The sequence below is a fragment of the Ancylobacter sp. genome, from assembly GCF_965229075.1.
Lineage (GTDB): Bacteria > Pseudomonadota > Alphaproteobacteria > Rhizobiales > Xanthobacteraceae > Ancylobacter.
Map to the genome: position 1 here is coordinate 962,172 of NZ_CBDDIO010000002.1, position 112,947 is coordinate 1,075,118.

At 68.6% G+C, this 112,947-nt stretch carries 101 protein-coding genes (1 of these 101 cut by a window edge); 70 read left to right on the plus strand and 31 right to left on the minus strand.

Annotated elements, in window-relative coordinates:
* The 12 genes from ACO07Z_RS10560 to ACO07Z_RS10615 all read left to right on the plus strand — a co-directional run.
* A protein-coding gene (locus ACO07Z_RS10560; RefSeq protein WP_421698683.1) for a sigma-54-dependent transcriptional regulator crosses the window boundary here: on the plus strand, positions 1 to 578 show its 3' portion. Its footprint begins 799 nt before the window's first position; 578 of the gene's 1,377 nt are visible here — the last part of the coding sequence; its start codon lies beyond the left edge, outside the window; its stop codon occupies positions 576 to 578.
* Between the two features lie 228 nt (positions 579 to 806).
* Positions 807 to 2,132, plus strand: coding sequence for an ABC transporter substrate-binding protein (locus tag ACO07Z_RS10565; protein ID WP_421698684.1), 1,326 nt, complete (start codon positions 807 to 809; stop codon positions 2,130 to 2,132).
* Positions 2,133 to 2,297: 165 nt separating this feature from the next.
* Entirely contained in the window at positions 2,298 to 4,016 is a 1,719-nt protein-coding gene (locus ACO07Z_RS10570) for an ABC transporter permease (RefSeq protein ID WP_421698685.1), read from the plus strand.
* Positions 4,013 to 5,137, plus strand: coding sequence for an ABC transporter ATP-binding protein (locus tag ACO07Z_RS10575; protein WP_421698686.1), 1,125 nt, complete (start codon positions 4,013 to 4,015; stop codon positions 5,135 to 5,137). Before ACO07Z_RS10570 ends, ACO07Z_RS10575 begins: the two co-directional genes overlap by 4 nt.
* A gap of 291 nt (positions 5,138 to 5,428) precedes the next feature.
* Positions 5,429 to 6,331 (plus strand): 3-hydroxyacyl-CoA dehydrogenase, encoded by a 903-nt coding sequence (locus ACO07Z_RS10580; RefSeq protein WP_421698687.1) that lies wholly within the window; start codon positions 5,429 to 5,431, stop codon positions 6,329 to 6,331.
* Entirely contained in the window at positions 6,328 to 7,062 is a 735-nt protein-coding gene (locus tag ACO07Z_RS10585) for an FCD domain-containing protein (protein ID WP_421698688.1), read from the plus strand. Before ACO07Z_RS10580 ends, ACO07Z_RS10585 begins: the two co-directional genes overlap by 4 nt.
* 43 nt (positions 7,063 to 7,105) lie before the next feature.
* Positions 7,106 to 8,368, plus strand: a complete 1,263-nt coding sequence (otnK, locus tag ACO07Z_RS10590) for a 3-oxo-tetronate kinase (protein WP_421698689.1) — start codon at positions 7,106 to 7,108, stop codon at positions 8,366 to 8,368.
* Positions 8,369 to 8,430: 62 nt separating this feature from the next.
* Positions 8,431 to 9,435: a TRAP transporter substrate-binding protein gene (locus tag ACO07Z_RS10595; RefSeq protein ID WP_421698690.1), complete on the plus strand. Its 1,005-nt coding sequence runs from the start codon at positions 8,431 to 8,433 to the stop codon at positions 9,433 to 9,435.
* 106 nt (positions 9,436 to 9,541) lie between these two features.
* Positions 9,542 to 10,018 (plus strand): TRAP transporter small permease, encoded by a 477-nt coding sequence (locus ACO07Z_RS10600; protein ID WP_421698691.1) that lies wholly within the window; start codon positions 9,542 to 9,544, stop codon positions 10,016 to 10,018.
* Positions 10,015 to 11,283: a TRAP transporter large permease gene (locus ACO07Z_RS10605; RefSeq protein WP_421698692.1), complete on the plus strand. Its 1,269-nt coding sequence runs from the start codon at positions 10,015 to 10,017 to the stop codon at positions 11,281 to 11,283. Before ACO07Z_RS10600 ends, ACO07Z_RS10605 begins: the two co-directional genes overlap by 4 nt.
* A gap of 63 nt (positions 11,284 to 11,346) precedes the next feature.
* Entirely contained in the window at positions 11,347 to 11,985 is a 639-nt protein-coding gene (locus ACO07Z_RS10610) for an aldolase (RefSeq protein ID WP_421698693.1), read from the plus strand.
* A gap of 163 nt (positions 11,986 to 12,148) precedes the next feature.
* The gene (locus ACO07Z_RS10615) at positions 12,149 to 13,288 is read left to right on the plus strand and encodes a transglycosylase SLT domain-containing protein (RefSeq protein WP_421698694.1); all 1,140 of its coding nucleotides are present in this window, start codon (positions 12,149 to 12,151) and stop codon (positions 13,286 to 13,288) included.
* 36 nt (positions 13,289 to 13,324) lie between these two features.
* On the opposite strand, the gene ACO07Z_RS10620 is transcribed toward ACO07Z_RS10615, so the two are convergent.
* Positions 13,325 to 14,086 carry an SDR family NAD(P)-dependent oxidoreductase gene (locus ACO07Z_RS10620; RefSeq protein ID WP_421698695.1) on the minus strand — a complete coding sequence of 254 codons (762 nt, stop codon included), beginning with the start codon at positions 14,084 to 14,086 and terminating at the stop codon, positions 13,325 to 13,327.
* A gap of 144 nt (positions 14,087 to 14,230) precedes the next feature.
* Between ACO07Z_RS10620 and ACO07Z_RS10625 the strand changes: the two genes are divergently transcribed.
* The 13 genes from ACO07Z_RS10625 (at position 14,231) to ACO07Z_RS10685 (ending at position 28,026) form a co-directional block, all read left to right on the plus strand.
* On the plus strand, positions 14,231 to 14,827 hold the full coding sequence (locus ACO07Z_RS10625) for a TetR/AcrR family transcriptional regulator (protein ID WP_421698696.1): 597 nt from the start codon (positions 14,231 to 14,233) through the stop codon (positions 14,825 to 14,827).
* Between the two features lie 93 nt (positions 14,828 to 14,920).
* Entirely contained in the window at positions 14,921 to 15,817 is an 897-nt protein-coding gene (locus ACO07Z_RS10630; RefSeq protein ID WP_421698697.1) for a LysR family transcriptional regulator, read from the plus strand.
* Between the two features lie 152 nt (positions 15,818 to 15,969).
* Positions 15,970 to 16,479, plus strand: coding sequence for a RidA family protein (locus tag ACO07Z_RS10635; protein WP_421698698.1), 510 nt, complete (start codon positions 15,970 to 15,972; stop codon positions 16,477 to 16,479).
* Between the two features lie 91 nt (positions 16,480 to 16,570).
* Positions 16,571 to 17,692 (plus strand): ABC transporter substrate-binding protein, encoded by a 1,122-nt coding sequence (locus ACO07Z_RS10640; protein WP_421698699.1) that lies wholly within the window; start codon positions 16,571 to 16,573, stop codon positions 17,690 to 17,692.
* 279 nt (positions 17,693 to 17,971) lie between these two features.
* Entirely contained in the window at positions 17,972 to 20,011 is a 2,040-nt protein-coding gene (locus ACO07Z_RS10645) for an ABC transporter permease (protein ID WP_421698701.1), read from the plus strand.
* Positions 20,008 to 20,802, plus strand: coding sequence for an ABC transporter ATP-binding protein (locus ACO07Z_RS10650; protein WP_421698702.1), 795 nt, complete (start codon positions 20,008 to 20,010; stop codon positions 20,800 to 20,802). The genes ACO07Z_RS10645 and ACO07Z_RS10650 overlap by 4 nt, the downstream gene beginning before the upstream one ends.
* A gap of 122 nt (positions 20,803 to 20,924) precedes the next feature.
* Entirely contained in the window at positions 20,925 to 21,584 is a 660-nt protein-coding gene (locus ACO07Z_RS10655; RefSeq protein ID WP_421700794.1) for an ABC transporter ATP-binding protein, read from the plus strand.
* Positions 21,581 to 22,528: an arginase family protein gene (locus tag ACO07Z_RS10660; RefSeq protein ID WP_421698703.1), complete on the plus strand. Its 948-nt coding sequence runs from the start codon at positions 21,581 to 21,583 to the stop codon at positions 22,526 to 22,528. Before ACO07Z_RS10655 ends, ACO07Z_RS10660 begins: the two co-directional genes overlap by 4 nt.
* 16 nt (positions 22,529 to 22,544) lie before the next feature.
* A complete protein-coding gene (locus tag ACO07Z_RS10665) occupies positions 22,545 to 23,702 on the plus strand; it encodes an aromatic ring-hydroxylating oxygenase subunit alpha (protein ID WP_421698704.1) in 1,158 nt (385 codons plus the stop codon).
* A gap of 5 nt (positions 23,703 to 23,707) precedes the next feature.
* The gene (locus ACO07Z_RS10670) at positions 23,708 to 24,697 is read left to right on the plus strand and encodes an NAD(P)-dependent oxidoreductase (RefSeq protein WP_421700795.1); all 990 of its coding nucleotides are present in this window, start codon (positions 23,708 to 23,710) and stop codon (positions 24,695 to 24,697) included.
* Positions 24,694 to 25,578, plus strand: a complete 885-nt coding sequence (locus tag ACO07Z_RS10675) for an amidohydrolase family protein (protein WP_421698705.1) — start codon at positions 24,694 to 24,696, stop codon at positions 25,576 to 25,578. Before ACO07Z_RS10670 ends, ACO07Z_RS10675 begins: the two co-directional genes overlap by 4 nt.
* Positions 25,575 to 27,179, plus strand: a complete 1,605-nt coding sequence (locus ACO07Z_RS10680; RefSeq protein ID WP_421698706.1) for a gamma-glutamyltransferase family protein — start codon at positions 25,575 to 25,577, stop codon at positions 27,177 to 27,179. The genes ACO07Z_RS10675 and ACO07Z_RS10680 overlap by 4 nt, the downstream gene beginning before the upstream one ends.
* A gap of 46 nt (positions 27,180 to 27,225) precedes the next feature.
* The gene (locus tag ACO07Z_RS10685) at positions 27,226 to 28,026 is read left to right on the plus strand and encodes a maleate cis-trans isomerase family protein (RefSeq protein ID WP_421698707.1); all 801 of its coding nucleotides are present in this window, start codon (positions 27,226 to 27,228) and stop codon (positions 28,024 to 28,026) included.
* On the opposite strand, the gene ACO07Z_RS10690 is transcribed toward ACO07Z_RS10685, so the two are convergent.
* The gene (locus ACO07Z_RS10690; RefSeq protein ID WP_421698708.1) at positions 27,980 to 28,867 is read right to left on the minus strand and encodes a helix-turn-helix domain-containing protein; all 888 of its coding nucleotides are present in this window, start codon (positions 28,865 to 28,867) and stop codon (positions 27,980 to 27,982) included. The genes ACO07Z_RS10685 and ACO07Z_RS10690 overlap by 47 nt on opposite strands.
* Positions 28,868 to 29,112: 245 nt before the next feature.
* Here ACO07Z_RS10690 and ACO07Z_RS10695 point away from each other — a divergent pair, with 245 nt between their 5' ends.
* From ACO07Z_RS10695 to ACO07Z_RS10775, 17 genes are all read left to right on the plus strand, one after another.
* Positions 29,113 to 31,245 (plus strand): TonB-dependent siderophore receptor, encoded by a 2,133-nt coding sequence (locus tag ACO07Z_RS10695; protein ID WP_421698709.1) that lies wholly within the window; start codon positions 29,113 to 29,115, stop codon positions 31,243 to 31,245.
* The gene (locus tag ACO07Z_RS10700; protein ID WP_421698710.1) at positions 31,239 to 32,063 is read left to right on the plus strand and encodes an ATP-binding cassette domain-containing protein; all 825 of its coding nucleotides are present in this window, start codon (positions 31,239 to 31,241) and stop codon (positions 32,061 to 32,063) included. Before ACO07Z_RS10695 ends, ACO07Z_RS10700 begins: the two co-directional genes overlap by 7 nt.
* Positions 32,060 to 32,965: an ABC transporter substrate-binding protein gene (locus ACO07Z_RS10705; protein ID WP_421698711.1), complete on the plus strand. Its 906-nt coding sequence runs from the start codon at positions 32,060 to 32,062 to the stop codon at positions 32,963 to 32,965. The genes ACO07Z_RS10700 and ACO07Z_RS10705 overlap by 4 nt, the downstream gene beginning before the upstream one ends.
* Positions 32,958 to 34,940, plus strand: coding sequence for a Fe(3+)-hydroxamate ABC transporter permease FhuB (gene fhuB / locus ACO07Z_RS10710; RefSeq protein ID WP_421698712.1), 1,983 nt, complete (start codon positions 32,958 to 32,960; stop codon positions 34,938 to 34,940). The genes ACO07Z_RS10705 and fhuB overlap by 8 nt, the downstream gene beginning before the upstream one ends.
* Positions 34,933 to 36,012 (plus strand): siderophore-interacting protein, encoded by a 1,080-nt coding sequence (locus ACO07Z_RS10715; RefSeq protein ID WP_421698713.1) that lies wholly within the window; start codon positions 34,933 to 34,935, stop codon positions 36,010 to 36,012. Before fhuB ends, ACO07Z_RS10715 begins: the two co-directional genes overlap by 8 nt.
* A gap of 21 nt (positions 36,013 to 36,033) precedes the next feature.
* Positions 36,034 to 37,773: an ABC transporter ATP-binding protein gene (locus ACO07Z_RS10720; RefSeq protein ID WP_421698714.1), complete on the plus strand. Its 1,740-nt coding sequence runs from the start codon at positions 36,034 to 36,036 to the stop codon at positions 37,771 to 37,773.
* A gap of 142 nt (positions 37,774 to 37,915) precedes the next feature.
* Positions 37,916 to 41,041 (plus strand): response regulator, encoded by a 3,126-nt coding sequence (locus ACO07Z_RS10725; protein ID WP_421698715.1) that lies wholly within the window; start codon positions 37,916 to 37,918, stop codon positions 41,039 to 41,041.
* Positions 41,038 to 41,904: a CheR family methyltransferase gene (locus ACO07Z_RS10730; RefSeq protein ID WP_421698716.1), complete on the plus strand. Its 867-nt coding sequence runs from the start codon at positions 41,038 to 41,040 to the stop codon at positions 41,902 to 41,904. The genes ACO07Z_RS10725 and ACO07Z_RS10730 overlap by 4 nt, the downstream gene beginning before the upstream one ends.
* On the plus strand, positions 41,891 to 43,765 hold the full coding sequence (locus ACO07Z_RS10735) for a response regulator (protein WP_421698717.1): 1,875 nt from the start codon (positions 41,891 to 41,893) through the stop codon (positions 43,763 to 43,765). The genes ACO07Z_RS10730 and ACO07Z_RS10735 overlap by 14 nt, the downstream gene beginning before the upstream one ends.
* Positions 43,766 to 43,905: 140 nt before the next feature.
* Positions 43,906 to 45,054, plus strand: a complete 1,149-nt coding sequence (locus ACO07Z_RS10740; RefSeq protein WP_421698718.1) for a transporter substrate-binding domain-containing protein — start codon at positions 43,906 to 43,908, stop codon at positions 45,052 to 45,054.
* Between the two features lie 30 nt (positions 45,055 to 45,084).
* Positions 45,085 to 45,699 (plus strand): ANTAR domain-containing response regulator, encoded by a 615-nt coding sequence (locus ACO07Z_RS10745; RefSeq protein WP_421698719.1) that lies wholly within the window; start codon positions 45,085 to 45,087, stop codon positions 45,697 to 45,699.
* 269 nt (positions 45,700 to 45,968) lie between these two features.
* The gene (locus tag ACO07Z_RS10750; protein ID WP_421700796.1) at positions 45,969 to 46,799 is read left to right on the plus strand and encodes a nitrilase family protein; all 831 of its coding nucleotides are present in this window, start codon (positions 45,969 to 45,971) and stop codon (positions 46,797 to 46,799) included.
* 54 nt (positions 46,800 to 46,853) lie between these two features.
* A complete protein-coding gene (locus tag ACO07Z_RS10755) occupies positions 46,854 to 48,008 on the plus strand; it encodes a substrate-binding protein (RefSeq protein ID WP_421698720.1) in 1,155 nt (384 codons plus the stop codon).
* A gap of 267 nt (positions 48,009 to 48,275) precedes the next feature.
* Positions 48,276 to 49,112, plus strand: coding sequence for a branched-chain amino acid ABC transporter permease (locus ACO07Z_RS10760; protein WP_421698721.1), 837 nt, complete (start codon positions 48,276 to 48,278; stop codon positions 49,110 to 49,112).
* The gene (locus tag ACO07Z_RS10765) at positions 49,105 to 50,931 is read left to right on the plus strand and encodes an ABC transporter permease subunit (RefSeq protein ID WP_421698722.1); all 1,827 of its coding nucleotides are present in this window, start codon (positions 49,105 to 49,107) and stop codon (positions 50,929 to 50,931) included. Before ACO07Z_RS10760 ends, ACO07Z_RS10765 begins: the two co-directional genes overlap by 8 nt.
* Positions 50,928 to 51,626, plus strand: coding sequence for an ABC transporter ATP-binding protein (locus ACO07Z_RS10770; protein WP_421698723.1), 699 nt, complete (start codon positions 50,928 to 50,930; stop codon positions 51,624 to 51,626). The genes ACO07Z_RS10765 and ACO07Z_RS10770 overlap by 4 nt, the downstream gene beginning before the upstream one ends.
* A gap of 9 nt (positions 51,627 to 51,635) precedes the next feature.
* On the plus strand, positions 51,636 to 52,370 hold the full coding sequence (locus tag ACO07Z_RS10775; RefSeq protein ID WP_421698724.1) for a DUF1028 domain-containing protein: 735 nt from the start codon (positions 51,636 to 51,638) through the stop codon (positions 52,368 to 52,370).
* Between the two features lie 133 nt (positions 52,371 to 52,503).
* Here ACO07Z_RS10775 and ACO07Z_RS10780 read toward each other — a convergent pair whose 3' ends face one another.
* The 3 genes from ACO07Z_RS10780 to ACO07Z_RS10790 all read right to left on the minus strand — a co-directional run bounded on the left by ACO07Z_RS10780 (position 52,504) and on the right by ACO07Z_RS10790 (position 55,625).
* Positions 52,504 to 52,803, minus strand: coding sequence for a hypothetical protein (locus ACO07Z_RS10780; protein WP_421698725.1), 300 nt, complete (start codon positions 52,801 to 52,803; stop codon positions 52,504 to 52,506).
* Positions 52,804 to 53,069: 266 nt separating this feature from the next.
* Positions 53,070 to 54,602: a choline-sulfatase gene (betC, locus tag ACO07Z_RS10785; RefSeq protein WP_421698726.1), complete on the minus strand. Its 1,533-nt coding sequence runs from the start codon at positions 54,600 to 54,602 to the stop codon at positions 53,070 to 53,072.
* Between the two features lie 81 nt (positions 54,603 to 54,683).
* Entirely contained in the window at positions 54,684 to 55,625 is a 942-nt protein-coding gene (locus tag ACO07Z_RS10790; protein WP_421698727.1) for a choline ABC transporter substrate-binding protein, read from the minus strand.
* Between the two features lie 150 nt (positions 55,626 to 55,775).
* Between ACO07Z_RS10790 and ACO07Z_RS10795 the strand changes: the two genes are divergently transcribed.
* The 11 genes from ACO07Z_RS10795 to ACO07Z_RS10845 all read left to right on the plus strand — a co-directional run bounded on the left by ACO07Z_RS10795 (position 55,776) and on the right by ACO07Z_RS10845 (position 69,191).
* Complete coding sequence (locus ACO07Z_RS10795) at positions 55,776 to 56,717, plus strand: LysR substrate-binding domain-containing protein (RefSeq protein WP_421698728.1); 942 nt, start codon at positions 55,776 to 55,778, stop codon at positions 56,715 to 56,717.
* Between the two features lie 215 nt (positions 56,718 to 56,932).
* Positions 56,933 to 58,054, plus strand: coding sequence for a transporter substrate-binding domain-containing protein (locus ACO07Z_RS10800; protein ID WP_421700797.1), 1,122 nt, complete (start codon positions 56,933 to 56,935; stop codon positions 58,052 to 58,054).
* A complete protein-coding gene (locus tag ACO07Z_RS10805) occupies positions 58,054 to 58,710 on the plus strand; it encodes an ANTAR domain-containing response regulator (protein ID WP_371348578.1) in 657 nt (218 codons plus the stop codon). Before ACO07Z_RS10800 ends, ACO07Z_RS10805 begins: the two co-directional genes overlap by 1 nt.
* A gap of 19 nt (positions 58,711 to 58,729) precedes the next feature.
* Entirely contained in the window at positions 58,730 to 59,968 is a 1,239-nt protein-coding gene (locus ACO07Z_RS10810; RefSeq protein WP_421698729.1) for an urea ABC transporter substrate-binding protein, read from the plus strand.
* A 437-nt stretch (positions 59,969 to 60,405) separates the two neighbouring features.
* Positions 60,406 to 61,278 carry an ABC transporter permease subunit gene (locus tag ACO07Z_RS10815; RefSeq protein ID WP_421698730.1) on the plus strand — a complete coding sequence of 291 codons (873 nt, stop codon included), beginning with the start codon at positions 60,406 to 60,408 and terminating at the stop codon, positions 61,276 to 61,278.
* Between the two features lie 20 nt (positions 61,279 to 61,298).
* Complete coding sequence (locus tag ACO07Z_RS10820) at positions 61,299 to 62,363, plus strand: branched-chain amino acid ABC transporter permease (RefSeq protein ID WP_421698731.1); 1,065 nt, start codon at positions 61,299 to 61,301, stop codon at positions 62,361 to 62,363.
* Entirely contained in the window at positions 62,363 to 63,109 is a 747-nt protein-coding gene (locus ACO07Z_RS10825; RefSeq protein ID WP_421698732.1) for an ABC transporter ATP-binding protein, read from the plus strand. Before ACO07Z_RS10820 ends, ACO07Z_RS10825 begins: the two co-directional genes overlap by 1 nt.
* Positions 63,102 to 63,815, plus strand: coding sequence for an ABC transporter ATP-binding protein (locus tag ACO07Z_RS10830; protein ID WP_421698733.1), 714 nt, complete (start codon positions 63,102 to 63,104; stop codon positions 63,813 to 63,815). The genes ACO07Z_RS10825 and ACO07Z_RS10830 overlap by 8 nt, the downstream gene beginning before the upstream one ends.
* 29 nt (positions 63,816 to 63,844) lie before the next feature.
* The gene (locus ACO07Z_RS10835) at positions 63,845 to 64,837 is read left to right on the plus strand and encodes an acetamidase/formamidase family protein (protein ID WP_421698734.1); all 993 of its coding nucleotides are present in this window, start codon (positions 63,845 to 63,847) and stop codon (positions 64,835 to 64,837) included.
* A 138-nt stretch (positions 64,838 to 64,975) separates the two neighbouring features.
* Positions 64,976 to 66,694: a nitrilase-related carbon-nitrogen hydrolase gene (locus ACO07Z_RS10840; RefSeq protein ID WP_421698735.1), complete on the plus strand. Its 1,719-nt coding sequence runs from the start codon at positions 64,976 to 64,978 to the stop codon at positions 66,692 to 66,694.
* Between the two features lie 109 nt (positions 66,695 to 66,803).
* Positions 66,804 to 69,191 (plus strand): Tex family protein, encoded by a 2,388-nt coding sequence (locus ACO07Z_RS10845; protein ID WP_421698736.1) that lies wholly within the window; start codon positions 66,804 to 66,806, stop codon positions 69,189 to 69,191.
* A 12-nt stretch (positions 69,192 to 69,203) separates the two neighbouring features.
* Here the strand turns inward: ACO07Z_RS10845 and ACO07Z_RS10850 are convergent, their stop codons facing one another.
* Positions 69,204 to 70,445 carry an SLC13 family permease gene (locus ACO07Z_RS10850; protein WP_421698737.1) on the minus strand — a complete coding sequence of 414 codons (1,242 nt, stop codon included), beginning with the start codon at positions 70,443 to 70,445 and terminating at the stop codon, positions 69,204 to 69,206.
* A gap of 17 nt (positions 70,446 to 70,462) precedes the next feature.
* Positions 70,463 to 71,536 carry a nucleotidyltransferase family protein gene (locus ACO07Z_RS10855; RefSeq protein ID WP_421698738.1) on the minus strand — a complete coding sequence of 358 codons (1,074 nt, stop codon included), beginning with the start codon at positions 71,534 to 71,536 and terminating at the stop codon, positions 70,463 to 70,465.
* Positions 71,537 to 71,710: 174 nt separating this feature from the next.
* Here ACO07Z_RS10855 and ACO07Z_RS10860 point away from each other — a divergent pair, with 174 nt between their 5' ends.
* The 5 genes from ACO07Z_RS10860 (at position 71,711) to ACO07Z_RS10880 (ending at position 74,017) form a co-directional block, all read left to right on the plus strand.
* Positions 71,711 to 71,875 (plus strand): hypothetical protein, encoded by a 165-nt coding sequence (locus ACO07Z_RS10860; RefSeq protein ID WP_421698739.1) that lies wholly within the window; start codon positions 71,711 to 71,713, stop codon positions 71,873 to 71,875.
* Positions 71,872 to 72,054 (plus strand): hypothetical protein, encoded by a 183-nt coding sequence (locus ACO07Z_RS10865; protein WP_421698740.1) that lies wholly within the window; start codon positions 71,872 to 71,874, stop codon positions 72,052 to 72,054. The genes ACO07Z_RS10860 and ACO07Z_RS10865 overlap by 4 nt, the downstream gene beginning before the upstream one ends.
* Before the next feature lie 71 nt (positions 72,055 to 72,125).
* The gene (locus ACO07Z_RS10870; protein ID WP_421698741.1) at positions 72,126 to 72,293 is read left to right on the plus strand and encodes a hypothetical protein; all 168 of its coding nucleotides are present in this window, start codon (positions 72,126 to 72,128) and stop codon (positions 72,291 to 72,293) included.
* A 111-nt stretch (positions 72,294 to 72,404) separates the two neighbouring features.
* Positions 72,405 to 72,563, plus strand: a complete 159-nt coding sequence (locus ACO07Z_RS10875) for a hypothetical protein (RefSeq protein ID WP_421698742.1) — start codon at positions 72,405 to 72,407, stop codon at positions 72,561 to 72,563.
* A gap of 197 nt (positions 72,564 to 72,760) precedes the next feature.
* Positions 72,761 to 74,017, plus strand: a complete 1,257-nt coding sequence (locus ACO07Z_RS10880; protein ID WP_421698743.1) for a hypothetical protein — start codon at positions 72,761 to 72,763, stop codon at positions 74,015 to 74,017.
* A gap of 22 nt (positions 74,018 to 74,039) precedes the next feature.
* Here ACO07Z_RS10880 and ACO07Z_RS10885 read toward each other — a convergent pair whose 3' ends face one another.
* The 17 genes from ACO07Z_RS10885 to ACO07Z_RS10965 all read right to left on the minus strand — a co-directional run bounded on the left by ACO07Z_RS10885 (position 74,040) and on the right by ACO07Z_RS10965 (position 90,181).
* The gene (locus ACO07Z_RS10885; protein WP_421698744.1) at positions 74,040 to 74,756 is read right to left on the minus strand and encodes a GntR family transcriptional regulator; all 717 of its coding nucleotides are present in this window, start codon (positions 74,754 to 74,756) and stop codon (positions 74,040 to 74,042) included.
* Positions 74,757 to 74,828: 72 nt separating this feature from the next.
* Positions 74,829 to 75,695 carry an efflux RND transporter periplasmic adaptor subunit gene (locus tag ACO07Z_RS10890; protein ID WP_421698745.1) on the minus strand — a complete coding sequence of 289 codons (867 nt, stop codon included), beginning with the start codon at positions 75,693 to 75,695 and terminating at the stop codon, positions 74,829 to 74,831.
* Positions 75,692 to 75,925 (minus strand): DUF1656 domain-containing protein, encoded by a 234-nt coding sequence (locus tag ACO07Z_RS10895; protein WP_244379597.1) that lies wholly within the window; start codon positions 75,923 to 75,925, stop codon positions 75,692 to 75,694. The genes ACO07Z_RS10890 and ACO07Z_RS10895 overlap by 4 nt, the downstream gene beginning before the upstream one ends.
* A gap of 1 nt (position 75,926) precedes the next feature.
* Positions 75,927 to 78,107 carry an FUSC family protein gene (locus ACO07Z_RS10900; protein WP_421698746.1) on the minus strand — a complete coding sequence of 727 codons (2,181 nt, stop codon included), beginning with the start codon at positions 78,105 to 78,107 and terminating at the stop codon, positions 75,927 to 75,929.
* Between the two features lie 101 nt (positions 78,108 to 78,208).
* The gene (locus ACO07Z_RS10905) at positions 78,209 to 79,198 is read right to left on the minus strand and encodes a dihydroxyacetone kinase subunit DhaK (RefSeq protein WP_421698747.1); all 990 of its coding nucleotides are present in this window, start codon (positions 79,196 to 79,198) and stop codon (positions 78,209 to 78,211) included.
* A 108-nt stretch (positions 79,199 to 79,306) separates the two neighbouring features.
* Positions 79,307 to 79,717 carry a hypothetical protein gene (locus ACO07Z_RS10910; RefSeq protein WP_244379603.1) on the minus strand — a complete coding sequence of 137 codons (411 nt, stop codon included), beginning with the start codon at positions 79,715 to 79,717 and terminating at the stop codon, positions 79,307 to 79,309.
* A gap of 2 nt (positions 79,718 to 79,719) precedes the next feature.
* On the minus strand, positions 79,720 to 81,363 hold the full coding sequence (locus ACO07Z_RS10915) for a putative PEP-binding protein (protein ID WP_421698748.1): 1,644 nt from the start codon (positions 81,361 to 81,363) through the stop codon (positions 79,720 to 79,722).
* On the minus strand, positions 81,347 to 81,694 hold the full coding sequence (locus ACO07Z_RS10920; protein ID WP_421698749.1) for an HPr family phosphocarrier protein: 348 nt from the start codon (positions 81,692 to 81,694) through the stop codon (positions 81,347 to 81,349). Before ACO07Z_RS10920 ends, ACO07Z_RS10915 begins: the two co-directional genes overlap by 17 nt.
* Positions 81,694 to 82,095 (minus strand): dihydroxyacetone kinase phosphoryl donor subunit DhaM, encoded by a 402-nt coding sequence (gene dhaM / locus ACO07Z_RS10925; RefSeq protein ID WP_421698750.1) that lies wholly within the window; start codon positions 82,093 to 82,095, stop codon positions 81,694 to 81,696. The genes ACO07Z_RS10920 and dhaM overlap by 1 nt, the downstream gene beginning before the upstream one ends.
* Complete coding sequence (gene dhaL / locus ACO07Z_RS10930) at positions 82,092 to 82,706, minus strand: dihydroxyacetone kinase subunit DhaL (protein WP_421698751.1); 615 nt, start codon at positions 82,704 to 82,706, stop codon at positions 82,092 to 82,094. Before dhaL ends, dhaM begins: the two co-directional genes overlap by 4 nt.
* Positions 82,707 to 82,729: 23 nt before the next feature.
* Positions 82,730 to 84,364: a dihydroxyacetone kinase subunit DhaK gene (locus tag ACO07Z_RS10935; protein ID WP_421698752.1), complete on the minus strand. Its 1,635-nt coding sequence runs from the start codon at positions 84,362 to 84,364 to the stop codon at positions 82,730 to 82,732.
* Positions 84,365 to 84,433: 69 nt separating this feature from the next.
* Entirely contained in the window at positions 84,434 to 85,450 is a 1,017-nt protein-coding gene (locus tag ACO07Z_RS10940) for an ABC transporter ATP-binding protein (RefSeq protein WP_421698753.1), read from the minus strand.
* On the minus strand, positions 85,443 to 86,555 hold the full coding sequence (locus tag ACO07Z_RS10945) for an ABC transporter ATP-binding protein (protein ID WP_421698754.1): 1,113 nt from the start codon (positions 86,553 to 86,555) through the stop codon (positions 85,443 to 85,445). The genes ACO07Z_RS10940 and ACO07Z_RS10945 overlap by 8 nt, the downstream gene beginning before the upstream one ends.
* A 4-nt stretch (positions 86,556 to 86,559) precedes the next feature.
* Complete coding sequence (locus ACO07Z_RS10950; protein ID WP_421698755.1) at positions 86,560 to 86,781, minus strand: hypothetical protein; 222 nt, start codon at positions 86,779 to 86,781, stop codon at positions 86,560 to 86,562.
* Positions 86,778 to 87,731, minus strand: a complete 954-nt coding sequence (locus ACO07Z_RS10955; protein WP_421698756.1) for a carbohydrate ABC transporter permease — start codon at positions 87,729 to 87,731, stop codon at positions 86,778 to 86,780. Before ACO07Z_RS10955 ends, ACO07Z_RS10950 begins: the two co-directional genes overlap by 4 nt.
* Positions 87,728 to 88,696, minus strand: a complete 969-nt coding sequence (locus tag ACO07Z_RS10960; RefSeq protein ID WP_371348550.1) for a carbohydrate ABC transporter permease — start codon at positions 88,694 to 88,696, stop codon at positions 87,728 to 87,730. The genes ACO07Z_RS10955 and ACO07Z_RS10960 overlap by 4 nt, the downstream gene beginning before the upstream one ends.
* 213 nt (positions 88,697 to 88,909) lie before the next feature.
* A complete protein-coding gene (locus tag ACO07Z_RS10965) occupies positions 88,910 to 90,181 on the minus strand; it encodes an ABC transporter substrate-binding protein (protein WP_371349102.1) in 1,272 nt (423 codons plus the stop codon).
* A gap of 512 nt (positions 90,182 to 90,693) precedes the next feature.
* Here ACO07Z_RS10965 and glpD point away from each other — a divergent pair.
* From glpD to glpK, 8 genes are all read left to right on the plus strand, one after another.
* The gene (glpD, locus tag ACO07Z_RS10970) at positions 90,694 to 92,244 is read left to right on the plus strand and encodes a glycerol-3-phosphate dehydrogenase (RefSeq protein WP_421698757.1); all 1,551 of its coding nucleotides are present in this window, start codon (positions 90,694 to 90,696) and stop codon (positions 92,242 to 92,244) included.
* Complete coding sequence (locus ACO07Z_RS10975; RefSeq protein WP_421698758.1) at positions 92,241 to 93,350, plus strand: ABC transporter ATP-binding protein; 1,110 nt, start codon at positions 92,241 to 92,243, stop codon at positions 93,348 to 93,350. Before glpD ends, ACO07Z_RS10975 begins: the two co-directional genes overlap by 4 nt.
* An 11-nt stretch (positions 93,351 to 93,361) precedes the next feature.
* Positions 93,362 to 94,465, plus strand: coding sequence for an ABC transporter ATP-binding protein (locus tag ACO07Z_RS10980; RefSeq protein WP_421698759.1), 1,104 nt, complete (start codon positions 93,362 to 93,364; stop codon positions 94,463 to 94,465).
* Positions 94,465 to 95,367 (plus strand): carbohydrate ABC transporter permease, encoded by a 903-nt coding sequence (locus ACO07Z_RS10985; protein WP_421698760.1) that lies wholly within the window; start codon positions 94,465 to 94,467, stop codon positions 95,365 to 95,367. Before ACO07Z_RS10980 ends, ACO07Z_RS10985 begins: the two co-directional genes overlap by 1 nt.
* Positions 95,364 to 96,185, plus strand: a complete 822-nt coding sequence (locus tag ACO07Z_RS10990; protein ID WP_244379659.1) for a carbohydrate ABC transporter permease — start codon at positions 95,364 to 95,366, stop codon at positions 96,183 to 96,185. Before ACO07Z_RS10985 ends, ACO07Z_RS10990 begins: the two co-directional genes overlap by 4 nt.
* Positions 96,186 to 96,196: 11 nt before the next feature.
* Positions 96,197 to 96,514, plus strand: a complete 318-nt coding sequence (locus tag ACO07Z_RS10995; RefSeq protein WP_421698761.1) for a DUF2160 domain-containing protein — start codon at positions 96,197 to 96,199, stop codon at positions 96,512 to 96,514.
* A 58-nt stretch (positions 96,515 to 96,572) separates the two neighbouring features.
* Positions 96,573 to 98,330: an ABC transporter substrate-binding protein gene (locus tag ACO07Z_RS11000; protein WP_421698762.1), complete on the plus strand. Its 1,758-nt coding sequence runs from the start codon at positions 96,573 to 96,575 to the stop codon at positions 98,328 to 98,330.
* 198 nt (positions 98,331 to 98,528) lie between these two features.
* Positions 98,529 to 100,028 carry a glycerol kinase GlpK gene (glpK, locus tag ACO07Z_RS11005; RefSeq protein WP_421698763.1) on the plus strand — a complete coding sequence of 500 codons (1,500 nt, stop codon included), beginning with the start codon at positions 98,529 to 98,531 and terminating at the stop codon, positions 100,026 to 100,028.
* Between the two features lie 31 nt (positions 100,029 to 100,059).
* On the opposite strand, the gene ACO07Z_RS11010 is transcribed toward glpK, so the two are convergent.
* The 4 genes from ACO07Z_RS11010 to ACO07Z_RS11025 all read right to left on the minus strand — a co-directional run bounded on the left by ACO07Z_RS11010 (position 100,060) and on the right by ACO07Z_RS11025 (position 104,204).
* Entirely contained in the window at positions 100,060 to 100,491 is a 432-nt protein-coding gene (locus ACO07Z_RS11010; protein WP_421698764.1) for a diol dehydratase small subunit, read from the minus strand.
* Positions 100,488 to 102,806 (minus strand): propanediol/glycerol family dehydratase large subunit, encoded by a 2,319-nt coding sequence (locus ACO07Z_RS11015; protein WP_421698765.1) that lies wholly within the window; start codon positions 102,804 to 102,806, stop codon positions 100,488 to 100,490. The genes ACO07Z_RS11010 and ACO07Z_RS11015 overlap by 4 nt, the downstream gene beginning before the upstream one ends.
* A 214-nt stretch (positions 102,807 to 103,020) precedes the next feature.
* Positions 103,021 to 103,263 (minus strand): BON domain-containing protein, encoded by a 243-nt coding sequence (locus ACO07Z_RS11020; RefSeq protein WP_244379676.1) that lies wholly within the window; start codon positions 103,261 to 103,263, stop codon positions 103,021 to 103,023.
* A gap of 95 nt (positions 103,264 to 103,358) precedes the next feature.
* Complete coding sequence (locus ACO07Z_RS11025; RefSeq protein WP_421698766.1) at positions 103,359 to 104,204, minus strand: fumarylacetoacetate hydrolase family protein; 846 nt, start codon at positions 104,202 to 104,204, stop codon at positions 103,359 to 103,361.
* Between the two features lie 182 nt (positions 104,205 to 104,386).
* Between ACO07Z_RS11025 and ACO07Z_RS11030 the strand changes: the two genes are divergently transcribed.
* The gene (locus ACO07Z_RS11030; RefSeq protein ID WP_421698767.1) at positions 104,387 to 105,244 is read left to right on the plus strand and encodes a carbohydrate kinase family protein; all 858 of its coding nucleotides are present in this window, start codon (positions 104,387 to 104,389) and stop codon (positions 105,242 to 105,244) included.
* A 79-nt stretch (positions 105,245 to 105,323) separates the two neighbouring features.
* Entirely contained in the window at positions 105,324 to 106,397 is a 1,074-nt protein-coding gene (locus ACO07Z_RS11035; RefSeq protein ID WP_421698768.1) for an alpha/beta fold hydrolase, read from the plus strand.
* Positions 106,398 to 106,404: 7 nt separating this feature from the next.
* Here the strand turns inward: ACO07Z_RS11035 and ACO07Z_RS11040 are convergent, their stop codons facing one another.
* Both ACO07Z_RS11040 and ACO07Z_RS11045 read right to left on the minus strand, forming a co-directional pair.
* Entirely contained in the window at positions 106,405 to 107,151 is a 747-nt protein-coding gene (locus ACO07Z_RS11040; RefSeq protein WP_421698769.1) for an LOG family protein, read from the minus strand.
* A 57-nt stretch (positions 107,152 to 107,208) separates the two neighbouring features.
* A complete protein-coding gene (locus ACO07Z_RS11045; RefSeq protein ID WP_421698770.1) occupies positions 107,209 to 109,248 on the minus strand; it encodes an NAD(+) synthase in 2,040 nt (679 codons plus the stop codon).
* 121 nt (positions 109,249 to 109,369) lie between these two features.
* On the opposite strand from ACO07Z_RS11045, the gene ACO07Z_RS11050 reads away from it, so the two are divergent.
* A complete protein-coding gene (locus ACO07Z_RS11050) occupies positions 109,370 to 110,635 on the plus strand; it encodes a porin (protein ID WP_421698771.1) in 1,266 nt (421 codons plus the stop codon).
* Positions 110,636 to 110,647: 12 nt separating this feature from the next.
* Here the strand turns inward: ACO07Z_RS11050 and fabG are convergent, their stop codons facing one another.
* Positions 110,648 to 111,427: a 3-oxoacyl-ACP reductase FabG gene (gene fabG / locus ACO07Z_RS11055; RefSeq protein WP_421698772.1), complete on the minus strand. Its 780-nt coding sequence runs from the start codon at positions 111,425 to 111,427 to the stop codon at positions 110,648 to 110,650.
* Between the two features lie 265 nt (positions 111,428 to 111,692).
* Here fabG and ACO07Z_RS11060 point away from each other — a divergent pair, with 265 nt between their 5' ends.
* Entirely contained in the window at positions 111,693 to 112,847 is a 1,155-nt protein-coding gene (locus ACO07Z_RS11060) for an ABC transporter substrate-binding protein (protein WP_421698773.1), read from the plus strand.
* The last annotated feature ends 100 nt before the right edge of the window (positions 112,848 to 112,947 follow it).

Below are 112,947 nucleotides of genomic sequence, written 5' to 3' on the forward strand. Positions count from 1 at the left end.
TGCAGGAGCGCAGCATCGAGCGGCTGGGCTCGAATGCGGAGATCAAGGTCGATATCCGCGTGATCGCCGCCACCAAGGTGGACCTGCTGGCGCTGGCGGGCGAAGGACGCTTCCGCGAGGATCTGGTGTACCGGCTCAACACGGTCACCGTCCGCCTGCCGCCGCTGCGCGACCGGCGCGAGGACATTCCGGCGCTGTTCCGCCATTTCGTCGAGGCCGTGGCCGCGCGCGACGGCGTGCCGGCCCGCCCGGTGGAGCCGGCGGCGCTCGCTGAGCTGATGCGCCGGCCCTGGCCGGGCAATGTGCGCGAATTGCGCAACGCCGCCGAGCGCCATGTGCTGGGGCTGGAGGACGCGGGCGCGCCGGAGGCCTTCTCCCCGCCGCCCACCCCCGCGCCGGCGGGCGGGACGAGCCTGGAAGCGATGATGGACGCCGCCGAGCGTCAGCTCCTTGCCGAGGCGCTGGCCCGGCACGGCGGGCGGGTCGGGCAATGCGCGGAAGCGCTCGGCATCTCGCGCAAGACGCTCTACCTCAAAATGCGCAAGCACGGGCTGGAACGCGACGCGGTCGAGGACTGACGCCCGGCGGCGCGGGGCAGGCGGCGCGGGGCGATGTTACCCCAATGACCCATCCGCCCGGCGGGCGGCGTTACCGCGATGACCCATCGCCGCGCGGCGAAGCGTCGGCGGCGCCCACAAATTCCATATTCATCAATAACTTATCCAAAAGCCGCCCTTCTGGCACGCGGGTTGCGGAGAGGCTCGCGCAGCCTTCGGGCCGCCAAACAGACTTTTGGGAGATACGCCATGATCCGTTTCGCCGCCGCTGCGGCCACCCTTGCGCTCGCCTCCTTCGCTGCCGCCCCGGCGGCGCTGGCGCAGTCCGGCAAGGTCACCGTCGTCACCTCCTTCTCCAAGGATGTCACCGACCCGATCAAGGCCGCGTTCGAGAAGGCCAATCCCGGCATCTCGCTCGACGTGCAGAACCGCAACACCAATGCGGGCGTGAAATATCTCGACGAAACCCGCTCCAACCCGCAGGCGGACCTGTTCTGGGCCTCGGCGCCGGACGCCTTCGAGGTGCTCAAGTCCAAGCAGCTGCTGCAGAAGTTCACCCCCGCCGCCGAAGGCATCCCCGAGAAGATCGGCGCCTATCCCATCAACGATCCCGAGGGCTATTATTTCGGCTTCGCGGCCTCGGGCTACGGCATCATGTGGAACACCCGCTATGTCGGGGCCAATGAGCTGCCCGAGCCGAAAGAGTGGAACGACCTCGCCGCCGCGCCCTATTACGACCATGTCGCCATCGCTTCGCCCGCCCGCTCCGGCACCACGCACCTGACCATCGAGACGATCCTGCAGGGCGAAGGCTGGGACAAGGGCTGGCAGACCATCAAGGACATGGCCGGCAACTTCCAGACCATCACCGAGCGCTCCTTCGGCGTGCCGGAGGCGGTGAATTCCGGCCAGGTCGGCTATGGCATCGTCATCGATTTCTTCGCCTTCTCCGCCCAGGGCTCCGGCTTCCCGGTGAAGTTCGTCTATCCCACCGTCACCACCGTGGTGCCGGCCAATGTCGGCATCGTCGCCAACGCGCCGAACGCCGCCAACGCGCAGAAGTTCGTCAACTTCCTGCTTTCGCCCGCCGGCCAGGAAGTGCTGCTGGAACCCAGCATCCGCCGCCTGCCGGTTAACCCGGCCGTCTATGCCAAGGCGCCGGAGGGCTACCCCAACCCGTTCACCGACCCGCGCTTCAAGTCGATGACGATGTTCGACGTCGACAAGTCCGGCCAGCGCACCGCCGTGGTCGACACGCTGTTCGACCAGCTCATCTCCTTCCAGCTGAACGACCTGAAGGCCGTCACCAAGTCGATCCATGAGGTCGAGGCCAAGCTCGCGGCCAAGGACAACCCGCAGGCCCGCGCCCTCATCAAGGAGGCGCGCGCGCTAATCGGCGCCATGCCGGTCAATGAGGAGCAGGCGTCGAGCAAGGAAGTGCTGGCGGCGTTCAGCGGCGGCAAGGAGAAGGGCGCCCGCCAGGCCGAGATCGAGCAGCAATGGGCCGGCTTCGCCAAGGAGCACTACGCCAAGGCGAAGGCCAAGGTCGCGGAAGCCGCCAAGCTCGCCAACTGAGCCGCGCCCGCCTGACCTTCCCCGCATAGGACGCGGTGCCGACGCCGCGTCCCCTCCTTCCGCGCCCATTGGACGCGGCGGCGTCGCCGCGTCCCCTCCTCCCACGCCCATAGGACGCGGCGACGCCGCGTCCCGTCCTTCCACGCCATAGCTGGAGCGTGTTGCATGTCGCTCGCCTTCACCCAGGCCCCGGCGCGCCGCTGGCGGCTGCCCGGAACCCCCGGCCAGATCGCCCTGGCGCTGGGGCTGACGGCCTTTCTGCTGGCCTTCCTTCTGGTGCCGGTCGGGTCCGTGATCTATGTCGCCTTCACCGAGAAGGGCAGCGGCGGCTTCACCCTGATCAATTTCGTCGACTTCTTCCGCACCGACCTGTTCATGCGGTCGTTCTGGAACTCGTTCTACGTCTCGGCGATGACGGTGGGGCTGGCCTCGCTGTTCGCCCTGCCGCTGGCCTACATCACCACCCGCTTCGAATTTCGCGGCGCGCTGATCATCCAGACGCTGGGCTTCGTGCCGCTGATCATGCCGCCCTTCGTCGGCGCGGTGGCGATGCAGCTGCTGTTCGGCCGCAATGGCTCGGTCAACCTGCTTCTGAACGAGTATTTCGGCTTCCGCATCCCCTTCATGGAAGGGCTGAACGGCGTCATCTTCGTCCAGGCCATCCACTATTTCCCGTTCATCCTCATCAACCTCTCGGCGGCGCTGCGCAACATCGACCGCTCAATGGAAGAGGCGGCGCAGAATCTCGGCTCCTCCGGCATGCGGATGTTCCGGCGCATCGTGCTGCCGCTCGCCATGCCCGGCTATGTCGCCGGCGCCTCGCTGGTCTTCGTCAAGGTGTTCGACGACCTCGCCACGCCGCTGCTGCTGAATGTGAAGGACATGCTGGCGCCGCAGGCCTATCTGCGCGTCACCTCCATCGGCATCACCGATCCCATGGGCTATGTCATCGCGGTGGTGCTCATCGTGGTGTCGGTCTTCGCCATGTGGGTGTCGGCGCTGGCGCTGCGCGGCCGTGACTATGCCACCACCCAGCGTGGCGGCGGCGGGCTCGCCAAGCGCCGCATGCGCCCGTGGGAGCAGGTGGTCGCCTATGGCGTCGTCGGCCTCATCCTGGCGCTGGTGCTGGCGCCGCATCTCGGCCTGCTGCTGCTGTCCTTCGCCACCATCTGGTCGTTCAGCCCGCTGCCGGACGGCTTCACCCTCGCCCATTACTCCAGGGTGTTCGGGGAAAGCTCGGTCTACATCAAGAACACGCTGATCTATGCCTCCATCGCCGGCGGCATCGACGTGGTGGTCGGCACCGCCATCGCCTATCTGGTGCTGCGCACCAAGCTGATCGGCCGCCACTGGCTGGACTGGGCGGCCACCGCCGCGCTCGCCGTGCCGGGCGTCGTGCTCGGCATCGGTTATCTCCGCACCTTCTACGATATCCGCCTGCCCGACGGCACGCCGCTGGCGACCATGTGGATCGTGCTGGTCATCGCGCTGGCGATCCGCCGCCTGCCCTATGCGCTGCGCGCCTGCTACGCCGCGCTGCAGCAGATTTCCGTCTCGCTGGAGGAGGCGGCGGAAAATCTCGGCGCCACCAAGTCGCGCACGGTGATGCGCGTCGTGGTGCCGCTGATGACCGGCGGCATCCTCGCCGGCTTCGTCACCAGCTTCGCCACTGCGGCGGTGGAACTCTCCGCCACGCTGATGCTGGTGCAGTCCAACGCCGACGCCCCGCTGGCCTATGGCCTGTATGTGTTCATGCAGTCCGCCGCCGGCCGCGGGCCCGGCGCGGCGCTCGGCGTCATCGCCGTGCTGCTGGTCGCCGCCTGCACGCTGATCTCCCACTACATCATTGACCGCAACCAGAAGACCACGGGGGCCGCCCGATGAACGCTCACGCCATCGACGCCAGCGCCGCGGCCGTCCTCAACACGGCGGCGCTCGACCTGCACATTGAGGGGGTGAACCTCTCCTATGGCAGCAACCATGTGCTGAAGAACGTCAATCTCGACATCAAGCCCGGCGAGTTCTTCGCCTTTCTGGGGCCATCCGGCTGCGGCAAGACCACGCTTCTGCGGCTCATCGCCGGCTTCAACACCGCCGATACCGGGCGCGTGGTGGTGGGCGGGCGCGACATCAGCGCCCTGCCGCCGTGGAAGCGCGATGTCGGGCTGGTGTTCCAGAGCTACGCGCTGTGGCCGCACATGACGGTGGCGAAGAACGTCGCCTTCGGGCTGGAGGAGCGCGGCGTGCCGCGTGCCGAGATCCAGCGCCGGGTGGCGGCGGCGCTTGACATCGTCGGGCTCGCCCATCTCGCCGAGCGCCGGCCCTCGCAGCTCTCCGGCGGCCAGCAGCAGCGCGTCGCGCTGGCGCGCACCGTGGTCATCGAGCCCAAGGTGCTGCTGCTCGACGAGCCGCTGTCCAATCTCGACGCCAAGATGCGGGTGCAGGTGCGCCGCGAATTGCGCGACCTGCAGCAGCGGCTCGGCCTCACCACCATCTTCGTCACCCATGACCAGGAAGAGGCCAACACGGTCTGCGACCGCATCGCCGTGATGAATGAGGGCGTGGTGCAGCAGGTCGGCACGCCGGTGGAGCTGTATGAGCGCCCGGCCAATCTGTTCGTCGCCACCTTCCTCGGCACGGCGAACGTGCTGGAAGGCAAGGTCACCGGCGCCGGCGCGGCGCGGCAGTTCGAAACCCTTGGCGGCCTGCGCCTGCCGATCGCTCCCGACGCCGAGGTGCCGGCGGATGCGCGGCTGGTGTTCCGGCCGCAGGTCGCCCGGCTGGCACGGGAAAAGCCGGCCGGCGCCTGCGCCTTCGAGGGCGCGATCACCCGGCGCGAGTTCCTCGGCAGCGTGATCCGCTTCGGCATCGAGGTCGGCGGGCAGGAGATCACCGTCGACGAGGTGTTCCAGCCCGGCCTGCGCGCGCCCTATGAGATCGGCGACCGGGTGTGGGTCGATATTCCGGTCGCTTCCGCCCTCTGGCTCGGGCCGGGCACCGCCTGAGCCCTGCGCCTCACCCTTATCGCCGACCGCTTCGCCGCCGCCCCGCACCCGCCGGGCGGCGGTTTGTCTTGGGGCGGCCTCCCCACTCTCCCTTCCCTCCCCACCTGCGGGAGCGCGGGCCTCGCGGCGGCAAAAATTTGAGTCGCGCGATAGGTTGACGATCAGTCTATCAACCTGTCATACCAGACCAAGTGATCAGACGGCGGAACGATTGTTCGCGCCCCGGCCCAGCGGCCGGGAGGACGCGGCACCGGCCGGGCCGCCGCCGCGTGTGTTGAGAGGGCAGTGAACATGAAGATTGCGATCGTCGGCTGCGGCGTGGTGGGCTCGTCCTGGTCCCTGGTGTTCGCCCGTGCCGGGCATGAACTCGCCATTTACGACCGCACCCCGGCCGCCGCTGCGGCGGCGCTGGACTTCGTGCGCGCGGCCGATCCCGCCCTCGCCGCCCGCTGCCGCATCGCCGACAGCCTCGCCGACGCCCTCGCCGGCGCCGATTATGTGCAGGAAAGCGCGCCGGAGCGGCTGCCGATCAAGCAGGAACTCTACCGCGAGATGGACGCGCTGGTGGCGCCCACCACCATCATCGGCAGCTCCACCTCCGGCTTCCCGGCCTCCGTCTTCACCGAAGGCCTCGCCAATGCCGCACGCTGCCTGGTGGCGCACCCGATCAACCCGCCGCACCTGATCCCGCTGGTGGAGCTGATCCCCGCCCCGTGGACCGCGACCGAGACGCTCGATTTCACCCGCGCGCTGATGGCGGAGGTCGGCCAGAGCCCGATCACCCTCACCCGCGAGATCAATGGCTTCGTCGTCAACCGGCTGCAGAGCGCGCTGCTGGGCGAAGCCTTCCGGCTGGTCGAGGACGGCATCTGCACCCCGGCCGAGGTCGATGCGGCGGTAGCCGACGGGCTCGGCCTGCGCTGGTGCTTCATGGGGCCGTTCGCCACCATCGATCTCAACGCCGCCAAGGGCGTGTCGGAATACTGCGCCAATCTCGGGCCGATGTATTACGGCCTCGCCAAGGAGCAGGCCGACCCGCGCGAATGGACGCCGGAACTCGTCGCCGCCATCGAGGCGAAGATGCGCGCGCAGGTGCCGGCGGAAGGCCTGCCGGCCCGCCGGAAATGGCGCGACAGCTTCCTCGCCGGCATCGTCGCCGCCAAGCGCGAGATCGCGGGCAAGCTCGGCGCATGAGCGGTTTCGGCACCCCGGCCCATCTGCGCCGCGACCGGCTGTCCGACAAGATCGCCAAGGACATCGAGGCGCGGGTGCTGTCGGGCGAATTGAGCGTCGGCGACACGCTGCCCTCCGAGCGGGAGCTGATGGCGCATTACGGCGTCGGCCGCCCCGCCGTGCGCGAGGCGCTGCTGTGGCTCAGCAAGACCGGGATGCTGTCCGTCTCCAATGGCGACCGCACCCGCGTCACCGAGCCCGACCCGCGCGATATGCTGCAGCTTCTCACCGGCGCGGCGCGTATGCTCGTCGCCCGGCCGGAGGGCATCCGCCAGTTCCAGCACACCCGCATCTTCGTCGAGGTGGCGCTGGCGCGCGAGGCGGTGCGGCTGGCGACGGAGCAAGACATCGCCGAGCTCGAAGCGCTGCTGCGCGTCAATGAGGCCAGTGCCGGCGACATCCCGGCCTTCTCCGCCAGCGACGATGCCTTCCACCACCGCATCGCCCGCATCGCCGACGACCCGCTGCTCGACGCGCTCTACCACGTGGTTCTCGAACTGCTGGAAGAACAGCGCCGCTTCTCGCTCAGCCATCCCGACGGCCTCGGCAAGGCGATGGCGGCGCACCGGCACATTTTCGAGGCTATCCGCGACCGCGACGCCGACCGGGCGGAGGCGGCGATGCGCGACCACCTCGAAACGGTGATCAAGACCTATTGGGACATGCGCGCGCAGACCCCCGACCCCGCCTGAGCGTAACGCCCGTCCGCTCCGTCTTTCTGCAAAGGCTCTGAACATGCTTCTCGGCTGCATTGGCGACGACTTCACCGGCTCCAGCGATCTCGCCAACACCCTGTCCAAGCAGGGCATGCGGGTGACGCAATATTCCGGCGTGCCGACAGGCCCGGCCGACGCCGGCGTCGAGGCCGGCGTGGTGGCGCTGAAGTCCCGCAGCATCCCGGCCAAGGACGCCATCGCCCAGTCGCTGGCAGCGCTGGACTGGCTGAAGGCGCAGGGCTGCACGCAGTTCCTGTTCAAATATTGCTCGACCTTCGACAGCACACCGGAGGGCAATATCGGCCCGGTGGCGGCGGCGCTGGCGCAGGCGCTGGACGCCCGCAAGGTCGTGGTCTGCCCGGTGTTTCCCGGCGCCGGCCGCACGCTCTATCAGGGCCATCTCTTCGTGCAGGACCGGCTGCTGAACGAGAGCGGCATGGAGCACCACCCGCTCAACCCGATGACGGATGCCGACATCCGCCGCTGGCTGGCGCGGCAGACCGACATGAAGGTCGGTCATGTCGGCTTCGCCGCCGTGCGCCAGGGGGCGGACGCCATTGCGCAAGCGCTCACCCGCGCGGATGCGGAAGGGGCGCGGCTGATCGTGGTCGACGCGCTGTCCGATGCCGATCTGATGGAGATCGGCGCGGCGCTGGACGGCGCCCCGCTCGTCACCGGCGGGTCCGGCATCGCCATGGGCCTGCCGGCGAATTTCCGCCGCAAGGGCCTGTTGTCGGGCGAAGGCAGCACCTGGCAGGGGGTGGAAGGCCGCTGCGTCGTGCTCTCCGGCTCCTGCTCCACCGCCACGCGCGGCCAGGTCGCCCGCCACCGCGAGGCCGGCCTGCCGCTGTTCGAGATCAATGCCGACGCTGCCGTGGCCGGGACGCTCGACCCGCAGGCCATCGCCGCCTGGGCGCTGGCGCAGGACGCGCGCCCGCTGGTCTTCTCCTCCGCCGACTCGGAAGAGGTGCGGCGCGCCCAGAACACCCATGGCCGCGAAACTGTCGCGGCGGCCATCGAGACGCTCTTCGCCGCCATCGCCCGAGCCCTGGTCGCGGGCGGCGTGGGGCGTCTCGTCGTGGCCGGCGGCGAGACCTCGGGCGCCGTGGTCGAGGGGCTGGGCCTGACCTCGCTGGAGATCGGGCCGGAAATCGCCCCCGGCGCGCCCGCCTTGCGCACGGTTCCCGCCGGCGGCCAGCCGCTGGCGCTGGCGCTCAAATCAGGAAATTTCGGCGGCGTGGATTTCTTCGCCGAGGCCGATGCCGTTCTGCGCGGCCACTGACGCCGCCGCCGGCGCAGAAGGGCGCGGGCGGCACAATCATAAGATCAAAAGGAGGACGTGACTTGTTGAACACCACCGTGAAGATGCTGAAGCTGGCGGTCTTTTCCGCCGCTTCCGCCCTCGCCCTTGCGGCCGCGCCGGCGCCCGCCCTCGCCCAGGACGTGCTGAACCTCAAGCTCGGCCACATCCAGTCCGAGCAGGATCTGTGGCATCTCGGCGCGCAGAAGTTCAAGGAAGAGCTGGAAAAGCGCTCCAACGGCACCATCACGCTCACCATCTACCCGAACTCGACGCTTGGCGGCGACCGCGATCTCGTCGAGGGCATGCAGATGGGCACGGTCGATTTCGGCCTCATCGCCGGCGTGCTTGGCAATTTCGCGCCCTCGATCCAGCTGCTGGAACTGCCCTATCTGTTCAAGTCGCAGGACGAGTTCAACAAGGTGGTGAAGGGCAAGATCGGCGAGGAGATCGCCGGCAATGTGCTCTCCAGCGCCAATGTCCGCATTCTCGACTGGTGGGAGCGCGGCTCGCGGCAGGTGACGGCGAACAAGCCGATCAACGGGCTTGACGACCTCAAGGGCCTGAAGATCCGCGTGCCGGAAATTCCCGCCATGGTCACGACCTGGCGCGCCATCGGCGCCAACCCGACCCCCATGGCGTGGAGCGAGGTCTATACCGGCCTCGAACAGCGCGTCATCGAGGCGCAGGAAAACCCGATCCCGTTCATCTATGGCGGGCGCATCAACGAGGTGCAGTCGAACCTCGCCTTCACCAACCACAAATATGAGTATGTGACCCTGGTCATCAGCGACATGCGCTGGAACCAGCTCACCCCGGAACAGCAGAAGATCGTCGCCGAGGCGGCCAATGCGGCCACCGCCTATGAGAACGAGCTGGTCCGCACCAAGACCGACGAGATGCTGAAGAAGATGGAGGCCGCCGGCCTCAAGGTCACCCATCCCGACACCGCGCCCATCGCCGCCGCCGCGCAGTCCGCGCACGACGCCTTCGGCGCGAAGGTCAACCCGGACCTTTACAACCGCATCAAGCAGGAACTCGGGCGGTAACAACCGCCTGCGCGGCCATCGCCAGCCACGGCGCGGAACGGGGGAGGGCTGCACCCTTCCCCGTTTCGGGCCGGCCGGCAGCGCGCCGCCTGAGGGAGACACGAGCTTGGACAAGCTGGATCGGCTGATACACCACTTCCTTCTCTGGGCCATCGCCGCGCTGATGTTCGCCATGATGGGCGTCACCTTCGCCCAGGTGGTCGCGCGCTATGCCTTCGCGAATTCGCTCAGCTGGTCCGAGGAACTCGGCCGCTACATCTTCGTCTGGATCACCTTCCTCGGCATGGCCGCGGCGTTCCAGTCGAAGGCGCATATCGCGCTCGACTTCCTGCTGACGCTGCTGCCGGCCAAGCCCTCGCGCGCGCTCAACGTGTTCAACGCCTTCCTCGTCGCGCTGGTCGGCGTGGCGCTGGTGGTCGGCGGCGCCTCGCTCATCAAGTTCGGGCTGAACCAGCGCAGCGCCGCCCTCGGCCTGCCCATGTATTACGTCTATGCGGTGATCCCCTTCAGCGGCGCCGCCCTGGTCTATTTCGCCCTGCGCGCCGCCTGGCAGCGCGCCACCACCCGCGAGGTCACGCCATGATCGCCCTGCTTCTGTTCGGCGGCTTCGCGCTGTTCCTCATTCTCGGGGTGCCCGTGGCCTTCGGCATCGCCCTCGCCTCGCTGGGGGCGATCCTCTACCAGGGCTACCCGATGGCGCTGTTCGGCCAGCGCCTGTTCACCTCGGTCGATTCCTTCCCGCTGATGGCGATCCCGCTGTTCATGCTGGCCGGCTCGCTGATGGGCCATGGCGGCATCACAAGGCGCATCATCAATCTGGCGCTGGCGCTGGTCGGCAATATCCGCGGCAGCCTTGCCCATGTCGTCACGACAAGCGGCGTGATCATGGGCGGCGTCTCCGGCTCGGGCGTGGCGGATGTCGCCGCGCTGGGCTCGGTGATGATCCCGGAGATGAAGAAGCGCAACTACGATGCCGGCTTCTCCGCCGCGCTCGTCGCGTCTTCGGGCAGCCTGGCGCTGATCCTGCCGCCGAGCATCGCCATCATCATCTATGGCGTGTCCAACCAGGCCTCGATCGGCGACCTGTTCCTCGCCGCCATCGCGCCCGGCATCCTTATCGGCCTCGGTTTCGCGCTCTATTCCTATGTCTATGCGGTGCGGCACGGCTATCCCACGGAAGGCCGGGTGAGCGGCGCTGAGAAGTGGCAGCGCTTCAAGGAGGCGAGCTGGGCGCTGATGATGCCCGTCATCATCATCGGCGGCATCCGCATGGGCGTGTTCACCCCCACCGAGGGCGGCGCGGTGGTGGCGGTCTATGCCTTCCTGGTCGGACTGTTCGTCTACAAGGAATTCACCCTCGCCGACATTCCGAAGATCTGCATGGAAGCGGCCATCGCCACGGCGGTGATCGCCGCCATCATCGCCGCCACCTCGCTGTTCGGCTGGCTGCTCACCAATGCCCGCCTGCCGCAGACCATTGCCGGCGCCATTCTCGGGCTCACCGAGAACAAGATCCTGCTGCTGCTGCTGATCAACCTCATGCTGCTCGTGGTCGGCATGTTCCTCGACAGCGGTCCGGCGATCCTGCTGATGACGCCGATCCTCGGCCCGGTGGCGGCGCATATGGGGGTGGACCCGGTGCAGTTCGGCCTGATCATGGTGATCAACCTCACCATCGGCCTGCTGACGCCCCCGGTGGGCACGGCGCTCTACCTCGCCAGCAGCATTTCCGGCGTGCCGGTCATGAAGCTCTCGCGCGCCATGCTGCCCTTCATCGGCATCATGCTGGCGGTGCTGGCGCTGGTCACCTATGTGCCCGGCTTCACCAGCTGGGCGCTGACCAGGTAAGTTGCGGCGGCCGGCGCCCCTGCGGTGCCGGCCTCTTCGATCCCGGCCTAAGGAGACGGAACGATGAGCGGGAATGAGCGGGCCGAACTTCTGTGCACCCTGTGCAAGAGCCTGTTCGACCGGGGCTACAGCGTCGGCGGCGCCGGCAATGTCTCGGTGCGGCTGGAGGAAGGCGGCTTCCTCGTCACCCCCACCGGCGGCAGTCTCGGGCGGCTCTCCCCCGACGCGCTGGCGCGGATCGACGGCGAGGGCCGGCCGGTGCCGGGACCCAAGCCCTCGAAGGAATTCGCCTTCCATCTCGCTCTGTTCGAGGCGCGGCCGGAGGTGGGGGCGATCGTGCATCTGCACTCGACCTATCTCACCGCCCTCTCCTGCCTGGAAGACCTGCCGACCGACAACGCTCTGCGCCCCTTCACGCCCTATTACGTGATGCGCGCCGGCTATATGCCGGTCATTCCCTATTACCGCCCCGGCGCGCCGGAAATCGCCCGCGATCTCGCGGTGGCGGCGAAGGCGCACCCGGTCAACGCCTTCCTGCTCGCCTCGCATGGCGTGGTGGTGCTGGGCAAGGACCTGGAAGACGCGGTCAACAATGCCGAGGAGCTGGAAGAGACCGCGCGCCTCGCCTTCATCCTGCGCGGCGAGAAGATCCGCTACCTCACAGAGGCCGAGATCGCCGAACTGCGCGCCATGGGCCGCTGAAACCGGACGCTGAGGCGGGGCGCCTGACACGGGCACGCGTGGCGGGCACTGAGCCGGCAAAGCTCCCGCCGGCCGCGTGCGTAAAGGCCCGGCCCGGCCACCGCCGCCCGGCCGGGATTTTCAGCCCGTTAATAAATATGCTAGGCCATCGGGCGTGAAACGCGTGAAAACACGACCCACCCCGGCCTTGACGCCGCTCACCGTCGCCAGCCTCGCGCTGCTGGCGGGCGGCATGCTCGTTGCGGCCCCGGCTTCGGCCGCGACGAACGCGGCTGCGACCAAAGCGGCTGCGACCAAGAAGGCCGCGCCCGTGCGTACCGTGCGCGTGGTGGCGGTCACGCTCTCCCGCGTCGTGCCGCCGCCGGTTCTGGCGCCGGTGCCGCGCTGCCCGGCCGATCTCGTCGCCCCTTCCTACAGTGCGTGGATCACCGACCCCGCGCGCGGCGCGCTCACCGGCGAGCGGCTGGTGGTGCACACGGAGGCGGTCGCCCTTGTGGCCGTGACGCCGAGCGAGAGCTCTCCGGCGATCACCGCGCCTAGCGAGCCCGCCGCGCCTTTGGCGTCGGCCGCCGCCCCGGCTGAACCCGCCGCACCCGCTGCCGCGCCCCCGACCATTCCCGTGCCGCCCAAGCGCCTGGCGGAAAAGCGCGCCATCGTGCTCGCTTCGCTGGTGCCGCTGCCGCCGAGCCGACCCAGCGACGCGCTCGCCTTCGCCGCTCCGCCATCGGCCGACTCCCCCGCCTTCCCGGCCGCACAGGCAAAGGCGGCCGCGTCCGCCAAGGTGCCGGCCGAAGCGGTGGCCGAGGCGGAGGTGGAGCCGCTGCCGGAGGGGGAAGACGCCGCGCGCCCCATCGACGACGCGCCCGAGCCGGTGGCGACCCGCGCCACTGCCGACCGCGCGCCCGAGGCCATCGAGGCGCTGCTGGAGCGCCACGCCCAGCGCTTCGACGTGCCGGTGTGGCTCGTGCGCCGCGTCGCCTGGCGCGAGAGCAAATTCGAGCCGAGCCGCCGTAACGGCCCCTATTGGGGGCTGATGCAGATCCGCGTCGACACCGCCCGCGCCCTCGGTTTCCGTGGCGCGCCCAAGGACCTGCTCGACGCCGACACCAACCTCACCTACGCCGTCGCCTATCTCGCCAATGCCTACCGGGTTGCCGGGCGCGACGAGAAGCGGGCGGTGATGCTCTATGCGCGCGGCTATTATTACGAGGCCAAGCGCAAGCAGATGCTGGATTCGCTGATCCGCACCGCCAGCGCCACCCCCGCCCAGACCGGCGACGCCGCCGAGCCCGCCGCGCCGTAGCGGAATGGGCGGGGCGACAGCGCCGGCCCGGCTGCATCAGGTCTGCAGCCCACCCGCCACGTCGAAGCTGCTGCCGGTCATGTAGCCCGCCTGCGGCCCGGCGAGGAAGCCCACCAGCGCGGCGACCTCCCCCAGCGTCGCGATGCGACGGATCGGGTGCTGGTCCATCAGCGCCGCCGGCGGGCCGTCCTCGCCCAGCGCGTCCACCGCCATATCGGTCGGCATGATGCCGGGCTGCACCACATTGACGGTGATGTTGCGCGGGCCGAGATCGCGGGCGACACCACGGGCATAGCCGGCGATCGCCGCCTTGCTGCCGGCATAGTCGGCCGCGCCGGCGAAGGGCACGCGGCTGCCCATCAGCGAGCCGATGAAGAGGATGCGCCCGCCATCGGACAGCACCGGCGCCACTGCGCGCGTGGTCGCCACGGCGCCAAGCACATTGACCTGCCATTGCCGGTCGAGACCTGCGGTGTCGAGCTGCGGGTCGTCGACCGTGCGGCCCTGAACGGCGATGGCGGCGTTGTTGACGAGAATGTCCAGCCGCCCGAAATGCGCCAGCACCGCCTCGACCAGCGGCTTGGCCGCCGCGCTGTCTGCCTGGTCGGCCCGCCGGGCGAGCGCGCGCACACCCTGTGCCCGCAGCTTCGCGGCCACCGCCTCGGCCTTCTGCGCCGAGGCGACATAGGTGAGGGCGACATCGGCGCCCTGCGCGGCCAGGGTCGTGGCGATGGCGGCACCCAGCCCGCGCGACCCGCCGGTGACGAGGGCAACCTTGCCCGTGAGAGGTTTCGACATGAAAAATCCTTTCGCGGCGCGCGGAGGCGCCGGCACGAGGGAAGCGTTTTGTAACGCTCGTTATGTAACGAGAGGTATGAAATATGGACACCGCCTGTCAAGGCGTTTTATAATGCCCGTTATGAAAACGAAGGGACCCGCCTGATGGGACGCCCGCGCGGCTTCGATATGGAAGAGGCACTGGACGCGGCGCTCGCCGTGTTCTGGCGCAAGGGCTATGAGGGCACTTCCTATGCCGACCTCACCGCGGCGGTGGGGGTGGAGCGCCCGGCGCTCTATGCCGCCTTCGGCAATAAGGAGGCGCTGTTTCGCCGCGTCCTCGCCCGCTACACCGAGCGCGAGCTCGCCTATGTGCCCGAAGCCCTTGCCCTGCCCACGGCGCGGGAGGTGGCGGCGCATATGCTCGCCCGCGCGGTGGAGCTCAACACGCGCTGCCCCGACCATACCGGCTGCCTCTACCTCAATGGCGTGCTCGCCGGCTCGGACGCGGCCGAGCCGGTGCGGCAGGCGCTGATCGCCGCCCGCGCCGATGGCGAAGCGGCGCTGTGCCAGCGCTTCGCGCGGGCGAAAGCGGAGGGCGACCTCCCCCCGGACGCTCAGCCCGAATCACTGGCCGCCTTTCTCATGGCGGTGCTGCACGGCATCGGCGTGCAGGCCAAGGCCGGGTTCAGCCGCGACAGGCTGGACGCCGTCGCCGCGCTGGCGCTGGCGAGCTTTCCCGCGCGCCCGCCGGCCGCGTGACCCCTCCCCGCCATTGCGCCGGCGGGGGCCGGCCCCGACAATGAAGGCGAATCGCGCGGCGGGGCCGGGCGCCCGGGGGAGTGAGCGTCAGCGATGGACACCCGCCATCTCGAAGCCTTCCGCGCCGTCTATGAGAACGGCTCGATGAGCGCCGCCGCCGTGCTGCTGGGTAAGTCGCAGCCGGCGATCAGCAATCTCATCGCCCGGCTGGAGGACGAGATCGGGGTGCGGCTGTTCCACCGCGCCCATGGAAGGCTGGAGCCGACCCCGGAGGCGGAGACCTTCTTCGCCGCCATCGTGCGCACGCTCGACGCGATGGACCGCACGCTGGCCATCTCGCGCAACCTGAAAAGCCTGTCCTCGGCGACGCTGCTCATCGCCAGCCCGCCGGGCCTCGCCACCTATCTGCTCCCCCCCATCATCGCCGATGTGCTGAAGGAGAATGCGGGGGCCACCGCCCGCTTCATCACCCGCTCCTCCTATGCGGTGCGCGATCTCGGCACCATCGGCGCCTTCGATGTCGGCTTCGCGGAACTGCCCATCGACATTCATGTCGCCTCGCTCGAACTGTTCGAGGTGGCCTGCATGTGCGTGATGCGCGCCGATCATCCGCTGGCGGGCGAGCGCTGCATCGGGCCGGAACAGCTCGACGCCCTGCCCTTCGTCACGCTGTTTCCCGAGCACATCACCCATATCGCCGCGGCGGAGGCCTTCTTCGAGGCGCAGGCGCATTGGAACGTGGTGGCGGAGGTGGAATTTTTCGGCACCGCCTGCGTGCTGGTGCAGCAGCTCGGCGCGGTGACGCTGGTCGATCCCGCCACCGCCCGCTTCTTCGCCGCGATGGGGCTGGTGGCGGTCCCGTTCCGCCCGCTCGTGCCCTACCGCTTCGGCATGTTCCGCCCCAGCACAAGGCCGCCCTCGCGCATTTCCGTCGCCTTCATGGAGCGTTTCCGCCGCGCGGTGGCGCCGGACCTCGCCGCCCCGCGCTGAAAGCCCCCACCGCGCTCAAACTTCGGGCAGCGGTAGCCGGCGCGGGAGAGTGTATAACTTTGCCTTATGGACTTCCCGCTAATTCCTGTTTGACGCCGACGCGAAATCGACGGGAAATCAGGGCAGGAACAGCCTGCGCGGGGAAGACGCATATGAGCACATCGGCGATGAGCCTCTCGGCGACGAAGCGGGTCGAGGAACTCGGCCTTGTGCTTCCTGGCGCCGGCGGCGGGGCGGGCTATTACGGCACGCGCTACGGCAAGATGAAGCCGCATTATCTCAGCGACAAGCTGCTCTTCCTCTCCGGCCAGACGGCGGGCGTCGATGACGAGGGCAAGGCACTGTTCCCCGGCCGGCTGGGGCGCGACGTCACCGTGGAACAGGGCTATGAGGCCGCGCGCCTCACCGGGCTCAACTGCCTGTCCTGCATCAAGGACGCGGTCGGCGATCTCGACCGGGTGAAGGGGCTGGTGCGCTCGCTCAATTTCATCGCCTGCGACCCCTCTTTCACCCAGCCGCATCTGGTGGCGAGCGGGCTCACCGATCTGTTCGAGCAGGTGTTCGGCCCGGAGATCGGCGTCGGCGGGCGCGCCTCCATCGGGGTGATGTCGCTGGCCGACGATTACTGCTTTGAGACCTGGGTGACGGTGGAACTCCACTGAACCCGACGCCGACCCAATCAACCACACGGCCAGAAGGCCGGAACCTTCCGCAGCAGGCCGCACGGCTCATCTCTTCCAGAGGAGACTTCGCATGACGACCCATCGCCTTGCCGCTGCCGTGCTCGGCATCGGCCTTCTCGCCTCCCCCGGCTTTGCCCGAGCGGAGGAGATCACCATCGGCTTCACCGCCGCGCTCTCCGGCGATTTCGCCGCCTTCGGCCTCAACATGCGCAAGGGCCTCGACCTCGCGGTGGCGGCGCTGAACAAGAAGGGCGGCAACACCTACACGATCGACGCGGTGGATGATCGCGGCGAGGCGCGCGAGGGCGTGCTCATCGCCCAGCGCTTCTGCTCCGACAAGAAGGTCGATGTGGTGATGGGCTATTCCTTCTCCTCCATCGCCCTTGCCGCCGTGCCGGTCTTCAACGAGTGCAAGCTCCCGGTTCTCGCCTCCGCCGTCACCAGCCCGGCGCTGACCAATGTCAGCCCCTATTTCCGCCGCAACGTGCTCACCGACGCGGTGCAGGGCACGATGATGGGCGACTATGCGGCCAAGACGCTCGGCCTCAAGTCGATCTATGTGCTGAACCAGCAGGATGATTACGGCATCGGCGTCGCCAAGGCGTTCTCCGCCGCCGCCGAGAAGGACGGCGCCAAGATCCTCGGCACCGAATCCTATCTGCTCGGCTCCAAGGATTTCCGCACGCTGTTGACCAAGGTGCGCGCCGCCAAGCCCGACGCCATCTTCATCGGCGGCTTCTACACCGAGGCGGCGAAGATCGCCGAACAGGCCCGCGCGCTCGGCATCAAGGCGCAGCTTCTCTCCACCGACGGCGCGCTCAATGTCGAATTGATGAAGCTCGGCCGCAACGCCGTGGAAGGCATGATCGTCTACGGCATGTTCGATCCCGCGGTCGCCACCCCGGCGACGGAGAGCTTCCTCTCCGCCTACAAGGCCGCTTACAAGGAAGACCCGAGCGCCTGGGCAGCGCTGGGCTATGACGCCGGCATGGCGCTCGGCGCGGCGGTCGATCTCGCCGCCAAGGACGGCCCGGTGACGCGAGAGAGCCTGAACGCCGCCTTCGGCAAGCTGAAGGACGTTCCCGGCGTCACCGGCCCCACCAGCTTCGACCCCTCGGGCGACCGCGCCGGCGCGCTGTATTTCCTCGAAGTGAAGGACGGCAAGTTCGGCCTCGCCCCGAAGCAGCCATAAGCCGCGCGTCCCGCTCCCTCTCCCCCTGGGGAGAGGGAAGATAGGAGCAGGCGCACCGCGCTCCCTCTCCCCATGGGGGAGAGGGTTGGGGTGGGGGAAGCCCGGCTTCCTGACCCGCCCCCTCACCGACCCGTTGGCGCGGGCCACCTCTCCCCCAAGGGGCGAGGGAAGAAGGGGAAGCGAGCTCGCTACCCCCTCACCGGCCGGCGCTCCGCGCAGAACCCACCCGTCCCGGCTCGCTCCGGGCCGGCGCATTCCCAGAGGCAACGCAGGCAGGCGATGGATTATCTCGGACAGTTGCTGGCGAACGGATTGGTGCTGGGGGCGATCTACGCCCTTGCCGCCGTCGCCTTCACCCTGGTGTACGGCGTCGTGCGCCTGGTGAACTTCGCCTTTGGCGAACTGTTCATGCTCGGCGCCTTCCTCACCGCGTCGCTGATGCTGCCGGAGGTCCGCCTGCTCGGCACCATCGTGCCGATGCCGGGCTTCTCGCTGCCCGTGGCCGCGGCGGGGGCCATCGCCCTCACCGCCGCGCTCGGCGTGCTGGTCGATCGCATCGCCTACCGCCCGCTGCGCAACGCCCCGCGCCTCGCCCCGCTCATCACCTCCATCGCCGTCTCCGTGGTGCTGCAAAGCCTCGCCCAGACCGTCTGGGGCGCGGAGGAGCTGCGCTTCCCGGAATTCGCCCTCGCCACCCTGCCGCCGGTGGTGCTGTTCGATTCCATCTATCTCTCGGTGATGGACCTCGTGGTCATGGCGACCGCGCTGGCCGCCATGCTCGGGCTTTCCGCCTTCATCGCCCGCTCCTCGCTCGGCCGGGCGATGCGGGCCAGCGCGGAAGACCAGATGGCGGCGACGCTGGTCGGCATCCCGGTCAACCGGGTGGTGGCCGCCGCCTTCGCCATCGGCTCGGGCTTCGCCGCGCTGGCGGGGCTGCTCTATGCGCAGACCTATGGCTTCGCCCATTCCAGCATGGGCTTCCTGCCGGGGCTGAAGGCGCTCACCGCCGCCGTGCTCGGCGGCATCGGCTCCATTCCCGGCGCGGCGTTGGGCGGTCTCATCCTTGGCCTCGTCGAGGCGCTGGGGTCGGGCTATCTGCCCAACGGCACCGCCTGGAAGGACGCGATCAGCTTCGTGCTGCTGGTCGGCCTGCTTTATCTGCGTCCGCAGGGCCTGCTCGGCAAGCCGGAGCTGAATTCCGCCGGGCGCGGCAGCCTGCTCGGGGGCGCCTCGGAATTCGGTGCAGCCTGGCTGCGTGCCGCCTTCGGCACGCTCGACGGATGGCTCGCCCGCGCCGCTTCCGCCGGCACGCCCGCCGCGCTCGGCCTGCTGGCGCTGGCGCTGGTCGTCGGCGCGCTGGTGCCCTCCGATTACTGGCTGCGCATCCTCACCCTCGTGGTGATCTACGGCATGCTGGCGAGCGGGCTTAACGTCATCGTCGGCTTTGCCGGCCTGCTCGATCTCGGCTTCGTCGCCTTCTGGGCGGTCGGCGCCTATCTCACCTCGATCCTGTTCGTGCTGGTGCTGAAGGATCAGTTCGGCGTCGAGCCGGCGACCATCTGGTGGCTGCTCTATCTCAATCTGCCGCTGGCCGGCCTGCTCGCCGCCGGCTTCGCGGTGCTGCTCGGCACGCCGACCCTGCGGCTGCGCGGCGACTATCTCGCCATCATGACGCTCGGCTTCGGCGAGATCGTCCGCGTGGTCGCCATCAACTGGATGGACCTGACCAACGGGCCGATGGGCATTCGCGGCATTCCCGCGCCGAACCTGTTCGGCATCGCGCTCGGCTCGCCGCGGGCGCAGTTCTTCTTCGCCCTGGCGCTGGCCGTCGTCGTGGTCTTCGCCATCGCCCGGCTGGTGCGCTCCTATGTCGGGCGCGCCTGGGTGGCGATCCGCGAGGATGAGGAGGCGGCGGAGGCGATGGGCGTGCCCACCGCGCGCTACAAGCTCTATGCCTATGCCGCGAGCGGCTTTGTTGGCGGCTTTGTCGGCGTGTTCTACGCCCACACCCAGCAATATATCAGCCCGCTGAACTTCTCCCTGTTCGAGAACATCCTGCTGCTGATGCTGGTGGTGCTCGGCGGGCTCGGCACCTTCATCGGGCCGTTCGTGGGCGCGCTGATCTGGATCGTGTTCCTGCAGCTGGCGCTCGACCTGCCCTTCGTGCAGGCCTACCCGGAAACCCGCTTCGCTTTGCTCGGCATCGTGCTCATCGTGCTGATGGTGTTCCGCCCGCAGGGCCTCGCCGCCAGCGCCCGCGTCGCCCTCACCATGCCCGGAACGAGGCCCGGCGCCCGGCACGCGAAGGAGGTGGCATGAAACCTCTGACCCGAGCGCCCACCCCCACGCCGCTGCTGGAAGCCCGCGCCATCACCGTGCGCTTCGGCGGGCTGCAGGCCGTCGGCGACCTCGACATGGCCATCGGCCGCGATTCCATTCACGGGCTGATCGGCCCCAATGGCGCCGGCAAGACCACGGTGCTGAACGTGCTCACCGGCTTCGTCCGCCCGACCGAGGGCGAATTGCTGTTCGACGGCGCGGAGATCGGCGGGCTGGGCGTCAACGGCTTCGCCCGGCGCGGCCTTGCCCGCACCTTTCAGAACATTCGGCTGTTCGGCGCGATGACGGTGCTGGAGAGCGTGCTGGTCGGCGCGCATCAGCGCTTTTCCGCCAATGCGCTCTCCCTCGTCTTCGGCCGGCGCGCCGCGCGCGCGGCGGAAGCGGCGATGATCGCCCGCGCCTATGAACTGCTCGCCTTTGTCGGGCTGGGGGCGGAGGTGGCTGACCGCGTCGCCACCACCCTGTCCTATGGCCATCAGCGCCGGGTCGAGATCGCCCGCGCCCTCATCTCCTCGCCAAAACTGCTGCTGCTCGACGAGCCGCTCGCCGGCATGAACGCGGTGGAGAAGGCCGAGATCGCCGATCTCGTGCGGCAGGTGAGGGCGCAGGGCATCGCCGTGCTGCTGATCGAGCACGACATGCAGGTGGTGCGCCGGCTGTGCGACCACCTCACCGTACTGGAATACGGCCGCAAGCTGGCGGACGGCGCGCCGGAAGAGGTGCTGGCCGACCCGGCGGTGCAGGCCGCCTATCTCGGCCGGGCGAGGTGAGCGCGATGAGCCAGACTGGACACATCGTCCACCACACCGCACCGACCGGTCACGCCGATGCGGCCACGCCGCCGCTACTTCAGGTTGAAGATCTGGCCGTCTCCTATGGCCGCATCCGCGCCGTGGACGGCGTCAATCTCCATGTCGAGCCCGGCCGCATCGTCTCGCTGGTCGGCTCCAACGGCGCCGGCAAGACCACGACGCTGATGGCGCTGTCCGGCCTGCTCACCCTCGCTTCCGGGCGAATTCGCTTTGCCGGAGAAGACATTACCGCGCTGGCGCCGGAGCTGCGGGTGGCGCGCGGCATCGCCCATGTGCCGGAACGCCGCCGCGTCTTCGCCGGCATGACCGTGCGCGAAAACCTGATGCTCGGCGCCTATGCGCGCGGTGATGCCGTTGATATCGCAAGCGATCTCGAACGCATGGTGGCGCTGTTCCCGCGCCTGGGCGAGCGCATGGCGCAGCAGGCCGGCACCATGTCCGGCGGCGAGCAGCAGATGCTCGCCATCGCGCGCGGCCTCATGTCCCGCCCGTCCCTGCTGATCATGGACGAGCCCACCATGGGCCTCGCCCCGCAGATGATCGACCTCATTCTCGACACCGTGCTGGAGATCCGCAAGCAGGGCACCACCATCCTGCTGGTCGAACAGAACGCAGTGGAGGCCATGCGCCTCTCCGATCACGTTTACATCATGCGCCTCGGCCGCATCGTCGATGAGGACAGCGGCGCAAATATCGATCCGGAGCGCGTGAAGTCTTTCTATCTTGGAGCCGATGCATGACCGATACTTCAGGAGCCCCGCGCATGCGGCTCGGAACATTTCTCGGTGTGCCCCCGGCGACATCCGTCCGTGCCGGGCAGATCGCCGTCATCGGCCTGCCCTTCGACTGCGGCACCCACGCCACCCGCATCGGCTCGCGTCAGGGGCCGGCGTCGTTCCGCGCCATGTCGAGCGAGGTGCGTCCGTTCTATCCCCCGCTGGCGGATAGCGATCCGCGCGAAGGCGGGCGGGTGGTGGATCTCGGCGATGTCGATGTCGTCGCCTCCGATATCGGCCCGTCCATGGCGGCGATGGAAGCCGTGGTGCAGGAGGTGGTGACGGCGGACGCGGTGCCGCTCTGCGTCGGCGGCGACGGCACGGTAACGTTGCCGGTTTTGCGTGCGCTGGCAAAGCGTTACCCCGAGCTGGTGCTGATCCATATCGACGCCCACACCGACGCCTATCCCGGCGAGGAGCTCAACACCGGCACCACCTTCACCCTGGCGGCCCAGGAAGGGCTGATCGACGCCAAGCGCTCCTTCCATATCGGCGCGCGCGGCACCATGCTGGTCGGCGGCGCCTATGACTACACGCGCGGCCTCGGCTACCGGCTGATCGCGGGTGACGAGGTGCGCCGGCGCGGGCCGGAGGCCATTGCCGCCGAGGTGCGCGACGTGGTCGGCACACGGCCCGTGCACCTGTCCTTCGACATGGATTATTTCGACCCCTCCGCCGCGCCGGGTGTCGCCACCCCCACCTGGGGCGGGCCGCCGGTGGCGGAAGTGTTCGATCTTCTGCACGGACTCAAGGGGTTGGACCTCGTCGGCGTCGACATCAACACGCTGAGCCCGCCCCATGACGTGCAGGGCATGTCGGCCATGCTGGCCGGCCATGTCGCCGTCATCGCCCTTCATCTCGTCCAGCTCGGCCAGGCGGAACACCGCCTGAATGCCGGGCATCGCTGAACGAAAGGCCCCGGTCATGAGCCTGGAAACGACGCTGGTTCCCGAACCCTATGTCTGGTCCGAGCCGCCGCTCGGCGACGCCAAGAGCGCGCCGACCCGCTTCTACACCGACCCGGCCGTGTTCAAGGCCGAGGTGGACCACATCCACATGAAGAGCTGGTTCTTCGCCGGCCGGGTGGAAGAAGTGGCCAAGCCCGGTGATTTCAAGGCGCTCGACAGCGTCGGCGGCCCGGTGCTGCTGGTGCGCGGCGAGGACGAGGTGCTGCGCGCCTTCGCCAATGTCTGCCGCCACCGCGCCTCCATCATCATGGAAGGCTGCGGCAACGCGAAGAACCTCACCTGCCCCTACCACGCCTGGAACTACCGGCTGGACGGGACGCTGGCCGGCGCGCCGGGCATGCGCGAAGTGCCGAAATTCGAGAAGCCGCCGCATGGCCTCATCCCCATCCGCATGGAGGTGTGGGAAGGCTCGGTGTTCCTGAATTACGACGACAGCGCCCCCGGCCTGATGACCCATCTCGGCAACATGCCGGAGCTGGTCGGCAGCCACCGGCTCGGCGACATGGTCAAGACCTGGCACATGGAAATCGAGACGCGGTGCAACTGGAAGCTGCTGCTCGAAAACGCCATGGAGACCTACCACACCGGCATCGTCCATGCCGCCACCGTCGGCGCCCAGCGCTCGGTGAGTTTCCCCACCCAGGGCAACTGGCACGTCATCCAGGTTCAGGCGAACCGCTCCATCGCCGTGCTCGGGCAGGAGCCGCCCTTCCCGCCGATCGAGGGCCTGTCCGAGCAGGCGCGCAAGGGCACTTTCTTCACCGTGATCGAGCCGACCGTGCAGTTCGTCTACGCCCAGGACTGCGCCTGGTGGCTGGCGGTGCGGCCGATTTCCGTTGATCGCTCCGTGCTTTCCGTCGGCGGCTGCTTCCCGAAGGCCTATACCGAGCTGCCCGATTTCGAGGAGCGCGCCGCGCCCTATTACAAGCGCTGGGAAGCGGTCGCACTGGAGGATGTCGACATCCTGCAGAAGCAGCAGATCGGCCTGTCCTCCTGCCTTGCCCGCCCCGGCCCGCTCTCCTGGCGCGACGACATGGTGCTGGCGATGAACCGCTGGGTGATGGCGCAGCTGCCGGCAGAGATCGTCGCCGGCATGGCCGAGGGCACCGAGTGAAACCTATGCGTGTGCTGCTCACCCATAACCGCGACCTGCTCAAACATTTCTACGGCTACAGGGCTGTCGACGCCCTGAAAGCACTGCCGATCGAGTTGGTGATGAACGACAGTAATGAGCCCCTGTCGGGAGACACCCTCGTGAAGGCGGCGGAGGGCTGCGAGGTGGTCATTTCAGACCGCCTCGCAGCCGGCCCGCGTGAAGTGATGCAGCGGCTGAAGGACGTGAAGCTGTTCACCCGCTGCGCCGTCGACATGCGCAATATCGATGTCGACGCGGCGTCCGAGGCCGGCATCCTCGTGTGCAACTGCTCCTCCGGCTATGCCGATGCGGTGGCCGAGCACACGCTCGCCCTCATGCTCGACCTCGCCCGCAATATCACGCGCGATGCCGAGCGCTACCATGCCGGCGACGCCTCCCACCCCATGGTGTTCGGCCGGCAGATGGCCGGCGCCCATGTCGGCGTCATCGGCTATGGCTCGATCGGCCGGCGCATCGTCGAGCTCGCCCTGGCCTTCAAGATGAAGGTGACGGTCTACGATCCCTATGCGCGCCTCGACAATGGGGCGGTCATCCCGGTCGGCCTCGACGAGGTGCTGTCCCAGCCGGATTTCGTCGTCTGCGCCGCCTATGCGACGCCGGAGACGGAGCGGATGATGAACGCGGAGGCTTTCGCCAAGATGCGGCGCGACGCCTTCTTCATCAACATCTCGCGCGGCATTCTGGTGGATGAGGACGCGCTGGAGGCGGCGCTCACCTCCGGCACCATCGCCGGCGCCGGTCTCGATGTCGGCGACGGGCGCGACCAGCAGCCCTCGCTGCGCCTCGCCCGCCTGCCCAATGTCGTCGCCACGCCGCATTCGGCGGCGCTGATGATCGAGCCCTCCGAATTCCAGGCGATGGAGACGGTGGAGCAGGTGAAGGCGATGCTGGAAGGCCGGCTACCGATCCACGCCAAGAACCCGCACCGCCTCTCCAACTGGCGGTCGCGATGAACGCGCTGCTGCCGACGCGCGCACCGGCCTTCACGCCGCCGCCGGGCGCGTGCGACTGCCACATGCACATCTATGGCCCGGCGGAGACCTATCCGCCGGCACCCGCCTCGCCGTTTCCGCCGGTCGCGGGGGGCGATATCGCCGCCTATCTCAAGGTGCGCGCCACGCTCGGCCTCTCGCGCGCCGTCGTCGTGCAACCCTCGGTTTACGGCTTCGACAACCGCGCCACCTTGGACGCGATGGTGATCCTCGGGGAAGATGCCCGCGGCGTCGCCGTGGTGCCCCCCGATGTGAGCGACGCGGAGCTTGAGCGGCTCACCGGCCTCGGCATACGCGGCATCCGCTTCTTCATGATCGGCGGCGGCGCGCTCGGCTGGGGCGATCTCGACACGCTGGCGGCGAAGACCGCGGCTTTCGGCTGGCATGTGCAGATGCAGATGGACGGGCGGCTTCTGCACGAGGAAGCCGACCGTCTCGCCCGCCTGCCGGGCCGATTGGTGATCGACCATAACGGCAAGTTCCTGGAACCCGTCGGCCTCGATCATCCCGGGTTCAAGGCGCTGCAACGGCTCCTCGACTCGGGCCGCACCTATGTGAAGACCTCGGGCGTCTATGAGACCTCGCGCCTCGGCCCGCCCGACTACAGCGATGTCGCTGCGCTCGCCCGCGCGCTGATCGCCCATGCGCCCGAGCGCTGCCTGTTCGCCACCAACTGGCCGCACCCCTCCAAACCCGGCAACCCGCCGGACGACGCGACGCTGATCGACCTGTTCCGCGACTGGTGCGGCAGCGACGCCCTTGCCGCGAAAATCATGACAGACAATGCGGCGGCGCTGTATGGCTTCCCCGCAATACCGCCCGAGCAGGAACGCCTCCCGTGATCACCACTCACCGCTCCACCTTTTTCGGCCCGTCCCGCCCAACTCTGTTCGCCCGCGACGCGGCGATCGCCACCTCACACCCGCTGGCCACGGCGGCGGGGCTGGAGGTGCTGCAGGCGGGCGGCAACGCCATGGACGCGGCCTTGGCGGCGGTGGCGGCGCAATGCGTGGTCGAGCCGGCGATGACCGGCATCGGCGGCGACTGCTTCGTGCTCTACGCGCCTAAGGGCAAGCCCACCGTGGCGCTGAACGGCAGCGGGTGGGCGCCGATGGCGGCCAGCGTCGCGGCGCTGAAGGCCGCCGGCCTCACCACCGAGATTCCCCGCACCAGCCCGCATGCCATCACCGTGCCGGGGGCGATTTCCGCCTGGACGCGGCTGCACGCGGATTACGCCACCCTGCCGCTCGACCGCCTGTTCGCCCGCGCCATCGACTATGCCGAGAACGGCTACCCCATCGCCCAGCGCGTCGCCTTCGACTGGGCCGACGACGCGCCGCTGCTGGCGCAAGATGCCAATGCCAGCGCCTTCTTCCTGAGGGACGGCAAGCCATTGGTGGCGGGTGATCGCCACGCCCAGCCGCTGCTAGGCCAGCGCCTGCGCGACATCGCCGCCCATGGCGCGGCCGCTTTTTATGAAGCCGCCACCGCGCAATCGCTGGTGCGCTATCTCAACAGCCTCGGCGGCCTGCACACCGAGGAAGACTTCGCGGCGATGACCAAAGGCGCCTTCTACACCACGCCGATCGCCACCGAGTATCGCGGCTATACCGTGGAAGAGTGCCCGCCCAACGGGCAGGGCCTCGCGGCGCTGATGCTGCTCAACATCCTGCGCGAATTCGATCTCGGCGAGGGAATGTCGCTCGCCGACCGGGTGCATCTGCATGCCGAGGCCGGCAAGCTCGCTTACTACAACCGCGACGCCCTGCTCGCCGACCCCGCGGCGATGACTGTGCCGGCGGAGACGCTGCTCTCCCGCGACACCGCCCGCCGGCTGGCGGCGCGCATCGACATGGGCCGCGCTCTGCCGCCGGCGCTGTGGGACGAGCCGGAGCACAAGGACACCGTCTACATCAGCGTCGTCGACCGCGACGGCAACATGGTGTCGTTCATCAACTCGCTGTTCCACGGCTATGGGTCGACCCGCATCGACCCGCACACCGGCGTGCTGCTGCATTCGCGCGGCGCGTCCTTCCGGCTGATCGAGGGTCACCCCAACGCCATCGCTGGCGGCAAGCGGCCGATGCACACCATCATCCCCGGCCTGCTGCGGAAGGACGGCGAGGCGCTGGGCGTGTTCGGTGTCATGGGCGGACAGTACCAGGCCTCCGGCCAGGCGGCGCTGCTCTCCGGCCTGTTCGACCGCCATCTCGACGTGCAGACGGCGGTGGACGCGCCGCGCGCCTTCGCCCATGACGGCGTGCTGGAAATCGAGCCAACCTGGCCCGACAGCCTGCGCGCCGAGCTTGAAGCGCGCGGCCACACCGTCACCGCCGCCGTCGAGCCGCTCGGTGGGGCGCAGATCATCCTGCGCGATCCCGCGAGCGGCTTCCTGCTGGCCGGCTCCGACCCGCGCAAGGATGGCTGCGCCATGGGGTTCTGAGCCCTCGCGGCAGGCCCGCCTTCCCCTCTCCTGTCGGAACAGCGCCATGCACGATGAAATCCTCCCCCGCCGGCATCGGATCGGCATGCTGACGCCATCCTCCAACACCGTGCTGGAACCCTATACGGCGCGGATGCTGGAGCCGCTGTTTCCCGCCGTCACCGCGCATTTCGCCCGCTTCCGGGTGACGCGGATCGCGCTCGACGACAGCGCCTCCAACCAGTTCCGCCAGGAGCCGATCCTGGCGGCGGCGGAGCTGCTTGCCGATGCGCGCACCGACATCATCGCCTGGAACGGCACCTCGGCGAGCTGGCTCGGCTTCGACACCGATGCGCGGCTCTGCGCGCATATCGAGGCGCGAACGGGGGTAAAGGCCACCAGCTGCATTCTCGGCCTCAATCGGCTGCTCGCGGAGGGCGGGGTGAAGCGGCTCGGCCTCGTCACCCCCTACACCGCCGATGTCGGCGCCCGCATCGCCGCCAATTACGCCGCGCATGGCGTCGAGGTGGTGGCCGGACTCCATGCCGGCCTGTCCGACAATTTCTCCTTCGCCGACATTGCCGACGATCAGGTCGGCCACATGTGCGCGGAGGTCGCGGCGGCAAGGCCCGACGCCATCGCCATCGTCTGCACCAATATGCGCGGCGCGCGGGTCGGCGCGGAGAGCGAGCGCGCGCTCGGGATTCCCATCATCGATTCCGTCGCCGCCACGCTGTGGGGCTGCCTGCGCGCGCTCGACCTTCCCACCGCGCCGCTCGCCGGCTTCGGCTCGCTCTTCGCCAACCCGGCCTTTTCCGGCCTCAGCGCCCCTGCGCCCGCCGCCACGCCGCCGGGGTCGCGCCGATAAGCCGGCGGAAGCTGCGGGTCAGGTGCGCCTGATCGGTGAAGCCGGTGGCGGAAGCGATTTCGGTGAGCGGCAGCTCGGTGTCGGTCAGCAGCGCCTGCACCCGCCGCAGCCGCGCCTTGAGGTGCCACTGATAGGGCGGCACCCCGGTCGCCGCCTTGAAGGCGTGGCTGAAATAGGATTGCGACAGGCCGGTCAGCTCCGCCAGTTCCTGCAGGCGGATATTGCGGGCGCAATGGGCCTCGATGAAATCCGTTACCCGCCGCACCTGGCGCGGGGAGAGCGCGGGACCGCGCGCCGCCGCACTCGGCGCACGGCCGAGCTTCAGGAGGTCGATGAACAGAGCGAGGGTCAGGCCGTCGCCATAGAGGTCGTGGCGACGCTCCGGGCCGGTGCATTCCTCCGCGATCAGCTGCGCCAGGGTGAACAGGCGCGGGTCGATAAAGTCGAGCCGCGGCGTCGCCAGCCGCTCATCGTCGAGATCCTCGCCGAGCCGCTCGCTGAGCGTCGGCGCGTGGAAATGCAGGTCGAGGTGGCGCACCCGCACCGGCTCGTCGACATGCGACCAGATCGGCAGGTCGGCGGGCACGAAGCTCATGCGGTGCGGGGCACGCTGCACCCGGCGCGGGCGGCCATCCACCGAGAGCTGCACATCCGAGCGCCCGCCCTCGCGCTCCAGCACCACGAATAGCCGGGCGTCGCGCGAGACATAGTGCCCGCCCGCCCCCGCCGCGCAGGCGACATGCCAGACATCGGCGATGACGCCGTTCCAGCTGCGCCAGTGCAGCTCATCCAGGAGGGTGATGCCCTCCACGGTGGAGGTCATGCGCGGTTGAAAGCTCATTCAGCGTGCCATTCGTCAAGATCAGTGCGGCACTTCATAGATTAGAATCAATATGAAGTAGCACTCTCGCCTTGATCTCGCGCCAAATCCGTTGGATCAGGGGGCAATAGAGAACACGATCGTTCAAAACACAAGAGGATACGACAAGAACGGCGGAATGTTGATTGATATGAAGCGGTGTTTCCCAGGGCCGGAGGGGAACGCTTCTTTATAATTCATCTCAACTGCTGAAAACAGGTACCGTGATGCGCAAAGGGCTGGCCCTCTCAACGATGTCGCTGCTGATGGGCAGCACGGCGATCCTTGTTTCGGCCCCGGCGGCACGGGCGCAGCAGGGCGCGGCAGCCATCGAGCTGGAACAGATCGACATTCAGGGCCAGCGCACGGACGACACGCAGGGCTATGTCGCCCGCACCAGCACCGCCGGCACCAAGACCGACACGCCGCTGATCGAGGTGCCGCAGTCCATCTCCGTCGTCACCCGCGACCAGATGGACGCGCGCGGCGTGCAGAGCGTCGGGCAGGCGCTCGACTACACCGCCGGCGTCGTCTCCCAGCCCTTCGGCGCCGATCCGCGCTTCGACTACCCGATCATCCGCGGTTTCGCCGCCGACAACAGCATGTATCTCAACGGCCTGAAGCTGATGCGCGAGGCCGGCACCAATGCCATCGACCCCTATGGGCTGGAGCGCATCGACGTGGTGCGCGGCCCCGCCTCGGTGCTCTATGGCCAGGGCAACCCCGGCGGCCTGCTCGACTTCATCTCCAAGCGCCCGACCTTCACCAATTTCGGCGAGGTGCAGGTGGAGGCCGGCAGCTTCGACCGCTATGTCGGCCGTTTCGATATTGGCGGCGTGCTGCCGGACAATGCCGACATTTCCTACCGCCTCACCGGCCTCGCCCGCGAGAGCGACACCCAGACCGATTATATCGACGACAACCGGCTGTTCTTCGCCCCCGCGCTGACCTGGCGGCCTTCGACCGACACCGAGCTCACCGTGCTGGCCAATATCCAGTACGACCAGACCGGCACCCCGGTCGGCCTGCCGGTGCAGTACACGGTGAATGCCGATGGCGGCCTGCGCCTGCCGCGCAACCTGTTCCTCGGCGATCCCGACTACGACAATTCCAACCGCACCTTCGGCAGCGTCGGCTACGAGTTCAAGCACCGCTTCAACGAGACCTGGGAGTTCCGCCAGAACGCCCGCTACGCCGTGCTCGCCTGGGACTATAACAGCCTCTATTACAGCGCGCTGAGCCCGACCAACCCGCTCGTCGCCAATCGCGGCTCGTCGGAAAATTCCGAATCGCAGCAGACCTTCAACCTCGACAGCCAGATGCTCGGCAAGTTCGACACCGGCGCGCTGAGCCATGAGGTGCTGGTCGGCGTCGATTATCGCCGCTACAGCGAATCCAACACCACCGCCTTCGGCACCGCCTCGCCGATCAACATCCTGTTCCCGATCTACAACCAGCCGGTCGGCGGCACGCCCTGGTACACGTCGGATGTGAACGGCACGATCTCGCAGACGGGCGTCTATGCACAGGACCAGGTGAAGCTGCAGAACTGGCTGCTCACCGTCGGTCTGCGCCATGACTGGGCGACAACGGATTCCACCAACCTGACCAATTTCGGCGACACCACGCAGAACCAGGACGACAGCGCCTTCACCGGCCGCGTCGGCCTGACCTATCTCTTCGACAACGGCATCGCCCCCTATTTCAACTATTCCACCTCCTTCGAGCCGGTGATCGGCAACATGCCGACCCAGCTCGGCGGTGGCGCCTTCCAACCGATGGAGGGCGAGCAGGTCGAACTCGGCGTGAAGTACCAGCCGGTGGGCTGGAACGGCTTCTTCACCGCCGCGGCCTACGACCTCACCCAGTCCAATGTGCTGTCCTCGCAGCTGATCGACGGGGTGAGCTATCAGACCCAGATCGGCGAGGTGCGGGTGAAGGGCTTCGAGTTCACCGCCGTGGCGGGGCTCGCGGACGGGCTCAACCTGATCGCCAACTACACCTATATGAACGCCGAGATCACCCAGGGCCAATATGCCGGCAACCGCCCGGCCAATGTGCCGGAGAACATGGCCAATCTCTGGCTCGACTACACCGTGCAATCGGGGGCGTGGGCGGGCTTCGGTGTCGGCGGCGGCGTGCGCTTCGTCGGTGATCGCTACGCGCTCGACGACAACAGCATCTTCCTGTCCTCCAACACGCTGTTCGACGCCGCCCTGCATTACGAGAAGGGCCCGTTCAAGGCCCAGCTGAACGTCAACAACATTGCCGACGAGACCTATGTCGCCGGCTGCGGCTTCTTCGGCTGCTTCTATGGCAATGGCCGCACCGTGCTCGGAACGCTGTCCTACAAATGGTAGAGCCTGCTCCTCCGGCGCCGGCGGGCGCGCTCTGGTCGCTGCGCGAGGCCGCCTTCACGGCCGGCGACCGGGCGATCCTCAGCCCGCTGACGCTCGATCTGCCTGAAGGACGCGTCTATGGGCTCATCGGCCCCAACGGCTCCGGCAAGAGCACGCTATTGAAGATGCTCGCGCGCCAGATCGCCCCGACCGGCGGCGCGATAAATTTCGACGGCCGCCCGCTCACGGGCTGGACGGGGCGCGCCTTCGCCCGCGAGGTCGCCTATATGCCGCAATTCATGCCCGCCTCCGACGGCATGAATGTGCGCGAACTGGTCGGCCTCGGCCGCTATCCCTGGCACGGCGCACTCGGCCGCTTCACCGCCGAGGACGAGGCGCGGGTGGAGGCGGCAATCCAGCGCACCGGCCTTTCCGCCTTTCGCGACCGGGCGGTGGACAGCCTCTCCGGCGGCGAGCGCCAGCGCGCCTGGCTGGCGCTGATGCTGGCGCAGGGCGCGCGCTGCCTGCTGCTGGACGAGCCGACCTCGGCGCTCGACATCGCCCACCAGATGGAGGTGCTCGCCATTCTCCGCGAGCTGGGTGACGAAGCCGGGACAGGCGCCGACGCCGGCGCGATGACGGTGATCGTCATCCTGCACGACATCAACCTCGCCGCCCGCACCTGCGACGCGCTGCTCGCCCTGCGCGGCGGGCGGCTCATCGCCCAGGGCCCGTGCGGCGAGATCATGCAGCCGGAGCATCTGCGCGCCATTTACGGGCTCGACATGGGCGTGATGGCGCATCCCGTCAGCGGCGCGCCGATGAGCTACGTGCTGTGAGCTCAGCCCCGCACCTCCACCGCCGCGCCCTGCTCGCCGCCGGCGTGGCGGCACTGGCGCTGCGCGGCGCGCCCGCGCGGGCGGGTGGACTTCGCCTTGCCACGGTCGATTGGGCGCTGCTGGAAACCCTGCTGGGCATGGGCCTCACCCCGGTGGCGGCGGCCGAGCTGGTGCTGTTTCGCGAGGTGGCGGTGGAGCCACCCGTGCCGGCCTCGGTGGTCGATATCGGCCTGCGCGGTGCGGTGAATTTCGAGGCGCTGCGGCTGACCCGCCCGAGCCTCATCCTCAGCTCCAATTTCTACGCCTGGATGGAGCCGAAGCTGCGCCTCATCGCCCCGGTGGAAACGCTCTCCATCTACCGCACCGGCCGCCCGCCCTATGGCGAGGCCGAGGCGGCGGCAATGGCGATCGGCACCCTGACCGGGCGCGAGGATGCCGCCCGGGCGCTGATCGACACCGTCGCCGGGCAGATCGACGCCAGCCGCCGCCGCCTCGCCGCGCAGGCTGGCCGGCCGCTGCTGGTGCTCAATCTCGGCGATGCCAGGCACTTCCGCGTCTTCGGCGCCGACAGCCTGTTCGGCGAGGTGATCTCCCGCCTCGGCCTTACCAATGCCTGGGGCGAGCGCACCTTCTACGCCGCCTCCGCCCCGCTCGGGCTGGAGGCGCTGGCCCGCTTTTCTGATGCCTTCCTCGTCATCCTGCGCCCCGTTCCGCCGGATGCGGCGCGGGTGCTCGCCACCAGCGCGCTGTGGAACGCCCTGCCCAGTATCCGCGCCCGCCGCTTCGCCGTGCTCGACAGCGTCGATCCCTTTGGCGGTCTGCCCACCGCCGCCCGCTTCGCCCGCCTGCTCACGGCGGCGCTGCTGGAGGGCGGATCGGGGAACGGAGGCGGCCTTGGCTGAGCTCGCCTTGCCCCGCCCCGCCGGCCTGCGGCCGCTGCCTTTCGGGCTCGCACTCACCGCGCTCGGCCTCGGCCTGTTCGTGCTGGTGCTGATGCGCCGGCCGGACATGCCGGGCGCGGCATTCGACCTCGACGCGCTGCTGCTCTGGCACAGCCTGCTGCCGCGCGCGGCGACCGCGCTGTTGGCCGGGGCGGCGCTGGGGCTTTCCGGCGCGCTACTGCAGCGTGTGCTGCGCAACCCGATCGCCGATCCCTCCACGCTCGGCATCGCCGCCGGCGCGCAGCTGGCCCTGACGCTGGCGCTCGCTTTTGCCCCGGCGCTGCTCGCCCTCTCGCGCGAGGGCACCGCCTTTGCCGGCGGGGTGGCCGCGGTGGCGCTGGTGCTGGCGCTGAGCGCCCGGCGCGGCTTCGAGCCGGTGACGCTGGTCGTCGCCGGCATGACGCTGTCGCTGATGGCCGGCGCGCTGAGCGCGGCGGTCATCCTCGCGCGCGGCGACTATGTGTTCGCCCTGTTCATCTGGGGCGCCGGCTCGCTGCACCAGCAGAACTGGGAGCCGGCACAGCTGATCGGCACGCGGCTGGCGCTGGCGGCTGGCGCCACCTTCCTGCTGCGCCGCCCGCTCGGCCTCATGGCTCTGGACGATGCCGGCGCGCGCAGCCTCGGCATGGCGGTGCAGGGCATGCGGCTCGCGGTCATCGCGGTGGCGGTGGCGCTGGCGGCGAGCGTGGTGTCCGAGGTCGGGGTGATCGGCTTTGTCGGCCTCGCCGCCCCGGCGCTGGCCCGCGTCGCCGGGGCCCGGCGGCCGGGCGCGGTGCTGCTCGCCGCGCCGCTGATCGGCGCGCTGCTGCTCTGGATCACTGACAGCCTGGTGCAGCTCACCGCCGGCAGTGGCGGCGACCTCATCCCGACCGGCGCGGCGGTCGGCCTGCTCGGCGGGCCGCTGCTGCTGTGGCTGCTGCCGCGCCTGCGCGCCGCCGCCCCGCCGCTCTCCACCTCCGCGACGCCCCGCCGCCGCTGGGGCCACCCGGGCCGCGCGCTTGCCGGGCTGGCCGTTGCGGCGCTTCTGGTCGGGCTGTTCGCTCTGGTTGCCGGGCGCGATCTCGACGGCTGGGCCCTCGCCACCGGGCCGCTGCTGACCGAGCTTCTGGCCTTCCGCGCCCCGCGCGTCGTCGCGGCGGCCGCCGCCGGCGGGCTGCTCGGCGCGGCGGGGGCGATCATGCAGAAGCTCACCGGCAATCCGCTCGCCGGGCCGGAAGTGCTGGGTGTCAGCGCCGGCGCCGGGGTCGGCCTCGCTGCCGCGCTGATGCTGGCGCCGGATGCGGGTCCGGGCCTGCTGCTCGCCGCCAGTGCCGGCGGGGCGCTGGGCGCGCTGCTGCTGGTGCTGGCCATTGCGGCGGCGACCGGCTTCGGGGCGGAGAAGCTGCTGCTCGCCGGCATTGCGCTCGGCTGCATGGGGCTCGCGATTCTCTCCGCCGTCTTCGCCGCCGGCGGGCCGGGCAGCTTCCTGCTGCTGGCCTGGCTGGCCGGCACCACCGACCGGGTCGACCTGATGCAGGCCGGCATTCTCGCGGCCTGCGCGCTTGTCCTGCTCCTCCCCGTCGCCCTTGCCGGCCGCTGGCTGGCCCTGCTTCCGCTCGGCGCGGGGGTCGCCGGCTCGCTTGGCCTCAGGGTGGCGGCAAGCCAGCTGCTGCTCACGCTGCTGGCGGCGGCGATGACCGGGGTGGCGGCGTTCTTCGTCGGCCCGCTCAGCCTTGTCGGGCTGATCGGCCCGCACCTCGCCCGCCAGCTCGGCCTGAACCGCGACGCCCTCTTCGTCTTCGCCTCGGCGCTGATCGGCGCGCTGGTGCTGCTGCTGGCGGACTGGCTGGCCCGCATGGTCGCCTTTCCCTACCAGCTGCCCACTGGCCTGCTCGCGGCGCTGGTCGGCGGGCCGTATCTGATCTGGCTGCTGCAACGCGGAGACCGGCATGGGTGAACCCTTCACCGCGCAGGCGCGCATCGCCTCCACCGGCGCGGCGGATCTCCTCGCCCGCCTCTGCGCCCGGCTGGAGCCGGAGACGCTGCGCGAGCGCACGCCGCATGCGGCGCGGCTGGAGAACTGGTGCGGCGAGGCGGCGCTGTCGATCGATGCCGCCGGCCGGCTGGTGCTGGACGCCCGCAGCTACCGCGAGGACCGGCTTTCCGTGCTGCGCATGCAGCTGGCCGAGCATCTCCACGCCGCCATGGAAGGTGCCACCCCCACCTTCGCCTGGGAAGGCCATGGCGCCGGCAAGCCGGACCTGCCCTATTTCCGCGCCATGCGTGTCGCCGCTACGCAGCCGCTGACGCCGCGCATGCGCCGCGTGGTGCTGGAAGGGGACGCCGCTCATTTCGCCAGCGGCGGGCTGCATGTGCGGCTGCTCATTCCGCCGGCCGGCCGCACGCCGGTCTGGCCGCACGCGGCCCAGGACGGGCGCGTCGTCTGGCCTGCGGGAGCGGACGCGGTCATCCCTCGTGTCTATACCGTGCGCGAGGTCGATGCGGCGGCAGGCACGCTGGCGCTCGACATGGTGCTGCACCCCGGCGCGGCCACGCCGGGTTCAGATTTCGCCCGCGACGCACGGCCCGGCGACCCCGTGGGGCTGCTCGGCCCCGGTGGCGCCGGCCTGCCGCCGGCCCGCTGGTATCTGCTCGCCGGCGACGAAACCGCGCTTCCCGTCATCGCCCGCATGCTGGCGGAACTGCCGGCAGAGGCGCAGGCGGTGGTGCGGCTGGAAGTGGCGGATGCGGGCGAGCGCCAGCCTCTGCCCTCGCCCGCCCGGCTCGACGTCGAATGGCTCCTTCGCGACGGCGCCCCCGCCGGCACCGGCGACCTTCTGGAGCGGGCGGTGCGCGCGCTCGACCTGCCCACCGACCTTGAGGACGTGTATGTCTTCGCCGGCTGCGAGCAGCGGACCGCGCGGACCCTGCGCCGCCACCTCACCCAGGAACGCGGCCTCCCCAAGTCCCGCTGCGCCATCGCCGCCTATTGGCGGCGCGGCCATGCGGGAGTCGATCTGGCCGATTGAGGCCGCTATAAGCGATCCATCATGCAGCTCATCCGGCCCTTCCTGTCCTATTACGCCCCCTATAAGGGGCTGTTCATGCTCGATTTTTCCTGCGCGGTCATCTCCGGCCTGCTGGAACTCGGCTTTCCCGTCGCGGTGAAGCTGTTCATCGATCATTTGCTGCCGGGGCAGGACTGGCACCTCATCGTCTGGGCGGCGGCGGGGCTGCTCGTGGTGTATCTGCTCAATGCGGCGCTGATGGCGGTCGTCACCTATTGGGGGCACATGCTCGGCATCAATATCGAGACCGAGATGCGCCGCCGCGCCTTCGACCATGTGCAGAAACTGTCCTTCTCCTATTTCGACAACCACAAGACCGGCCATCTCGTCGCCCGGCTGACCAAGGACCTCGAAGAGATCGGCGAGGTCGCCCATCACGGCCCGGAAGACGTGTTCATCGCGCTCATGACCTTTGTCGGCGCCTTCCTGGTGATGCTGAGCGTCAATGTCCCGCTCGCGCTGCTCACCGCCGTTATCGTGCCCGCCAGCGCGCTCATCACCACCCGCTACGGGCGGCGGATGACGGAGAACTTCCGTGCCCTGTTCGGCCGCGTCGGCGCCTTCAACGCCCGCATCGAGGAGAATATCGGCGGCATCCGCGTGGTGCAGTCCTTCGCCAATGAGGAGCACGAGACCCGGCTGTTCGCGGTGGAGAATGCGCATTACCGCTCCACCAAGCTGGAAGCCTACCGGCTGCTGGCGGCCAATGCCTCGCTGTCCTATCTCGGCATGCGCCTCACCCAGGTCATCATCATGCTGGCCGGCACCTGGTTCGTGCTGCGCGGCGAACTCAGCAATGGCGGTTTTGTCGGCTTCCTGCTGCTGGTGGGCGTGTTCTTCCGGCCGTTGGAGAAGATCGCGGCGGTGATGGAAGTCTACCCCAAGGGCATTGCCGGGCTGCGCTCCTATCTCGACTTCCTCGCCACCCGCCCCGATGTCGCCGACAAGCCGGGCGCGGTCGCGCTCACCGAGGTGAAGGGCGCCATCCGCTATGAGGGCGTGCGCTTCGCCTATGGCAATGCCGCGCCGGTGCTGAACGGCATCGATCTCGACATACGCGCCGGCGAGAGCGTCGCCTTTGTCGGCCCGTCGGGCGCCGGCAAGACCACGCTGTGCTCGCTGCTGCCGCGCTTCTACGATGTCGCGGGCGGGCGCATCACCATTGACGGGCACGACATTCGCGACGTGCAGCTCGCCTCGCTCCGGCGGAACATCGGCATCGTGCAGCAGGACGTGTTCCTGTTCGGCGGCACCATCCGCGAGAACATCGCCTATGGCCGGCTGGACGCCAGCGAGGAGGCGATCCGCGAGGCGGCGCGTCGGGCGCAGCTCGACGATCTCCTCGCCGGCCTGCCGCTCGGGCTCGACACGGTGATCGGCGAGCGCGGGGTGAAGCTCTCCGGCGGGCAGAAGCAGCGGCTCGCCATCGCCCGCATGTTCCTGAAGGACCCGCCGATCCTCATCCTCGACGAGGCGACCTCGGCGCTGGACAGCGAGACGGAGTGGGAAATCCAGCGCGCGCTGGCGGCGCTCTCGGTCGGGCGCACCACGCTGATCATCGCCCACCGGCTCTCCACCATCCGCACCGCCGACCGCATCGTGGTCGTTACCCGCGAGGGCATCGCCGAGCAGGGCAACCATGCCGAACTGGTGGCGCGCGGCGGCATCTATGCCCGCATGGTGCGCACCCAGTTCAGCGAGCCGGAGCGCATCCCGGCGTAAAGAAAGCGCCGCGCCGTTTTTTTTCCGCAACGCACGGAACCTTCCGGCCCCTCGGCGGTTTAGGAGCGCCGGGGATTGCGATGCGCGCCAGACAGGCGTCGGCACGCCCCCGGCTTTCCATCCTGGCGGGAGTGGCGGCGGCGTGCAGCTCAAGGCGTTCGAGGAGAAGCCAGCCCTTCTCTATGTCATCCTCGCGGTGTTCACCGCGCTGGTGTTCCTCATCGATCTGTCGGTGCCGCTCGGCGTCGCCGTCTGGGTGACCTATCTCATCCCGCTGGTGCTGGCCTATCTCGCCTGGCGCACCTATGTGCCGCTCGCCACCGCCGCGGCCGTCACCGTGGTGATCGCCGCCGGCTTCCTGGTGGACCGGCCGGGCATCGACCCCACCCTTGCCCTGCTCAACCGCTCCATGGGCACGGTGACGGTATGGGTGCTGGCGGCCACCGGCTTCTTCTTCATCCGCAACAAGCTGGCGGTGCGGCGCGAGGAATGGATCCGCACCGCGCAGGTCGATCTCTCCCGCCGGATGATGGGCGATCTCTCCAGCGCCGAGCTGGGCGAACGGGTGCTGACCTTCCTCGCCGAGCGCCTCGGTGCCCGCGCCGCCCTGTTCTATGTCCGCGACCAGGATGCGTTCGCCCGCGCCGCCGGCTATGGCGTGCCGGCCGATGCGCCGGTGCCGGCCCGCATTCGCCGCAGCGACGGGCTGGTGGGGCAGGTGATCGCCGACAAGCGCAGCTTCGCCTTCGATTCCGTGCCCGAAAACTATCTCTATTTCGGCTCCGGCCTCGGCAAGGGCAAGCCGGACTGGCTGCTGCTCACCCCGACCTTCGAGGATGACGAGGTCAATGGCGTCATCGAGCTCGGCTTCGCCCGCAAGCCGCGCCCCGAGGCGCTGGAATTCCTGGAGCGCACCGCGAGCGCGGTCGGCGTCGCCCTGCGCTCGGCGCAGTACCGCACCCGGCTGGAAGAGCTGCTGGAGGAAACCCGCCGGCAGGCCGAGGAGCTGCGCGCCCATGGCGAGGAGCTGACGGCGGCGAACGAGGAGCTGCAGGAGCAGAGCCAGGCACTGCAGGATTCGCAGCACCGGCTGGAGCGGCAGCAGGCCGAGCTGGAGGAATCCAACGCCCAGCTGGAAGAGCAGACCCAGCTGCTGGAAGCCCAGCGCGACGATCTCGCCCGTACCCAGGGCGCGCTCAAGCAGCAGGCCAACGACCTCGCCGCCGCCAGCCGCTACAAGTCGGAATTCCTCGCCAACATGTCGCATGAGCTCCGCACGCCGCTGAACGCGCTGCTCATCATGGCGCGTCTGCTCGGCGAGAACCGCTTCGGCAATCTGACCGAGGACCAGATCAGCTACGCCCAGATGATCGAGACCTCGGGCAACGACCTGCTCACCCTCATCAATGACATTCTCGACCTGTCCAAGATCGAGGCCGGCAAGCTGGAACTGCGGCCGCAGCAGGTGGAAGTCGCCGCGCTGGCGGAAAAGCTGGTGCGCAGCTTCGCCCCGCAGGCGGAGGAGAAGGGCGTCACCCTGCGCGCGCAGATCGCGCCCGACGTGTCGCCGGTGCTGGAAAGCGATCCGCAGCGGCTGGAACAGGTGCTGAAGAACTTCCTGTCCAACGCCGTCAAGTTCACCTCGCAGGGCGAGGTGGTGCTGGACGTCCGCACCCAGGCGGATGGCCGGCTCGTCTTCGCCGTGTCGGATTCCGGCATCGGCATCGCCGAGGAGCAGCAGGACGCGATCTTCGAGGCGTTCCGCCAGGCCGACGGCACCATCGACCGGCGCTATGGCGGCACCGGGCTCGGCCTGTCGATCTCGCGCGAGCTGACCAACCTTCTCGGCGGCGAGATTGGGCTGGAAAGCCGGCTCGGCGAAGGCAGCACCTTCAGCCTCATCGTGCCGACGCGCTTCAGCGGCGTGGTGGTCGACAGCGCCGGCGCGGCCGCCGCCCAGCCATTGCGCGCCCCGCGCCGCAGCCCGGCGCAGCGCCCGGCTCCGCCCGCTCCTCTCGCCGTGGACGCGCCCGCGCGACCCGCGCCGGCCGGCATCGACGACGACCGCTCCCGCCTCACCGCCGGCTCGCGGCTGATCCTGGTGGTGGAGGACGACCTCGCCTTCGCCCGCATCCTGCTCGATCTCGCCCATGAGCTCGGCTTCCAGTGCATCATCACCACCACCGCCGATGACGGGGTGCTGGCGGCGCGGCAATATCTGCCGCACGCGGTGATCCTCGACATGGGGCTGCCGGACCATTCCGGCCTCACCGTGCTCGACCGGCTGAAGCACGACCCCCGCACCCGCCACATCGCGGTGCATGTCGTCTCCGCCAGCGATTACGAGCAGACCGCGCTCGCCTATGGCGCGGCCGGCTACATGATGAAGCCGATCCGCCGCGACGAGCTGGTGCAGACGCTCGAACGGCTGGAATTCCGCATGGCGCGCCAGCTGCGCCGCATCCTCATCGTCGAGGACGACCCCGCCCAGCTGCGCGGCCTCAGCGAACTGCTCGCCGCCAAGGAGGTGGAGACGGTCGGATGCGCCACCGCCGCCGATGCCCTCAAGCGGCTGGAAAGTGAGACCTTCGACTGCATGGTGCTCGACATGACGCTGCCGGACGCCACCGGCTTCGATCTGCTGAGCCGGCTCGACGACAACGAGGCCGCCGCCTTCCCGCCGGTCATCGTCTACACCGCGCGCGAACTCACTGAGGCCGAGGAGCTGCGGCTGCGGCGTTATTCCAAGTCGATCATCATCAAGGGCGCAAAGTCGCCGGAGCGGCTGATCGACGAGGTGACGCTGTTCCTGCACCAGGTGGTGTCGGATTTGCCGGCGCAGCAGCAGAAGCTGCTCGCCACCTCGCTCAACCGCGATGCGCGGCTGGAGGGCCGGCAGATCCTGGTGGTGGAGGATGATGTGCGCAACGTCTTCGCCCTCACCAGCATCTTCGAGCCGCACGGCGCCAAGGTGCAGATCGCCCGCAATGGCCGCGAGGCGCTGGAGCTGCTGGAGAAGACGCACGGCACCCAGCCGGTCGATCTTGTGCTGATGGATGTGATGATGCCGGAAATGGACGGCCTCACCGCCACGCGCGAAATCCGCCGCCGGGAAGCCTGGCACGGCCTGCCCATCATCATGCTGACCGCCAAGGCGATGGCGGACGACCAGGAGCAGTGCCTGGCGGCCGGCGCGAACGACTATCTGGCTAAGCCGCTCGATGTCGACAAGCTGCTCTCCCTCGCCCGGGTGTGGATGTCGCGATGACGAGCACCGCCAGCGTCAGCGAGAAGATCGAGCTCGATCTCCTGGTCGAGGCGATCCACCGCCGCTACCACTATGATTTCCGCTCCTATTCCCGCGCCTCGCTGGCCCGTCGGGCCGATCTGCTGCGCCAGCGGCTGCACTGCGAGACGCTCTCGCATGTGCAGGCGCGGCTGCTGCGCGAGCCGGAGCTGCTGCCGCTGATGATCGACTGCCTCACCGTGCAGGTGAGCGAGATGTTCCGCGACCCCGACTATTTCCGCACCCTGCGCGAGGAGGTGATCCCGCATCTGCGCACCTTCCCGTCGCTGAAAGTGTGGGTCGCCGGGTGCAGCGCCGGCGAGGAACTCTATTCGCTCGCCATCCTGTTCCGCGAGGAGGGGCTGGAATCCCGCACCATGTTCTACGCCACCGAGATCAACCCGGTGGCGCTGGCGCGGGCGGAACTCGGCATTTACGACCTCGACCGCATCCCGCTGTTCACCGAGAACCACCGCAAGTCCGGCGGGCGCTCCTCGCTGTCGGACTATTACACCGCCGCCTATGGCGGGGCGGTGTTCGACAAGTCGCTGCGCGCGCGCACCGTCTTCGCCGAACACAGCCTCGCCTCCGACGAGGTGTTTTCCGAGATGCACCTGATCTCCTGCCGCAACGTGCTGATCTATTTCGATTCGAACCTGCAGGACCGCGCGCTGCGGCTGTTCCGGGAATCGCTGACGCGCGGCGGTTTCCTCGGCCTCGGCATGAATGAAAGCCTGCGCTTTTCCGCCCATGCCGACGCCTTCGCCGCCTTCGCGCCGCAGGAGCGCATCTTCCGCCGGCTGGCAACGGCACCGCTGAGGGAGGCCCGCCATGATGTCGCCTGAGCCGGTCAAGTTCCTGCTGGTCGACGACATCGAGGAGAATCTGCGCGCGCTGGAAGCGCTGCTGCGCCGCGACGGGCTCACCCTCTATAAGGCCCGCTCCGGCGTCGAGGCGCTGGAAATGCTGCTGGAGCACGATTTCGCTCTCGCTTTGCTCGACGTGCAGATGCCCGACATGGACGGGTTCGAGCTGGCCGAAATGATGCGCGGCACCGAGCGCACGCGGCGCGTGCCCATCATCTTCGTCACCGCCGCGTCCACTGATGAAGGCCGCCGCTTCAAGGGCTATGAAGCCGGCGCGGTCGATTTCATCTACAAGCCGATCGACCCGCTGATCCTCAAGAGCAAGGCGGAGGTGTTCTTCTCCATCGCCCGCCAGCACGAGCAGCTGGCCCGGCAGAAGGACGCGCTCGCCACCGCCGCCGCCGAGCTGAAAGGCGCGCTCGACCGGCTGCAGGCGCACACCGACAATTCCCCGCTCGCCATCGTCGAGTTCGATCCTGACATGCGCCTGCTCGGCTGGTCCAAGGGCGCCGAGCGCATGTTCGGCTGGACGGCGGCGGAAATGACCGGCCAGTCGCTCGCCGATCTCGGCTGGCTCTGCGACAGCAGCATCGGCGAACTCGCGGAAATGGTCTCCGGCTCGCTGGCCGACGCCGCGCACCAGCGCGGCCACCACACGGTGCGCTGCCGCACGCGCGAGGGCGCGGTGCTGGACTGCGAATGGTACAGTTCCGTGCTGCGCCGGCCGAATGGCCAGCCGGTATCGCTCAGCGTGCAGATCCTCGACATCACCGACCGCCGCCGCGCCGAGGAAACCCAGACCCTGCTCATCGGCGAGCTGAACCACCGGGTGAAGAACACGCTCGCCAGCGTCCAGGCCATCGCCACCCAGACGCTGCGCTACACACGCAGCCCCGACCAGTTCTCCGCCACCTTCTCCGGCCGCATCCAGGCGCTGGCGCGCGCCCACGGCATGCTCAGCGACCGCACCTGGCAGGGCGCGGACCTCATGGACCTCGTCCACGACCAGTTGCGGCTCGGCGCCATCGACCCGGCGCGACTGCAGGCGAGCGGCCCGCGCGTGCAGCTGCTGCCGCAGCCGGCGCTGCGCCTCGCGCTGATCCTCCACGAATTGGCGACCAATGCGCTGAAATATGGCGCCTTTTCCCGCCCCGCCGGCCGCGTTGTGCTGGAATGGTCGGTGGAGGGCGACCGGCTGCAGCTGCGCTGGCAGGAAAGCGGCGGCCCGCCGGTGCAGACCCCGGTCAAGCGCGGCTTCGGCTCCACCCTCATCGACAGCAGCATGAAGTCGGATGGCGGGACCGCTTCCGTCTCCTACCGCAATGACGGCGTGGTGTGGGAGCTGGTGATGCAGCTCGACCGCACCCCGGACCCGATGGCCGACATCGCCGCCCGCCCCGTCACCCCGGCGCCGCAGGAACCGGCGCGCGAGGTGCCGGCGCTGGACGGTCGCCGCCTTCTGGTTGTGGAGGACGAGGTGCTGGTGGCGCTCGAACTCATCGCGGTGCTGGAAGATGCCGGCGCCAGCGTCCATGGCCCGGCGCGCACCGTGGAGGAGGCGCTGGAAGCCATCGAGACCGGCGCTTTTGACGCCGCCCTGCTCGACGGCAATCTCCACGGCAAGCCGGTGGACGCCGTCGCCGCGGCGCTGACCCGGCGCGGCATTCCCTTCGCCTTCGTCAGCGGCTATGGCCGCGAGAACCTGCCGGCCGCCTTCGCCCAGGCGCCTGTCGTGAGCAAACCCTTCATCCCGCAGCAACTGGTCGAGGTGGCGGGGCGGCTGGCGCGGCGCGACGGCAATGTCCTGCCCTTCCCCGCCGCGACCGGCACGGCGCGCTGACCGGCGGGCGGCGGGCGGCGGGCGGCGGGCGCGACTTGACCCGCCGGGCGCATGCGCGTCAAAACGGCGGACGGGCTCAGCGGGGCCCGGCCGGCGGGGCGGTCGCCCGGCGCGGCAACAGGTGAGACAGGCAGGCGCCGGTGGCGAATTTCGGCAGCGCGGAACAGGGCTCGGGCGCCGTTTGGCGGGTTGGCGTGCTGTTCTCGCGCAAGGGGCATATGCGCGAGCCGGAAACCGAGCATTTCCGCGGCACGGCGCTCGCCATCGAGGAGATCAACCTCGCGGGCGGCGTACTCGGCCGCCCGATCGAGCCGGTGTGCTACGACCCCGAGTCCAGCCCGGAACTCTACCGCCGCTACGCCGAGCGGCTGCTGACCGAGGACGGCATCAGCACCATTTTCGGCTGCTGCACCTCCTCCTGCCGCAAGGCGATCCTCGCCACGGTGGAACGGCGCAACGCCCTGCTCTGGTATCCCTCGCTCTATGAGGGCTTCGAGTACTCGCCGAATGTGATCTACACCGGCGCGGCGCCGAACCAGAACAGCCTGCAGCTCGCCCGCCATCTGCTCTCCCGCTTCGGGCCGCGCTTCTATCTCGTCGGCTCGGACTACATCTACCCGCATGAGTCCAACCGCATCATGCGCGATCTCGTCTCGCGCGAGGGCGGTGAGGTGGTGGCGGAAACCTATGTGCCGGAACAGCCGCACACGGACCAGATCCGCCGCGTGGTGGAAGATATTCGCCGCCGCGCGCCCTCGGTGGTGTTCTCCACCGTGGTCGGCGAAGGCGCGCATCTGCTCTATCGCATCTTCCGCGAGGCGGGGCTCGACCCGCGCAGCATGCCCATTGCCAGCCTCACCATGTCCGAGGGCGAAATCCGCGCCATCGGGCCGGAGCTGTGCATCGGCCACATCACCTCGGCGCCCTATTTCTCCACCGTCGACACCCCGGCCAATCGCCGCTTCGTCGCCGCCTACCGCGCCCGCTTCGGCCGCGACGCGGCGGTAACGATGTACGCGGAAGCCGCCTATTTCCAGATCCACCTCTTCGCCGACGCGCTCCGCCGGGCGAAGTCGCTCGACACCCAGCGCCTGGTCGATGCCGCGCTCGGCACCGAGTTCGACGCGCCGCAGGGCCGCATCCGCATCGACCCCGATAACAACCATACCTATCTGCTGCCGCGCATCGGCATGGTGAACGAGCACGGCGATTTCGATGTGGTGTGGGAAGCCAAGGCGCCGGTGAAGCCCGACCCCTATCTCGTCGACCATATTTACGACCATGCGTGAGGCGGGGTCGAAGGCGAAGAGGCGCGACGCATGAGCGCCTCGCAGCTGATCCAGAACCTGCGCAATATGCGCGTCGCCGTGGTGCATCCGCGCGACCAGGACGGCGAGGACCTTGTGCGCCAGCTGCAGCGCATCGGCTGCCAGGTGCAGGTGGTGTGGCCGCCGCCGGCGCAACTGCCGCTGCCGCTCGACGCGGTGTTCTTCCTGCTCGACCGCGACACGAAAAGCTCGATGCCATGGCGCATGGCCGACCTCGCCATCGCCCATATCGCCATCGTCGACTACGAGAACCCCACCGTGCTGAAGGCGCTGCTCGATTCCAGCGCCCATGGCGTGCTGGTGCGCCCCATCCGCGCCTCCGGCGTGCTCTCCAGCCTCGTGCTGGCGCTGTCGCAGCGCGGCTATGAGGGGCGGCTGCTGGCCAAGATCGGCAAGCTCGAGGACACGCTGCGCACCCGCCGCGACGTGGAGAAGGCGACGCGGCTGTTAATGAGCCTGCGCAACCTCTCCGAGGACGACGCCTACCAGTTCCTGCGCAAGCAGGCGACGGCCAAACGGGTGCCGATCGGCACCATCGCCGGCTCGATCATCAACGCCCATGCCATGCTGGCCGAGCTCGACCGCGAGGGCGAGCCGGAGAAATGAGGCAGATTGCCTAACTCCTAGGCATTGCGGCCCCTGCCTCTATCCTCGGCATTTGCGCTTGACAGGCCCCGCCGCCTGCGCTTTGCTAACCGCATCGCTTCGTGAGCGTGGCGGCAGCGTTGCCGCTCTACATCCAGGCTATGCAGCCCTCGATGGTGCCGGAAGGCACTGCCGGGGGCTTTTTGTTTTCACGCCGCGGCGCCCCGCGGCGATCGCAGAGGTGCGCCTTCATGCCGGTCTCAAGCCTTGTCCGCGTCGCCTGCATCCAGATGGAGCCGCGCTTCGGCGACACCAGCGCCAATGTCGCGCATTCGCTCGGCCTCATCGCCCGCGCGGCCGACGGCGGCGCCAAGCTGATCGTGCTGCCAGAACTCGCCAATACCGGCTACGTGTTCGAGACCCGCGAGGAAGCCTTCGGCCTTGCCGAGACCATTCCCGACGGGCCGAGCTGCCAGGCCTGGGCGAAGATCGCCAATGAGCGCGGCCTGCATATCGTCGCCGGCATCACCGAGCGCGAGGGCACGGCGCTCTACAACAGCGCGGTCGTGATCGGGCCGGAGGGCCATATCGGCACCTATCGCAAGATGCATTTGTGGGGCAACGAGAACCTGTTCTTCGAGCCCGGCAATAATGGCTTCCAGGTGTTCCACACCGCGCTCGGCCGCATCGGCGTCGCCATCTGCTACGATGGCTGGTTCCCCGAGACCTACCGGCTGCAGGCGCTGCAGGGCGCGGACATCGTCTGCGTGCCGACCAACTGGGTGCCGATTCCCGGCCAGGCCGAGGGGCGCGAGGCGATGGCCAACATCCTCGCTATGGCCGCCGCCCATTCCAACTCGCTTTACATCGCCTGTGCGGACCGCATCGGCACCGAGCGCGGCCAGCCCTTCGAGGGCCAGAGCCTGATCCTCAGCTACACCGGCTGGCCCGCCGCCGGCCCGGCGAGCCGCGACGGCGAGGAGATCGTCTCCGCCGAGATCGACCTCGGCGCCGCCCGCCGCGCCCGCAACTGGAACGACTTCAACCAGGTGCTGCGCGACCGCCGCACCGATGTCTATGCCGAGATGCTCGGCGCGCCGATTTCCCGGGGCTGGTACTAGAGCCCCGCTTCTCTCCACCGCTGCCAAAAACCCATAACCTTCCGGAGAAAGCCTATGTCCCGTCTCTCGCTGCTGATGGCCGGCGTGTTTGCCGCCGGCCTTCTCACTGGGCCGGCGCTCGCCGCCGACACCATCACCATCGGCATTCCCGTCGGCCTGTCCGGCGCCAATTCCGTGGTCGCGCCCTCCGTCGTCCAGTCCGCCGAGCTGGCGGTGGAGGAGATCAACGCCAAGGGCGGCATCCTCGGCAAGAAGGTGGTGCTTGAGGTCGCCGACGACGCCTCAGGTGCGGCCGGCGCGCAGAAGGCCTTCGATTCGCTGATCTTCCAGAAGAAGGTCGACGTGCTGATCTCGATGGAGACCTCGGCGGCGCGCAATGCCGGCCTGCCGATCGTCAATCGCGGCAAGGTGCCCTACATCTACACCTCGTTCTATGAGGGCCGCTCCTGCAGCCCCTATATGTATGTGAACGCCTGGGTGCCGGACCAGCAGGTCGCCCCCATCGTCGACTTCTTCAACAAGGAAGGCGCCAAGACCTATTTCCTCATCGGCTCGGATTACGCCTTCGGCCGCGGCATGCTGGCCTTCACCAAGGCCTATATCGAAAAGACCGGCGGCAAGATCGTCGGCGACGAATACGCCCCGATGGACGCCACCGACTGGACCGCCATCCTCTCCAAGGTGAAGGCGGCCAACCCCGACGCCATCATCACCTCCACCGCCGGCGGCGCGCCGAACGTGACGCTGACCAAGCAGCTGCGCGCGGCGGGCATCAAGTCGCTCTATGGCAACCTCGCCGTGGATGAGGGCACCGCCAAGGCCATGGGCCCGGATGCCGAAGGCATCTACATCGCCGGCTCCTACTTCACCAATATCGACACCCCCGCCAACAAGGCGTTCCTCGCCGCGATGGAGAAGAAGTTCGGCAAGGACCTGAAGACCCCGAACGACCTCTCCGTGCCGGAATATGAGGCGGTTTACGCCTACAAGGCGGCGGTGGAGAAGGCCGGCACGACGGATGCCGCCAAGGTGATCCCGGCCCTGGCGGAAGTGGCGGTGGAAGGCCCGCGCGGCACCATCGTGATGAACAAGCAGCGCCACGCGCCGCTGACCATGTATCTCGGCCAGGTGAAGGGCGATGGCTCGGTCGGCATCATCTCCACCTTCAAGGACGTGGATCCCGGCGAGCAGTGCCCGAAGCTGAAGTGAGCGACGCGCTCGCGCCTCTCCTCGTCGGGCCCCTCACCCAACCCTCTCCCCGCCGGGGAGAGGGCTTGCCCGCCACCGATGGCGCAAACCTTGCGGCCCGCCTTGCGACGTCATCCTGAGGTGCCCGGCAAAGCCGGGCTTTGAGGGATGCCCCCGGAAGACCGGTTCTTTTCCGGCATCCGTCGAGGCGCGCTACGCGCACCTCAGGATGACGTTGTTACGACGCGGCCTCCCACCCGCCGTGCCTCCAACCCCAAAGGACTTCGCATGATCGCCCAGACGCTGGACATCGTGACGACCGCCGCCATCCTCTATGCGGTGGCGACCGGGCTGCTGCTCGTGTTCGGCGTCATGAAGATCATCAATTTCGCCCATGGCGGACTGATGACCCTCGGCGGCTATGCCGCGCTCGTCACCACCCAGGCCGGGCTCAACCCCTGGCTCGCCATCCCGCTCGCCGCGCTGTTCGGCGGCGTGGTCGGCATGGCCATCGAGCGCTTCGTGGTGCGCCCGCTCTATTCGCGCCCGCTCGACGCCATCCTCGCCACCTGGGGGCTGTCGATCATCATCGGCCAGCTCATCACCCTCGCCTTCGGGCGCGGCGTGCAGTTCACCCAGTCGCCGCTCAGCGGCACCATCGACATTCTCGGCGAGGGCTATTCCGCGTATCGCCTCGCCCTTGTCGGCATCGCCGCCCTGCTCGGCCTTGCCCTCACCGCCCTGCTGCAGGGCACGCGGCTGGGGCTGGAGACGCGGGCGGTGATCATGAACGAGGATCTGGCGCGCGGGCTCGGCATCAATAGCGGGCTGGTACGCTTCCTCACCTTCACCCTCGGTTCGGCGCTGGCCGGCATTGCCGGCGCACTGATCACGCCGCTGTCGAGCGTCGATCCCGCCATGGGCGTGCCCTGGCTGGTGAACGCCTTCATGCTGGTGCTGGTCTCCGGCGCCTCGCTGGTCAGCCTGCTGTTCGCCTGCCTGGTGCTGGGCGGGGCGCAGGTGCTGGTCGCCACCCATTTCAGCCCGGTTCTCGGAGGCCTGACCATCGCCGTGCTTGCCGCCATCATTCTGCGCCTCCGTCCGCAGGGGTTCGCCCGTGACTGAAGCGCGCCGCCTCTCCCTCATCCTCGCCGTCGCCCTGCTCGCGCTGGCGGCGATCGTCGCCGGGCCCTATGTCCTCGACACCTATTCGGTGAACGTGCTCACCCGCTCGCTGCTCTATGCGGCGGTGGCGCTGACGGTGGACCTGCTCTGGGGCTTCCTCGGCATTCTCACTTTCGGCCAGTCGGTGTTCTTCGCCTGCGGCGCCTATGCGGCGGGGCTGGTGTTCACCCATCTCGACTTCTCCACCGGCAATGCGGTGCTCGCTCTCGTCCTCGGCGTCGGCGGGGCGCTGCTGGTGGCGGCCATCGTCGGCTGGCTCGCCTTCTGGCACGGCGCCTCGGCGCTCTATGCCTCGGTGATCACGCTGGTTCTGCCCATCGTGGCGACGCAGCTGCTCTATTCCGGCGGCACCTTCACCGGCTCGTCGAGCGGCCTCTCCGGCTTCATGAGCTTCGATCTGTCGATGGAAGCCTGGTTCTGGCTGGCGGGCTCCTTCCTCGTCCTGGTGACCACGGCCGCCTATATCTTCGTCAAGAGCGATGCCGGCAAGCTGCTGGTGGCGGTGCGCGAGAACGAGCAGCGCTGCAAATATCTCGGCCTCGACACCTCGCGACTGAAGATCCTGGTCTATCTCGCCTGCGCCGCTATCGCCGCCATCGCCGGCTATATCTATGCCGGCTATGCGATGGTGGTGGCGCCGGAACTCGCCGGCTTCGTCTTCGGCACCGAGCTGGTGATCTGGACCGCGCTCGGCGGGCGCGGCACGCTGCTCGGCCCGGTGTTCGGCGCGCTGATCGTCGATTATGAGAGCGCGCAGCTTGCCGGCGACTATCCCTTCGTCTGGCAGCTCATCATCGGCGTGCTGTTCGTGCTGGTCATCGTCGCCTTCCCGCGCGGCCTGCTGCCAGTGGTGTTCGACCTGCCGCGCAAACTCATCGGCCTCCTCCGCCCGCGCGTTGCGGCGCCGGCGGCCAGCGTCCGGCTTTCCACCCTCGACGCGGCGGAAACGCAAGGCGTCGAGCCGGGCGAGGGGCCGGCGCTCGCCGTGGCCGGCGTCGCCAAGCGCTTCGGTAGCCTCACCGTGCTGGAAGCCATCGACTTCGAGGCGCGTGCCGGCGAACTCGTCAGCCTTGTCGGCCCCAATGGCGCCGGCAAGACGACGCTGATGCGCTGCATCGCCGATGGCGCGGAACGTTCCGCCGGCAGCATCGCCGTCAATGGCTATGATATCGGCCGCAAGCCGCCGGAAGCCTGCGTCGCCCTCGGCGTCGGCCGCAAGTTCCAGATGGCGAATGTGTTCGAAACGCTCACCGTCGCCCAGTGCCTGCAGATCGCCCGCGTGCGCCATGCCCGGCCCTCGCTGTGGCGGCGGGCCGCGGTCCTGCCGCTCCCCGAGGCGGCGATGCATGTCATCGCAACCACGGGGCTGGACAAGCAGCTTTCCACCCCGGCGCATCTGCTCTCGCACGGCATGAAGCAGGCGCTGGAACTCGCCATGGTGCTGGCGCTGGAACCGCGCGTGCTGCTGCTCGACGAGCCCACCGCCGGCCTCACCAAGACCGAGCGCATGCAGATCGGCGCCATCCTCATCGAGCTGACCAAGAAGCAGGGCCTGTGCGTGCTGCTGGTGGAGCACGATCTCGACTTCGTGCGCGAGATTTCCTCCCGCGTCATCGTCCTGCATCAGGGCCATATCGTGCTCGACGGCTCGGTGGAGGAGGTGGTCGCCTCCGAACTCGTCAAGCAGGTCTATGCCGGCTCCGGCCATGCCGGCATCGACCATGAAACCGCCCCCGCGCCCAAGGAGATGCCGGCATGAGCCTCCTCTCGGTCGATCATCTCTCCAGCGGCTATGCCGGCGCGGTGGTGCTGCGCGAGGTGAGCCTCGCCATCGCGCCGGGCGAAATCCTCGCCGTGCTCGGCAAGAACGGCATGGGCAAGTCCACCCTGCTCAAAGCGGTCATGGGCTTCCTGCCGAAGATGACCGGAACCGTGGCCATTGCCGGCGCGGAGGCCACACGCCTCGCCCCGCACCGTGTGGCGCGGCTGGGGGTCGGCTATGTCGCGCAGGAAAAGGCGCTGTTCCAGGATATGAGCGTGGAGGAAAATCTCCGCCTCGCCGTGCGCCGCCCGGATTTCGAGGCAGCCCTCGCCGAGGTGGAAGCCTCCTTCCCCTTCCTGCTGCAACGGCTGAAGCAGCGCGCGGGCACGCTGTCCGGCGGCGAGCAGAAAATGCTGCTGATGGCCCGCTCGCTGGCGACGGGGGCGAAGCTCTTGCTGGTCGACGAGATCACCGAAGGCTTGCAACCCTCGGTCATCGACCGGCTGGCCGGCGTCATCCGCAGCGCCCGCGAGCGCCACGGCACGACCATGCTGCTGGTGGAGCAGCACCTGCCCTTCGCTTTGGCGGTGGCGGACCGCTGGGCGGTGCTGGACCGCGGCGAGATCGCCGAGACCGGCGCCACGTCCGAGCCGGATTCCCGCGCCAGGGTGCTGAAACATCTGAGCGTGTGAGGTGAGGCCATGACGTTTTCCATCGTCGCCCGCTGCCCATCCAGCGGCCTGTTCGGCGTGGCGGTCGCCACCGCCGTGCCGGCGGTCGGTTCCATGTGCCCGTTCGCGCGGGCGAAGGTGGGGGCGGCCTCCACCCAGTCCTGGGTCAATCCCTATCTCGCGCTCGGCGTGCTGGACGCCATCGCCGCCGGGCACGGCACGCGCGCGGCGCTGGCCGCCGCGCTGGCGGCAGACGAGGCGCGCGAGCTGCGCCAGATCGGCGTGGTGGATCACGCGGGCGAAGCCGCTGCCTTCACCGGGGCGGAGTGCACGCCCTGGTGCGGGCAGGAAATCGGTGACGGTTTCGCCGTGCAGGGCAACATGCTCACCGGCCCGGAGGTGATCGACGCCATGGCGGCCGCCTACCGTGCCAGCGTGGGTGCCGCGCTGGACGAAAGGCTGATGCGGGCGCTGGAGGCCGGCGACGCCGCCGGCGGCGACACGCGCGGGCGGCAATCCGCCAGCCTTCGGGTGCAGGGCGAGGAGGACTATTGCGCCCTCGACCTGCGGGTGGACGAGCACGCCCAGCCCGTCACCGAGCTGCGGCGGGTGCTGGAGATCGCCCGGCTCCAACTCGTGCCCTTTGTCGCGGGCATGCCACGGCGCGGCATTGCGGCCGGGCCGGCGCCGGAAGGTGTCACCTCGATGCTGGCGCTCGCCCCACCGGATCGGCCCGGCGGCGGCGGCAGCCGCCGCTTAGCCTGAGACATTGGCGGCGGGAGCCGCCGCTTAACCTAAGCAGTCGGTGGCGGCAGCCGCCTCTTGACCTGAAAAAACGGCGGCCCCGGAAGGAGCCGCCGCAAGGTCGCATCGAGAAACGCTGTGTTTAAGGCCGCACTCAGTCGGTGCTGCGCGCGTTCTGCTCGATCTGGTTGGCGATATAGGGCTCAACGCCCTGGGTGTTAGGGCCGCGCATGCTGCGCGCGTCATACATGCCGCCCTCATACATGGTGGCGGCGTTGCGGCCTTCGGTGACGGTGCCGCGCTGCGACCAGCTGCCCTGCTGCGTCGCGTTATGGTTCTGCGACCAGCCGGACGGGGCACCCGTGCCGGCATTGTAGCCCTGGGCGAGAGCCGGACCCGCGAAAGCAGCGGCAAGAACAGCACCAAGCACCGGAAGGGAAACGGTCTTCTTCATAATCAACATCCTTTGAAGAGCGCGACAATTCGACACGATAGCCAGCATCAAAAACGTCGCAGCGTCTGGTTCAACACGCATTCACCTCGCCGTAGCCCACGGCCCGGCCGGTGAATCTGCTGGTACAACGTAGGCCAGCCGCGATGGTTTCCGCGAAATAGTGCGTGCGAGATCGCAAGCGCGTGATGCGGCGCAACGCGTCTGCGCGGCAATGCGTCTGCGCGGCAATGCGGCAAGAGTGTTTGTGCGGCGGGGCTGGCGTGCCGTCATTCCCCGCGCGGAAAGCGCTGGTTCTCTTCCAGAACGTTGAGGTCCATGTGGTTGCGCATATAGCGCTCGGACGCCTTCTGCAGCGGCTGGAAATCCCAGGGGTAATAGGCGCCGTTGCGCAACGCCGCATACACCACATGCCGCCGCGCTTGGCTGGCGCGCACCTCTTCATCGAAGCGGGCGAGGTCCCAGCGCGCGCGCATCGCGGCCGTCATCGCCGCCATCACCCCGGCGCAGGCGGGGTCCGCCGCGCGGTTGACCAACTCCTGCGGGTCCTCGTCGAGATTGGTGAGGATCGGCGGGTCGAGTTCGCACAGGATGAGTTTCCACGGCCCGTCCCGCAAAGCCACCAGCGGGGCATAGGAGCCTTCCGCCGCATATTCCATCGGCACCGGGGAGCGCTCCCCTTCACCCCGCGCCGGCCCGACCAGGCTCTCGCCATCGGTCCAGGGCAGCACCCCGCCGAGATCGAGCCCGACCAGTTCCGCCAATGTGGGCAGCACATCGAGGGTGGACGCCGCGCGCGCAACGCGGCCGGCGGGGAGGCCGGGGGCGGCGATCATCAGCGGCACCCGGGCCGAGCCCTCCAGGAAGTTCATCTTGAACCACAGCCCACGCTCGCCCAGCATGTCGCCGTGGTCGGAGACGAAGACGATGATCGTGTCATCGCTTAGCCGGCAACGCTCCAGCACGTCCAGCAGTTCGCCGATCTTTTCGTCGACATAGGAAATGTTGGCGAAATAGGCGCGGCGCGAGCGGCGCACATCCTCGTCCGTCACATGGCTGGCGGCATGGTCGCTCGCCAGCATCAGCCGTTGCGCATGCGGGTCCTGCTGCGCGAACGGGATCGGCGCCACCTCGGGGTCGAGCGCCGGGCAGTCCTCATACAGGTCCCAGAAGCGCTTGCGGGCGACATAGGGGTCGTGCGGATGGGTGAAGCTCACCGTGAGGCACCAGGGCCGGGAATCATGGCCGCGCGCGAGGTCATAGAGCTTGCGGGCGGCGTGGTAGGCCACCTCGTCGTCATATTCGAGCTGGTTGGTGATTTCCGCCACCCCGGCGCCGGTGACCGAGCCGAGATTGTGGTACCACCAGTCGATCCGCTCGCCCGGCTTGGTGTAGTCCGGCGTCCAGCCGAAATCGGCGGGATAGATGTCGGTGGTCAGCCGCTCCTCGAAGCCGTGCAGCTGGTCCGGCCCGACGAAGTGCATCTTGCCCGACAGCGCCGTGTGATAGCCGGCGCGGCGCAGATGGTGGGCGAAGGTGGGAATGTCCGAGGTGAACTCGGCGGCATTGTCATAGACCCGCGTGCGACTCGGCAATTGCCCGGACATGAAGGAAGCCCGCGCCGGCGCGCAGAGCGGGCTCGCCGTATAGGTGTTGGCGAAGCGCGCGGAACGCGCGGCCAGCGCCTTCAGATGCGGCGCGTGCAGGAAATCCGCCGGCCCGTCCGGGAAGAACGTGCCGTTCAGCTGGTCGACCATCAGGATGAGGATGTTCGGGCGGGCGGGCGAAGCGGTCGGCGTCATGGCACGGTCCACGCGGCAGGCTTGTGCGAGGGCTTGGGCAGAGGGAAGGCCGGCAGCACCGCCGCCGGCCCCCGCGAGGGTTCACAGGCCGAGCGAGGCCTTCACCGCCGGCAGGCCCGGCTTGCCGTCAAAGGTGGTCACGCCGGCGAGCCAGGGGCCGAGCACATCGGGCTTGGCCTTCAGCAGCGCCTTGGCGGCGGCCTTGGGGTCCTGCCCGTCATCCAGGATCTTGCCCATCATGGTGTTCTCCATGGCGAGGTCGAATTTCAGCTGCTTGAACAGCGTCGCCGCGTTCGGGCACTCGCCCGCCCAGCCGGCGCGGGCGAGGGTGCGCACATCGGCACCGCCGAAATTGGCGCCGAAATAGGCGTCGCCGCCGGAGAGATAGGTGAGGTCGAAGGTCTCGTTCATCGGGTGCGGCGCCCAGGCGAGGAAGACGATCCAGCCCTTGCCGTTCTGCGCGCGCTTCACCTGCGCCAGCATCGCCTGCTCGCCCGATTCCACCACCTTCCAGCCCTTCAGGCCGAAATCATTGGCGTCGATCATCTTGAGGATGTTCTGGTTGGCCGGCGCGCCGGGCTCGATGCCGTAGATCTTGCCGTCGAACTTGTCGGCGTTGGCGGCGAGGTCCTTGAAGTCCTTCACGCCCGCCTCGGCAACATAGGTCGGCACGGCGAGGGTGAATTTGGCGCCTTCGAGATTGGTGGCCAGCACGTCCACCGCCTTCGCCTCGTTCAGCGCGTCGATGAATTTCTGCTGCGCCGGCATCCAATTGCCGAGGAACACGTCGATATTGCCGTTCTTCATCGACTCGTAGCCGATCGGCACCGACAGCGTCTTCACGTCCTGGGCATAGCCGAGCCCCTCCAGCAGCACGCCGGCAATGGCGTTGGTGGAGGTGATGTCGGTCCAGCCGGGGTCCGACATACGGATGGTCTTGCAGGAAGGCGCGTCGGCCGCGAAAGCGGGGCCGGCGAGGAGCAGAAGGGAGAGGGCCGAAGCGGCCAGCGTCATACGGGTCATGAGGGTCACCTCTGGAAGCAGCGAGACAGGTGAGATGCTCAAGGGCCCGCCTTGTCGAGCGGCGGCTTTCCTTGCCTGAGGGGTATCAGGCGGTTAAATGTGGGAACCTGTGAAGCCCGATATTTTCGATGTTTGACATAAGCTCACTCTATGTCTGAGCGACCTCTCGACCTTGGCTGGATGCGCGTGTTCGAGGCGGTGGGGCGGCTCGGCTCGCTCACCGCCGCGGCGCGCGCGCTCGGCCTGTCGCAACCGGCGGTGAGCTATGTCGTGCGCGAGCTGGAAACCCAGCTCGGCACGCCGCTTCTGCTGCGCGGCCATCGCGGCAGCACGCTCTCCGCCGCCGGCGAGGTGCTGCACCGGGCAAGCGCGGCCGCAGTGGCGGAAATCGACGGCGCCGCCCGCGCGGTGCGCCGGCTCAGCCGCCGTCCCGTGGTGCGGCTGTTCACCGATTACGGCTTCGCCTCGTTCTGGATGATGCCGCGTGTCGCCGCCTTCCGGCAGGTGCGGCCGGAGACGGATGTCCACATCATCGCCTCCACCAGCGCCGATCCCGGGCTCGACGGGGCCGAGGATGTCGCCGTGCTGTTCGGCGCCCGGCGCGACTTTCCGCCTGAGAGCCTGCAGCTGGTGGAAGAGCGCATCTGGCCGGTGTGCAGCCCGGCCTTCGCCGCCCGGCACGACCTCGGCGGCGATCCGGCGCGCATCGGCAATTTGCCGCTGCTGCATCTGGAGAGCACGCCGCACCCGCGCTGGTTCGGCTGGAGCGACTGGTTCACGGCGATGGGGCTGGCGCGCGGCCCGGCGGCGAGCGATCTCAGCCTCAACACCTATGGCCTCGTGGTGCAGGCGGCGATGGCGGATCAGGGCGTCGCGCTCGGCTGGGCCGGGCTGATCGACGGCGCGCTGGCCGACGGCACGCTGGTGGCGGTGGGGCCGCCGCTGGCGCGCCGCGAGACCGGCTATTGGCTGGTGCCCGGCCCCACTCTGTCCGATCCCGCCCGCGATCTCATCGACTGGATTCTGCGCGAGGCACAGGCGGCGCCGCTGCCGGACCCGCCGCTCACGCGCGGGCGCGAAAAAGGTTCTTGACAAGTAGGTAAGATCACGCGAGCCTAGAAAAAGAGCGACGGGCAAGGATGCCCATTGTCGCGGCACTTTCGGTCAACATTTCCAACGACGGCGTGTCAACGCTGGCTGGTTGGTGGCAACGACGCCCACGGCCTGACGGCCGGCGGGCGTTTTTTGTTTTGGGCTTCGGCCCGGCATTGGAGCGATACGTGGCGAAGCACTTCCGCATCGGCGTCATGTTCTCGACCACGGGACCCTACAACGTGGTCGCGCGCTCGATGCTGAACGGCGCCCTGCTGGCGGTGGCGGAGCGCCCGGCGCCCGGAATCACCATCGAGCCTGTCGTGGTCAATCCCGGCGGCGAGCTTGGCCGCTATGCCGCGCTCAGCCGCGAATTGCTGCATGATGGCATCCGCCATGTCGTGGGCTGCTACACCTCCTCGAGCCGCAAGGAAGTCATTCCCTGTTTCGAGAAGCATGACGGGCTGCTCTGGTACCCCTCGCATTATGAGGGCTTCGAGAGCTCCGGCAATGTCATCTACACCGGCGCCTCGCCGAACCAGCATGTGCTGCCGCTGGTCGATCACGCGCTGGCGACGCTCGGCACGTCCGCCTTCTGCGTCGGCTCCAACTATATCTGGGCGTGGGAGAACACCCGCATCTTCCGCGAGGCGATGACCGCGCGCGGCGCCCGCGTGCTGGCGGAACGCTATGTGCCGGTGGGCGACACCGAGATCGACCAGGTGGTCGAGGCCATTCTGGAAGCGCGCCCGGCCTTCGTGTTCAACAATCTCATCGGCACCAGCAATTACGCCTTCTTCCGCGCCTTCCGCGCCGCCTGCGCCGCGCGCGGCATCGACCAGCGGACGACCTTCCCGGTGGTCTCCTGCACGCTTTCCGAGCCGGAGCTGGAAGAGATCGGCCAGGAAGCGGTGGACGGGCACCTGTCCTCCTCGGTCTATTTCTCCTCCCTCGCCTCCCCCGCCAATGCCGCCTTCACCCGCTTTTACGGCGAAACCTTCCCGGAAGGCCCCACCACCTCGGCGGACGCGGAAGCCTCCTACATCGCGATGAAGCTGCTCATCCTGTCGCTGGCCGAGAGCGGCACGGACGATGTGGAAACGGTGAAGGAGGCCGCCACCCGCCAGCACCTGCTGGCGCCGCAGGGCGAGGTGCGCATCGACCCGCAGACGCTGCACGCCTATCTCACGCCACGAATCGGCATTTCCAATGCGCAGGCGCGCTTCGACATTCTGGTCGAAGAGCCCGGCCCGGTCCGGCCCGACCCCTATCTCGTCCAGTCCTCGCCGCGTTACGCGGTCGCTGCCCGCAACGCGACACTGAGAGTGGTGAAGTGATGGCACCTCGGCTGCTGCAGAACTTCAATGGCGGGCGGGCGCACATCGTCACGTCCAGCCTCACGGCGGTGGAAGCGCTGGAAAAGACGCTGGGCAAGCTCGGCGTCGCCGCGACCTATCCCGCCCTCATCGACGGGCGGGCGCAGATCGACCTCGCGGCGCTGCAGCCCGAGCGCGACATCCTGTTCATCGACGGCGATCTCGACAATCCGGTGGCGCTCGACACCGATGCGGGGGCGCATCATCCCCCCGTTCCGGTGATCGGCCTCGTCGGCGTCGAGGCGCCGAGCCGGCTCAAGCATCTGGTGCAGATCGGCGCCTCCGCCTTCCTGCGCAAGCCCGTGCAGGGCGGCGCGGTCTACACCGCGCTGTTCCTCGGCATCAACCAGTTCCTGTTGCGGGGCGACCTCCGGGCCCGCCTCGATGACATGGATCGCCGCCGGCGGGGTCGCCGCGCGGTGGTCAAGGCCATCATCGCCCGCATGACGGAGGCGGGCGTGGATGACGACGAAGCCTATGAATGGCTTCGGCGCGAAAGCATGCGCTCGCGGCAGACCCTCGAGGCCTATTGCGAAGCGTTCGTGACGGCGAGGGCTGGCCCCCTCGATGAACCCGTGCAGTTCCGCCCGGCGGAGCCCAGCGCGGGAAAAAGATAACCTTTCACAGGAGAGTAAGATGAACGGGAAGACCATGCGGGGGCTGCGTGCCGCAGCCCTCACGGGAACGCTTTTGCTCAGCGCCGCGAACGCTTTCGCCGCCGATCCGATCAAGCTCGGCGTGCTGGAAGACCAGTCCGGCGACTTCGCCGCCGCCACCATCGGCAAGGTGCACGCCATCCAGCTCGCCGCCGAGGAGATCAACAAGGCCGGCGGCATCGATGGCCGCCCGCTCGAACTGGTGATCTACGACACCCAGTCCGACAACACCCGCTACCAGGAATTCATGCGCCGCGTGCTGCAGCGCGACAAGGTGGACGTGGTGTTCGCCGGCTTCTCCTCCGCCTCGCGCGAAGCCTACCGGCCGATCGTCAACCAGTTCGACGGCCTCGCCTTCTACAACAACCAGTATGAGGGCGGCGTCTGCGACGCCAACATGATCGTCACCGGCGCCGTGCCGGAGCAGCAGTTCTCCACCCTCATCCCGTACCTCATGGAGAAGTACGGCAAGAAGGTCTACACGCTCGCCGCCGACTATAATTTCGGCCAGATCTCGGCCGAATGGGTGCGCAATATCGTCAAGGAGAACGGCGGCGAAATGGTCGGCGAGGATTTCATCCCGCTCGGCGTGTCGCAGTTCTCGCAAAACATCCAGAACATCCAGAAGGCAAAGCCCGACTTCGTGGTGACGCTGCTGGTCGGCACCGCCCAGGCCTCCTATTACGAGCAGGCCGCCGCCGCCAACGTCAACCTGCCGATGGCCTCCTCCGTGAACGTCGGCCAGGGCTATGAGCACAAGCGCTTCAAGCCGCCATCGCTCAAGGACATGTACGTCACCACCAACTACATCGAGGAAGTCGACACCCCGGCCTCGAAGGACTTCTTCGCCAAGTTCAAGGCGAAGTTCCCGGACGAGCCCTATGTGAACCAGGAAGCCGAGAACTCCTATCTCGCGGTCTACCTCTACAAGCAGATGGTGGAGCGGGCGAAGTCGACCAAGCGTGACGACCTGCGCAAGGAAATCGCCAAGGGCGATGTCTGCATGGACGCGCCCGAGGGCAAGGTCTGCCTCGACCCGAAGAGCCAGCACATGTCGCACACCATCTATCTCGCCAAGGTGGGCGCCGATCACTCCATCACCTTCCCCAAGGTGTGGCAGGACATCAAGCCGTACTGGCTGGGCGAAGCCGGCTGCGACCTGACCAAGAACGACCCGAGCGCGCAGTACACGCCCTCCAACCCGCCGCCGAAGAACTGAGGGCGAGGCCCTCGCGCACTCAGTGCCACGTCATCCTGAGGTGCCCGGCCCGCGGGCCGGGCCTCGAAGGATGCTGCAGCAAGAGGATGCTCGGACGACCATCCTTCGAGGCTCGCTTCGCTCGCACCTCAGGATGACGGCCTGATAAAGCGCGCGCCGCGCATCTCCCCCATCCGGGCGGCCGCCCTGTTCCCCCTCGGCGGCCCCCGAAGGCATCGCCCCGGCCCGACCCCCCAGCTTTGGCCGGGGCGATCGCCTAATCGCTGAAGACGGTTTCAGTAAAGACGTCCTGCAAGAACGGCGTCATCCTGAGGTGCCGGCCGACAGGCCGGCCTCGAAGGAGGCTCACCCGGACAACCCTCCCTCACCGCACGCTTCCCGCGCGGTGCGTGACAAGGTTGTTCCCTCGAAGCGAAAGATCAAAGGCCCCACCGCACATGGATGTCGGAACCCTCGCCTTCTCCGCGCTCTACCAGTTCGGCGATGCCTTCGCCTTTCTGGTTCTGTCCGCCTGCGGCCTCGCCGTCATCTTCGGCATGATGGGCGTGATCAATCTGGCGCATGGCGAATTCATCATGTGCGGCGCCTATGTCACCGTCTCCGCCGCCCATGCCGGCGTGCCGCTGCCGCTCGCCATCCTCATCGGCGCGCTGGTCTCCGCCGCCGTGGGCGCGCTGGTGGAAATACTGGTCATCCGCCATCTCTATGACCGCCCGCTCGACACCATCGTCGCCACCTGGGGCCTCAGCCTCATCTTCACCCAGGGCACGCTGATCGTGCTCGGCTCCACCATGGCCGGTGTCGGCACGCCCTTCGGCAGCTTCACCGTCGGCGACTACTCCTATTCGCTCTATCGCCTCGTGCTGTGCGGCATGGCGGTGCTGGTCATCGCCGGGCTCTACGCGCTGTTCAACTGGACGCGCTTCGGCGTCATGGCCCGCGCCACCATCCAGGTGCCGCACATGGCGGCCGCCCTCGGCATCGACACCCGCCTCGTCTACAGCCTCACCTTCGCGCTCGGCGCGGGCCTCGCCGGCCTCGCCGGCGGGCTCTACGCCCCGACCATGACGCTGGTGCCGACCATGGGCACCACTTTCATCATGGAGGCCTTCGTCACCGTGGTGGTCGGCGGCGCCGATGTGTTCCTCGGCACCGCCCCGGCGGCGGCGGTGCTCGCCATCGTCAAGGCCACCATGACCTCCTGGTACGGCCAGCTCGCCGGCCAGATCGGCCTGCTGATGGCCGTCATCGTCGTCATCCGGGTGCTGCCGCGCGGCATTTCCGGCTTCCTTCTGCGCGAGCGCGCCTGACCCGGACACGAGACACAGCCATGAACGCGCTCTCCCGCTTCTTCTCCCGCCTCGAAGGCCCGCAGACGCTGGGCCGGGGCCCCGGCTTCTGGCTCGGCTTCCTCGTCGTGCTCGCCGGCGCCTGCGCCTACCCGCTGTTCTCCGACGGCTACACCGTCGGCAACACCGTGTATTTCTTCACCTGGATCTTCATGGCGCTGGGCCTCTCGCTCATCTGGGGCTATGGCGGCGCGCTCAGCTTCGGCCAGACCGCCTTTTTCGGCATTGCGGGCTACAGCTACGGCATCCTCACCATCAATTTCGGCGCCGCCTATGGCTTCACCTTCGTGGCGCTGCTGCTCGCCATCGGCATTGCCGCGCTGTTCGCGGCGCTCCTCGGCTATTTCCTGTTCTTCGGCCGTATCTCCGGCGTGTTCCTCGGCATCGTCACCCTCTCGGTGACGCTGGTGCTGGAACGCTTCATGGCGCAGACGGCGGGGCCGGAATGGAAGATCGGCGCCGCCCGGCTGAACGGCTTCAACGGCATGAGCAACATGCCCCCGCTCACCGTGCCCTGGCCCGGCGGCGACATCGTGCTGTTCCCCGATGTGCAGCTCTATTACGTCGTGCTCGGCATGCTGGTGCTGGTCTATCTCGGCCTGCGCATTCTGGTGAACTCGCCCTTCGGCAATGTGCTCGTCGCCATTCGCGAGAACCCGGAGCGGGCGGAAATGCTCGGCTACGACATCCGCAAATACCAGCTTGGCACCTTCGTCATCGGCGCGGCGCTCGCCGGCCTGTCGGGCGTGCTCTACACCTCATGGGGCCAGTACATCACGCCCTCCTCCATGGGCATGACCGCCGCCGCCTTGCCCATCGTCTGGGTCGCGGTCGGCGGGCGCTCGGACCTCACCACCACGCTGGTCGGCACCATCACCGTCCTCGCCGTGTTCCAGGCGCTCACCATCCATGGCAGCCAATACGCGCTGGTGGTCATGGGCATCATGCTGGTGCTCACCGTGCTGCTGGCGCCGCGCGGCCTCATCTATGCGCTGGCGCGGCTCCTTGCCCGCCCCTTCTCCAAGCGTCAGCCGGGAGACGCCTGATGCCGATGCTCCAGACGATAGGCCTCAACAAGCGCTTCGGCGGCCTGCACGTCACCAACAATGTCGATCTGACGCTGGAAGAAGGCGAGGTGCATTGCCTCATCGGGCCGAACGGCGCCGGCAAGTCGACGCTGTTCCGGCTCATTCTCGGCGAGCATGTGCCGAGCAGCGGCAGCATCCTGTTCGGCGGCGAGGACATTACCGGCCTCAAGCCGTTCCAGCGCATCCGCCGCGGCATGAGCGTGAAGTTCCAGGTGCCCGGCATCTTCAAGGCGCTGAGCGTGCGGCAAAATCTCGAAATCGCGATGCAGCACCATTACGACCCGGCGGTGCTGACCGAGGAGATCGACAAGCTGCTCGCCTTCCTCAACCTCACGGCCGATGCCACACGCCTCGCCGGCAATCTCTCGCACGGCCAGAAGCAGTGGCTGGAAATCGGCATGGCGGTCAGCCTCAAGCCGCGCCTGCTGCTGCTCGACGAGCCCACTGCCGGCATGTCGCCGGAAGAGACCCATGCGACCGGCGAAATGGTCAAGCGGCTCAACGCCGAGGGCATGACCGTGCTGGCGGTGGAGCACGACATGGCCTTCGTCCGCCAGGTCGCCCACAAGGTGACGGTGCTGCATCTCGGCCGCGTCTTCGCCCAGGGCTCGATCGACGAGATCGTCGCCAATGAGGATGTCGCCGCCATCTATCTCGGCCAGACCACGGCGCACGAAACCGCTCACGAGGCCGCCCATGCGTAAGGAAGTCATGCTGTCCACCCTCGGCCTGCGTGCCGGCTATGGCGGCAAGCCGGTGCTGCAGGGCCTCGACATCGAGGTGCGCCAGGGTGAGATCGTCGCCGTCATCGGCCGCAACGGCGTGGGCAAGTCCACCTTGATGAAGAGCCTCATCGGCCTCGTGCCGGCGATGGAAGGCTCCATCGTCTTCGGCGACAAGCCGGTGGAACACCTCTCCGCCTTCAAGCGGGCGCGGCTCGGCATCGGCTATGTGCCGCAGGGCCGCGACGTGTTTCCCCGCCTCACCGTGGGCGAGAACATCGCGGTCGGCGGCATGCGCGCGGGCCGCGTCAGCGAGGCCGACCGCGAGCGGGTGCTCGGCTATTTCCCCATCCTGCGCGAGCGCTGGGCCCAGCGCGCCGGCACCATGTCCGGCGGCCAGCAGCAGCAGCTCGCCATCGGCCGGGTGCTGGTGGCCAATCCGCAGCTCATCCTGCTCGACGAGCCCTCCGAAGGCATCCAGCCCAACATCGTGCAGGACATCGCCCGCATCATGGTGCAGCTCAACGCCGATACCGGCGTGACCGTGGTGCTGGTGGAGCAGAACATCGACATGATCCGGGCCATGGCCCAGCGCTGCTATGTCATGGACAAGGGCCGCGTCGTCGCCGAACTCACCCGCGAGGACCTCGCCGATGGCGAGGCGATGCGCCGCCATCTCGCCGTCTGATCGCACAGCCAGAAATCAAGGAGAACCCCATGTCCTGGCTCGAAAATTCCCTCATGGCTCGCAAAGGCCTCGCCAAGGGCCAGGCGGGCGCCACTCACTCCCTCACCGAGGCGGAGCAGGGCAAGTACCACTATGTCTACGGCCCCTATGTCGACCCGGTGTTGAGGGTCGATCCCGGCGCGGTAGTGGCGGCGGAAACGCATGACGCCTTCGAGGGCGCTATCAAGCACGAGACCGACAACCCGCTGGAAATCCTGAACTTCCCCTATCTCAACCCGCAGAACGGCCCGATCTACGTCAATGGCGCGGAAAAGGGCGACACGCTGGCGGTCTATATCAAGTCCATCGTCCCGCGCGGGCCGCAGCCGGTGGGCACGACGCTGATCATGCCGGATTTCGGCGGGCTGGTGCCGACCAAGGACACGGCGATGCTGAACGCGCCGCTGCCGATCAAGGTCAAGAAGCTGCATGTGGATGCCGAAACCGGCACCAAGTGGAACGACAAGATCACCCTGCCCTATGTGCCCTTCATCGGCACCATCGGCACCTCGCCGGAAATCGAGGCCATCACCTCGCTGCAGCCGGATTATTACGGCGGCAACATGGACCTGCCGGATGTCGGCGTCGGCGCGGTGATCTATCTCCCCGTCAACATTGCCGGCGGCCTGCTCTATCTCGGCGACTGCCACGCCACCCAGGGCGATGGCGAATTGTGCGGCGTGGCGCTTGAGCACCCCACCGTCACCACCATCCAGATCGACCTGATCAAGGGCTGGACGATTCACACGCCGCGGCTGGAGACGGAAGAGTTCATCATGTCCATCGGCTCGACCCGGCCGATGGAAGACGCCACCCGCATGGCCTATCGCGACCTCATCCGCTGGATGGCGTCCGACTACGGCTTCGACGAGGTGGAAGCCTACATGCTGCTCACCCAGTGCGGCCGCGTGCGGCTCGGCAACATGGTCGACCCGAAATACACGATGGGCGCCTCGATCCTGAAGTCCTACCTCACGGCCTGAGCGCCGCCCACCCTCATGGCCGGGCCAGCCCGGCCATGAGCGCCTGACACCGCAACACCCGCCATCCGAGCGACATTCCCGGACCCGCCGCCGCAACCGGCCGGGCGCCGAACGCTCCTCCATGCCCGGAGACCTGCCATGACCGTCCCGCTGAAGGTCGCGACCGTCCAGTTCGAGCCGACCATGTTCGAGAAGGAGCGCAACATCGCCCGGCTGGAAGCGCTGGTGAGCGAGGCCGCCGGCGCGGGCGCGAAGCTCATCGTCACGCCGGAAATGGGCACGACCGGCTATTGCTGGTTCGACCGAGCCGAGGTCGCGCCCTTTGTCGAGCCGATCCCCGGCCCGACCACGCAGCGTTTCGCCAAAATCGCCCGCGCGCAGGACTGCTACATCGTCATCGGCATGCCGGAGGTCGATGCCACCACCAACCTCTATTACAATTCCGCCGTGCTCATCGGGCCGGAGGGCGTGGTCGGCACCCACCGCAAGACCCACCCCTATATCGCCGAGCCGAAATGGTCGGCGCCGGGGAATAGTGGCCATGCCGTGTTCGATACGCCCATCGGCCGCATCGCCCTCCTGGTGTGCATGGACATCCATTTCATCGAGACCGCGCGCCTCGTCGGCCTCGCCGGGGCGGACATCATCTGCCACATCTCCAACTGGCTGGCCGAGCGCGCGCCCGCGCCCTACTGGATCACGCGGGCGATGGAGAACAGCTGCTACCTCATCGAATCCAACCGCTGGGGTCTGGAGCGCACGGTGCAGTTCTCCGGCGGCAGCTGCGTCATCGGCCCGGACGGCGCCATCGAGGCGGTGATCGATACGGGCGACGGCGTCGCCTGCGTCGATATCGACCTGGAGCGCGCCCGCGCCCGCCGCATGCTGGGCGAAGCGGTGTTCGAGCAGCGCCGGCCGGAGCTCTATATGGAGCTGCCGACCAACACCTTCACTTGGAACCCGCTCGACTTCTTCAGCCTGTACGGCCACCGCCCGCTGCCCAAGGGAAGGCGCTCGCAGGTGGCGGTGGCGCAGTTCGCCCCCACCGGCGACCTCAACGCCAATCTCGACCGTATCGAAGAACTCGCCAAGGAGGCCCGCGCCGCCGGCGCCGAACTCGTCGTCTTCCCCGAGCGCGCCGTCACCGGGCTTGATGCTCCCGCCGCCGTGCCGCTCAGCGGCGAGGCGGTGGCCCGGCTGATCGCCATCGCCACCCGTCATGGCCTGCACCTCGCCGCCGGCCTCGCCGAGGACGAGGGCGGCACGCTCTATAACAGCGCCGTGCTGGTCGGCCCGCAGGGGGTGATCGGGCGCTACCGCAAGACCCATCTCGACGCCTCCGACCATAATTGGGCGACGGCCGGCAATGAGTGGGGCGTGTTCGACACCAAGTTCGGCCGCATCGGCCTGCTCATCGGCCATGACGCCGCCTTCCCCGAGGCCGGGCGCGTGCTGGCGCTGCGCGGCTGCGACCTCGTGCTCTGCCCGGCAGCCCTGCGTGGCGCGCTGACCTCCGCCCATGCCGGCACGGCGATTTCCCAGAACTACCCCATCCCCACCGGCGCCGATCCGCATCACTGGCACCTGATGCGGGCGCGGGCGGGCGAGAACAATGTCCATCTCGCCTTCGCCAATGTGCTGGATGAGGCCGCCGGCTATGGCGGCAAGAGCGGCGTGTTCGGGCCGGACACCTTCGAATTCCCCCGCCGCGAGGCGATTCTGAGCACCGGCGAAGGCGTCGCAGTGGCGGAAATCGACACCAGCAATCTCGACACGCCCTACCCGACCAATGTGGTGCGGCGGAAGGATCTGGTGACCATGCGCCAGCCGCATCACTACCTCCCGCTCATCGGCTGAACACGGCGAGTTCATCCACAAGCCACGCCGCCGCCCGGCGCGCGGCGTGGCCTTCGGCGTCCTGAGTGAATATGGTCGCGCCTCCCTTCACGCGATTTCCGTGTTCCGCATGACCGACAGCCTCGCCACCGCCACCGCCCGGCAGATCGCGCAGCAAATCGCGCAGGAGATCGGCGCCCGCCCGCAGCAGGCGGAAGCCGCCATCGCCCTGCTCGACGAAGGCGCGACCGTTCCCTTCATCGCGCGCTACCGCAAGGAGGTGACGGGCGGGCTGGACGACACGCAGCTGCGCCGGCTGGATGAGCGGCTGGTCTATCTGCGCGAGCTGGAATCCCGCCGCGCGGCGATCCTCGACTCGATCCGCCAGCAGGAAAAGCTGACCCCGGAGCTGGAAGCCGCGCTCGGTGCCGCCACCACCAAGGCGGAGCTGGAAGACATCTATCTCCCCTTCAAGCCCAAGCGCCGCAACCGGGCGGAAATCGCCCGCGAGCGCGGCCTCGGCCCGCTGGCCGACGCCATCCTCGCCGACCGCGCTTTGGTGCCGGCGGAGCTGGCGGCCGGCTATGTCACGCAGGAGGTGGCGGATGTGAAGGCGGCGCTGGAAGGCGCGCGCGACATCCTCTCCGAACAGTTCGCCCAGAATGCCGAGCTGATCGGCCGGCTGCGGTCCTATCTCCACGCCAATGCCTTCCTGCGCGCCCGGCTGGTGGAGGGCAAGCAGGAGGAAGGCGCCAAGTTCTCGGACTATTTCGACCATGTGGAGCGCTGGTCCGGCGTGCCGAGCCACCGGGCACTCGCCATGCTGCGCGGGCGCAACGAGGACGTGCTGGCGCTGGAAATCGAGGTCGACGCCGAAGACCCGCGCCCGATCAAGCCGGTGGTGCGGATGATCGCCGAGGCCTATGCCATTGGCGAGAAGCTGCCCGGCGATGTCTGGCTGATGGAAATTGCCGGCTGGACCTGGCGGGTCAAGCTGTCGCTGCATCTCTCGCTCGATCTGATGACCGAGCTGCGGGCACGGGCGGAGAAGGAAGCCATCGACGTTTTCGCCCGCAACCTGAAGGACCTGCTGCTCGCCGCCCCGGCCGGCTCGCGCACCACGATGGGGCTCGATCCCGGCATCCGCACCGGCGTCAAGGTCGCTGTCGTGGACGGCACCGGCAAGCTGCTGGCCACCTCCACCGTCTACCCGTTCCAGCCGAAGAACGATGTGCGCGGCACGCAGGCCGAGCTCGCCCGCCTCATCCGCGCGCATCATGTCGATCTCATTGCCATCGGCAACGGCACCGGTAGCCGCGAGACCGAAAAGCTGGTGGCGGAACTCCTCGCCGCCCTGCCGCCCTCCGCGACCGGCTCGAAGCCGCTGAAAGTCGTGGTCTCGGAAGCCGGCGCCTCGGTCTATTCCGCCTCGGAACTCGCGGCGGCGGAATTCCCCGGCCTCGACGTGTCGCTGCGCGGCGCCGTCTCCATCGCCCGCCGGCTGCAGGACCCGCTGGCGGAGCTGGTCAAGATCGATCCGAAGTCGATCGGCGTCGGCCAATACCAGCACGATGTCGACCAGTACCACCTCGCCCGCGCGCTCGACGCGGTGGTGGAAGATGCGGTGAACGCGGTCGGCGTCGATCTCAACACCGCCTCCGCATCGCTGCTGGCTCGCGTCTCGGGGCTCGGCTCCTCGCTGGCCGAGGCCATCGTCGCCCATCGCGACGCCAATGGCCCCTTCGCCAGCCGCAAGCAGCTGAAAGACGTGCCGCGCCTCGGGCCGCGCACCTTCGAGCAATGCGCGGGATTTTTGCGCATCCGCGACGGCGCTGAGCCGCTCGACGCCTCCGCCGTCCACCCGGAAGCCTATGGCGTGGCGCGCAAGATCGTTAGCGCCTGCGGCCGCGACCTGCGCAGCCTGATGGGCGACAGCGCCGCGCTGTCCGGGCTCAACCCCGCCGCCTTCGTCGATGAGCGCTTCGGCCTGCCGACCGTGCGCGACATCATCGCCGAATTGGACAAGCCCGGCCGCGACCCGCGCCCCGCCTTCAAGACCGCCACCTTCACGGACGGCATCGACGACATGAAGGATTTGAAGCCCGGCATGGAGCTGGAAGGCACGGTCACCAATGTCGCCGCCTTCGGCGCGTTCGTGGATATCGGCGTGCATCAGGACGGGCTGGTCCACGTCTCCCAGCTCGCCGACCGCTTCATCAAGGACGCGCATGAGGTGGTGAAGGTCGGCGATGTCGTGAAGGTGCGGGTGCTGGAGATCGACCTCAAGCGCAAGCGCATCTCGCTCTCCATGCGCCGCGACGCCGGCGCCGGCGGGGCGAAGGCGCAGGGAGAGCGTGGCCAGGGCGAGCGTGGCCAGGGCGAGCGTGGCCAGGGCGAGCGTGGCTCGCGCGATGCCTCCCCGCCCCCGCGTGGTCCCCGCCCGCCGGCGCGCGAGCCGCAAAAGGCCCCGCAGGGCGCGCTCGGCGCCGCACTGATGGACGCGCTGAAGCGGCGCTGAGGCGCCGACGCTTCAGCCGGCGATCAGCGCGATCCAGCCGGCCGCCATCGCCATGCAGGCGAGGCTGACCGGCACGCCGGCGCGGGCGAACTCGCCGAACGAGATCTTCACCCCGCGGTCCGCCGCCTGTTCCACCACGATGATGCCGGCGAGGCTGCCGAAGACGATGAGGTTGCTGGAGAAGCCGGTGCCGAGCGCCAGCGCCGCGCCCAGCGCCTCGGCGTCGCCGCCGGGCGTGAGGAAGGGCACGAGCAGCATCACGGCGGGGCTGTTGCCGACGACATTGCTGAGCATTCCGCCCACGAGATAGAGCGCCAGCGGATCATCGAGGCTGAGCCCGGTGGCCCGCAGCCCGCTCAGTAATTGCTGCGGCAGGCCGGTCGCCGCCATCGCCGCATTGACCACGAACAGCCCCATGATCAGCACCAGCAGGTCGCCATCGACCTGCGCCAGCAAATCGCGCGAGGCGATCTGCCGGTTGATCAGCAGCACGCCGGCGGCGGCGAGCGCGATCAGCTCGCGCGGCCAGTCGCTGAAGATGAAGGCCGCCACCACGAGCGCCGTCACCACTCCCGCCTTCGCCGTCTCCACACGGTCGAGCGTCACGGGCGGCGCGGCCGGCGGGTCTTCCAGCGCGCCGGCGGATTTCGGTAGCGTCCAGCGGCCGCGATAGATCAGTGCCACGATCCCCCACACCAGCGGCAGCGAGGCCAGCGCCGGCAGGCCGGCCACGGCGAGGAAGCCGGTGAAGGACAGGCCGAGCTGCTGCGCGGCGATCATGTTCTGCGGCGAGCCGATCAGCGTGCCGGCCGAGCCGCTATTGGCGGCGAAGCAGAAGGCGAGCAGGAACGGCACCGGGTTCAGCCCGCGCGCCAACGTGAGCGAGACCAGCAGCGGCGTCATCGCCACCACCACCACATCATTGGTCAGCAGCGCCGAGAGCCCGCCGCCGACGCCGACCAGCACCGCCAGCAGCACCGGCGCGCTCACCGGCAGCAGCGCCACGCGCTCGGCGGTCCAGCCATAGAACCCGGAGACGACGAAGGCGGCGGACACCACCATCAGCCCGAACAACATGCCGACGCTGGCATAGTCGATCGATTCCCACGCCGCCTTCGGGCTGATGCCGCCCGCCACCATCACCGCCAGCGCCCCGATCAGCGCGGCGCCGGTGCGGTCCACCATGAAACCCGGCAGCTTGCCGAAGCCCATGGCGACATAGACGAGGAAAAAGATGAGGAGGGTCAGGCCCATCGCGGTCTCGGGTTCGGTCAGAGCTTGCCCGGCGCGCCCGGCGAGATCATCCGCGTCACATAATACGAAACCAGCGCCGGCGCCCACCGGGGATCGCGCAGCACCTGCCGCCCCCCGGCACCGAACAGCGACTGCAGCGCCTTCAGCGTCAAATGCCCGCGCGGCCACCGGGTGAAGCGCTCCAGCCTCCGCACCAGCGCGCGGTCGGCGGCCAGCGGGCTCGGCAATCCGAACACGGCCTCGGTCAGGGTGAGAAAACGCTGGGTCGATAGCCCCCAGCCCGCCGCCTGCGCGCGCGCGATCAGCGTGGGCGGCACCGTGCCGCCGAACGCGTCATGGATGCAGGTGACGAAGTCGAGCCCCTTCATCAACGGCACCTCGGCCGTCGCCAGCCGGTCCGGCTGGCGGCTGGTGCACTGCGCCAGCGAGCACAGGGCCCGCGACAGCGGGTCCAGCCGGCCGATCCGCAGCCCCTCCCAGTCGAGCCGTTCCACCCCGGCGGCGGCGACATCGGGCGGCAGCAGCGGGTCGTCGGGATCGACAATGGTGCGGTGCAGTTCGATCCGCGCCATCTCGTCGGGGTGGAAGAAGGGCGGGTAATGCCGCGCGCCTTCGCCGGGGTTCTCCTGGAAGCTGTAGCCGAGGCCGCGCAGCACCTCGATCGCCGCCCGCTGCGCGCTTTCTCCCGGCAGCCAGACATCGAGGTCCATCATCTGCCGCCCGGCGGCGGGGCCATCGGGCGGCAGCAGGGTGAGCGCCCCCTTGAGCCAGACAGGTTCGAGCCCGGCGGCATTGAAGGCGGCGGTCACGCTCCGCATCTGCCGTCGGAAGCCTTCATTGCGCTCGGCGTTCCAGTCCGCCACCGCTGCCAGAATATCCGCGAATTCGTCGTCGACGAGATCGCCCAGCTCGTGGCGGGCGAGCGCGACGGAAAGGGCCGGGATCAGCCGGTGCCGGTCGGCCTGGGCGAGCACGGCCGCCCAGGGCGGGTCGGCCGCTGCGGCGGTCCGCAGCGCCGCCCGGCTGGAAAAGGGCGACACCAGCGCGCAGAGCAGGCGCAGGCCGTCGAGCGAAGCGTTCCGGCGCGGCATGGGGTCCTCGAATGTGGCGCCTGCAGCCCCTTGGCAACGCCAGGCATGGCCGAGCGCGGCAGCGCAAGCAAATGCCCATGGGTGCTTTCCCTCTGGTGCCATAAGACCATTAGCGGTATCCTGCAACGCAGTTCTTTGTATCGTCGCGTTTCTCACCCCGGTGCGAGCCGATCCATGCCCCAGACACCTTCGCTGCCCGAGCCCGAGAAGACCCCGGCGACCGATGAGCGCCGCCGTGAGACCCTGCGCCGCCTCGGTCGCGGTGCCGCCTATGCCGTGCCGACGACCTTGGCGCTGATGTCCCTGCGCCGCGCCTCCGCCGCGAGCCCCCCGCCATGAGCTTCCCGAAGCCGCCGACCGACGCCGTCCCGAGCGCACCCGCCGAGGAAACGGCAGCCATGCCGCCCGCCGACGCCCGCCGCCGCGAGGCGCTGCGGCGGCTCGGTCGTGGCGCCGCCTATGCGCTGCCGGCCACGCTGGCCATCATGACCATCAACCGCGCCGCCGCCGCCAGTTGACGGAAGGTCCAGAGCGGTGCATTTTTACCTCTGACCATTCAGGCTTCGGCTCCGCGAGTCAGGGAACAGGCATGGCGACGGATCGTCCATCGGAAACCGAACGGGAGCCGCCCGCCGCGCCGTCCGGTACCGACCCGCGCCGGCGCGCCGCGCTGGCGAAGCTGGGCCGTGGCGCCGCTTATGCCGTTCCCGCCACGCTCGGCCTGATGATGATGCCGCGCGCCGCTCGGGCGTGCTGAAGCCGGTCTCACCGCCTCGCAGCCGTGGGGCAAGCTCCTGACCATCCCCCGACAATGACGCGCCGCACCGCCGGCTGGCCCCTAAGCGCTGCCGGTTGGCCGGAGACCCACATGTCCACCGAAAACACCCCCCGCCCGACTGACAAGGCCCCGGAACCGACCGATGAGCGGCGTCGCGCGGCGCTGCGCAGACTTGGCAAGGCGGCGGCCTATGCCGCGCCGGCGACGCTGAGCCTCATGGCGATCCGCCGCGCCGCCGCCGACAGCTAGAGCCATTCCCGCAGAGACTCCTGGCGTTTGCGCCAGGAATTGCCTGCTATCCGCGCGTCAGAGCAGGCCAGTGACGTCGAGTTCACCGGGGCCGCTCTCGACAACCGCTTCACATCCCAGGACTGTCCGGCAAGGCCCGGGCCGGCGCGCGTCGGCCGGGCGGCGCAGGCCCCGCTTTGAACTGGCGACCCTCCACCATGATCCCCTCCGCCGAACCGCGCTTCTACTTCCGTGTGCTCGACGACGTGCTGTTTGTCTTCGACCAGCACCGCGAAATGGCGCACGCGTTGAATGCGCCCGCCGCGCGGCTGTTCCTCGCGCTGTCCGACAGCTTCCGGCCGGCCGCCGCTCTCGGCGCGGAGGCGGCGGTGGATGGCGCCGATGATCTCGCGGCCTGTTTCGGCGCCTGGGAGGATTTTGGCTGGATCGAGCGCGACGCGGCCGGCCAGGTGCGCCTGCGCGCCTCGCAAAGGGATGCGGCACCGGCGCCATCGCGCTCGCCCGTGGCGGAAAGCCGCCCCGCGGTGCTGCTACAGCAGGCCCAGGTCCGGCTTGCCGGCACATCGGTGGCGCTGCGCCTGCTTGCCACCGGGCGGCGGGGCGGGGAAGCCACGCCACCTGCCTGCCTCGGGGTGCGCCTTGCCACCGGCGAAAGGCTCATGGGGTTCTTCAGCGGCTTTCTCGATCCCGATCCCGCCCATCACCTGCCGCTCGCCACGCTCGATGTCATCGTCGAGGAAGACGGCTTCACCCTGCGCTGCGTCTGCGGCGGGGCAATCACCCGCCAGCTCTTCACCGAGGAGGCGTCGCAGGCGGTCGGCAAGTCGCATCTCTGGCTGCTCGATCTCGTCTATCGCGACCCGCCGCCCGCCGTCTTCGTCCATGCCGCCGTGCTGTCCACCGCCGATGGCGCGCTGATGATGGCGGGGGTCTCCGGCGCGGGAAAGAGCACGCTGTCGGCCTATCTCGTGGCGCAGGGCTGGCGTTTCGGCACGGACGATTCCCCGGCCATCGCCTTTTCCGGCGGCGAGGCGGTGGTGCTGCCCTGCCCGGGGGCAATCAGTCTCAAGCCCGGCAGCCTTGACGCGCTGGCGCCGTTCTATCCCGGCCTCAAGGAGCGGCCGCACGTCGGCAGCGGCGAAAAGCGCGGCTGCTATCTGCCGGTGCCGCGGGAGCGGCACATGCCGCCGCACGGCCGAGAAAACCGCCTCGCCTGCCTGGTCTTTCCCCGCTTCGCAGCGGGATCGCCGACGCGGGTCGAAGCGATCGGGCCGGCGCGAGCGCTGCTGGAGCTGATGGACGCCGAATTCGGCCTCGCCGAGACCGCCGGCACCGCCGAACTCGACGCCTTCTTCGACACGCTGGAGCGCCTGCCGCGCTACGCCGTCACCTATAGCGACCTGGCGGAGATGGAAGCCGTGCTGCGCCGGCTGCTGGCCGGCGCGCCGGCCTGAACCACGCCGTCAGCGGACGGGTTCAGCCCGCCGGGCGCTCGCGCTCCCAATAGAAGCCTTCCACCGCTTCGAGGTGCGCGCGCATTGCCGCTTCGGCGGCATCCGCGTCATGGGCGGCGATGCCGTCATAAATCCGCTCGTGATAGGCGAGGGCGAGTTCCTTCGCCTCCGCCACCTGCAGCGTCACCTTGCGCTGCTGCGACAGCCACTGCACCACCGCCTGGTGCAGCCCGTTGAACAGCGGGTTCTGCGCCACCAGCACGATCTCGTAATGGAAGGCGATGTCGGACGCCTCGAATGCCGCCCTGTCGCCGAGGTCGCGCCGGTTGCGGGCGAGCGCATCGCCGATGCGGGCAAGGTCCGCCGGGCTCGCTTCCCGCGCCGCATGCCGGGTCAGGGCGAGTTCGAGATGCAGCCGCGCGTGCTGGAAATGCGCCATGCCGGCGGGCTGGGCCAGATAGGCCCGCACCGAGGCCGACAGCTCGTGGATGAAATGCTTGGGGTCCGGCCGCACCACCCGCGCCCGCTCGCCATTGGCGATCGACACCAGCCCGGCCTTCTGCAGCGACATCAGCGCCTCGCGGATCGCCGGGCGGCCGACCTTGAACTGCTCCATCAGCTCGCGCTCGGACGGCAGCGCATCGCCCTCCCCCAGCGTGCCGTCGAGCATCAGCTGCTGCAGGCGCTCGGCCACATCCTCATAGATGCGGCGGCGGCGGATCGGTTCGATATCGAGCACGGCGACTCCCCAGGTGGTATGAAAGGATCGCCGGCCCGGCCGCCCTGTCAACCGCAAGATGCGCGGGCGCGTTCAGCGCTTCTTCGGCTGAACGACGACGGTGGCGGTCAGCCCCGCCACCAGCCGCACCTCCGGCGGCAGCGGACCGAGCTTGATCCGCACCGGAATGCGCTGGGCGAGGCGGATCCAGTCGAAATTCGGGTCCACCTGCGCCAGCAGCCCCTGGCCGGGATTGGCGATGGCGCGGCTCAGCCCCTCGACCTCGCCGTCGATCACCACGCCGCCGGCCATCAGCTCCACCTTTGCAGGGTCGCCGTCGCGGATGGAGGGCAGCTTGGTTTCCATGAAATAGGCGTAGACATAGAAGGAATGGCTGTCGACCAGCGCCAGTATGGCCTCGCCGACCCGGGCGTAATCGCCGGCATCGACGTTGAAATTGGTGATGTAGCCATCGGTCGGGGCGCGCACGCGCGAGCGCTCCAGATTGATCTGGGCCGTGGCCAGCGCCGCCTGCGCCGCGTCGAGCTCGGCCTGGGCCTCGGCGGCGTTGGAGGCGGTGAGTTCGACGGTCTGCTCCGAGATCGCGTCGGCATCGGCCTGTTCCAGCCGGGCGTCGCGCCGGGCGGTGTCACCGGCATAGCGCAGCGCGTGCTGCTTCAGTTCCACATCCGCCTGCGCCTGCCGCAGCGCGGCGGTGAAGCGCTGCTGGTCGATGACGAACAGGATGTCGCCCTTCTGGACGAACTGGTTGTCGCGCACATTCACGGAATCGACGAGGCCGGACACATCCGGCGCGATCGCCACCACCTGCGCCAGCACCCGCGCGTCGCGGGTCCAGGGCGCGACGGTGTAATAGAGCCACAGCCGCCAGCCCACGAAAACCGCCGCCACTGTTGCCAGCAGGGTAACGCCCACGCGCAGGGCGGAGCCCATTTTCATCGCAGAACCTCCAGCAACGACGGCAGCAGCAGAATGAACATGCCGAACAGGATGATGTAGAGCGCCGCGTCGAACAGCGGCCGATGCCAGACGAAGCGGTAGAACCCCGCCCGCGCCAAACCCCAGCGCAGCAGCAGGTAAGGCGCCAGCGCGACGGCCGCCCAGATCAGCACCGGCGGGAAATAGATGCCGAACGCCTCGGGGGTGAAGAAGGGCCACGCGGTGTGCATCTCAGCCCTCCCCGAAGGCGTGCCGCAGATAGGCGCGGTCAATGTCGAAACGGTCGACGATGAAGCGCAGCGAGGCCCCGGCGCGCAGGTTCAGCCCCGCCGCCTTCGTGCCGGGCGGGAGAGCGAGCCCGGCCAGCCCCGCCTGCGTCTTATGTGCCAGCGCCTCTGCCGCCGCGATACGTTCCGGCAGCGCCGGGCCTGCCTCGGGAAAGCGGGCGAGTTCGGCGGCGAAGCGGTCGAGGAAGCCGGCGACCAGCGCGCGCGTCTCCTCCGCCAGTTCCGGCGCGCCCAGCAGTCGGCGCAGGCGGCCGAGTTCCAGCGCGGTGGAGGCCGCGCCCAGCGTGCCGCGCAGATATTCGTCCTCCCCCGGCCGGGCGAGGGCGAGGCGCGGCAGCAGATCGGCCAGCGCGCCGACGATCTCGCGCAGGATCGCCCGCTCGTGCCGCAAGCCGCGCGCCGCCTGCGGCAGGCGGGTCCCGAGCGTGGTGTTCCACAGCTGCCGGCGCGAGGCGCGCGAGGTGACGGGAAACAGGTTCAGCAGCACCAGCGCCGCCCCCATGCCGAACAGGGTGGAGAGGGCGGCGTTGAGAAAGCCGGCCTCGTCCGGGCGGAACACATTGCCGGTGCCGAGCTCGGCGACGAAATAGGCGCCGAAAGCCGTGCCCGCCAAGGCGAGCGCCGGCGTTCCCGCCATCAGCCCGGCCGGGAACAGCGCCACCATGAGGAACAGCGCCAGCGCGTCGAACCCTTCGATGCGCGGCAGCACGAACACCATGGCGCCATAGGCCGCCGCCATGCCGAGCCCGGCGAAGATCAGGAAGGACAGGCCGAGCGCCCCCGGCCGGTCCTGGTTGACGGCGAAGAACAGCAGCACGGCGAGGCCGGCGGCGGCGTTGAAGCCGCTGGTCCATTCCGTCGCCGCCCAGAAGCCGCACATCGCCAGCAAGAGCAGCCCCGCGCGCAGCCCGGCGAGCCGCGCCTCCCGGCGCTGCGCCGGCGCCATCACCGGTGGGGGGCGCGCGGCGCTGGGCGCCGCCGGGGCCGTAACGCCGCGCAGGGCCAGGGGACCCGTGGGGCGCAGGCTCGCCGCCTGGCTCACCATCACCATGGAAAGCCCGTGCAGCAGATCGCCGGCGCGCCGCAGGATCAGCACGCCATTGGCGAGCGGCAGGAACGGCACCTGCCCGGCCATCGCTTCCAGCTCGGCGCCGGCGGCGTTGAGTGCGACGCGCGTGGCCAGCAGCTGCGCGCGCACGCGCCGTGTGTCGGCGAAGGCGGAAGGGTCGGCCGCCAGCCGCTCCAGCAGCGCCGCCACATCCGCCATGGCCGGGCGCAGCCGATCGGCCACCGGCCCCGCCCCTTCCACCGCGAACTCGTCGAGCCGCAGATACAGCCCGCGCGCCACCGCCAGCACGCGCAGGAATTCGCGTGTCATCCGGCGCAGGCCGGCATCGCTGGCGCGCATCTCCGGCGCCTCGAACAGGGTGTAGGAACGCAGCGCGTCGAATTTCACCACCGCTTCCACCATCTCGCGGCGCAGCGGCGCGAAGGCGGTGATGGGGGTGACCGGCTGCAGCGCCACCGCACCATAGTGGCACAGCCGGCCGAACAGCACCGCCAGCTGGCCGCGCAGCACGTCGCCGGCATAGACCGGGAACACCAGCACGCTCATCGCCGTGACGAAGACGATGCCGAGGATGATTTCCGCCGTGCGGTCGACGGCGAGATGCCAGGCATCCGCCGGCGCGGAGGCCCCTTCCAGCCCCACCAGCAGCGCGGTGTAGCCGGCGAGCAGGAAGCTGTAGGAGGTGTAGTTGCGCGAAAGCCCCGCCTGGGTAAAGCAGAAGCCGAGCCACAGCGCGAGCGAGCCGACCAGCGGCAGCGGTGCCTGCGACCACAGCGCGAGAATCACCAGCCCCGCCGCCGCGCCGAGCAGCGTGCCGGCGACGCGGAAGGCGCCCTTGGCCACGGCGGCGCCGGCGGTCGGCTGCGCCAGCAGATAGACGGTGAGCGCCGCCCATTGCGGGTCGTCGAGCTGAAGCCAATAGGCGGCGCCCAGCGCCATGACCGCTGCCGCGGCGGTGCGCAGCGAAAACACGATGTTGCGCCAGCCGAGATCCACCGGCACGGCGGCGCGCAGCCGGGTCCACACATCCGGGAAGGCGGTGCCGGCAGGGGTCATGGCGCTCCAACGTGTCGGGGAAACACCGGCGCGCCGGCGCGGGGCGCGCCCGAAACCGCGGCGAACCTATCAACACACAGCGAGGGCGCGCAATGGCGGGCTCACCACACCAGCGCGGCCGTGCGCACCGGCGCGCACCACAGCGCGAATTCGGCCGGGGTGAGCAGCGCCAGCGTGAGCGAGAGCCCCGCCATGTCGAGCGAGGTGACGAAGGTGCCGACCAGCGCCCGCGCCGGGACCAGGCCCCGCTCGGCCAGCACGGCACGGGCCAGCGCATGGGCGCGGTTGAGCTCGATCGGCGGGGTGCCGCCAAAGCCGTTGACGATCAGCAGCGGGTGCGCCTCGGCGAGCGGGGGAAGCTGCGCCAGCACCGGCTCGCACAGCAGGCGCACGATCTCTTCCGCCCCGGCACGGCGGGTGCGGTAGAGCCCTGGCTCGCCATGAATGCCGACGCCGATCTCCATCTCGTCCGGCCCGAGGGCGAAGGTGTCGCGCGCCGTGTCCGGCAACGACACCCCGCGCAGGGCGACGCCCATGCTGCGCAGCCGCCCCGACAGCCCGTCGCCAAGCGCCTTGAGCGTGGCGAGGTCGTCGCCCCGCTCGGCCGCCGCGCCGAGAATCTTCTCCACCACCACCGTGCCGGCCACGCCGCGCCGGCCCCGGCTTCGGACGGAAGGTCCGGTGGCGGCATCGTCCTCCACGATCACCGTCTCCACATGATGGCGCCCGGCGGCCATTTCCGCCGCCATCTCGAAATTCATCACGTCGCCATCGTAATTCTTCACCACCAGCAGGCAGCCGGCACCGGAATCGGTCTCGTCCATGGCGGCGAGAATCTGGTCGGGCGTCGGCGAGGTGAAGACATGGCCGGTACAGGCGGCGTCCAGCATGCCGGCGCCGATGAAGCCGCAATGCAGCGGCTCGTGCCCCGCCCCGCCACCGGATATCACCGCCACTTTGCCCGGCTGCAACGTGCGGCGGCGCACGAACTTGGCGTCACGGCCGAAGGCGACGAGGTCCTCATGCGCGGCGACGAAGCCGGCGAGGCTGTCCGCCACCAGCGTCTGCGCCGTGCCGGGACGCCGCGTCATCGCGCCCTCGCGCCTTCGCGCGCCGCATGTGCCGCCTCTGCCGCCCGCCGCCGCACCGGCTCAGCCCGCCCGGTGCGGTTGGGGTGCGCGGCCCGTCCTCGCCTGCATTCACTCGCTCCCATTCACCAGCACCGCCATCTTAGCCACGAAGTCGGCGACGGCATCGTCGAAGCTGCGATTCTTCCGGTCATCGCCGAAATCCGGCACCATCAGCGCCAGCGTCCGCATGGAGGAGCCCCCGCCCACGTCAGGCAGGCGGCCGGGATGGGCGGCCTGATAGGCGGCGAGGAAACGCTCCTGTTCCGCCGGGCTGAAATGGCACACCCGTAGGATGGTCGGCAGATGCCGGGCCGGCAAGGGCGTGTCATAGGCCGGGCTGGTCACCTGGGTGACGAAGCTGCGGTGCTTGCCCAGCGCCGCCGCCAGACGCTGGCGCGTGCCGGAGGGCCGGTTGTCGAGAATGCCGGACAGCAGGGTCTTGTAGGCGATCACCGCCTCGTCGCTGGTCTCGCGCGCCATGGCTAGTCCCGCCCCGATGGGGGATTGGGTGCCGCGGCCGCCAGCGCCGCGCGCACCGCCTCGATCTGGCCCGGCGGCACGGAAAGCCCGTCGAAGCCCAGCGCCCGCAGCCGGCCCGCCGCCTCAGGCCGGGCCGCGAGATCGCCGCACAACGACACCGGCCGGCCCATCGCCCGGGCGCTCGCGCAGATATGGTCCAGCAACCGGAACAACGCCGTCTCCGCTCCCGCACAGAGCGGCGCCACCGCCGGATTGTCGCGCGCCGCCGCTGCGAGATACTGCATCAGGTCATTGGTGCCCACGGAAAAGAACGCCGCCTGCGGGAACAGGTCCAGCGTCAGCGCCGCCGCCGGCACCTCCACCATGATGCCGAGCGGCGGCAGACGGGCCTCCACCCCCTGCCGCGCCAGTCGGGCGGCTTCCTCCTCGAACAGCAGCGCCATCGCCGCGAGCTCCGCTGGCACCGTCACCATGGGCAGCAGCACGCAGAGCGGCCCCAGCGCCGCCGCCCGCATCAGCGCCCGCGCCTGGATGCGGGCGAGATCGGGATAGGCGAGCAGGAACCGCACCCCGCGCAGGCCGAGCACGGCGGCAGGGTCGCCCTCGGCAAGGCCGGGAAGCGCCTTGTCGCCGCCGAGATCGAGCATCCGCAGCGTCGCCGGCTTGCCGCCGAGCGCCTCAATGAGGCGGCGATAGCCGGCCACATGCCGCTCTTCGCTCAGCGCCTCGGCGGCATGGGCGAAGAGGAACTCGGTCCGCACCAGCCCGACCCCGTCGACGCGCGCGGGATCGAGCCCGTCGAGATCGGCCAGCGTGTCGATGGTGGCGAACAGTCCGGGCCGGCCGGCAGCGGGGGGCACCGGCACAGACGCCGGCACGGGGGTGCTCTCCGGCGACGGGGCGGGGGCAACCGCCATCTCGCCGCCGTCCGGGTGGAGGCAGACGAGGCCACGCGTGCCGTCCACCAGCAGCGGATCGCCGGTCTCCCCCGGCACGGCGCCGAGGCCGACCACCATGGGCACGCCGCGCGCCCGGGCCAGCAACGCGACATGGCTTGCCGCGCTGCCGGCGCCAAGCGCGATGGCGCCGCCCGCCGACCAGTCATGGGCGAGGAAGACGCTCGGCGGCATGTCGCGCCCGACATAAACCGCGCCGGAGGGAAAATCGGCACGGGTGCGGCCGGCGAGCGCGTCGAGCACCCGGTGCTGCAGGTCCATCAGGTCGGCGGCGCGCAGGGCGAAGGGATCGGGCGCGGCCGCACCGGTCTCGTCGGTCTCGTCGGTCTCACTGTCGGCCTCATCGGCCTCACCGGTCACCTCATCGATCCGCTCGTTCATCGCCGCGGCAAAGGCCAAAGCCGCGCCTTCGCCGCGGTCGATACGGGCCAGAGCGGGGGCGAGCAGTTCGCCATCGAGCAGGAGTTCGATCTGGAAATCGAGGATTCCGGCGCTGTCGGCATCGGCTTCGGCGGTCAGCGCGCGCAATTCGGCAATGGCGCGCTCCACCGCCGCCGCCAGCGCCGCGCGCGGCTCGCCCCCGCTGCCGACCAGCCCGGAGGGTGCCGGCGGCTCCCCCGCGCGGTACAGCGGACCAACCGCCCGGCCCGGCGAGGCGGGCTGGCCGCGCCGTTCACACCGGCCGGCCATCGGCGCGCCCGGGCTTGCGATCCTCGTCGAAATTGCGCCGCACCAGCTCGCTGAGCGCCGCCACCGCCTCCTGCGCCCGCGCACCCTCGGCGCGAATTCTCATTTTGGTTCCGCGCCTTATGCGGGCTCCGATGATCTTGACGATGCTCTTGCCGTTCAGCCAGTCGGCCGATCCGTCGAGCGCCACTTCCACCGTGCAGGGAAAGCTCTTGGCCAGCCGGGTGAAGGCGACGGAGGGACGGGCGTGCAGTCCGACCCCGTGCGTGACCTCGACTTCGGCCTGGCAGCGATGGGCGGAAGGCCGCCCGACAAGGGGGAGAGGTTCGGCCATCACGCGGACAGCTCTTCCGCCGTGGCCACCACCCGCGCCAGCGACGAGCCGCCGGAGGCCTCCGCCGCCGCCACCACCGCGCCCTCCACCAGAGGCGCGTTGCAGATGGCGACCTTGGCGGCGCGCGCCGGCTCCAGCATCTCCACCGCCATTTCGCTATTGGTTTCCGCCCCGCCGAGATCGACGAAGATGGCCACGCCGGCCTCCGACCACGCCGCCTCGATAGCTACCAAGATACCGTTCACATGCGTCCCCAGACCGCCCTCGCCATTGCCGCCCGTCCAGGCGAGAGGCACGCATCCCCCCACCATCTGGCGCACCATGTCGGCCGCACCCTGGGCGACGAGGGGCGAATGCGACACGATCACGATGCCCACATTGGCGCCGCGCGCGGGGGTCATGATGGGGTATGCTCCTGAAAATACTGGCAGATTGTCATGGCAAGCAGGGCACAGCTGGACGCGCCGGGGTCCTCGTGACCAACCGAGCGTGCGCCGAGATAGGACGCCCGGCCGCGCCGCGCCAGCATCATTTCCGTCGCCTGAGCGGCCGTGCGGGCGCAGGCGGCGATGCGGTCGGGTGCGGCGTGGCGCGCGATCTCCGCCTGCACGGGGTAGAGCACGTCGAGCAGCGTCTTGTCGCCGGGCCCGGAACGGCCGCGCCGGGCCACCGCCGCGATCGCCCGTGCCAGGCTGGCGGCGAAATCGGCCCGACCGCCCTCATCGGCCAGACCCCGCCCCAGCTCCATCAGCAGCGTGCCGTAGAGCGGGCCGGCGGCGCCGCCGATCGTCATCACCAGCACCAGCCCCATGCGTTCCAATGCCGCCGGCAGCGGCAGGGAAGCGATTTCCGCCCGCTCGCCATACACCGCCTCGAGCCCCCGCTGCATGTTGGCGCCGTGGTCGCCATCGCCGATAGCGCTGTCGAGCCGGCCGAGATGCTCGCAATGCCGCTCGATCTGCGCGCGGCACAGAGCAATGAGCTGGGAGAGATCGGAAGCGTCGAGCGGCATCGTTCTCATCCCTCCCCCGCCCCTCAGCCGCCTGCGGCCAGCGCCTCGAACACCCGTGCCACCGCCACCGCACCGGGATCGGGCGATCCTTCCAGCTCGCGCGCGGCGACATAGGCCGCCCGCCCTGCCCGCGCCCGCGCCATGGTTCGGGTCGCCTCCGCGCCGGCCGTTGCGGCGGCGGCTGCGACCGCGAGATCGCCGGCGGCCAGTGCTTTCAGCGCGGGATCGAGCGCGTCGATCATGGTGCGATCGCCCGGCACCGCACCGCCATAGAAGACCACGCGGTCGAGGCCGGCAAGCAGGGCGGCAGCCAGATCCTTACCCTCCCCCCGCGCCTGCCCGGCGGCGGTGAAGAAGATGGAAAGCAGGACGCCGCTCGATCCGCCCATCGCCGAGCCAAGCCCGGCGCCAATGGCCTTCAGCGTGGCAGCGGCATCGCCCAGCGGCAGATGGGCGAGGTCGTTCAGAACGGAACGGGCGCCGGTCGCGACGGTGCTGCCGGTATCGCCATCGCCGGCGCGAGCGTCGAGCCGGTTCAACTCCTCCTCCAGCCCGACAAGCGTCGTGCAGACGCGGCGGATAATTGCCTCGGTGGCGGCGTCGGCGCTGGCGGCAACGTCTGTCGCGCGCGGCGCGGTCGGCGCCGCCTCAATCGCCACGGTGCCGGGGATTACCGCCGGCCGCCACGCCAGCGGCTCGGCCGCTGCGGTGAGCGCCGCCTCGCGTACCGCGTCGAGCTTGAGGTAGGACAGCGAAAAGCCGTTCATGTTCAAGGCGGTCATCAGCGGCGCCGGCCCGATGACCAGCTTCACCCCGCGCCCCAGATCGGAGGCGAGCAGCGCCTCGGCGATCAGGCTCATCTCCAGAGGCGGCACGGAACCGAGATTGTTGATCAGAAGCGCATAGGCGGCCGCGGGATCGAGGCGGGTGCCGAGGCGTTCATGCATCAGCGCGACGATGTCGCTTGCCGGCAGAAGCGGAATGCGTTCCACGCCGGGCTCGCCATGGATGCCGAGGCCGAGTTCGCCTTCCTCCGCCCCCAACCGCCCCTCGAAGGGCTGACCGGGGATCGAGCAGGAGGACAGCGAGACGCCGAGCGAGGCGATGTCAGCCGCCGCCGCACGGGCGGCGGTCGCGACGGCCGCGAGGTCCGCCCCCGTCTCGGCGAGATGACCGGCGATCTTGTGCACGAACAGCGTTCCGGCCACGCCGCGCGGCTGCGGAATGTCCGGCAGGGCGATGTCGTCGGCCACGATCGCCATTTCGACCTTGTAGCCTTCGGTGCGGGCACGCTCGGCGGCGAGGCCGAAGTTCAGCCGGTCCCCCGTGTAGTTCTTGACGACGAGGAGGCATCCCGGCGCACCGGTCACGGCGCGGATGGCGGTGAGCACGGCCTCGACACTTGGTGAGGCGAAGATCTCGCCGGAGACCGCGGCGGTAAGCAGCCCGCGGCCGACGAAGCCGGCATGCGACGGCTCATGGCCCGCGCCGCCGCCGGAGACGACGGCGACCTTGGACTTGTCCCAGTCCGCGCGCAGCACGACCTTGATGTCGGGATAGGTGTCGAGCCGGGCCAGCCGACCGGGGGGCGTCGTGCGCAGGAGCCCGTCCAGCGCCTCGGTGACGATGCTTTCCCGACGGTTGAAGAAATGTTTCATGACTGCCTTCCCCTCGTTCGACGCGGCCTCCGGCACGGGTGCCTTCCGCCCTCAACGCACGTTGTCTGCTTAGATGAGCCTTTGGCCGTCCGGGCCGAAATAGAGTGGATTCTTCAAGGTCAGGTTGATGCTGTCGCCGGGAGCCACCGCCATGTCGGGATCGGCGAGGGTGACCAGCTTGTGCGCGCCAAGACGGATATGCAGATGGTTCTGGTCGCCGAGATGTTCGATCCAGTCCACCCGCGCGTTGCCGCCCTCTCCGGGAAGGAGGACGATGTGCTCCGTCCGCGCGCCGATGGTGCGGGTGCCGGGCGGCGTCAGCACGTCAGGGACGAGGCCGACAGGGAGAAGATTGATGTGCGGCTGGCCGAGCCGGGCGGCGACATGCAGATTGGCCGGGCTCGCATAAATCTCGCGCGGTGTGCCGATCTGCACCAGCCGCCCCTCGGCGAGAATGCCGATGCGGTCGGCCATGGTCATGGCCTCGATCTGGTCATGGGTGACATAGAGCAGCGTCGCGCCGAGTTCCTTCTGGATGCGCTTCAGTTCCAGCCGCAATTCGCCGCGCAGCTTGGCGTCCAGCGAGGAGAGCGGCTCGTCCATGAGGTAAATGGACGGCCGGCGCACCAGCGCCCGGCCGATCGCCACGCGCTGCATTTCGCCGCCGGAGAGGCGGGTGGAGCGGTTCTCCAGCTTGTGGTCGATGCGCACCATCTTCGCCACCTCGCGCACCCGCGCATCGATGGCGGCACCATCCATGCGCCGAGTCGGGGAGCGCAGCGGGAAGGCCAGGTTCTCGTAGACGGTGAGGTGCGGATAGAGCGAATATTGCTGGAAGACGAAGGCGACATCGCGGCTTGCCGGCGCGAGCCCCGCCATCGGCCGCCCGCCAATGCTCACCGAACCGGCATCCGGCGTCTCCAGACCGGCGATGAGGCGCAGCGTCGTCGTCTTTCCCGCACCGGTGGGGCCGAGGAGGACGACGAATTCGCCGTCGTCGATATGCAGGTCGATGCCGTCGACCGCCCGCTTGCCCCCGCCCTTGCCAAAGCTCTTGCTGATACCCTTGAGCGTCACCTCAGCCATGGCGGGCCTCCCGGCGCAACGCGCCTTCGTGCAGGGCGGAAGGAATGACGCGGCCGGAGCCGGCATCGAACAATGACAGCCGGTCGCTCTTGAAGGTGAGGCCGACAGGCTCGCCGACGCGGTAGTTTTGCTCGGCGGCAAGCCGGGCGCGCACCAGCCCGCCCTCGGTCTCCACCGTCACGATCTGGTTGGTGCCGAGATATTCGCTGCCATAGACCGCGCCGCGCAGCGGCGAGGCATCCGAAAAGCGCACATGTTCGGGACGCACACCCAGCGCCAGAGGCCCCGGGACGACGTCCGCGCGCAGCTCCGGCATGGCCACCTCCACCGCGCCGATCCGCGCCGTGCGCGCGCCCCGCGCCAGCCCGCCGGTGAAGCGGATGAAGTTCATCGGCGGCGAGCCGATGAAGTCGGCGACATACATGGAAGCCGGCCGGTCGTAGATTTCCTGCGGCGTCCCGAACTGCTCGATCACGCCATGGTTCATCACCGCGATCTTGTCGGCCATCGCCATGGCCTCGATCTGGTCATGGGTGACATAGACCGTGGTGGCGTGGATGCGGTTATGCAACTCGCGCAGTTCGCGCACCATCACCTCGCGGAACTCGGCGTCGAGCGTGCCGAGCGGCTCGTCCATGAGGAAGCACATCGGGCGGCGGACGATGGCCCGGCCCAGCGCCACGCGCTGGCGATCGCCGCCGGCGAGCCCGGAAACGGGGCGGTCGAGAATATGGTCGATCTGCAGCAGGCGCGCCGTTTCCTCGACGCGCGCCTTGATTTCCGCCTTCGGCACACCCTGCGCCAGCAGCGGGAAGCCGATATTCTTGCGCACATTCATATGCGGGTAGAGCGCGAAGAGCTGGAAGACGAAGGCGATGTCGCGCTCGCTGGCGCGCTTATAGGTTACATCTTCTCCGCCCAGGCGGATGGTCCCTCCCGTCGGCAGCTCCAGCCCCGCGATCATGCGCAGCGTGGTTGTCTTGCCGCAGCCGGAAGGACCGAGCAAAGCGAGGAACTCGCCATTCTCGACGGTGAAGCTCGAATCCTGCACGGCGACGAACTCGCCGAAAGCCTTGCGCAGATTCTCGACCCTGATCTCGGCCATGCGCCTACTCCGGGAACTTGGACACGATCATGAACATGAACGTGCCGGCGAGAAGGGTGACGAGGGAATAGGTGTAGAGCACCAGTGCGAAGGGCTGGAACAGCATGAGAAAGCCGAGGCCGATGACGGTGACGGCCACCGCCTCCATCGGCCCGCGCCGCAGGAAGACCGGGCGGCGGGGCCTTACTGGCGAGGGGCTGGGAGGGGCGAGGACAGGATCGCTCATTTGCGCACCGCGCCGAAAGTGATGCCGCGAAGCAGCTGCTTGCGCAGCAGAATGGTGAAGACGAGGATCGGCACCAGGAAGATGGTGGTGCCCGCCGCCACCGCCGGCCAGTCCTGCCCACCCTCGCCGATGATGGTGGGGATGAAGGGCGGGGCGGTCTGGGCGCTGCCGGAGGTGAGCAGCGAGGCGAAGGCGTATTCGTTCCAGGCGAAGATCAGGCAGAAGATCGCGGTGGCGGCGATGCCGGTGGTCGCCTGCGGCAGCACCACCTTGCGGAAGGCTTGCAGCCGCGAATAGCCGTCGATCATCGCCGCCTCTTCATACTCGCGCGGGATCTCGTCGATGAAGCCCTTGAGCAGCCACACGGCCAGCGAGACATTGACCGCCGTATAGAGCAGCATCATCCCAAGGGCGGTGTCAGAAAGGCCGAGCTGCCGGTACATGAGGTAGATCGGGATCGCCACCGCGATGGGCGGCATCATCCGGGTGGAGAGGATGAAGAACAGCAGATCATCCGCCAGCGGCACCTTGAAGCGCGAGAAGCCATAGGCCGCCAGCGTGCCGAGCCCGACCGCCAGGAAGGTGGAACCGAAGGCGATGATCAGCGAATTGGTGAAGCGCGGCAGGAAGTTGGACGGACCGGCGATCACCATGTTGCGCTCGCGCGTGACCGCATCGCACAGGTTCTCCGGCGGCGGAAGGGACGCGATGTATTCCGGGGTCTGCCGCGTGCGCGTGGTGAAGAGGTTGCAGTAGCCTTCCAGCGACGGCGTGAACAGGATCTTCGGCGGATAGGAAATCGAGTCCGGCGGCGACTTGATCGAGGTGAGGAAAATCCACACCAGCGGAATCATAGTGATGACCGCGTAGAGGATCACCAGCGTCGCGGCGATGCGCTTGGAACGGGCGCTCGGCTCGACGACCGAATGGGCGGTGTTTGCCGAGCTCATCGCTGTTTCACCCTGTTGAGCGCCTTAACGTAGATGTTGGCGAGGCCGAACACGGCGACGAAGAGAACGATGGCAAAAGCCGACGAGCGCCCGGTCGCCCACGCTTCGAAGGCGTCGCGCTTGAGCGCGATGGAGGCGACCTCGGTGGTCGAGCCCGGCCCGCCGCCGGTCAGCAGGTTGACCATGTCGAACATCTTGAAGTTCTCGATGCCACGGAACAGCACCGCCAGCATGATGAAGGGCAGCGCCATCGGCACGGTGATCGACCAGAACTGCCGCCAGTTCGACGCGCGATCGACTTCCGCCGCCTCATAGATGTAGTCGGGAATGGAGCGCAGCCCGGCGAGGCAGATCAGCATCACATAGGGCGTCCACATCCAGGTATCGACGATGATGATCGCCCAGGGCGCCAGGTTGACGCTGCCAAGCATCTGGATCTCCGAGGTCGGGATGCCGGTGAGGAACGAAACGGCATAGGCGAACAGGCCGATCTGCGGCTCATAGAGGAACCGCCAGAAATTGCCGACCACGGCGGGCGATAGCATCATCGGGATAAGGATGAGCGTCGTCCAGAAGGCGTGGCCACGGAACTTGCGGTCGATGAGATAGGCCAGCGCGAAGCCGATCACCGTCTGGAGAAGGATGGTCCAGAACACGAAATGCGCCGTGGTCTGCATCGAGGCCCAGATATCGGGGTCGTTCAGCACCCGCGAATAATTGCCGAGGCCGACATTCTTGACCTCCGCATTGGGGCGGTTGGCGCGGTAGTTGGTGAAGGAGAGGTAGATCGCCCAGAACAGCGGGAAGATGTTGATCGCCAGCAGCAGCGCGATGGTGGGCGCGATGAACAGCCAGGCGATGGCCTTGTCCGAAAGCGCCCGTACCCGCCTCACCAGAGGTTCCGGGGTTGCCCGCACCGCCGCCTCGGCGGCCTTGTCGGCATAAGTGTGTGGGGATGTCGTCACGCGCGCCCTCGCTGGCGTCGGCGGAAAAGGGGCGATCCGGTGGGTCTCGGGATGAGCCGGATCGCCCGCGGGAGGAAGCGGAGCCTACTCCCTCTCCCCGCCGGGGAGAGGATGGGGCGAGAGGTGGGAGGCGCTGAACGCGCGGATCACCCGCTCACCGACCCGCTTGGCGGGCCCCTCTCCCGGACGGGAGAGGATCACATGGTCGCAATCTCAGATCTTGCCGTCTTCCTTGAAGATCTCGGTCCAGTCCTTTTCGAGACCGTCGAGAGCCTCCTTTGCCGTGCCCTTGCCGGCGACGACATAGTCATGCACCCGCTTCTGCATCGCCTGCAGCAGTTCGGCGTAAGACGGCTCGGCCCAGAAATCCTTCACGATCGCCATCGATTCCAGGAAGGCGGGTGCATAGGGCTGGCTGGTCTTGAAGTCGGGAGCGTCGACCACCGCCTTCAGGCAGGAATAGCCGCCGAGCTGCCACCACTTGGCCTGCACCTGCGGCTGGGCGAACCATTTGATGTACTGAAGCGCAGCGTCGCGCTTGTCCGAGTAGGACACCACCGAGATGCCCTGCCCGCCGAGCTGGGCGTAATGATACTTCTCCGCCGGATTGGGGAAGAAGCCGATGCGGTCGCCACCGACCTTCTCGTCCTTGTAGAGGCCGGGCCAGGTGAAGGCGAAGTTCATCTGCATCGCCACCTGCCCGGATTTGAAGGCGTCGGCGGATTCCACCATGTAGACGTTGGACGCGCCGGGCGGGGTGCAGCAATCGTAAAGGGCCTTGTAGAATTCGAGGCCCTTGATGGCATCCGGCGAGTTCACATAGCCCTGCATGTCATAGGGCTTCTTGGGGTTGTCATACATGAAGCCCCAATCATAGAGGACGTTGGTCACGCCCATCGTGATGCCTTCCGACCCACGCTCGGTGTAGATCGAGGCCCCGTAGACGGTCTTGCCGTCGATCTGCCGCTTCTGGAAGAACTCGGCGATTTGCTTGAGCTGGTCGTAGGTCTTCGGCGCGTCGAGGTCCCAGCCGTACTTCGCCTTGAATTCCTTCTGGATCTCAGGGCGCGTGAACCAGTCCTTGCGGTAGGTCCAGCCCACCACGTCGCCCATCGCCGGCAGGGCCCAGTAATTCGGCGTGTTCTTCGGCCATTCGGAATAGCCGACCACGGTCGCGGGAACGAAGTCATCCATCTTGATGCCTTCTTTCGCGAAGAAGTCGTTCAGCTTCACATAATGCCCGTTCTCCGCCGCGCCGCCGACCCACTGGCTGTCGCCGATGATGAGGTCGCACAGCTTGCCGCGCGAATTCAGTTCATTGAGGAAGCGGTCGGCATAGCTGGTCCAGGGGACGAACTCGAACTTCATGTCGATGCCGGTCTTGGCGGTGAAGTCCTTGGACAGTTCCACCAGCGCATTGGCCGGGTCCCAGGCCGCCCAGCACAGCGTGAGTTGCTCGGCCTTCGCCGCCTGCGGCACGGACATCAGCGCGCAAACGGCCGTCGCCCCGAGAAGGGGTATCCACTGCTTCAGCATGCTCTCCTCCCAGAGAACGAGGGGCTTTTTGCCCCTTTCATGGCTCACCGTGGCGCAAGGCGCGCCGGAACGATTTAGCTTTATGTTTAGTTATGCGCCAATCGCTCAACATGACAAGAGCAAATCGTTGCTGCAGCGCAGCGGTGCCGAAAGACCGCACGACCGATGTCGCCGACGCGGCGCGGTCGCGCTTACGATTTGCGGAAGCGCGCTCCTGCAGGCCGATAGACGCCTCACAGCCAAGCCATCACGCTGCCGCCGGTTCGCAGCGTCGCCGAAGCGACAGGCGGCGCGACTGGCATGCCAACGGAATGCCACGGAATTGCTGCAATGCACCTATCCGAAGGTTCGCTTCTTTCGATTTGACGCTATTGCGACCAAAAACACTTTCGTATAGCGTCGATATGAAGATAAAAACGAAAGCGCTACTGACCTAAAGCAGCGCACCGGGAGACACGCCTTTGAACGCTCGCATTCGGGACGAGATTTACGACCTTGCGATCATTGGCGGGGGCGTGAATGGCTGTGGCATCGCCCGCGACGCCGCCGGGCGCGGGGTCTCCGTCGTCCTGCTGGAACAGGGCGATTTCGCCGGCGCGACCTCTTCCGCCTCCACCAAGCTGATCCATGGTGGGCTGCGCTATCTCGAACATTACGAGTTCCGGCTGGTGCATGAGGCGCTGGCCGAACGCGAGGTGCTGTGGGCGATTGCCCCGCACATCATCTGGCCGCTGCGCTTCGTGCTGCCGCATCACGCGGGTCTGCGCCCGGCCTGGCTGCTCCGGCTGGGCCTGTTCCTCTACGACCATCTCGGCGGGCGCAAGCTTCTGCCGGCGACGCGCTCGCTCGATCTGGCGCGCGACCCGGCCGGCCGGCCGCTGCGCGACGGCTATCGCCGCGCCTTCGAATATTCCGACTGCTGGGTGGAGGACAGCCGGCTGGTGGTGCTGAACGCACTCGACGCGGCCGAGCGCGGCGCCGACATACGCCGGAGCACCCGGGTCGTCTCCGCCAGCCGCGAGCCGGAATTCTGGCGCATCGAGTTCGAGGAGGGCGGCGCACGCCGGGTGGTGAATGCGCGCGCGCTGGTCAATGCCGCCGGCCCCTGGGTGCACGACGTGCTGGCGCATGTGCTGCGTGCCAATTCGCCGGCCAATGTCCGCCTCGTGCAGGGCAGCCACATCGTCGTCCCCCGGCTTTACGACCATGACCGGGCCTACATCTTCCAGAATGCGGATGGTCGCATCATCTTCGCCATCCCCTATGAGCAGGACTTCACCCTCATCGGCACCACCGACCGCGACTTCGGCAGCACGCCGAGCCGGCCGGTCGCCAGCGAGGAGGAGATCGCCTATCTCTGCGCCGCCGCGAGCGAGTATTTCAGCCGCCCGGTGACGCCGGGCGACGTGGTCTGGACCTATTCCGGCGTCCGTCCGCTCTATGACGACGGCGCGTCCAAGGCACAGGAAGCCACGCGCGATTATGTGCTGGAACTGGACGACCAGGACGGGCGGGTGCCGGTTCTGTCCGTCTTCGGCGGCAAGATCACCACCTATCGGCGCCTCGCCGAGCACGCCATCGAAAAGCTGATCCCCTATCTGCCGGCTGTCTCCAAGACCTCCTGGACCGGCACCGCGCCGCTGCCGGGAGGGGATTTCGGCGTGCATGACCAGCCGCGCGTCGTCGCCCAGATCCTTCGCGCGCATCCCTGGCTCGATGAACGCCTCGCCCGCCGGCTGGTCGTCGCCTATGGTACGCGCGCCATGCGCATCCTCGACGGCACACGGTCCGCCGGCGATCTCGGGCGCGTGTTCGGCGCCGACCTGACCGAGGCAGAGGTGCGCTACCTGATGCGGGAGGAGTGGGCACGTACCGCCGAGGATGTGCTATGGCGGCGTTCCAAGCTGGGCCTGCGCTTCTCCGCTGAGGAGACGGCCGCGCTCGATGCCTTCATGGCCGAAAGCGCGGTGTCCGGCGCGGCGCCAGCCTCGCTGCGGGGGATTGCGCAATGACACTCGAACTCGCCCACGTCTCGCGCAGCGTGCGCGGCGTTCCCTTCATTCGCGACGTATCGCTGCGGCTGGAGCGCGGCAGCCTGAACGTGCTGCTCGGGGCCACGCTCGCGGGCAAGACCAGCCTCATGCGGCTGATGGCCGGCCTCGACGCCCCGACCTCCGGCCGCGTGCTGGTGGACGGACGCGACGTGACGGGGCTGTCGGTGAAGAAGCGCAGCGTCGCCATGGTCTACCAGCAGTTCATCAATTACCCCGCGCTCACCGTCTATGAGAACATCGCCTCGCCGCTGCGGGTGGCCGGTCTGCCGCGCGCGGAGATCGAGGAGCGGGTGATCTCCGCCGCGAAGCTGCTGAAGCTCGACCCCTATCTCCAGCGCACGCCGCTGGCGCTGTCGGGCGGCCAGCAGCAACGCACCGCCATCGCCCGGGCACTGGTGAAGCGCGCCGATCTCGTGCTGCTCGACGAGCCGCTGGCCAATCTCGACTACAAGCTGCGTGAGGAACTGCGCGAGGAACTGCCGCGCATCTTCGCCTCGACCGGCGCGGTGTTCGTCTATGCCACCACCGAGCCGACCGAGGCGCTGCTGCTCGGCGGGCACACCGCCACGCTGCTGGAAGGCGCGATGACCCAATTCGGCCCCACCGCCGAGGTCTATCGCCGGCCTGCCAATCTCGCCACGGCACGCGTCTTTTCCGATCCGCCGCTCAACGCGCTGCGCGTGACCAAGCAGGGTCACACGGTGCTGATGGAGAACGGCACCGTACTGCCGGCGCATGGGCCGCTGGCGCAGGTCTCGAACGGCACCTACACGATCGGCGTGCGCGCCCACCATCTCGACGTGGAGGATGTCGCTACCGCCGAGCGTATCGCCGGGGAAGGGCTTATCCGGCTCGGCGCCACCATCGCGGTGACCGAAGTGACCGGCTCGGAGAGCTTTCTGCACATGGATATGGGCGCGGAACGCCTCACCGCGCTGGTTCCCGGCGTGCGGCGCCTGGAACCCGACGCGCCGGTGGAAGTGCTGATCGACCCCCGCCACATCCTGCTGTTCGACGCCGAGGGCCGGAGCGTCGCGCCCGTCCGCGATGCGGCGGCGGCCTGAGGGAGAGCATCATGGCAAGCATCACCCTCGACGGCCTCGCCCATGCCTACCGGCCCGACCCGCGCGGCCCGCAGGACTACGCGCTGAAAGAGATCAACCATGTCTGGCGGCAGGGCGGCGCCTATGCGCTGCTCGGCCCTTCCGGCTGCGGCAAGACCACGCTGCTGAACATCATTTCGGGCCTCGTCATCCCGACGCGCGGGCGCATCCTGTTCGACGACCGCGACGTGACGCGGCTGCCGACCGAGGCGCGCAACATCGCCCAGGTGTTCCAGTTCCCCGTCGTCTACGACACGATGACGGTGCGCGAGAACCTCGCCTTCCCCTTGAAGAATCGCAAGATGCCGCGCGAGGCGATCGCTCGCCGCGTCGAGGAGATCGCCAGCCGGCTCGACATGAGCTCGGTGCTCGACCGCAAGGCGTCCAACCTCACCGCCGACGCGAAGCAGAAGATCTCGCTCGGGCGCGGGCTGGTGCGCGAGGATGTCGCCGCCATCCTCTTCGACGAGCCGCTCACCGTCATCGACCCGCATCTCAAATGGCAGTTGCGCTCGTCGCTGAAGGAACTCCACCGCGCGCTCGACCTGACCATGATCTATGTGACGCATGACCAGACCGAGGCGCTGACCTTCGCCGACACGGTCGTCGTCATGCATGACGGCGCCGTGGTGCAGACCGGCACGCCGGAAGAGCTATTCGAGCGCCCTGCCCACACCTTCGTCGGCCATTTCATCGGCTCGCCGGGCATGAATGTGCTGCCGGCAAAGGTCGAGGGGCGCACCGCCCATGTCGGTGGCGTCGCCATCGCGCTGGAGCGGGCCTATCCCGCCCTGCCGGCGGCGGAACGGATCGAACTCGGCGTGCGGCCGGAATTCGCCACGCTGGCCAAACCGGGCCACGGCCTGCCCGTGAAGGTGACGCGTATCGAGGATATCGGGCGCGCCCGCATCGCCCGCATCGAGATATCCGGCAACCCGGCGGCAGCCATGGTCCCGGAAGAGCTGTCGCTCGACGGTGATAGCGCCGGCCTGACGCTCGATCCCCGGCAGATCCACATCTACGCCAATGGCGTGCTGGTGCCCGGCGCGCCCGCCGGCCGCGAGGAAGCCCTGTGATGGACAAGCCCGTCAACAACCGCGCCTGGCTGCTGGTCGCCCCGGTTTTCCTCATCGTCGCCTTCTCGGCCATCCTGCCGATCATGACGGTGGTGAACTATTCGGTGCAGGACACCTTCGGCAACAACCAGTTCTTCTGGAACGGCCTTGGCTGGTTCCAGGAACTGCTCGATCCCTCGACCGAGTTCGGCGGGCGCTTCCTCGATGCGCTGGTGCGGAACCTGCTGTTCTCCGCCATCATCCTCGCGATCGAAGTTCCGCTCGGCATCCTCGTTGCGCTGTCCATGCCGCGTGAAGGCTGGAAGGTGGCCGCCACGCTCGTCATCATGGCGCTGCCGCTGCTGATCCCGTGGAACGTGGTCGGCACCATCTGGCAGGTGTTTGCGCGCGGCGATATCGGCTTGGCGGGCTGGGCGATCAACGCTCTCGGCATTGAGTACAACTACACGGGCGACCCGCTCGCGGCCTGGATCACCATCGTGGTGATGGATGTGTGGCACTGGACCAGCCTGGTCGCGCTCCTGTGCTATGCCGGTCTCAAGTCGATCCCTGACGCCTATTACCAGGCGGCGCGGATCGACGGCGCCTCGCGCTGGGCGATCTTCACCACCATCCAATTGCCGAAGATGAAGCGGGTGCTGCTGATCGCGGTTCTGCTGCGCTTCATGGACAGCTTCATGATCTACACCGAGCCCTTCGTGCTCACCGGCGGCGGGCCTGGCAACGCCACCACCTTCCTGTCCATCGACCTCGTGAAGATCGCACTCGGCCAGTTCGATCTCGGCAAGGCGGCGGCGATGAGCCTCGTCTACAACCTCATCGTGCTTGCCCTGTGCTGGGTCTTCTACACCGTGATGACGCATGCCGGAACCGAGCGCCGGCAGGAGGAGAACCCGGCATGAGCGCCTCGTCCCACGCCTCCTCGCGCGGCGGCACCCTCGTCATGGTGCTGTATCTCGCCTTCCTGATCCTGCCGATCTACTGGCTCGTGAATATGAGCCTGAAGACGAATTTCGAGATCAATTCCGGCGTCACGTTGTGGCCGAACGACATCACGTTCGAGCACTATATCAAGATCTTCACCGACTCGAGCTGGTACTCCGGCTACATCAACTCGCTGACCTATGTGGCGCTGAATACGGTGATCTCGATCACGTTGGCGCTACCGGCCGCCTATGCCTTCTCGCGCTACAGCTTTGTCGGCGAGAAGCACCTTTTCTTCTGGCTGCTGTCGAACCGCATGGCCCCGCCGGCCGTGTTCGCCCTGCCCTTCTTCAATCTCTATTCGGCCATCGGCCTGTTCGACACGCCCTGGGCCGTGGCGTTGGCGCACTGCCTGTTCAATGTGCCACTCGCCGTGTGGATTCTCGAAGGCTTCATGTCCGGCGTGCCGCGCGAGATCGACGAGACGGCGGCCATCGACGGCTATTCCTTCCCGCGTTTCTTCGTGAAGATCTTCATGCCGCTGATCGCGAGCGGCATCGGCGTCGCCGCCTTCTTCTGCTTCATGTTCTCCTGGGTGGAACTGCTGCTGGCGCGCACGCTGACCGCCACCAACGCCAAGCCGATCGCGGTGACGATGACCCGCACGGTCTCGGCCGCCGGCATGGATTGGGGCCTGCTCGCCGCTGCCGGCGTGCTCACCATCATCCCCGGCGCGCTCGTCATCTGGTTCGTGCGCAACTACATCGCCAAGGGCTTCGCCCTCGGGCGGGTGTGAGGAAGGACGGCATGGAAAACGCTTCGTCGCCCTTCATGGAACGGCTCGCCGAGAACACGGCCTGGATGGCGTGGACCTGGCCGACGGCGGCCTTCTTCGCCACCATCGTCGCCCTGCTCGCCATCTTCACCGTGCTGGCGCTGTGGCGGCCGGAACGCGCCCGGGTCGGCGTGCTCGGCATTCCCACCACGCGCGGCGACCGGCTGTTCATCACGCTGCTCGGCAGCGCCTTCATCAACCTCGCCTGGCTCGCCCTGGTGGGACCGAATCTCGGTTGGGCGCTCGCGCTCTGCCTTGTCTACGCGCTGGCGGTGTTCCGCCTCGTGTGAAGTCGCCTAAGCGGCAGAAAGCCGCGTGATTTCTGGGAATGAACGGGAGGAAAGACCCATGTTGCCGACAATGAGCCGAGGCCGGCTTCTGCTGGCCGCCAGCGCCATGGCGCTGATCGCCTTCGCCGCGCCCGTGCGCGCGGACGAGGCCGCCGCCAAGAAGTGGATCGACAGCGAATTCCAGCCCTCGACGCTCTCCAAGGACGAGCAGCTGAAGGAGCTGCAATGGTTCATCAAGGCGGCCGAACCGTTCAAGGGCATGGAGATCAACGTCGTCTCCGAGACCATCACCACCCATGAATATGAAGCGAAGGTTCTCGCCAAGGCCTTCTCCGAAATCACCGGGATCAAGCTCACCCACGACCTGATCCAGGAAGGTGACGTGGTCGAGAAGATCCAGACCCAGATGCAGTCGGGCAAGAACATCTACGATGCGTGGGTGAACGACTCCGACCTCATCGGCACGCATTTCCGCTACAAGCAGGCCATTCCGCTGAGCGACTGGATCGTCGGCGAGGGCAAGGACGTTACCTCTCCGACCCTCGACCTGCCGGATTTCATCGGCATTTCCTTCACCACCGCGCCGGATGGCAAGCTCTACCAGCTTCCCGACCAGCAGTTCGCCAATCTCTACTGGTTCCGCTACGACTGGTTCACCAATCCGGACATCAAGGCCAAGTTCAAGGCGAAGTTCGGTTACGATCTCGGCGTGCCGCTGAACTGGTCGGCCTATGAGGACATCGCCGACTTCTTCACCAACGACGTGAAGGAAATCAACGGCGTCAAGGTCTATGGCAACATGGACTACGGCAAGAAGGACCCCTCGCTCGGCTGGCGCTTCACCGATGCGTGGCTGTCCATGGCCGGCAACGGCGATCGCGGCCTGCCCAATGGCAAGCCGGTCGACGAATGGGGCATCCGCATGGAAGGCTGCCGCCCCACCGGCTCGACGGTCGAGCGTGGCGGCGACACCAACGGCCCGGCCGCCGTCTACTCCATTACCAAGTATATCGAGTGGCTGAAGAAGTACACGCCGCCGCAGGCGCTCGGCATGACCTTCTCCGAAGCCGGCCCGGTGCCGGCCCAGGGCAACATCGCCCAGCAGATGTTCTGGTACACCGCCTTCACGGCCGACATGGTGAAGGAAGGCCTGCCGGTCATGAACGCCGACGGCACGCCGAAGTGGCGCATGGCCCCGAGCCCCAAGGGCGCCTACTGGAAGGACGGCATGAAGCTCGGCTATCAGGACGTCGGCTCCTGGACCCTGCTGAAGTCGACCCCGGTCGACCGCCGCAAGGCCGCCTGGCTCTACGCCCAGTTCGTCACCTCCAAGACCGTCTCGCTGAAGAAGAGCCATGTCGGCCTCACCTTCATCCGCGAGAGCGACATCTGGGACAAGAGCTTCACCGAGCGCGCGCCCAAGCTCGGCGGCTTGATCGAGTTCTACCGCTCGCCCGCCCGCGTGCAGTGGTCGCCCACCGGCGCGAACGTGCCGGACTACCCGAAGCTCGCCCAGCTGTGGTGGCAGAACATCGGTGACGCCTCTTCCGGCGCCAAGACGCCGCAGGAAGCGATGACCGCCCTTGCCGAAGCCCAGGAATCGGTGATGGCGCGCCTCGAAAAGTCCGGCGTGCAGGGTGAATGCGGCCCGAAGCTGAACGAGAAGCACCCGATGGAATACTGGGTCAAGCTCGCCAAGGAATCCGGCAACCTCGCCCCGCAGCCCAAGCTGGCGAATGAGAAGCCGCAGGGCGAAACCATCGACTACGACACGCTGATCAACTCCTGGCCGGCCACCCCACCGAAGAAGAACTGACGCGGGTCCGCCGATCCAATGCCGGCGCACCCGAAGCGGTGCCCGGCCCCTGCGTCCCGGACGCCCCCGCCGTCCGGGACGTTGTCTCGCCCGCTGCCGTCGCGGACGGCATGCCGCCCGACATAGACCACGTTCCGCAGAGGTGGCAGCTTGCACGCGCCGCCCTCGCCGGGATGAAGCCTTTTCGCGGAGCGCCTCGTGACCCATCTTCTCGCCATCGACCAGGGGACGACCTCCTCGCGTGCCATCCTGTTCCGGCAGGACACCTCCATCGCGGCACAGGCGCAGCAGGAATTCCCGCAGCATTTCCCCGCTTCCGGCTGGGTCGAACATGAGGCGGAGGATCTGTGGCAGACGACGCTCGCCACCTGCCGCGCGGTGATGGAACAGGCTGGCCTTACCGCCGCCGACATCGCCGCCATCGGCATCACCAATCAGCGCGAAACCACCGTCGTGTGGGATCGCAAGACCGGCGCGGCCATCCATCGCGCCATCGTCTGGCAGGACCGCCGCACCGCCGAACTCTGCGCGAGACTGAAGGCGGAAGGCCATGAGGCGCTGGTGCGCGAGCGCACCGGGCTGATCCTCGATCCCTATTTCTCCGGCACCAAGATCGGCTGGATTCTCGACCATGTCCCGGGCGCCCGCGCTCGTGCCGAGCGCGGCGAGCTCGCCTTCGGCACGGTGGACAGCTGGCTGCTGTGGAAACTCACGGAGGGTGCGGTGCACGCCACCGACGCCACCAATGCCGCCCGCACCTTGCTGTTCAACATCCACACCGGCGCCTGGGACGATGATCTGCTCGCGCTTCTGCGTGTGCCGCGCTCCATGTTGCCGGAGGTGAAGGACTGCGCCGCCGATTTCGGCACCACGGCTCCTCGCCTGCTCGGCGGGGCCATCGCCATTGGCGGCATCGCCGGCGACCAGCAGGCCGCCACGGTCGGCCAGGCGTGCTTCCAGCCGGGCATGATCAAATCGACCTACGGCACCGGCTGCTTCGCCCTGCTCAATACGGGGGCGACCGCCGTCGTCTCGGAGAACCGGCTGCTCACCACCATCGCCTATCAACTCGGCGGCAAGCGGACCTATGCGCTGGAAGGGTCGATCTTCGTCGCCGGCGCGGCGGTGCAGTGGCTGCGGGACGGGCTCGGCATCATCAAGAACTCGGCGGAGAGCGAAGCGCTCGCCGACGCCGCCGATCCGGCCCAGCAGGTCTATCTCGTGCCGGCCTTTGTCGGCCTCGGTGCGCCGCATTGGAACCCGGATGTTCGCGGGGCGATGTTCGGCCTCACCCGCAATTCCGGGCCCGCCGAATTCTGCCTCGCGGCACTGGAAAGCGTTTGCTATCAGACAGCTGACCTTATCGAGGCGATGAATGCCGACTGGGCGCGCTCTGGCGCCACGGGCCATCGCACGCCGGTGCTGCGTGTCGATGGCGGCATGGTCGCCTCCAACTTCGCGATGCAGCGCCTCGCCGATCTCCTCGCCGCGCCGGTCGATCGGCCGGTGATCCGCGAAACGACGGCGCTCGGTGCGGCTTATCTCGCCGGGCACCAGGCCGGGATCATGCCGGCGCCGGGGCGCTTCGCCGATTCCTGGCGGCTCGACCACCGCTTCGATCCGGTCATGCCGGCCGAGACGCGTGAGACCAAGCTCGCCGGCTGGCGCGACGCCGTGCGCCGTCTCACCCTTCCCTGAGACGACGCGCCCTTCAAGTCATTGTTATCACTCAGTATCTCTTCACGAAGAGGCCGCGCCTGGTATAGACGGCGGCGGCCTCCTCAATGAGGGCGGCGACGCGGGTGGCGCCGTAGTCGCGGCGCAGAAGCGCCGCCCGGTCGAGAAGCTGCTGGGCATCACGGGCGCGGCCGGGGCGCAGCAGCTCATAGGTGTCGAGGATCAGGTCCTGCGGCACGCGCACCAGATCTGCCGCGCGCTCGAAATTCTCCGCCAGCGTCGCGCGCCCCGCCGCCCGGGCGATATTCGCCTGCAATATCAAGGCCTCCGGGGTGATGGCGATGTCCTCATTGCCGACCTCACCGGACAGCACGGCCTCCAAAGTGAGGGCGGAAAGCGGCTTGCCAGTGGGAGTCGCCACCCGCTCCGGGGCCTTTTCGGCGACGGGATAGAGGTCGAGATCGCTCATGGGTTTCGCGCTCATTGGGCAGCCTCCGTCGCCGGCCGGGCGGGGCGGTAGTCGAGTTCGATGGGGTGGACAGTGAGATCGATGAGACCGGTCTCGATGGCGTAGAGCAGCGCCACCCGCACATGGAAGCGCGCACCGAGCGCCTCGCCATGGGTGGGCACCATCACCGGCTCGGGCGCCTCGCCGAAGGTGTGGCGGGCGGCGTTACGGCCGAGCGCGCGGTAATGGTCGAGCCCGGTCAGCGGGGCATTGGAGAACAGTTCGAGATTCATGTGCGGCATGCGGTCGGCCTGGTGCAGCACCGTCGTGCCCTTGGCCTGGATGCCGATGCCGAAGCCGGAGCCCGACAGCCTCGCGGCGGCGAGGCCGAGGAAGGAGGTGTCGGCGGTGTGCAGCATCCGCACCAGCCGCGCCGTGCCGCCCCCCGCCTCGATGCCGCCGACCAGCGCCGCCACCACGTCGGAGAGCGCATGGCCGGCGGTGGTCTGGTGCAGCTGCCGGGCGAAGGCGGGGCTGACGCCGATCACCACCTCATGCGGATCGCTGCCTTTCGCCGCGACGCCGGCCGGCACCAGCCAGTCCGCTTCGCCCACCAACTGGCCCACCGCCTCGCCGACGACATTCTCCGCCGCCAGCACCCGCTCGCGGGTGAGCACGTTGCGGATGCCCTGCACGGCCTGCCAGCGCGGCTCCGGCATGCGGTAGCCGGTGCCGGGGCCGCGATAGTCGTTGGGGTCGTTGATCGCGCTCAGCACCCGCCCGTCGCGCATCAGAGCGGAGGTCTGGAGATAGTCGCCGGAAATGCGCTGGCGCAGCATAAGAAGCAGGTTCTCCGCCTCCTCGGTGTAGCCGCGCCGCGCCAGCGCCCGCACCACATCGAGCGCGGTGATGCCGCGCGCCTTGATGGCGGCGCTGATCGGCGTCACTTCGCCGGCGCTGTAGCTCTGCGTCTCCTCCGAGCCGGAGGCGAACACGACGGACATCATCCGCGCCCGCGGCACGGTGCCGAGGTCGAGTTCCTCCATCACCGCCGCCAGCGCTTCCACCGCCCGCACACGCAGGCCCAACACCTGGTCCTCCTCCACCGGGGTGAGGCCGCCATCGGTCTGGAAATCGCGCTGCAGAAGGAGGTAATCCTCGATCTCCTCACCATTGAACAGCGAGGGGTTGAAGGAATTGTCGTATTTCTTGATCGAGCCGAAGCCGGAACAAATGAGGTCGGAGCCGGCCAGCAGATAGGGCGTGATCTTGGCGCCGACACGGATTTCCGACTCGCTGGTGCGGCAATCATTGCCGGAGGCGCATTCGAGCCCGAGCCAGACGGCGATGAGGTTCTCCGCCATCAATTCGCGCACCCCGCCGGCCATGGAGGCAGTGAGCGGGGCGCCGTCAATGCCGCCATTCTGCGTGCCCTGCACGCCCATTGCTCGTTGCAGGCACAGGCACCGCGCTTCGAGATAAAGCAGTGAGCGCTGCTCGTGAAAGCCCATCAGAAGCTCGGCCGCCGCGCCGGAGGTGCAGCGCGCCTTGATGCCGCGCGAGGCATAGGCGGCGGTGAGCAGCGCCTTTGACCACGGCGTGTCGTCGCCATCGATGAAGGCGCGCTCGGTGCCGTAGACCGAGACCGTCTCGGCATAGGAGGCGAGCCCGGCAAGGCCGATCTGCAACTCCTCCGCTTCCTCGATGGAGCACTGGAACAGTACCCCGCCGCGCCCGACCGCCGCCCCCACCGTACAGGCCAGCGCATTGGCCCAGCTGTTGGAGGAGACGCGCATCGTGGTCTCGATCTCGTCGAAACCCAGCGCCACCGCGACGGCGGCGTCGGCGGCGAGCTGGAGCGGGTCGTCCTTGGCGTTGGTCACATGCGCCTGATTGCCGGGGGTCTGGCGCTGGCGCATTTTGGAATAGGCGAAGGCGATCTCCAGCGCGGACAACCGGCCGACGACTTCCGCGAGGCGCGCCGGGGTCAGCCCCCGCGCCAGCGCCTCAAGCTCCTGTCGCGGCACATTGATGTCCACCAGCCTGCGGGCGATCTCGCCCGGGTCCATCGCCATCGCCGTCTCGGCCATGACGGGGTCGATGTGATGGGCGGCGATGAAGGCGTCCAATATGTCGAAATCGGCTTCCGCCTTGCCGTCCATGACCGTCACCCGGCCACCCTCCACGCTGAGCGAAGGCGCGGGGTCATAGGGGCTGCGGAACACGGAGAAGCCGGCCTCGGGGTTTTCCGCCGCGAACAGGTCGTAACGCAGCGGGCGCTCGTCCCATTCCGCGAAGCGGCGCCAGCGATTGGAGCTTTGGGGTTCAGCTTTCGGCGGCATATCGGTCATGCTCAGACCTCCCTCATGGCCCGCCACAGGACCAGCGTCAGGATGGTGACGATGGTGAGCAGGATAAAGGAGAAGGCGGCCGCCTGTCCGATGTTGCGAAAGCGGATTCCGCGGCGATCGACATAAAAGGCGATGGTTAGCGTCGCCTCGCCCGGCCCGCCTGTCGATCAGCGTCTCAACGTTTCAAGGAGAGCGCGCCAATCCGCCGCCGCGCTCAATGCAGCCGCACGGTCCGGCAATAGAGCGGCGGCTCGACCTTCACCTGGTTGACGATGGTGAACCCGCCGGCGAGGCGGCCGACCGCATCCTCGATGCTGATCTGCAGGCCGCGCGTCGGCACGCGCCCGGTGAGGGTGATGATGCGCTTGTCGCGGCAGATGCCGACCTCGACCTCGGCATCCCTGAGGATGCGCTCCACGGCGTCGCGCAGGCGGCGGTTAAGCTCGGCATCCGGCATGGCACCCTCCCACGTCGACCACGGGCGGACGTGAACGGGGAAAGCTCAGCACAGCGGCGCGCGCGGCGCCTTGATCTGCCGCAACCGGCCCGGCCTCACCCCGCCGCGACGGTGGTCTGGCGCTGCTCGCCGAGCCCGGTGATGGACAGATGCATGGTCTGGCCGGGGGCGAGGTAGACCGGCGGCTTCATGCCGAGGCCGACGCCCGGCGGCGTGCCGGTGGAGATAATGTCGCCCGGCTGCAGGCTCATGAACTGGCTGACATAGGACACCACCGTCGGCACGTCGAAGATCATGGTGCGGGTGGAGCCGGTCTGCCGGCGCACCCCGTCCACCTCCAGCCACATGTCGAGCGCCTGCGGGTCGGGAATCTCGTCCGTGGTCACCAGCCAGGGACCGATGGGGCCGAAGGTGTCGCAGCCCTTGCCCTTGTCCCAGGTGCCGCCGCGCTCCAGCTGGAAGGAGCGCTCGGACACGTCGTTTACGATGCAATAACCGGCGACATGGTCGTAGGCATCCTCGACCGACACATATTTAGCCGGCTTGCCGATGACGATGCCGAGCTCGATTTCCCAATCGGTCTTGGTGGCGCCGCGCGGAATCTCCACCGCGTCGTTCGGCCCGACAATGCAGCTGGTGGGCTTGAGGAAGATCACCGGCTCCGCCGGGATCGGCATGCCGGCCTCCTCGGCATGGTCGAGATAATTGAGGCCGATGCAGACGAACTTGCCGACCGCGCCGACGCAGGGCCCGAGGCGCGGCGCGCCTTCGACGACGCGCAGTTCCGACGTGTCGAGGCCGCGCAGCCGGGCGAGGCTTTCCGGCACCAGCACCTTGCCCTCGATATCGGCCACCAGCGTCGAGAGATCGCGCAGCACGCCATCCGCGTCGATCAGGCCGGGGCGCTCGCGCCCGCTCTCGCCATAGCGCACCAGCTTCATCGGCCCGTCTCCCTGTGCCCGTCACCGCCGGTCCGGCAAAGCCCGGCGCCGCCTAGAGGTAGCGGCAAAGCGCGGCGGCGTCGAGGCGGCGCGGCGGCCGGCGAACGCTTGTCAAACCCCGCGCCCGCCCCTATCGCTCGCGCCGAGGTGGCGGGCGGCGCGGGCCGCCCCGGAGGAACCCCATGGCGCATGTGCTGGTGATCGGAAGCGTCAATGTCGATCGCCTCTGGCCGCTGACCGCCCCGCTGCGCGCCGGCGAACGGCTGACGCGAGGCGAGATCACGCTGCGCCTCGGCGGCGGCGGCTTCAACACCGCTGCGGCGCTGCGCGCGCTCGGCCACCGCGTGACGCTGGTGGCGACGCTCTCCACCGATGCCGCCGGCCGCGCCTGCCGGAGCCAGTTGGAAGCGATGGGGTTCGACCTGCGCGCCTTGCGCGACACGGACGCCTCCACCGTCCCGCTCGATATTCTCATCGGGCCGGAGGGCGAGCGCACCATCCTCGCGCCGGCCAGCACGGAGGCGCGCCGGCTCACCAGCCTGCCCGCGCTTGAGGCCGACATCGCCTATGTCAATCTCCGCCGCGCCGGGCCGGGCCTGCTGGAGGCGCTGGCCGCCCGCCTGCCGGTGGTGGCGCAGGTGCCGCTGGAGCGCACGGAAACGCGGCCGGCACAGGTGCTCATCGCCTCCAGCGCCGACCATGCGCTGTTCACCGGCGCGGACGCCTTTCAACAGGCGCGGGCGATCGGCGGCGACGACCTCCGCGCGCTTGTGGTGACGCAGGGCGCGGGGCCGGTGCTGCTGTGCGAGGCGGAAGGGCGCAGCTCGCTCCCCGTGCCGCCGCTGGCCGCGCCCGCCGAGACGACCGGAGCGGGCGACGCCTTCGCCGCCGGCTTCATCGATGGCTGGCTCGCCGGTTCGCCGGCGGCGGCCGCGGCGCGGCGAGGCATCGAGATCGCCGGGCGGGTGCTGGCCGGCGCGCCCGGCTTCCAGCGCCCGCCGCCGCTGCCGCTGGCCACGGTGCTCGCCGAGACCTTCTGACCCGCATCAAGGCGAACCCCTGCCATGCTAGGCTGGCGTCACCGGTTGCCAGTGCCCGGCACCGGCGATGGAGGACGCCATGCCCGATGCGCCGTTCCCCGACCCGCTCGCTTTCGCCCGGGCGACGCAGCGCGCGGCGCAGGAGAGCTGGCGCGCGGCACAGGCCCGCACGCTCGACCTGCTCGGCTACGGCCTCGCCGAGCACCCCTACGAGATCGTGGCGGAAACGCCGCTCTGGCGGCTGCGGCACTACACCAGCCACACCGCGCCCCACGGCCCGCCGGCGCTGATGGTGCCCGCGCCGATCAAGCGCGCCTATGTCTGGGACCTCGCGCCGGGGGTGAGCGTCGTCGGCACGGGCCTCGCCCATGGGCTCGACGTGCATCTGGTGGAATGGCGGCCGCCCGTGGCCGGCGGGGCGCCGCACGGGCTGGAGGACTATGCCTGCGCCGTGCGGACGGCGGCGGAAGCGGTGGCGGCGCGCGGCGTTGGGGCGCCGGTGGTGCTCGGCCATTCGCTCGGCGGCACGCTGGCGGCACTGGCGGCGGCGCTGGAACCGGCGCAGTTCCGCGCGCTGGTGCTGCTCGCCGCGCCGCTGAGCTTCGCGCCGGGCTCCAGCGCCTTTCGCGACGCGGTGGCTTTGCGGGAGGACCGCACGCCGGAAGACGGCCTCGTGCCCGGCGCGCAATTGGGACAGGCCTGCGCTCTGCTCGCGCCCGGCACCTTTGTCTGGCACCGCTGGCTGGATGGGGCGCTGAGCCTCGGCGATCCGGCGGCCCTCGCCCTGCATCTGCGCCTTACCCGCTGGGCGCTGGACGAGGTGCCGCTGGCCGGCAAGCTGGTGCATGAAATGGTGGAATGGCTCTACCGCGAGGACCGCTTCACCGCCGGGCGGCTGGAAATGGGCGGCCGGGTCATCGGCCCGCAGACCCTGCGCCTGCCGGCGCTGGCGGCGGTGAGCACCGCCGACGAGATCGGCCCGCGCGCGGCGGTGGCGCCGTTCTTCGCCCGTATGGCGGCGGGCAGCACCGAGATCATCGAGCACCCGGCCGAGATCGGCGTCGGGCTGCAGCACCTCGCCATTCTCGCCGGGCGGCAGGCGCACCGGCAGGTGTGGCCGCGCATCGCGGCCTGGATCGCCGCCCGCGCCTGAGCGGGCGTCAGCGGGCGGGAAGCTTCAGCCCGCCCTCGACAAGCTGGATCCAGATATCCTCTGCCGTGTCGGCGAAGCGCAGGCTGGCCACTTCCGCCGCGCTCACCATGCCCTCGTCGATCAGCGCCTGGAAATTGACCACGGAGCGCCAATAGGCTTCGTCGAACAGCACCACCGTCACCGCCGGGGCCTTGCCGGTGATCTGCAGATTGAGGATCTCGAACAGCTCGTCCAGCGTGCCGAAGCCGCCGGGAAACACCACCAGCGCATTGGCGCGCATGGCGAGGTGCATCTTGCGCATGGCGAAATAGTGGAAGCGGAAGGTGAGCTGCGGCGTGGTGTAGGGGTTCGGCACCTGCTCATGCGGCAGGGTGATGTTGAAGCCGATGCTCGGCGCCGCCACCTCATAGGCACCGCGATTGGCGGCTTCCATGATTCCCGGCCCACCGCCGGTGGCGATGACATTGTCGCGGTAGCCGCCGTCCGCCACATCGAGCGCGCCACCGCGCTGGGAGGCGAGGCGGCCGAAGGCGCGCGCCTGCTCATAGAGGAAGGGCTGGCGGCCCGGCCCATCCGCGCGCACGCGGGCGGAGCCGAACACGACGAGGGTGGAGCGGATGCGCCAGCGCCGCAGCTCTTCCTCCGGCTTGGCGTATTCCAGCAGGAAGCGCACGCCGCGCATGGAATCGCCGAGGATGAAATCCTGATCCAGAGCCGCGAGGCGGTAGCTGTGCGGGGTGGTGTCGTCGGTCATCGGGTCATGCCCGCGCGGCCGGCCGCGCGGCTCCTCATTCCTGCGAGCTGGCGTTTCTCAGGCGTCCTCGGGGAAGTTGACGTCGAGCTCATCGAGCCAGACCTGCGCGCTCGCATCAGACGGCGCACGCCAGTCGCCGCGCGGCGAGAGCGAGCCGCCCGAGGTGATCTTCGGCCCGTTGGGCAGGGCCGAGCGCTTGAACTGGTTGGCGAAGAAGCGCTTGAGGAACAGGCGCAGCCAGTGGCGGATCTCTGCCCGGGAATACGCGCGCCGGTCCTCCGCCGGCACATTTGCCGGCCAGGCGCCGCGCGAAGCGTCCCCCCAGGCGTGCAAGGCGAGATAGGCGATGCGCGAGGGGCGGAAGCCGTAGCGGGTGAGGTAATAGAGGTTGAAGTCCTGCAGCGCATAGGGGCCGACCACCTGCTGGGTCGACTGGATGGTGGCGCCCGCTTCCGCCGGCACCAGCTCCGGCGAGATTTCGGTGGCGAGCACCGCTTCCAGCGCCCGCGCGGTCGCCGCCGACACGTCGCCCGAGGCCGCGACAAAGCGGATGAGGTGCTGGATCAGCGTCTTCGGCACCGAGGCGTTGACGTTGTAATGGGACATGTGGTCGCCGACGCCATAGGTGCACCAGCCGAGCCCCAGCTCCGAGAGGTCGCCGGTGCCGACCACCAGCCCGCCCTGCTGGTTGGCGAGGCGGAACAAATAGTCGGTGCGCAGCCCCGCTTGCACATTCTCGAAGGTCACGTCATAGACCGGCTCGCCCCCGGCGAAGGGGTGACCGAGATCGGCCAGCATCTGCCGCGCCGCCGGGCGGATGTCGATCTCGCCGCCGGTGACGCCGAGCGTTTCGATCAGCGCCTGCGCATTGGCGCGTGTGGCATCCGACGTGGCGAAGCCCGGCAGCGTATAGGCGAGGATGTCGCTGCGCGGCCGGCCGAGCCGGTCCATCGCCCGCACCGCGACCAGAAGCGCCTGCGTCGAATCGAGTCCGCCGGAAACACCGATGACCGCGCGGCGGACGCCGGATGCGGCGAGGCGCTGGGCGAGGCCCTGCACCTGGATGTTGTAGGCCTCGTAGCAATCCTCGGCGAGGCGTTCCGGATCGGCCGGCACATAGGGGAAGCGCTCGAAGATCCGCTCCAGCGGCGCCGGGGTGGGCGGGGTGTCGAGTGCGAAACCGATGCGGCGGAAATCCGCCGCCCCCTCCTCGCGCATGTTCTCGCCGAACGTGTTCATGCGCATGCGTTCCTGGCGCAGGCGCTCCAGATCGACATCGGCGGCGAGCAGCGTCGGCCCTTCGGGAAAGCGCTCGCTCTCGCCGAGGCAGTCGCCATTCTCGAAGATCGCCGCCTGCCCGTCCCAGGCGAGGTCGGTGGTGGATTCGCCCGGCCCGGCGGCGGAATAAGCATAGGCGGCGAGGCAGCGGGCGGAATGGCCGGCGCAGAGCAGCCGGCGGTGGCGCGCCTTGCCGATGGTGATGTTGCTGGCGGACAGGTTGAGCAGCACTTCCGCCCCCGCCAGAGCGCCGTGCGTGGAGGGCGGCAGCGGCACCCACAGATCCTCGCAGATCTCGACATGGAAGGTGAAGGGCACCGCGCCGCCGGAGCGGAACAGCAGGTCGGTGCCGAAGGGCACCTCCATTCCCGCCACGGCGATGCTGCCCGTCGTGCCGAGGCCGGGGGCAAAGTGCCGGCGCTCGTAGAATTCGCGGTAGTTCGGCGGGTAGCATTTGGGCACCACGCCGAGGATCGCGCCGCGATGGATCACCACCGCCGTGTTGAACAGCTGCCCCGCGCGGCGCAGCGGCGCGCCGACCACCAGCACCGGGAAAAGATCGCGCGAGGCGGCCACCATCTCGGCGATCGCCGCCTCCACCCGGTCGAGCAGCGCGTCCTGAAACAGCAGGTCGTCAATGGCGTAGGAGGACAGGCCGAGTTCGGGATAGAGCAGCACGCCAATGCCACGCGCCTGCGCGTCGCGCGCCAAAGCGAGATGCTCGGCGAGGGCGAAACCGACATCCGCCACCCGCCCGCGCGGCACGGCGGTGCCGAGGCGCAGGAAGCCGTGGCGATAGAGACAGTGCGAATCGGCCATTACGCCCTCACCAATGCAAGACTGCGCTGATATTTAACGCCTCATGCGCTTTGAACCAGCAAAAGCCGCACGGCGCCCCCCGCCTCACCCGGACTGCCGATGGCGTGCCGGGCGCGCGAGCGTGTTCGCGGCGGCGCTGCCCGCCCTCTTCTGCGCCTTCGCGACCTCGGCCGGCGCTGGCGAGCCTCCCGCCACGGCTGCCGCCCGCCTGCTGCGCGCCTGCACGGCGCAAGGGCCGGGCTTCGTCCTCGTCCCGGAAACCGGGACCTGCCTGCGGATCGGCGGCTATCTCTGGGCGGAAACCTACGCCAACAGCTACACGGATTATCCCGCCGGCAATGCCCGCTCCTATTGGGTCTCCACCTTCGGCTTCGTGACCGATGCGCGCACCCAAACCGAGTATGGCACGCTGCGCTCCTTCACCGATGTGCGCCTCATCTGGCGCGGCGCGGACCCCTGGGGGGAGGCGCTCACCGACCGGGCGGATTTCCAGCCCTATGACATGCGCATCGAATTCGCCGGCTTCACGATGGGCTATCACCAGTCCTTCTTCGACTTCTACGCCAATGCCAATGTGCTGGGCACCGATCCGGTGACCATTGGCGACCAGACGCAGATCTCCGTGCTGGGCTACACCTGGGACCTGCCGGCCGGCTTCACCGCGCGGCTGGCGCTGGAAAGTTCCGCCGAGCGCGACAATGGCATCCTGCCCGTCGTCGCGCAGGATCCGGCCTCACCGACGGATGACGCCTCCGGGAGCGGTGCCACGCGCCTGCCGGAAATCGTCGCCACCTTCGGCCAGAGCGGGGACTGGGGCGACTTCCAGCTCTCCGGCGCGCTGCACCAGATCGCGCAGGCGCCGGTGAGCGAGCGCATCGGCGCCTCCACCCATGTGTGGGGCTATGCGCTGCAGGCGGGGGTGATGTTCAACCTGCCCACGCTCGGCACCGGCGACACGCTCTACCTCCAGGCCGCCTATGCCGAGGGGGCGACCTCCTATCTCGGCCTCATCGACCCCAGCGGGCGCCTGACCGCGCCCGACGCCTTCCAGCGGCTGGACGGCTCATTGGTCAAGGTGCGCGGCTGGAGCGCTGTGGGCCAGTATCTGCACAACTGGAACGACCGGTGGAACTCCGCCTTTTTCGGCGGTTATGGACGCTTCGCCGTCGATGACCCGCTGGCGCAGGCCACCTATGGCGCGTCCGGCATCGACAATGTGAATGTCGGCGCCAATCTCAGCTGGACCCCGGCCGGGCCGTTCACCGTCACGCTGCAATACGACTACAACCTCTACCGCGCGGAGAGTTTCCGGCCCACCGCGCAGGGTCTGCCGGTGGCGGAGCAGGCCGCCAGCCAGCTGATGCTGATGTTTGCCGCCACCTTCTGAGCGGGGAGCGCCTCAGGCGGCGCCCATCTCGTCCAGCGCCATTGGCGATTCCGGCAGCACCTGGCCGCCATCGATCACCATGCCCTGCCCGGTGATGTAGCCGGCTTCCTCGCTGGCGAAGAACAGCGCCGCATTGGCGATGTCGAACACGCTGCCAAGCTTCTTCATCGGCACGCAGGCGGCGGTGGACGCGATATAGGCCTCGCCCATGCCTTCCATGCCCTCGGTGAGGATGTTGCCGGGCATGACGGCGTTGACCGTGATGTTCCACGGCGCCAGCTCGATCGCCGCCGTGCGCATGAAGCCCATCTGCCCGGCCTTGGAGGCACCGTAATGGGTCCAGCCGGGAAAGCCGGTGATCGGCCCGGTGATGGAGGAGGTGATGATGATGCGGCCCTTCTTCGCCGCCTTCATCGCCGGCAGCACGGCGGAGACGGACAGGAAGGTGCCCTTGAGATTGGTGCCCATGACATGGTCGAAATCATCGCCCGTCATGTCGCCGAGCTTGGCGGCGGGGAAGATGCCGGCATTGGCGCACAGCACGTCGATGGCGCCGTAGCGTTCCAGCGCCGCCGCGGCCATCGCCGCCATGTCCTCGGCCTTGGTGACGTCGGCGGCGAAGCCGGAGGCGCGAGGGCCGATCTCGGCCGCGACCTTCTCGGCCTCGGCGAGCGAACGGCTGACCACCAACACATTGAGCCCGGCCTGGCCGAAGCGCAGCGCGAGGCCGCGCCCGATCCCCTTGCTGGCCCCGGTGACGATGACGGTCTTGCCTTCAAGCGAGGTAAACATGATGCGGCGGGTCCCGATGCTTCTCTGGAGTTTATTATCCGGCAAATGAAAATGCCGTCGGCTGGCATGCCTGCAAAACAGGCTGCCCTCCTTTTCATCAGGTTGAGCCGCAAATTTGGTGTTGTAAAGCCCAAATCCAGATGTTTAGGATCACACACAGTCCAACATATCTGCCACATCCGCCCAACACGGATGCCGCAAGACGAATGCCGAACGCATGCGCGGCCGCTCGACGTTCCGCGCCAACAATCCAGGGGACTTCGAGATGGCGCCTGTTTCGAGAAGGTCGGTACTCAAAGGCATGGGGGCGGGCTTCGGTGCGCTCGCCGCCGCCGGGCCGCTGTTCAACGCCAACAAGGCGTTCGCGGCGCGCGAGAAGGAGCTGAACATCCTGTGCTGGGAGGGCTACAACTCCGCCCAGGTGCTGGACCCGTTCCGCTCCAAGACCGGGGCGACGGTGAAGGCGGAAAGCCTGACCAACGACCCCACCATGATCAACCGGCTGCGCGCCGGCGAGATCAACACCTGGGACCTGATCAACGTCAACAATCCCTGGGCACGCAAGGTGATGCTGCCCGAAAAGCTGATCAAGCCGCTGCCCAAGGCCGAGTTCGAGCCCTATTTCGAGAAGATGCTGCCGATGTTCAAGCCGCCCTATAAATGGGCGATGAGCGACAGCGGCACCGAGCTGATCGGCATGGCCCAGCGCTTTGGGCCGTACAGCTATGTGGTCAACACCGACAAGATCTCCCGCAAGACGGCGGAAGACACCGGCTGGGACCTGTTCAACGACCCCGCGCTGGCCGGCAAATACGGCATTCTCGAATCCGACGACTGGAACGTCTTCAACATCTTCATCATCGCCGGCATCGACCCGTTCAAGACCCACACGCCGGAGGAGTTCGCCAAGTTCGAGGAAACCGCCAAGCGCGTCTTCAAGGGCGCCAAGCTGATCGGCGACATCGCCTCGATGAACCAGGCGCTGATTTCCGGCGAGATCGACCTGCACATGACCGGCGGCACCTATTCGGTCTCCCCCGCCCGCGCCGACGGCCACCCCAACCTGCGCGGCATCACCCCGCTGAAGGGCCCGCTGCCCGGCGGCAAGGGCGGCATCGCCTGGATCGAGATCACCTCGACGGTGAACAACCCGAACCTGTCGCCGCTGGCGCTCGAGTTCCTGAAATATGTGCAGGCGCCCGATGTCGCCCACACCGTCGCCTTCGCCGAGGGCACGTTCAACCCGGTGGCGCAGATGGGCAACAAGGCCTGCTTCGACCTGTTCACCAGGGACGAGCTCGACGCCATCCAGTGGGACAGCCTGGACGAGGAAATGGCGCGCTCGGTCGAGTACGACATCGTGCCGGATTACGACAAGGCGCTCGACCTGATGAACGCCGCCAAGCGCCTGCGGGGCTAGACCGTTCCGCCGTGAAGGTGGCGCCCTTCTGCGTGCTTCGAGGCGGGGCTTTGCCCCGCACCTCAGCATGACGGGCCTCGATAGACCCTCGTCATCCTGA

Excerpts from the sequence above, each read along its gene's own strand:
- ACO07Z_RS10565 (WP_421698684.1), top strand. The coding sequence starts at position 807 with ATGATCCGTTTCGCCGCCGCTGCGGCCACCCTTGCGCTCGCCTCCTTC.
- ACO07Z_RS10570 (WP_421698685.1), top strand. The coding sequence starts at position 2,298 with ATGTCGCTCGCCTTCACCCAGGCCCCGGCGCGCCGCTGGCGGCTGCCC.
- ACO07Z_RS10575 (WP_421698686.1), top strand. The coding sequence starts at position 4,013 with ATGAACGCTCACGCCATCGACGCCAGCGCCGCGGCCGTCCTCAACACG.
- ACO07Z_RS10580 (WP_421698687.1), top strand. The coding sequence starts at position 5,429 with ATGAAGATTGCGATCGTCGGCTGCGGCGTGGTGGGCTCGTCCTGGTCC.
- ACO07Z_RS10585 (WP_421698688.1), top strand. The coding sequence starts at position 6,328 with ATGAGCGGTTTCGGCACCCCGGCCCATCTGCGCCGCGACCGGCTGTCC.
- otnK (WP_421698689.1), top strand. The coding sequence starts at position 7,106 with ATGCTTCTCGGCTGCATTGGCGACGACTTCACCGGCTCCAGCGATCTC.
- ACO07Z_RS10605 (WP_421698692.1), top strand. The coding sequence starts at position 10,015 with ATGATCGCCCTGCTTCTGTTCGGCGGCTTCGCGCTGTTCCTCATTCTC.
- ACO07Z_RS10610 (WP_421698693.1), top strand. The coding sequence starts at position 11,347 with ATGAGCGGGAATGAGCGGGCCGAACTTCTGTGCACCCTGTGCAAGAGC.
- ACO07Z_RS10620 (WP_421698695.1), bottom strand. The coding sequence starts at position 14,086 with ATGTCGAAACCTCTCACGGGCAAGGTTGCCCTCGTCACCGGCGGGTCG.
- ACO07Z_RS10625 (WP_421698696.1), top strand. The coding sequence starts at position 14,231 with ATGGGACGCCCGCGCGGCTTCGATATGGAAGAGGCACTGGACGCGGCG.
- ACO07Z_RS10630 (WP_421698697.1), top strand. The coding sequence starts at position 14,921 with ATGGACACCCGCCATCTCGAAGCCTTCCGCGCCGTCTATGAGAACGGC.
- ACO07Z_RS10635 (WP_421698698.1), top strand. The coding sequence starts at position 15,970 with ATGAGCACATCGGCGATGAGCCTCTCGGCGACGAAGCGGGTCGAGGAA.
- ACO07Z_RS10640 (WP_421698699.1), top strand. The coding sequence starts at position 16,571 with ATGACGACCCATCGCCTTGCCGCTGCCGTGCTCGGCATCGGCCTTCTC.
- ACO07Z_RS10645 (WP_421698701.1), top strand. The coding sequence starts at position 17,972 with ATGGATTATCTCGGACAGTTGCTGGCGAACGGATTGGTGCTGGGGGCG.
- ACO07Z_RS10650 (WP_421698702.1), top strand. The coding sequence starts at position 20,008 with ATGAAACCTCTGACCCGAGCGCCCACCCCCACGCCGCTGCTGGAAGCC.
- ACO07Z_RS10660 (WP_421698703.1), top strand. The coding sequence starts at position 21,581 with ATGACCGATACTTCAGGAGCCCCGCGCATGCGGCTCGGAACATTTCTC.
- ACO07Z_RS10665 (WP_421698704.1), top strand. The coding sequence starts at position 22,545 with ATGAGCCTGGAAACGACGCTGGTTCCCGAACCCTATGTCTGGTCCGAG.
- ACO07Z_RS10670 (WP_421700795.1), top strand. The coding sequence starts at position 23,708 with ATGCGTGTGCTGCTCACCCATAACCGCGACCTGCTCAAACATTTCTAC.
- ACO07Z_RS10675 (WP_421698705.1), top strand. The coding sequence starts at position 24,694 with ATGAACGCGCTGCTGCCGACGCGCGCACCGGCCTTCACGCCGCCGCCG.
- ACO07Z_RS10685 (WP_421698707.1), top strand. The coding sequence starts at position 27,226 with ATGCACGATGAAATCCTCCCCCGCCGGCATCGGATCGGCATGCTGACG.
- ACO07Z_RS10690 (WP_421698708.1), bottom strand. The coding sequence starts at position 28,867 with ATGAGCTTTCAACCGCGCATGACCTCCACCGTGGAGGGCATCACCCTC.
- ACO07Z_RS10695 (WP_421698709.1), top strand. The coding sequence starts at position 29,113 with ATGCGCAAAGGGCTGGCCCTCTCAACGATGTCGCTGCTGATGGGCAGC.
- ACO07Z_RS10700 (WP_421698710.1), top strand. The coding sequence starts at position 31,239 with ATGGTAGAGCCTGCTCCTCCGGCGCCGGCGGGCGCGCTCTGGTCGCTG.
- ACO07Z_RS10715 (WP_421698713.1), top strand. The coding sequence starts at position 34,933 with ATGGGTGAACCCTTCACCGCGCAGGCGCGCATCGCCTCCACCGGCGCG.
- ACO07Z_RS10720 (WP_421698714.1), top strand. The coding sequence starts at position 36,034 with ATGCAGCTCATCCGGCCCTTCCTGTCCTATTACGCCCCCTATAAGGGG.
- ACO07Z_RS10730 (WP_421698716.1), top strand. The coding sequence starts at position 41,038 with ATGACGAGCACCGCCAGCGTCAGCGAGAAGATCGAGCTCGATCTCCTG.
- ACO07Z_RS10735 (WP_421698717.1), top strand. The coding sequence starts at position 41,891 with ATGATGTCGCCTGAGCCGGTCAAGTTCCTGCTGGTCGACGACATCGAG.
- ACO07Z_RS10745 (WP_421698719.1), top strand. The coding sequence starts at position 45,085 with ATGAGCGCCTCGCAGCTGATCCAGAACCTGCGCAATATGCGCGTCGCC.
- ACO07Z_RS10750 (WP_421700796.1), top strand. The coding sequence starts at position 45,969 with ATGGAGCCGCGCTTCGGCGACACCAGCGCCAATGTCGCGCATTCGCTC.
- ACO07Z_RS10755 (WP_421698720.1), top strand. The coding sequence starts at position 46,854 with ATGTCCCGTCTCTCGCTGCTGATGGCCGGCGTGTTTGCCGCCGGCCTT.
- ACO07Z_RS10760 (WP_421698721.1), top strand. The coding sequence starts at position 48,276 with ATGATCGCCCAGACGCTGGACATCGTGACGACCGCCGCCATCCTCTAT.
- ACO07Z_RS10770 (WP_421698723.1), top strand. The coding sequence starts at position 50,928 with ATGAGCCTCCTCTCGGTCGATCATCTCTCCAGCGGCTATGCCGGCGCG.
- ACO07Z_RS10775 (WP_421698724.1), top strand. The coding sequence starts at position 51,636 with ATGACGTTTTCCATCGTCGCCCGCTGCCCATCCAGCGGCCTGTTCGGC.
- ACO07Z_RS10780 (WP_421698725.1), bottom strand. The coding sequence starts at position 52,803 with ATGAAGAAGACCGTTTCCCTTCCGGTGCTTGGTGCTGTTCTTGCCGCT.
- betC (WP_421698726.1), bottom strand. The coding sequence starts at position 54,602 with ATGACGCCGACCGCTTCGCCCGCCCGCCCGAACATCCTCATCCTGATG.
- ACO07Z_RS10790 (WP_421698727.1), bottom strand. The coding sequence starts at position 55,625 with ATGACCCGTATGACGCTGGCCGCTTCGGCCCTCTCCCTTCTGCTCCTC.
- ACO07Z_RS10795 (WP_421698728.1), top strand. The coding sequence starts at position 55,776 with ATGTCTGAGCGACCTCTCGACCTTGGCTGGATGCGCGTGTTCGAGGCG.
- ACO07Z_RS10800 (WP_421700797.1), top strand. The coding sequence starts at position 56,933 with ATGTTCTCGACCACGGGACCCTACAACGTGGTCGCGCGCTCGATGCTG.
- ACO07Z_RS10805 (WP_371348578.1), top strand. The coding sequence starts at position 58,054 with ATGGCACCTCGGCTGCTGCAGAACTTCAATGGCGGGCGGGCGCACATC.
- ACO07Z_RS10810 (WP_421698729.1), top strand. The coding sequence starts at position 58,730 with ATGAACGGGAAGACCATGCGGGGGCTGCGTGCCGCAGCCCTCACGGGA.
- ACO07Z_RS10815 (WP_421698730.1), top strand. The coding sequence starts at position 60,406 with ATGGATGTCGGAACCCTCGCCTTCTCCGCGCTCTACCAGTTCGGCGAT.
- ACO07Z_RS10820 (WP_421698731.1), top strand. The coding sequence starts at position 61,299 with ATGAACGCGCTCTCCCGCTTCTTCTCCCGCCTCGAAGGCCCGCAGACG.
- ACO07Z_RS10825 (WP_421698732.1), top strand. The coding sequence starts at position 62,363 with ATGCCGATGCTCCAGACGATAGGCCTCAACAAGCGCTTCGGCGGCCTG.
- ACO07Z_RS10830 (WP_421698733.1), top strand. The coding sequence starts at position 63,102 with ATGCGTAAGGAAGTCATGCTGTCCACCCTCGGCCTGCGTGCCGGCTAT.
- ACO07Z_RS10835 (WP_421698734.1), top strand. The coding sequence starts at position 63,845 with ATGTCCTGGCTCGAAAATTCCCTCATGGCTCGCAAAGGCCTCGCCAAG.
- ACO07Z_RS10840 (WP_421698735.1), top strand. The coding sequence starts at position 64,976 with ATGACCGTCCCGCTGAAGGTCGCGACCGTCCAGTTCGAGCCGACCATG.
- ACO07Z_RS10845 (WP_421698736.1), top strand. The coding sequence starts at position 66,804 with ATGACCGACAGCCTCGCCACCGCCACCGCCCGGCAGATCGCGCAGCAA.
- ACO07Z_RS10850 (WP_421698737.1), bottom strand. The coding sequence starts at position 70,445 with ATGGGCCTGACCCTCCTCATCTTTTTCCTCGTCTATGTCGCCATGGGC.
- ACO07Z_RS10855 (WP_421698738.1), bottom strand. The coding sequence starts at position 71,536 with ATGCCGCGCCGGAACGCTTCGCTCGACGGCCTGCGCCTGCTCTGCGCG.
- ACO07Z_RS10860 (WP_421698739.1), top strand. The coding sequence starts at position 71,711 with ATGCCCCAGACACCTTCGCTGCCCGAGCCCGAGAAGACCCCGGCGACC.
- ACO07Z_RS10865 (WP_421698740.1), top strand. The coding sequence starts at position 71,872 with ATGAGCTTCCCGAAGCCGCCGACCGACGCCGTCCCGAGCGCACCCGCC.
- ACO07Z_RS10870 (WP_421698741.1), top strand. The coding sequence starts at position 72,126 with ATGGCGACGGATCGTCCATCGGAAACCGAACGGGAGCCGCCCGCCGCG.
- ACO07Z_RS10875 (WP_421698742.1), top strand. The coding sequence starts at position 72,405 with ATGTCCACCGAAAACACCCCCCGCCCGACTGACAAGGCCCCGGAACCG.
- ACO07Z_RS10880 (WP_421698743.1), top strand. The coding sequence starts at position 72,761 with ATGATCCCCTCCGCCGAACCGCGCTTCTACTTCCGTGTGCTCGACGAC.
- ACO07Z_RS10890 (WP_421698745.1), bottom strand. The coding sequence starts at position 75,695 with ATGAAAATGGGCTCCGCCCTGCGCGTGGGCGTTACCCTGCTGGCAACA.
- ACO07Z_RS10895 (WP_244379597.1), bottom strand. The coding sequence starts at position 75,925 with ATGCACACCGCGTGGCCCTTCTTCACCCCCGAGGCGTTCGGCATCTAT.
- ACO07Z_RS10900 (WP_421698746.1), bottom strand. The coding sequence starts at position 78,107 with ATGACCCCTGCCGGCACCGCCTTCCCGGATGTGTGGACCCGGCTGCGC.
- ACO07Z_RS10905 (WP_421698747.1), bottom strand. The coding sequence starts at position 79,198 with ATGACGCGGCGTCCCGGCACGGCGCAGACGCTGGTGGCGGACAGCCTC.
- ACO07Z_RS10910 (WP_244379603.1), bottom strand. The coding sequence starts at position 79,717 with ATGGCGCGCGAGACCAGCGACGAGGCGGTGATCGCCTACAAGACCCTG.
- ACO07Z_RS10915 (WP_421698748.1), bottom strand. The coding sequence starts at position 81,363 with ATGGCCGGCCGGTGTGAACGGCGCGGCCAGCCCGCCTCGCCGGGCCGG.
- ACO07Z_RS10920 (WP_421698749.1), bottom strand. The coding sequence starts at position 81,694 with ATGGCCGAACCTCTCCCCCTTGTCGGGCGGCCTTCCGCCCATCGCTGC.
- dhaM (WP_421698750.1), bottom strand. The coding sequence starts at position 82,095 with ATGACCCCCGCGCGCGGCGCCAATGTGGGCATCGTGATCGTGTCGCAT.
- dhaL (WP_421698751.1), bottom strand. The coding sequence starts at position 82,706 with ATGCCGCTCGACGCTTCCGATCTCTCCCAGCTCATTGCTCTGTGCCGC.
- ACO07Z_RS10935 (WP_421698752.1), bottom strand. The coding sequence starts at position 84,364 with ATGAAACATTTCTTCAACCGTCGGGAAAGCATCGTCACCGAGGCGCTG.
- ACO07Z_RS10940 (WP_421698753.1), bottom strand. The coding sequence starts at position 85,450 with ATGGCTGAGGTGACGCTCAAGGGTATCAGCAAGAGCTTTGGCAAGGGC.
- ACO07Z_RS10945 (WP_421698754.1), bottom strand. The coding sequence starts at position 86,555 with ATGGCCGAGATCAGGGTCGAGAATCTGCGCAAGGCTTTCGGCGAGTTC.
- ACO07Z_RS10950 (WP_421698755.1), bottom strand. The coding sequence starts at position 86,781 with ATGAGCGATCCTGTCCTCGCCCCTCCCAGCCCCTCGCCAGTAAGGCCC.
- ACO07Z_RS10955 (WP_421698756.1), bottom strand. The coding sequence starts at position 87,731 with ATGAGCTCGGCAAACACCGCCCATTCGGTCGTCGAGCCGAGCGCCCGT.
- ACO07Z_RS10965 (WP_371349102.1), bottom strand. The coding sequence starts at position 90,181 with ATGTCCGTGCCGCAGGCGGCGAAGGCCGAGCAACTCACGCTGTGCTGG.
- ACO07Z_RS10975 (WP_421698758.1), top strand. The coding sequence starts at position 92,241 with ATGACACTCGAACTCGCCCACGTCTCGCGCAGCGTGCGCGGCGTTCCC.
- ACO07Z_RS10980 (WP_421698759.1), top strand. The coding sequence starts at position 93,362 with ATGGCAAGCATCACCCTCGACGGCCTCGCCCATGCCTACCGGCCCGAC.
- ACO07Z_RS10985 (WP_421698760.1), top strand. The coding sequence starts at position 94,465 with ATGGACAAGCCCGTCAACAACCGCGCCTGGCTGCTGGTCGCCCCGGTT.
- ACO07Z_RS10990 (WP_244379659.1), top strand. The coding sequence starts at position 95,364 with ATGAGCGCCTCGTCCCACGCCTCCTCGCGCGGCGGCACCCTCGTCATG.
- ACO07Z_RS10995 (WP_421698761.1), top strand. The coding sequence starts at position 96,197 with ATGGAAAACGCTTCGTCGCCCTTCATGGAACGGCTCGCCGAGAACACG.
- ACO07Z_RS11000 (WP_421698762.1), top strand. The coding sequence starts at position 96,573 with ATGTTGCCGACAATGAGCCGAGGCCGGCTTCTGCTGGCCGCCAGCGCC.
- ACO07Z_RS11010 (WP_421698764.1), bottom strand. The coding sequence starts at position 100,491 with ATGAGCGCGAAACCCATGAGCGATCTCGACCTCTATCCCGTCGCCGAA.
- ACO07Z_RS11015 (WP_421698765.1), bottom strand. The coding sequence starts at position 102,806 with ATGACCGATATGCCGCCGAAAGCTGAACCCCAAAGCTCCAATCGCTGG.
- ACO07Z_RS11020 (WP_244379676.1), bottom strand. The coding sequence starts at position 103,263 with ATGCCGGATGCCGAGCTTAACCGCCGCCTGCGCGACGCCGTGGAGCGC.
- ACO07Z_RS11025 (WP_421698766.1), bottom strand. The coding sequence starts at position 104,204 with ATGAAGCTGGTGCGCTATGGCGAGAGCGGGCGCGAGCGCCCCGGCCTG.
- ACO07Z_RS11030 (WP_421698767.1), top strand. The coding sequence starts at position 104,387 with ATGGCGCATGTGCTGGTGATCGGAAGCGTCAATGTCGATCGCCTCTGG.
- ACO07Z_RS11035 (WP_421698768.1), top strand. The coding sequence starts at position 105,324 with ATGCCCGATGCGCCGTTCCCCGACCCGCTCGCTTTCGCCCGGGCGACG.
- ACO07Z_RS11040 (WP_421698769.1), bottom strand. The coding sequence starts at position 107,151 with ATGACCGACGACACCACCCCGCACAGCTACCGCCTCGCGGCTCTGGAT.
- ACO07Z_RS11045 (WP_421698770.1), bottom strand. The coding sequence starts at position 109,248 with ATGGCCGATTCGCACTGTCTCTATCGCCACGGCTTCCTGCGCCTCGGC.
- fabG (WP_421698772.1), bottom strand. The coding sequence starts at position 111,427 with ATGTTTACCTCGCTTGAAGGCAAGACCGTCATCGTCACCGGGGCCAGC.
- ACO07Z_RS11060 (WP_421698773.1), top strand. The coding sequence starts at position 111,693 with ATGGCGCCTGTTTCGAGAAGGTCGGTACTCAAAGGCATGGGGGCGGGC.